This is a genomic window from Paraburkholderia sp. RL17-347-BIC-D (genome assembly GCF_046027915.1).
GTDB lineage: Bacteria > Pseudomonadota > Gammaproteobacteria > Burkholderiales > Burkholderiaceae > Paraburkholderia.
Genome location: NZ_JARESS010000010.1, coordinates 1 through 110,762, shown reverse-complemented (window position 1 = coordinate 110,762; position 110,762 = coordinate 1). Strand labels below are relative to the sequence as shown.

At 62.6% G+C, this 110,762-nt stretch carries 110 protein-coding genes and 6 pseudogenes; 56 read left to right on the top strand and 60 right to left on the bottom strand.

What is annotated here, in order from left to right; genetic code table 11:
- Positions 1 to 320: 320 nt before the first annotated feature.
- The 4 genes from P0D96_RS16040 to P0D96_RS16025 form a co-directional block, all read right to left on the bottom strand.
- Complete coding sequence (locus tag P0D96_RS16040; protein ID WP_408314265.1) at positions 321 to 1,139, bottom strand: alpha/beta fold hydrolase; 819 nt, start codon at positions 1,137 to 1,139, stop codon at positions 321 to 323.
- Between the two features lie 317 nt (positions 1,140 to 1,456).
- The gene (locus tag P0D96_RS16035; RefSeq protein ID WP_408314263.1) at positions 1,457 to 2,779 is read right to left on the bottom strand and encodes a DUF3443 domain-containing protein; all 1,323 of its coding nucleotides are present in this window, start codon (positions 2,777 to 2,779) and stop codon (positions 1,457 to 1,459) included.
- A gap of 30 nt (positions 2,780 to 2,809) precedes the next feature.
- Positions 2,810 to 3,316, bottom strand: a complete 507-nt coding sequence (locus P0D96_RS16030; RefSeq protein WP_408314261.1) for a DUF2844 domain-containing protein — start codon at positions 3,314 to 3,316, stop codon at positions 2,810 to 2,812.
- A 158-nt stretch (positions 3,317 to 3,474) separates the two neighbouring features.
- Entirely contained in the window at positions 3,475 to 4,368 is an 894-nt protein-coding gene (locus P0D96_RS16025) for a LysR family transcriptional regulator (protein ID WP_132378756.1), read from the bottom strand.
- Between the two features lie 99 nt (positions 4,369 to 4,467).
- Here P0D96_RS16025 and P0D96_RS16020 point away from each other — a divergent pair, with 99 nt between their 5' ends.
- Genes P0D96_RS16020 through P0D96_RS16010 form a run of 3 tightly spaced genes read left to right on the top strand, consistent with a single transcriptional unit; the run spans position 4,468 to position 7,472 of the window.
- On the top strand, positions 4,468 to 5,772 hold the full coding sequence (locus tag P0D96_RS16020) for a CitMHS family transporter (protein WP_408180211.1): 1,305 nt from the start codon (positions 4,468 to 4,470) through the stop codon (positions 5,770 to 5,772).
- Positions 5,773 to 5,797: 25 nt separating this feature from the next.
- Entirely contained in the window at positions 5,798 to 7,156 is a 1,359-nt protein-coding gene (locus P0D96_RS16015; RefSeq protein ID WP_408314259.1) for an acyclic terpene utilization AtuA family protein, read from the top strand.
- Position 7,157: 1 nt separating this feature from the next.
- Positions 7,158 to 7,472 (top strand): AtuA-related protein, encoded by a 315-nt coding sequence (locus P0D96_RS16010; protein ID WP_408180213.1) that lies wholly within the window; start codon positions 7,158 to 7,160, stop codon positions 7,470 to 7,472.
- Positions 7,473 to 7,491: 19 nt separating this feature from the next.
- On the opposite strand, the gene P0D96_RS16005 is transcribed toward P0D96_RS16010, so the two are convergent.
- Positions 7,492 to 7,929, bottom strand: a complete 438-nt coding sequence (locus P0D96_RS16005) for a substrate binding domain-containing protein (protein ID WP_408314257.1) — start codon at positions 7,927 to 7,929, stop codon at positions 7,492 to 7,494.
- 58 nt (positions 7,930 to 7,987) lie between these two features.
- A pseudogene (locus P0D96_RS16000) lies at positions 7,988 to 8,524 on the bottom strand (LysR family transcriptional regulator); the annotation flags it as partial.
- 74 nt (positions 8,525 to 8,598) lie between these two features.
- Here P0D96_RS16000 and P0D96_RS15995 point away from each other — a divergent pair.
- The gene (locus P0D96_RS15995; RefSeq protein WP_408314255.1) at positions 8,599 to 9,858 is read left to right on the top strand and encodes an MFS transporter; all 1,260 of its coding nucleotides are present in this window, start codon (positions 8,599 to 8,601) and stop codon (positions 9,856 to 9,858) included.
- A gap of 235 nt (positions 9,859 to 10,093) precedes the next feature.
- Positions 10,094 to 11,203: an alkene reductase gene (locus P0D96_RS15990; protein WP_408314253.1), complete on the top strand. Its 1,110-nt coding sequence runs from the start codon at positions 10,094 to 10,096 to the stop codon at positions 11,201 to 11,203.
- Positions 11,204 to 11,322: 119 nt separating this feature from the next.
- Here the strand turns inward: P0D96_RS15990 and P0D96_RS15985 are convergent, their stop codons facing one another.
- The 5 genes from P0D96_RS15985 to P0D96_RS15965 form a co-directional block, all read right to left on the bottom strand.
- Positions 11,323 to 12,339 (bottom strand): LysR family transcriptional regulator, encoded by a 1,017-nt coding sequence (locus P0D96_RS15985; protein ID WP_408314251.1) that lies wholly within the window; start codon positions 12,337 to 12,339, stop codon positions 11,323 to 11,325.
- 13 nt (positions 12,340 to 12,352) lie between these two features.
- Entirely contained in the window at positions 12,353 to 12,937 is a 585-nt protein-coding gene (locus P0D96_RS15980) for a TetR family transcriptional regulator C-terminal domain-containing protein (protein WP_408314249.1), read from the bottom strand.
- 77 nt (positions 12,938 to 13,014) lie between these two features.
- Positions 13,015 to 14,136 (bottom strand): Gfo/Idh/MocA family protein, encoded by a 1,122-nt coding sequence (locus P0D96_RS15975; RefSeq protein ID WP_408314247.1) that lies wholly within the window; start codon positions 14,134 to 14,136, stop codon positions 13,015 to 13,017.
- An 81-nt stretch (positions 14,137 to 14,217) separates the two neighbouring features.
- Positions 14,218 to 14,964, bottom strand: a complete 747-nt coding sequence (locus P0D96_RS15970; RefSeq protein WP_408180220.1) for an SDR family oxidoreductase — start codon at positions 14,962 to 14,964, stop codon at positions 14,218 to 14,220.
- Between the two features lie 258 nt (positions 14,965 to 15,222).
- Positions 15,223 to 15,933, bottom strand: coding sequence for a FadR/GntR family transcriptional regulator (locus P0D96_RS15965; RefSeq protein ID WP_132378736.1), 711 nt, complete (start codon positions 15,931 to 15,933; stop codon positions 15,223 to 15,225).
- A 424-nt stretch (positions 15,934 to 16,357) separates the two neighbouring features.
- Here P0D96_RS15965 and P0D96_RS15960 point away from each other — a divergent pair, with 424 nt between their 5' ends.
- The 3 genes from P0D96_RS15960 (at position 16,358) to kdgD (ending at position 20,163) form a co-directional block, all read left to right on the top strand.
- A complete protein-coding gene (locus tag P0D96_RS15960; protein WP_408314244.1) occupies positions 16,358 to 17,689 on the top strand; it encodes an MFS transporter in 1,332 nt (443 codons plus the stop codon).
- Positions 17,690 to 17,821: 132 nt separating this feature from the next.
- Positions 17,822 to 19,171, top strand: a complete 1,350-nt coding sequence (gudD, locus tag P0D96_RS15955) for a glucarate dehydratase (protein ID WP_408314242.1) — start codon at positions 17,822 to 17,824, stop codon at positions 19,169 to 19,171.
- Between the two features lie 74 nt (positions 19,172 to 19,245).
- The gene (kdgD, locus tag P0D96_RS15950; protein WP_408283813.1) at positions 19,246 to 20,163 is read left to right on the top strand and encodes a 5-dehydro-4-deoxyglucarate dehydratase; all 918 of its coding nucleotides are present in this window, start codon (positions 19,246 to 19,248) and stop codon (positions 20,161 to 20,163) included.
- Positions 20,164 to 20,206: 43 nt separating this feature from the next.
- Here the strand turns inward: kdgD and P0D96_RS15945 are convergent, their stop codons facing one another.
- The 3 genes from P0D96_RS15945 to P0D96_RS15935 all read right to left on the bottom strand — a co-directional run bounded on the left by P0D96_RS15945 (position 20,207) and on the right by P0D96_RS15935 (position 23,910).
- Positions 20,207 to 21,715 (bottom strand): MFS transporter, encoded by a 1,509-nt coding sequence (locus tag P0D96_RS15945; RefSeq protein WP_132379474.1) that lies wholly within the window; start codon positions 21,713 to 21,715, stop codon positions 20,207 to 20,209.
- A gap of 303 nt (positions 21,716 to 22,018) precedes the next feature.
- Complete coding sequence (locus tag P0D96_RS15940) at positions 22,019 to 22,474, bottom strand: type II 3-dehydroquinate dehydratase (RefSeq protein WP_132378728.1); 456 nt, start codon at positions 22,472 to 22,474, stop codon at positions 22,019 to 22,021.
- 59 nt (positions 22,475 to 22,533) lie between these two features.
- Complete coding sequence (locus tag P0D96_RS15935; RefSeq protein ID WP_132378726.1) at positions 22,534 to 23,910, bottom strand: MFS transporter; 1,377 nt, start codon at positions 23,908 to 23,910, stop codon at positions 22,534 to 22,536.
- Positions 23,911 to 24,146: 236 nt separating this feature from the next.
- Here P0D96_RS15935 and P0D96_RS15930 point away from each other — a divergent pair, with 236 nt between their 5' ends.
- Positions 24,147 to 24,929 carry an IclR family transcriptional regulator gene (locus P0D96_RS15930; RefSeq protein ID WP_132378724.1) on the top strand — a complete coding sequence of 261 codons (783 nt, stop codon included), beginning with the start codon at positions 24,147 to 24,149 and terminating at the stop codon, positions 24,927 to 24,929.
- Here P0D96_RS15930 and P0D96_RS15925 read toward each other — a convergent pair.
- From P0D96_RS15925 to P0D96_RS15915, 3 genes are all read right to left on the bottom strand, one after another.
- On the bottom strand, positions 24,903 to 26,009 hold the full coding sequence (locus P0D96_RS15925; protein WP_408314239.1) for an SDR family oxidoreductase: 1,107 nt from the start codon (positions 26,007 to 26,009) through the stop codon (positions 24,903 to 24,905). The genes P0D96_RS15930 and P0D96_RS15925 overlap by 27 nt on opposite strands.
- 105 nt (positions 26,010 to 26,114) lie before the next feature.
- The gene (locus tag P0D96_RS15920; RefSeq protein ID WP_408180226.1) at positions 26,115 to 26,978 is read right to left on the bottom strand and encodes an intradiol ring-cleavage dioxygenase; all 864 of its coding nucleotides are present in this window, start codon (positions 26,976 to 26,978) and stop codon (positions 26,115 to 26,117) included.
- 107 nt (positions 26,979 to 27,085) lie between these two features.
- Entirely contained in the window at positions 27,086 to 27,763 is a 678-nt protein-coding gene (locus tag P0D96_RS15915) for a hypothetical protein (protein WP_408314237.1), read from the bottom strand.
- A gap of 122 nt (positions 27,764 to 27,885) precedes the next feature.
- On the opposite strand from P0D96_RS15915, the gene P0D96_RS15910 reads away from it, so the two are divergent.
- On the top strand, positions 27,886 to 28,191 hold the full coding sequence (locus P0D96_RS15910) for a hypothetical protein (protein ID WP_408314236.1): 306 nt from the start codon (positions 27,886 to 27,888) through the stop codon (positions 28,189 to 28,191).
- Positions 28,192 to 28,348: 157 nt separating this feature from the next.
- Here P0D96_RS15910 and P0D96_RS15905 read toward each other — a convergent pair whose 3' ends face one another.
- Positions 28,349 to 29,227, bottom strand: coding sequence for an SDR family oxidoreductase (locus P0D96_RS15905; protein ID WP_408314234.1), 879 nt, complete (start codon positions 29,225 to 29,227; stop codon positions 28,349 to 28,351).
- A 118-nt stretch (positions 29,228 to 29,345) separates the two neighbouring features.
- Here P0D96_RS15905 and P0D96_RS15900 point away from each other — a divergent pair, with 118 nt between their 5' ends.
- Entirely contained in the window at positions 29,346 to 30,230 is an 885-nt protein-coding gene (locus tag P0D96_RS15900; protein WP_408180231.1) for a LysR family transcriptional regulator, read from the top strand.
- 56 nt (positions 30,231 to 30,286) lie between these two features.
- On the opposite strand, the gene P0D96_RS15895 is transcribed toward P0D96_RS15900, so the two are convergent.
- Entirely contained in the window at positions 30,287 to 30,919 is a 633-nt protein-coding gene (locus tag P0D96_RS15895) for a Vgb family protein (RefSeq protein ID WP_132378712.1), read from the bottom strand.
- A 32-nt stretch (positions 30,920 to 30,951) separates the two neighbouring features.
- Positions 30,952 to 32,172: a helix-turn-helix domain-containing protein gene (locus tag P0D96_RS15890; RefSeq protein ID WP_408314231.1), complete on the bottom strand. Its 1,221-nt coding sequence runs from the start codon at positions 32,170 to 32,172 to the stop codon at positions 30,952 to 30,954.
- Positions 32,173 to 32,279: 107 nt separating this feature from the next.
- Here P0D96_RS15890 and P0D96_RS15885 point away from each other — a divergent pair, with 107 nt between their 5' ends.
- The 3 genes from P0D96_RS15885 to P0D96_RS15875 all read left to right on the top strand — a co-directional run bounded on the left by P0D96_RS15885 (position 32,280) and on the right by P0D96_RS15875 (position 36,206).
- On the top strand, positions 32,280 to 33,047 hold the full coding sequence (locus tag P0D96_RS15885; RefSeq protein WP_408314230.1) for a DUF899 domain-containing protein: 768 nt from the start codon (positions 32,280 to 32,282) through the stop codon (positions 33,045 to 33,047).
- Positions 33,048 to 33,251: 204 nt separating this feature from the next.
- Complete coding sequence (locus tag P0D96_RS15880; RefSeq protein WP_408314228.1) at positions 33,252 to 34,889, top strand: methyl-accepting chemotaxis protein; 1,638 nt, start codon at positions 33,252 to 33,254, stop codon at positions 34,887 to 34,889.
- Between the two features lie 306 nt (positions 34,890 to 35,195).
- Positions 35,196 to 36,206, top strand: coding sequence for a porin (locus P0D96_RS15875; protein WP_408314376.1), 1,011 nt, complete (start codon positions 35,196 to 35,198; stop codon positions 36,204 to 36,206).
- A gap of 66 nt (positions 36,207 to 36,272) precedes the next feature.
- Here P0D96_RS15875 and P0D96_RS15870 read toward each other — a convergent pair whose 3' ends face one another.
- Entirely contained in the window at positions 36,273 to 37,619 is a 1,347-nt protein-coding gene (locus P0D96_RS15870; RefSeq protein WP_408314226.1) for a PQQ-dependent sugar dehydrogenase, read from the bottom strand.
- 175 nt (positions 37,620 to 37,794) lie between these two features.
- Here P0D96_RS15870 and P0D96_RS15865 point away from each other — a divergent pair, with 175 nt between their 5' ends.
- Together P0D96_RS15865 and P0D96_RS15860 are read left to right on the top strand one after the other, a co-directional pair.
- Positions 37,795 to 38,688 (top strand): SDR family oxidoreductase, encoded by an 894-nt coding sequence (locus P0D96_RS15865; RefSeq protein WP_408180237.1) that lies wholly within the window; start codon positions 37,795 to 37,797, stop codon positions 38,686 to 38,688.
- 226 nt (positions 38,689 to 38,914) lie between these two features.
- Positions 38,915 to 39,622, top strand: a complete 708-nt coding sequence (locus P0D96_RS15860; RefSeq protein ID WP_132378700.1) for a dienelactone hydrolase family protein — start codon at positions 38,915 to 38,917, stop codon at positions 39,620 to 39,622.
- Positions 39,623 to 39,776: 154 nt separating this feature from the next.
- Here the strand turns inward: P0D96_RS15860 and P0D96_RS15855 are convergent.
- Positions 39,777 to 39,983, bottom strand: a pseudogene (locus tag P0D96_RS15855) (SDR family oxidoreductase); the annotation flags it as partial.
- 107 nt (positions 39,984 to 40,090) lie between these two features.
- Here P0D96_RS15855 and P0D96_RS15850 point away from each other — a divergent pair.
- Positions 40,091 to 41,677, top strand: a complete 1,587-nt coding sequence (locus P0D96_RS15850; RefSeq protein WP_408314224.1) for an alpha/beta hydrolase family protein — start codon at positions 40,091 to 40,093, stop codon at positions 41,675 to 41,677.
- Between the two features lie 86 nt (positions 41,678 to 41,763).
- Positions 41,764 to 42,756 (top strand): helix-turn-helix domain-containing protein, encoded by a 993-nt coding sequence (locus tag P0D96_RS15845; RefSeq protein WP_408180239.1) that lies wholly within the window; start codon positions 41,764 to 41,766, stop codon positions 42,754 to 42,756.
- 56 nt (positions 42,757 to 42,812) lie between these two features.
- Here the strand turns inward: P0D96_RS15845 and P0D96_RS15840 are convergent, their stop codons facing one another.
- Complete coding sequence (locus P0D96_RS15840; protein ID WP_408283768.1) at positions 42,813 to 43,415, bottom strand: phosphatase PAP2 family protein; 603 nt, start codon at positions 43,413 to 43,415, stop codon at positions 42,813 to 42,815.
- A gap of 146 nt (positions 43,416 to 43,561) precedes the next feature.
- Here P0D96_RS15840 and P0D96_RS15835 point away from each other — a divergent pair, with 146 nt between their 5' ends.
- Positions 43,562 to 44,803 (top strand): Zn-dependent hydrolase, encoded by a 1,242-nt coding sequence (locus tag P0D96_RS15835; RefSeq protein ID WP_408283765.1) that lies wholly within the window; start codon positions 43,562 to 43,564, stop codon positions 44,801 to 44,803.
- Positions 44,785 to 45,666, top strand: a complete 882-nt coding sequence (locus P0D96_RS15830) for a GNAT family N-acetyltransferase (protein WP_408314222.1) — start codon at positions 44,785 to 44,787, stop codon at positions 45,664 to 45,666. Before P0D96_RS15835 ends, P0D96_RS15830 begins: the two co-directional genes overlap by 19 nt.
- A gap of 73 nt (positions 45,667 to 45,739) precedes the next feature.
- Here the strand turns inward: P0D96_RS15830 and P0D96_RS15825 are convergent, their stop codons facing one another.
- The gene (locus tag P0D96_RS15825; protein WP_408314374.1) at positions 45,740 to 46,045 is read right to left on the bottom strand and encodes a panthothenate synthetase; all 306 of its coding nucleotides are present in this window, start codon (positions 46,043 to 46,045) and stop codon (positions 45,740 to 45,742) included.
- Positions 46,046 to 46,173: 128 nt separating this feature from the next.
- Entirely contained in the window at positions 46,174 to 46,806 is a 633-nt protein-coding gene (locus tag P0D96_RS15820; protein ID WP_408314220.1) for a methylated-DNA--[protein]-cysteine S-methyltransferase, read from the bottom strand.
- A 281-nt stretch (positions 46,807 to 47,087) separates the two neighbouring features.
- Between P0D96_RS15820 and P0D96_RS15815 the strand changes: the two genes are divergently transcribed.
- Both P0D96_RS15815 and P0D96_RS15810 read left to right on the top strand, forming a co-directional pair.
- Positions 47,088 to 48,422, top strand: coding sequence for a leucine-rich repeat-containing protein kinase family protein (locus P0D96_RS15815; RefSeq protein WP_408314218.1), 1,335 nt, complete (start codon positions 47,088 to 47,090; stop codon positions 48,420 to 48,422).
- A 90-nt stretch (positions 48,423 to 48,512) separates the two neighbouring features.
- Positions 48,513 to 49,502, top strand: a complete 990-nt coding sequence (locus P0D96_RS15810) for a substrate-binding domain-containing protein (protein WP_408314216.1) — start codon at positions 48,513 to 48,515, stop codon at positions 49,500 to 49,502.
- Positions 49,503 to 49,571: 69 nt separating this feature from the next.
- Here the strand turns inward: P0D96_RS15810 and P0D96_RS15805 are convergent, their stop codons facing one another.
- Positions 49,572 to 50,003 carry a PRC-barrel domain-containing protein gene (locus tag P0D96_RS15805; RefSeq protein ID WP_408314215.1) on the bottom strand — a complete coding sequence of 144 codons (432 nt, stop codon included), beginning with the start codon at positions 50,001 to 50,003 and terminating at the stop codon, positions 49,572 to 49,574.
- A gap of 192 nt (positions 50,004 to 50,195) precedes the next feature.
- Here P0D96_RS15805 and P0D96_RS15800 point away from each other — a divergent pair, with 192 nt between their 5' ends.
- The 3 genes from P0D96_RS15800 (at position 50,196) to P0D96_RS15790 (ending at position 53,267) form a co-directional block, all read left to right on the top strand.
- Entirely contained in the window at positions 50,196 to 51,359 is a 1,164-nt protein-coding gene (locus tag P0D96_RS15800) for an MFS transporter (RefSeq protein ID WP_408314214.1), read from the top strand.
- Between the two features lie 267 nt (positions 51,360 to 51,626).
- Positions 51,627 to 52,799, top strand: a complete 1,173-nt coding sequence (locus tag P0D96_RS15795; RefSeq protein ID WP_408314212.1) for a glycosyltransferase family 9 protein — start codon at positions 51,627 to 51,629, stop codon at positions 52,797 to 52,799.
- Between the two features lie 63 nt (positions 52,800 to 52,862).
- Positions 52,863 to 53,267 (top strand): ester cyclase, encoded by a 405-nt coding sequence (locus P0D96_RS15790; RefSeq protein WP_408180249.1) that lies wholly within the window; start codon positions 52,863 to 52,865, stop codon positions 53,265 to 53,267.
- 16 nt (positions 53,268 to 53,283) lie between these two features.
- On the opposite strand, the gene P0D96_RS15785 is transcribed toward P0D96_RS15790, so the two are convergent.
- Entirely contained in the window at positions 53,284 to 54,372 is a 1,089-nt protein-coding gene (locus P0D96_RS15785; protein ID WP_408314210.1) for an alpha/beta hydrolase family protein, read from the bottom strand.
- 56 nt (positions 54,373 to 54,428) lie between these two features.
- On the bottom strand, positions 54,429 to 55,673 hold the full coding sequence (locus P0D96_RS15780; protein ID WP_408314209.1) for an NAD(P)/FAD-dependent oxidoreductase: 1,245 nt from the start codon (positions 55,671 to 55,673) through the stop codon (positions 54,429 to 54,431).
- Positions 55,674 to 55,899: 226 nt separating this feature from the next.
- Between P0D96_RS15780 and P0D96_RS15775 the strand changes: the two genes are divergently transcribed.
- Positions 55,900 to 56,361 (top strand): MarR family winged helix-turn-helix transcriptional regulator, encoded by a 462-nt coding sequence (locus tag P0D96_RS15775; protein ID WP_408314207.1) that lies wholly within the window; start codon positions 55,900 to 55,902, stop codon positions 56,359 to 56,361.
- 128 nt (positions 56,362 to 56,489) lie between these two features.
- Here P0D96_RS15775 and msrA read toward each other — a convergent pair whose 3' ends face one another.
- From msrA to P0D96_RS15760, 3 genes are all read right to left on the bottom strand, one after another.
- On the bottom strand, positions 56,490 to 56,996 hold the full coding sequence (gene msrA / locus P0D96_RS15770) for a peptide-methionine (S)-S-oxide reductase MsrA (RefSeq protein ID WP_408180252.1): 507 nt from the start codon (positions 56,994 to 56,996) through the stop codon (positions 56,490 to 56,492).
- Positions 56,997 to 57,164: 168 nt separating this feature from the next.
- The gene (locus P0D96_RS15765; protein ID WP_408314205.1) at positions 57,165 to 57,437 is read right to left on the bottom strand and encodes a hypothetical protein; all 273 of its coding nucleotides are present in this window, start codon (positions 57,435 to 57,437) and stop codon (positions 57,165 to 57,167) included.
- Between the two features lie 88 nt (positions 57,438 to 57,525).
- The gene (locus tag P0D96_RS15760) at positions 57,526 to 57,951 is read right to left on the bottom strand and encodes an Ohr family peroxiredoxin (protein WP_408180254.1); all 426 of its coding nucleotides are present in this window, start codon (positions 57,949 to 57,951) and stop codon (positions 57,526 to 57,528) included.
- A 426-nt stretch (positions 57,952 to 58,377) separates the two neighbouring features.
- On the opposite strand from P0D96_RS15760, the gene P0D96_RS15755 reads away from it, so the two are divergent.
- Positions 58,378 to 59,382 (top strand): FUSC family protein, encoded by a 1,005-nt coding sequence (locus tag P0D96_RS15755; protein WP_408283995.1) that lies wholly within the window; start codon positions 58,378 to 58,380, stop codon positions 59,380 to 59,382.
- Positions 59,383 to 59,421: 39 nt separating this feature from the next.
- Here the strand turns inward: P0D96_RS15755 and P0D96_RS15750 are convergent, their stop codons facing one another.
- Positions 59,422 to 60,333, bottom strand: a complete 912-nt coding sequence (locus tag P0D96_RS15750) for a LysR family transcriptional regulator (protein WP_408180255.1) — start codon at positions 60,331 to 60,333, stop codon at positions 59,422 to 59,424.
- Positions 60,334 to 60,497: 164 nt separating this feature from the next.
- Between P0D96_RS15750 and P0D96_RS15745 the strand changes: the two genes are divergently transcribed.
- Positions 60,498 to 61,598, top strand: coding sequence for an NAD(P)H-dependent flavin oxidoreductase (locus tag P0D96_RS15745; protein ID WP_408314203.1), 1,101 nt, complete (start codon positions 60,498 to 60,500; stop codon positions 61,596 to 61,598).
- Between the two features lie 41 nt (positions 61,599 to 61,639).
- Here P0D96_RS15745 and P0D96_RS15740 read toward each other — a convergent pair whose 3' ends face one another.
- The 9 genes and pseudogenes from P0D96_RS15740 to P0D96_RS15700 all read right to left on the bottom strand — a co-directional run bounded on the left by P0D96_RS15740 (position 61,640) and on the right by P0D96_RS15700 (position 68,894).
- Positions 61,640 to 61,876 (bottom strand): tautomerase family protein, encoded by a 237-nt coding sequence (locus P0D96_RS15740; RefSeq protein WP_408314201.1) that lies wholly within the window; start codon positions 61,874 to 61,876, stop codon positions 61,640 to 61,642.
- Positions 61,877 to 61,935: 59 nt separating this feature from the next.
- Positions 61,936 to 62,646, bottom strand: coding sequence for an SDR family NAD(P)-dependent oxidoreductase (locus P0D96_RS15735; protein ID WP_408180257.1), 711 nt, complete (start codon positions 62,644 to 62,646; stop codon positions 61,936 to 61,938).
- Between the two features lie 215 nt (positions 62,647 to 62,861).
- Complete coding sequence (locus tag P0D96_RS15730; protein ID WP_408283733.1) at positions 62,862 to 64,025, bottom strand: patatin-like phospholipase family protein; 1,164 nt, start codon at positions 64,023 to 64,025, stop codon at positions 62,862 to 62,864.
- A 152-nt stretch (positions 64,026 to 64,177) separates the two neighbouring features.
- Positions 64,178 to 64,561: a hypothetical protein gene (locus P0D96_RS15725; protein WP_408314199.1), complete on the bottom strand. Its 384-nt coding sequence runs from the start codon at positions 64,559 to 64,561 to the stop codon at positions 64,178 to 64,180.
- 74 nt (positions 64,562 to 64,635) lie between these two features.
- Entirely contained in the window at positions 64,636 to 65,079 is a 444-nt protein-coding gene (locus P0D96_RS15720; RefSeq protein WP_408314197.1) for a hypothetical protein, read from the bottom strand.
- 201 nt (positions 65,080 to 65,280) lie between these two features.
- Positions 65,281 to 66,150 (bottom strand): alkene reductase, encoded by an 870-nt coding sequence (locus P0D96_RS15715; protein ID WP_408314195.1) that lies wholly within the window; start codon positions 66,148 to 66,150, stop codon positions 65,281 to 65,283.
- A gap of 110 nt (positions 66,151 to 66,260) precedes the next feature.
- Positions 66,261 to 67,013, bottom strand: a pseudogene (locus P0D96_RS15710) (LysR substrate-binding domain-containing protein); the annotation flags it as partial.
- Positions 67,014 to 67,152: 139 nt separating this feature from the next.
- Positions 67,153 to 67,872 (bottom strand): hypothetical protein, encoded by a 720-nt coding sequence (locus tag P0D96_RS15705; RefSeq protein ID WP_408283728.1) that lies wholly within the window; start codon positions 67,870 to 67,872, stop codon positions 67,153 to 67,155.
- Positions 67,873 to 68,069: 197 nt separating this feature from the next.
- Positions 68,070 to 68,894 (bottom strand): isocitrate lyase/PEP mutase family protein, encoded by an 825-nt coding sequence (locus P0D96_RS15700; protein ID WP_408180262.1) that lies wholly within the window; start codon positions 68,892 to 68,894, stop codon positions 68,070 to 68,072.
- Between the two features lie 388 nt (positions 68,895 to 69,282).
- Between P0D96_RS15700 and P0D96_RS15695 the strand changes: the two genes are divergently transcribed.
- The gene (locus P0D96_RS15695) at positions 69,283 to 70,290 is read left to right on the top strand and encodes a LacI family DNA-binding transcriptional regulator (protein ID WP_408283723.1); all 1,008 of its coding nucleotides are present in this window, start codon (positions 69,283 to 69,285) and stop codon (positions 70,288 to 70,290) included.
- A gap of 72 nt (positions 70,291 to 70,362) precedes the next feature.
- On the opposite strand, the gene P0D96_RS15690 is transcribed toward P0D96_RS15695, so the two are convergent.
- The 3 genes from P0D96_RS15690 to P0D96_RS15680 form a co-directional block, all read right to left on the bottom strand.
- The gene (locus P0D96_RS15690; RefSeq protein ID WP_408314193.1) at positions 70,363 to 70,707 is read right to left on the bottom strand and encodes a non-heme iron oxygenase ferredoxin subunit; all 345 of its coding nucleotides are present in this window, start codon (positions 70,705 to 70,707) and stop codon (positions 70,363 to 70,365) included.
- A gap of 72 nt (positions 70,708 to 70,779) precedes the next feature.
- Positions 70,780 to 71,820, bottom strand: a complete 1,041-nt coding sequence (locus P0D96_RS15685; RefSeq protein ID WP_408314191.1) for a fatty acid desaturase — start codon at positions 71,818 to 71,820, stop codon at positions 70,780 to 70,782.
- A 245-nt stretch (positions 71,821 to 72,065) separates the two neighbouring features.
- Positions 72,066 to 72,965: a LysR family transcriptional regulator gene (locus P0D96_RS15680; protein ID WP_408180266.1), complete on the bottom strand. Its 900-nt coding sequence runs from the start codon at positions 72,963 to 72,965 to the stop codon at positions 72,066 to 72,068.
- Between the two features lie 131 nt (positions 72,966 to 73,096).
- On the opposite strand from P0D96_RS15680, the gene P0D96_RS15675 reads away from it, so the two are divergent.
- Positions 73,097 to 74,014, top strand: a complete 918-nt coding sequence (locus P0D96_RS15675; protein WP_408314189.1) for a nitrilase-related carbon-nitrogen hydrolase — start codon at positions 73,097 to 73,099, stop codon at positions 74,012 to 74,014.
- A 20-nt stretch (positions 74,015 to 74,034) separates the two neighbouring features.
- On the opposite strand, the gene P0D96_RS15670 is transcribed toward P0D96_RS15675, so the two are convergent.
- Positions 74,035 to 74,907: a LysR family transcriptional regulator gene (locus tag P0D96_RS15670; protein WP_106278522.1), complete on the bottom strand. Its 873-nt coding sequence runs from the start codon at positions 74,905 to 74,907 to the stop codon at positions 74,035 to 74,037.
- Positions 74,908 to 75,101: 194 nt separating this feature from the next.
- On the opposite strand from P0D96_RS15670, the gene P0D96_RS15665 reads away from it, so the two are divergent.
- From P0D96_RS15665 to P0D96_RS15640, 6 genes and pseudogenes are all read left to right on the top strand, one after another.
- Positions 75,102 to 76,067 carry a sugar ABC transporter substrate-binding protein gene (locus P0D96_RS15665; RefSeq protein ID WP_132378634.1) on the top strand — a complete coding sequence of 322 codons (966 nt, stop codon included), beginning with the start codon at positions 75,102 to 75,104 and terminating at the stop codon, positions 76,065 to 76,067.
- Positions 76,068 to 76,139: 72 nt separating this feature from the next.
- Complete coding sequence (locus tag P0D96_RS15660; protein ID WP_408314187.1) at positions 76,140 to 77,753, top strand: sugar ABC transporter ATP-binding protein; 1,614 nt, start codon at positions 76,140 to 76,142, stop codon at positions 77,751 to 77,753.
- A 2-nt stretch (positions 77,754 to 77,755) separates the two neighbouring features.
- Entirely contained in the window at positions 77,756 to 78,757 is a 1,002-nt protein-coding gene (locus P0D96_RS15655; protein WP_408283709.1) for an ABC transporter permease, read from the top strand.
- 89 nt (positions 78,758 to 78,846) lie between these two features.
- Positions 78,847 to 79,779, top strand: a complete 933-nt coding sequence (gene rbsK, locus P0D96_RS15650; RefSeq protein ID WP_408283706.1) for a ribokinase — start codon at positions 78,847 to 78,849, stop codon at positions 79,777 to 79,779.
- Positions 79,780 to 79,901: 122 nt separating this feature from the next.
- Positions 79,902 to 81,005, top strand: coding sequence for a nucleoside hydrolase (locus P0D96_RS15645; RefSeq protein ID WP_408283703.1), 1,104 nt, complete (start codon positions 79,902 to 79,904; stop codon positions 81,003 to 81,005).
- 189 nt (positions 81,006 to 81,194) lie between these two features.
- Positions 81,195 to 81,479 (top strand): annotated as a pseudogene (locus P0D96_RS15640) (polyamine ABC transporter substrate-binding protein); the annotation flags it as partial.
- Between the two features lie 25 nt (positions 81,480 to 81,504).
- Here P0D96_RS15640 and P0D96_RS15635 read toward each other — a convergent pair.
- The 3 genes from P0D96_RS15635 to pdxR all read right to left on the bottom strand — a co-directional run bounded on the left by P0D96_RS15635 (position 81,505) and on the right by pdxR (position 84,007).
- Complete coding sequence (locus P0D96_RS15635) at positions 81,505 to 81,825, bottom strand: DMT family transporter (RefSeq protein WP_408314185.1); 321 nt, start codon at positions 81,823 to 81,825, stop codon at positions 81,505 to 81,507.
- A gap of 178 nt (positions 81,826 to 82,003) precedes the next feature.
- Complete coding sequence (locus tag P0D96_RS15630; protein ID WP_132378624.1) at positions 82,004 to 82,459, bottom strand: carboxymuconolactone decarboxylase family protein; 456 nt, start codon at positions 82,457 to 82,459, stop codon at positions 82,004 to 82,006.
- Between the two features lie 126 nt (positions 82,460 to 82,585).
- Positions 82,586 to 84,007, bottom strand: coding sequence for a MocR-like pyridoxine biosynthesis transcription factor PdxR (gene pdxR, locus P0D96_RS15625; protein ID WP_408180280.1), 1,422 nt, complete (start codon positions 84,005 to 84,007; stop codon positions 82,586 to 82,588).
- A 239-nt stretch (positions 84,008 to 84,246) separates the two neighbouring features.
- On the opposite strand from pdxR, the pseudogene P0D96_RS15620 reads away from it, so the two are divergent.
- A pseudogene (locus P0D96_RS15620) lies at positions 84,247 to 84,654 on the top strand (FMN-dependent NADH-azoreductase); the annotation flags it as partial.
- Between the two features lie 17 nt (positions 84,655 to 84,671).
- Complete coding sequence (locus tag P0D96_RS15615; protein ID WP_408180281.1) at positions 84,672 to 85,253, top strand: LOG family protein; 582 nt, start codon at positions 84,672 to 84,674, stop codon at positions 85,251 to 85,253.
- 171 nt (positions 85,254 to 85,424) lie between these two features.
- On the opposite strand, the gene P0D96_RS15610 is transcribed toward P0D96_RS15615, so the two are convergent.
- The gene (locus tag P0D96_RS15610; RefSeq protein ID WP_408314183.1) at positions 85,425 to 86,009 is read right to left on the bottom strand and encodes a hypothetical protein; all 585 of its coding nucleotides are present in this window, start codon (positions 86,007 to 86,009) and stop codon (positions 85,425 to 85,427) included.
- A 123-nt stretch (positions 86,010 to 86,132) separates the two neighbouring features.
- Between P0D96_RS15610 and P0D96_RS15605 the strand changes: the two genes are divergently transcribed.
- Positions 86,133 to 86,675 (top strand): MarR family winged helix-turn-helix transcriptional regulator, encoded by a 543-nt coding sequence (locus tag P0D96_RS15605; RefSeq protein WP_408180283.1) that lies wholly within the window; start codon positions 86,133 to 86,135, stop codon positions 86,673 to 86,675.
- Between the two features lie 65 nt (positions 86,676 to 86,740).
- Here the strand turns inward: P0D96_RS15605 and P0D96_RS15600 are convergent, their stop codons facing one another.
- Positions 86,741 to 87,964, bottom strand: coding sequence for an IscS subfamily cysteine desulfurase (locus P0D96_RS15600; RefSeq protein ID WP_408180284.1), 1,224 nt, complete (start codon positions 87,962 to 87,964; stop codon positions 86,741 to 86,743).
- 276 nt (positions 87,965 to 88,240) lie between these two features.
- On the opposite strand from P0D96_RS15600, the gene P0D96_RS15595 reads away from it, so the two are divergent.
- From P0D96_RS15595 to P0D96_RS15545, 11 genes are all read left to right on the top strand, one after another.
- The gene (locus P0D96_RS15595; protein ID WP_408180309.1) at positions 88,241 to 88,771 is read left to right on the top strand and encodes a flavin reductase family protein; all 531 of its coding nucleotides are present in this window, start codon (positions 88,241 to 88,243) and stop codon (positions 88,769 to 88,771) included.
- A 32-nt stretch (positions 88,772 to 88,803) separates the two neighbouring features.
- Complete coding sequence (locus P0D96_RS15590) at positions 88,804 to 90,282, top strand: 4-hydroxyphenylacetate 3-hydroxylase family protein (protein WP_408180285.1); 1,479 nt, start codon at positions 88,804 to 88,806, stop codon at positions 90,280 to 90,282.
- Positions 90,283 to 90,322: 40 nt separating this feature from the next.
- The gene (locus P0D96_RS15585) at positions 90,323 to 90,709 is read left to right on the top strand and encodes a cupin domain-containing protein (RefSeq protein ID WP_408314180.1); all 387 of its coding nucleotides are present in this window, start codon (positions 90,323 to 90,325) and stop codon (positions 90,707 to 90,709) included.
- A gap of 2 nt (positions 90,710 to 90,711) precedes the next feature.
- Positions 90,712 to 92,055, top strand: a complete 1,344-nt coding sequence (locus P0D96_RS15580) for an amidase (protein WP_408314178.1) — start codon at positions 90,712 to 90,714, stop codon at positions 92,053 to 92,055.
- A 59-nt stretch (positions 92,056 to 92,114) separates the two neighbouring features.
- On the top strand, positions 92,115 to 93,350 hold the full coding sequence (locus tag P0D96_RS15575) for an ABC transporter substrate-binding protein (RefSeq protein ID WP_408314176.1): 1,236 nt from the start codon (positions 92,115 to 92,117) through the stop codon (positions 93,348 to 93,350).
- Between the two features lie 56 nt (positions 93,351 to 93,406).
- Positions 93,407 to 94,096 (top strand): DUF2848 domain-containing protein, encoded by a 690-nt coding sequence (locus P0D96_RS15570; RefSeq protein ID WP_408283681.1) that lies wholly within the window; start codon positions 93,407 to 93,409, stop codon positions 94,094 to 94,096.
- Between the two features lie 47 nt (positions 94,097 to 94,143).
- Entirely contained in the window at positions 94,144 to 94,914 is a 771-nt protein-coding gene (locus P0D96_RS15565) for an ABC transporter ATP-binding protein (RefSeq protein WP_408314174.1), read from the top strand.
- On the top strand, positions 94,895 to 95,665 hold the full coding sequence (locus P0D96_RS15560; protein ID WP_408314172.1) for an ABC transporter ATP-binding protein: 771 nt from the start codon (positions 94,895 to 94,897) through the stop codon (positions 95,663 to 95,665). Before P0D96_RS15565 ends, P0D96_RS15560 begins: the two co-directional genes overlap by 20 nt.
- A gap of 14 nt (positions 95,666 to 95,679) precedes the next feature.
- Complete coding sequence (locus P0D96_RS15555) at positions 95,680 to 96,564, top strand: branched-chain amino acid ABC transporter permease (RefSeq protein ID WP_408314170.1); 885 nt, start codon at positions 95,680 to 95,682, stop codon at positions 96,562 to 96,564.
- Positions 96,565 to 96,572: 8 nt separating this feature from the next.
- Positions 96,573 to 97,619, top strand: a complete 1,047-nt coding sequence (locus tag P0D96_RS15550; protein WP_408314168.1) for a branched-chain amino acid ABC transporter permease — start codon at positions 96,573 to 96,575, stop codon at positions 97,617 to 97,619.
- Between the two features lie 217 nt (positions 97,620 to 97,836).
- Positions 97,837 to 98,097, top strand: a complete 261-nt coding sequence (locus tag P0D96_RS15545) for a hypothetical protein (protein WP_408314167.1) — start codon at positions 97,837 to 97,839, stop codon at positions 98,095 to 98,097.
- Between the two features lie 245 nt (positions 98,098 to 98,342).
- Here the strand turns inward: P0D96_RS15545 and P0D96_RS15540 are convergent, their stop codons facing one another.
- From P0D96_RS15540 to P0D96_RS15520, 5 genes are all read right to left on the bottom strand, one after another.
- Positions 98,343 to 98,528, bottom strand: a complete 186-nt coding sequence (locus P0D96_RS15540) for a DUF3563 family protein (RefSeq protein ID WP_408283666.1) — start codon at positions 98,526 to 98,528, stop codon at positions 98,343 to 98,345.
- Between the two features lie 210 nt (positions 98,529 to 98,738).
- Positions 98,739 to 100,076 (bottom strand): sensor histidine kinase, encoded by a 1,338-nt coding sequence (locus P0D96_RS15535; protein WP_408314165.1) that lies wholly within the window; start codon positions 100,074 to 100,076, stop codon positions 98,739 to 98,741.
- 108 nt (positions 100,077 to 100,184) lie between these two features.
- Positions 100,185 to 100,907 carry a TetR/AcrR family transcriptional regulator gene (locus P0D96_RS15530; RefSeq protein ID WP_132378612.1) on the bottom strand — a complete coding sequence of 241 codons (723 nt, stop codon included), beginning with the start codon at positions 100,905 to 100,907 and terminating at the stop codon, positions 100,185 to 100,187.
- A gap of 106 nt (positions 100,908 to 101,013) precedes the next feature.
- A complete protein-coding gene (locus P0D96_RS15525) occupies positions 101,014 to 101,235 on the bottom strand; it encodes a hypothetical protein (RefSeq protein ID WP_408314163.1) in 222 nt (73 codons plus the stop codon).
- Positions 101,236 to 101,465: 230 nt separating this feature from the next.
- Positions 101,466 to 101,690 (bottom strand): hypothetical protein, encoded by a 225-nt coding sequence (locus tag P0D96_RS15520; protein ID WP_408314161.1) that lies wholly within the window; start codon positions 101,688 to 101,690, stop codon positions 101,466 to 101,468.
- A gap of 234 nt (positions 101,691 to 101,924) precedes the next feature.
- On the opposite strand from P0D96_RS15520, the gene P0D96_RS15515 reads away from it, so the two are divergent.
- On the top strand, positions 101,925 to 102,131 hold the full coding sequence (locus tag P0D96_RS15515; RefSeq protein ID WP_408314159.1) for a hypothetical protein: 207 nt from the start codon (positions 101,925 to 101,927) through the stop codon (positions 102,129 to 102,131).
- 187 nt (positions 102,132 to 102,318) lie between these two features.
- Here P0D96_RS15515 and P0D96_RS15510 read toward each other — a convergent pair whose 3' ends face one another.
- On the bottom strand, positions 102,319 to 102,456 hold the full coding sequence (locus P0D96_RS15510; protein ID WP_165923937.1) for a hypothetical protein: 138 nt from the start codon (positions 102,454 to 102,456) through the stop codon (positions 102,319 to 102,321).
- Here P0D96_RS15510 and P0D96_RS15505 point away from each other — a divergent pair.
- The 4 genes from P0D96_RS15505 to P0D96_RS15490 all read left to right on the top strand — a co-directional run bounded on the left by P0D96_RS15505 (position 102,455) and on the right by P0D96_RS15490 (position 107,443).
- Positions 102,455 to 103,966 (top strand): sugar ABC transporter ATP-binding protein, encoded by a 1,512-nt coding sequence (locus P0D96_RS15505; RefSeq protein ID WP_408180299.1) that lies wholly within the window; start codon positions 102,455 to 102,457, stop codon positions 103,964 to 103,966. The genes P0D96_RS15510 and P0D96_RS15505 overlap by 2 nt on opposite strands.
- A 17-nt stretch (positions 103,967 to 103,983) precedes the next feature.
- Positions 103,984 to 105,009, top strand: a complete 1,026-nt coding sequence (locus P0D96_RS15500; RefSeq protein ID WP_132378608.1) for an ABC transporter permease — start codon at positions 103,984 to 103,986, stop codon at positions 105,007 to 105,009.
- An 85-nt stretch (positions 105,010 to 105,094) separates the two neighbouring features.
- Positions 105,095 to 106,033 carry an ABC transporter substrate-binding protein gene (locus P0D96_RS15495; RefSeq protein WP_408180300.1) on the top strand — a complete coding sequence of 313 codons (939 nt, stop codon included), beginning with the start codon at positions 105,095 to 105,097 and terminating at the stop codon, positions 106,031 to 106,033.
- Between the two features lie 111 nt (positions 106,034 to 106,144).
- The gene (locus P0D96_RS15490) at positions 106,145 to 107,443 is read left to right on the top strand and encodes an L-fuconate dehydratase (protein ID WP_408314157.1); all 1,299 of its coding nucleotides are present in this window, start codon (positions 106,145 to 106,147) and stop codon (positions 107,441 to 107,443) included.
- A 73-nt stretch (positions 107,444 to 107,516) separates the two neighbouring features.
- Here the strand turns inward: P0D96_RS15490 and P0D96_RS15485 are convergent, their stop codons facing one another.
- The gene (locus P0D96_RS15485; RefSeq protein ID WP_408180302.1) at positions 107,517 to 108,098 is read right to left on the bottom strand and encodes a LysR family substrate-binding domain-containing protein; all 582 of its coding nucleotides are present in this window, start codon (positions 108,096 to 108,098) and stop codon (positions 107,517 to 107,519) included.
- A gap of 32 nt (positions 108,099 to 108,130) precedes the next feature.
- Between P0D96_RS15485 and P0D96_RS15480 the strand changes: the two are divergent.
- Positions 108,131 to 108,517 (top strand): annotated as a pseudogene (locus tag P0D96_RS15480) (porin); the annotation flags it as partial.
- A 68-nt stretch (positions 108,518 to 108,585) separates the two neighbouring features.
- Here the strand turns inward: P0D96_RS15480 and P0D96_RS15475 are convergent.
- From P0D96_RS15475 to P0D96_RS15465, 3 genes are read right to left on the bottom strand one after another with little or no spacing between them, the layout of a single operon-like run.
- The gene (locus P0D96_RS15475; protein WP_408180303.1) at positions 108,586 to 109,554 is read right to left on the bottom strand and encodes a Gfo/Idh/MocA family protein; all 969 of its coding nucleotides are present in this window, start codon (positions 109,552 to 109,554) and stop codon (positions 108,586 to 108,588) included.
- Between the two features lie 40 nt (positions 109,555 to 109,594).
- Entirely contained in the window at positions 109,595 to 110,446 is an 852-nt protein-coding gene (locus P0D96_RS15470; protein WP_408180304.1) for a sugar phosphate isomerase/epimerase family protein, read from the bottom strand.
- A complete protein-coding gene (locus P0D96_RS15465) occupies positions 110,361 to 110,669 on the bottom strand; it encodes a Dabb family protein (protein ID WP_408314154.1) in 309 nt (102 codons plus the stop codon). Before P0D96_RS15465 ends, P0D96_RS15470 begins: the two co-directional genes overlap by 86 nt.
- Positions 110,670 to 110,762: the final 93 nt, after the last annotated feature.

The window sequence follows — 110,762 nt, the reverse complement described above, 5'->3', positions numbered from 1 at the left end:
TATGTTTCCGCCTATCCCACTCCGCTCGACTAATGAAGCACCGGCTCTTGTAAAAGAGTCTACGTCAGCAGGTAGTGTCGCAAGTGGTTGTTAGACGCCTCGTTTGATCAAAAAATATCCCGCAAAAAGAAAGACTTATCGTCTGTGTTTCGCGATGTGCAACGTGGGGCGGCATTGCGAAATGCCGGTTTTGTGCCACGCACCACGATTTTTTACGAAGCGCGCGATCGTTCCGCATCGTGAAATTTTAGGGGTTCAGGTGCGGCCCTCGTGCGAGCGGGCCGGATGGCAAAGCAGCGTGGCGAGCGCCGCCGTCCCAATCAACCCGCGATCCGGCGGAGGAAATCGAGCATTACGCGATTGAATTGCGCCGGCCGTTGCAGCGGGGCGAAATGGCTCACGCCGGGCAGCAGGATCAACTCCGCGCCGGGAATGCTGCGGGCGAGATAGTCGGCGTGTTCCGGCTTGATGAATTCGTCGTGCTCGCTTTGCACAATCGCGACCGGCACATCGATCTGAGCCAGATCGTCGGCGGAATAGTTGGGCTCGGTTTTCATCATCGTGCTGACCGCGCCGACAAACGCCTCGAAGTCGTCCGGTGTCGCCGATAGCTGCGCGTAGTCTTTCGCATGACGGCTGAAGCAGCGCTCGATCACCGGCGTCGGCACGAACGGCTTCGTGCCGCTCGGGTCCATGTTGCAGCCGAAGAAGAACACGCCCGCCACGCGCTGCGGCGCGGCGCTGCCCAACACCATCGCGACGCAGGCGCCGTCGCTCCAGCCCACCAGCGCAGCGCGTTCGAGTTGCAGCGTATCCATGACGGCCAGCACGTCGGACGCCATCAGCTCGTAGCGGTAGGGTCGCGCGTCGCGAGTGCTGCGGCCGTGGCCGCGGCTGTCGACGACCACCACGCGATGCCCCGCGCCGAGCAGCGCGGGCACCTGGTAGCCCCAATTGCCGCTGTGCCCGAGACCGCCGTGCAGCAGAATCACCGGCGCGCCGGCGCCATACGACGCGTACCAGATTCGCGCGCCTTCGTGCTCGGCATAGCCTTCGTCGCTCGGGACCGGCAGCGGCGCCGCGCCGTGAGCTTCGAAGTGTTCGAGGTCGTCGTCGTGCGGGTTGGTGGAGGATTCCATCGCTGTTGTCTCCGCTGTATGGGATTCGCTAGGTTGCCAGCGTTGCCACCAGAAGATCAACCGACCTACGAGTTTTTGCGTGCCGACAAGTCCGCTGTCACTGCATACCGGACGACTCGTAACTCACATCCGATACCACCCCATTCGGGTCGATGGTCACGATCAGATCACGCTTGGAGAACCCCCCGGGACAACGGAAAAAAGGCGTGCGGTCTGCACTGTTTTGATTGCTGCTCCGTCAAGCGCGCTTTTGCATGTCCCGCGAACAGTGGATATCGACGGGATTGACGATAACCACCGCGCGGGATTATCGACACTTAGCTAGAAACGTACGCCACATATGGCCCCGTGCCACCGCCCGAAGAAGCGCGGCCCGAAATCCCGTAATACACATGACGGCCATAAAAGAACGGCAAACCGAAGTCGAACTGCCGGGTCATATAGATGCCGAGATTATTGAATGCGTTATTCCCCGATGAAGTCAGCGTCGCGCCGTTTGCGATATTGAAGCCGAGTGTCACGCTCGCCGGATTGTTCCCCGCCAGCGTCGAGGTACGGCCCACGGTCGCAGCCGGGATGTAGTATCCCGACGACACGTCGCGCGCGATGGTCGTGTCCGGGAAGAACAGCACCGTCGAGCCCGAATCGAAGAACGTCTGCGTAAACGTGGTGCCGCCATAGGACGACGTGAAGTCGCCGTTCAGGTCCGTTCGGATAATCGGCGCGCCCGTGCCGTTCAGCACGTTATTGGCCTGCGTGTCGATACCGAACACAAGCGTGCCTTGAGCCGTCGCGCTGCCGCTATCGGACACCTGCGCCATTTCCAGAATCACACCGTTGTTATCCTGCGGGAATCGCGCGACCGGGTTGCTGATCTGTTTTGCGACGGGCACCGAGGTGGCATTGCCGGCATTGGTGTAATAGAACTGCGAGAGCGTCGTCAGGGCACACTGCGAGCCGCAGTCCGTCGGGCTCACGCCGATGCCGAGAATGCCGTTCGCGCCGAGATCGGCCGCGGTGGCCAGTGGCCGGCCGACCTGGCATTCGCTCGGCGCGGCAAGGGTCAGCGCTGAATCGCCGATCACATGAATCGGCACCGACGGTGCAATCTCGCTCGACAGCGCGATGTCCGCGAGATGCACCGAACCCCATGCATAGCCGCTGCCGAACAACGCGCATTCAGCGAGCGGCAGGCCGCTCGACTGATCCGTTTCGGCGGTGAGCGCACTGAAGGTGGCATTCGGAATCGCTGAGCGAACCAGACGCAGCCCGAACGATGCCGTATCGACGATCACGTTCGGAATCGTCGTGCAACTCGCGGTCGCGTTGGAGCCGGGCGCGCAGATTTTGACGCTGACCATCGGCTGGTTGTGAATGCCCGTTCCGCTCACTGTCACCGACATCGTGTTGCCGGGGCCGGCCGGCGTCGGCACGGCAGACGCGTCGACGGCGAGCACGTTGGGTGTCGAGTCGTTGGTAAGGGGATTGGACGTCGTGCCGCCCGGTCCCGTCGGCGCACTGGCGGCAGCCGGTGCATTTGCCGTGGAGTTGCTGCTGGAGCCACCGCCGCCGCAGCCGGCGAGATTGAGTGCCAATCCGAGCCCGAGCGCCGCGGCAATAATCCTTGCGATTTTGCGCACTGTTGTTCTCTCTCTAATGATTTTAATGAGTTACTTGATATCGTCAGCGCTCACACCTTGCGGCAGCGCTTGCGGTAAATAGGCGCGGCCCACGAAGGCGCCCATATGGCCGCCGGTCTCCACGACCAGCGCCGACTGATGCACGACGGCGGGTCCGTAGCCGCCGCCTTGCGTGGCGTGGGCATCGGTGAGCGCCTGGACATAAGTCGGGAAGTAAGTGGCGAGCAGCGTTTTGAGCGGCGGCATGGTCGGGCCTTCCCAGCTCAACGCGAAGACCGTATTGCCCGCGCTGATGTATTCGCTCACCACGGTGCCCGATGGCAGCGTCGTCTGGCTCACGGTGTAACTCGCCGAGGCCGCACTGCCACTAGCGGCGAAGCGCGCCACCGCCGCGCTATTCTGGTTAGCCGCCCCTGCACTCGTGCTACTGGCCGTAACCGGATAGGTCGGCGCGCCACCCAATGCCGCATACGCCGGAGCGGCCAGAGCAAACGACGCCGCGGTCACCGCGAGTATTCGAAATTGACTCATTATCATTTTTTCGTTTTCGAAGTTTTGGAGAATACGCGCGAGCGGTTATTTATCCTCGAACTCGCGCGAAGCCGATATTAGCGTGAGCGTCTTTGATTAAATCAGACGATTAATGGTGGAAATCGGGCTCTGTTTGAAAATGAAAGGGAACGCGCATCCGCCGTTCAATCTTCGGCGAGTTTCTCGATCAGCATCGCAACGAAGGTTTCCGTCACGGGCGGCAGTGTCCGGCCGCGTTTTTTGATGAGAGCGATGGGGCGAGTGAACGCGGGGTCGTCGACCGCGCGCACGATCAGTTCGGGCTCCGCCCTGACTTCGCGGGCCGACGCCGGCAGGATCGTCACGCCGAGTCCCGCGCGCACCATCGCGACCGCGCTCATCATGTAGGTCGGCTCGCACGCGATTTCCGGCGTGCAGTGAGCGTTCGCGAAAGCGCTGTCGACCACCGTCCGCACGCTCGTGCCTTGGGCGGTCAGCACGAGCGGCGTGGCGGCGAGATCGGCGAGCGTGATGTGCCGCCGCCGGGCAAGCGCATGCCGCTTCGGGAACACGGCAACCAGCCGGTCGATGCCCGCATGCAGCACCTCGAAAGCGGCGTCGTCGAGCGGGCCGCCGGTCAGCCCGATATCGACCTCTTCATTGCGCACCAACGTATTGACCATGCTGGCGACCACGTCGCGTACATGGAAGCTCACGCGCGGCACAGCCTTCTTGATGCCCTGCACGAGTTCGGGCAACACGCTGGCCGCGAACGTGGGCAGGCAGGCGATCCGCACGGTGCCGCTCGCGCCTTCGCCGAGCGCGCGCGCGTCGATCAGCACGTGCTCCATGTCATGCAGCGACTTCTGCAAGAGCGGCAGCAGTTCACGGCCGGTCGGCGTGAGCGCGACATTGCGGCTGTTGCGGTCGAACAGGCGCATGCCGACCGTTTCTTCGAGGCGGCGAATCTGCACCGTCAACGCCGGTTGCGACAGATGCAGCCGCGTCGCCGCGCGCGTGAAGCTGCCCGTTTGCGCGACGGCGATAAACGCGCGGATGTCCCGAAGATTCAGATCCATGATGGTTTGTAATTGCTGCGATCAAATCATTTCAATTGATTTATAGCCGCTTCGAACTTACGCTGGATCGCAGTAAAAAACAATCTCGGAGACAAGCACATGCTGCCATTACTGGGGCTCGCTACCATCGTCGTACTGCTCGGCGCGATTCTGTCGAAACGCATGTCGCCGCTGGTGGCGCTCATCATCGTGCCGATTGCGGCGTCGCTCATCGGCGGCTTCGGCTTTCAGACGAGCAAGTTCGTGATCGACGGGCTCAAGAGTCTTGCACCGGTCGTCGGCATGTTCGTGTTCGCAATTCTTTACTTCGGCACCATCACCGACGCGGGCACGCTCGATCCGATCATCGACCGCATTCTGCGCGCGGTCGGCACGCGGCCCACGCGAATCGTGATGGGCACCACGCTGCTCGCGCTGCTGATCCATCTGGACGGCTCCGGCGCCGTGTGCTTTCTGGTCACGATTCCCGCCATGCTGCCGCTCTACGATCGGCTGAAGATGGACCGGCGCGTGCTGGCCGCAGCGGTTTCGATGGCGGCCGGCATCAACTTTCTGCCGTGGACGGGGCCGATGATTCGCGCCTCCGCCTCGCTTCATCTGCCGATCTCGGCTCTGTTCAATCCGTTGATTCCGGTGCAGGCGATCGGCCTCGTATTCGTGTTCGGCATGGCGTTCTGGCTCGGGCGGCGCGAGGAAAAACGCCTCGGTCTCACGGCCGCGAGCGGTTCGGTGCCCATGCCTAAACGCGAACTGACGCCCGAAGAACAGGCGCTGCGCCGGCCAAAGAACTTCTGGTTCAACATCGTGCTGACGCTGGTTGTGCTCGGCACGATGGTCGTGATGGGCGAGAAGATTCCGCCGGCGATCATGTTCATGGTCGGCCTGTGCATCGCGCTGATGGTGAACTATCCGAACGTCGACATGCAGCGCAAACGGATCGACGCGCATGCCCGCGCGGCCTTGATGATGGCCGGCATTCTGCTCGCGGCCGGCGTGTTCACCGGCGTGATGCAAGGCAGCGGCATGCTGAAGGCGATGGCGCAGTCGGCGGTCGGTTTCGTGCCGCCCGCGATGGCCAGTCATATTCCCGTCGCGCTCGGCTTGCTGTCGATGCCGCTCAGCATGTTGTTCGACCCCGACTCGTTCTATTTCGGCGTGCTGCCGGTGATCGCCGAAGTGGCCGGCCAACTCGGCGTGCCCGCGGTGCACGTCGGCCAGGCCGCGTTGCTCGGCCAGATGACCACCGGCTTTCCGGTCAGCCCGCTGACACCCGCCACTTTCCTCGTGGTCGGCCTGTGCGGGATCGATCTCGCCGACCATCAGAAATTCACGTTCCCCTTGCTGTTCGGCGCGTCGATCGTGATGACGATCGCCTGCGTCGCGCTGGGGATATTCTCACTGTGAGCTTCACCGAATGGATGTGACCAGCATGACAGCCACTCAAACTCAACGGACCGTGCGCATCGGCGCGGGCGCGGGTTATTCCGGCGACCGTATCGAACCCGCTGTCGAACTGGCGGAGCACGGCGCGCTCGATTACCTCGTCTTCGAGTGCCTCGCGGAGCGCACGATTGCGATCGCGCAGCAGGCGCGCAGCAAGGACCCGCAGCTCGGCTACGACCCGTTGCTCGAAACGCGCATGAAGGCGGTGTTGCCCGCCGCGTTGCGCAACGGCGTGCGGATCATTTCGAACATGGGTGCGGCGAATCCGCTCGCGGCGGCGCGCAAGACCGCGGAGATCGCGCGCTCGCTAGGGCTTGGCGAGGTGAAGATCGCAGCGGTCACCGGCGACGACGTACTCGACGTCGTTCGTCAGGGCGATTTCTGCTTCGTGGAATCCGGAGAGCGTGTGTCGGACTACAAGGATCGGCTCGTGTCCGCGAATGCGTATCTCGGCGCGAGCGCGATCGTCGATGCACTTGCGGCCGGCGCGCAGATTGTGTTGACCGGGCGCGTGGCCGATCCGTCGCTGTTCGTCGCGCCGCTGATTCACGAATTCGGCTGGCGCATGGACGACTGGCAGACGCTCGGGCAGGCGACGGTGATCGGCCATCTGCTCGAATGCGCGGGGCAAATCACCGGCGGCTATTTCGCGGATCCGGGCTTCAAGGATGTTCCTGAACTGGCGAGGCTCGGTTTTCCGATTGCCGAAGTCGGACCGGACGGCGCGGTGATCGTCACCAAGCTCGCTCAAGCCGGCGGACGAGTCACCGAGGCGACCTGCAAGGAGCAACTGCTGTATGAGATTCATGACCCGCAGCGCTATCTGCAACCGGATGTGGTCGCGGATTTCTCACAGGTGCGTGTCGCGCAGGAAGCGCCGGATCGCGTTCGCGTGAGCGGCGGACGAGGCACGCCGCGCACGGATACGCTGAAGGTGTCGGTTGCTTATTTCGATGGTTATATCGGCGAAGGGCAAATTTCGTACGGCGGTCCCGGCGCGTTGGCGCGCGCGCGGCTCGCGCTCGATATCGTGCGGGAACGGCTCACGCTGACCGGCGTGCAGACGCGTGAATTGCGTTTCGATCTGATCGGCGTGAACGCATTGCACGGCGAAACGGCGGCTGCCGGTTATGCCGAGCCGTATGAGGTGCGTGCGCGAGTGGCGGGGCGCACGGCTTCGCTCGCGGAAGCGGTGCGGATCGGCAACGAGGTGGAGACGCTTTACACCAATGGTCCGGCAGGCGGAGGCGGCGTCACGAAGTTGGCGCGCGAAGTCGTCGCGGTGCAATCGGTTTTACTGCCGCGCGAGCATGTGACGCCGGCATTCTCGATGGTGGAGGCGTGAGATGAAATTACGTGAGCTGGCTCATTCGCGTACCGGCGACAAAGGCAATACGTTGAACATCTCGGTGATCTGCTATGACGCGAAGAACTATGAACATCTACGCACGGTGCTGACGCCGGAGCGGGTCAAAGCGCATCTGCGTGATGTAGTGCAGGGCGAGGTGGCGCGCTACGACCTGCCCGCGATTGCCGCGTTCAACTTCGTGCTGGGCAATGCGCTCGGCGGCGGCGTGACGCGTTCGCTCGCACTCGACGCACACGGCAAGTCGCTGAGTTCGTCGTTGATGGATCTCGATGTCGAGGCGCCGACCGCGTAGTACGCGAATGCGGCCGCCTTCAGGCGTCCGCTTCTTCCCAAGGCGGCACCGGCTGCCACGCTTCGATCAACTCATCGATGAAAAGCCGCACCTTCGGCGTCAGATGCCGGCGCGTCGGATAGATCGCGCGAATCGGCAGCGCCTGCGCTGCGAACGATTGCAGCAGCGGTTGCAAGCGACCTTGGCGGATTTCGCTCGCAACCAGATAGGTGGGCAGATTGATGATGCCCACGCCATTCACCGCCGCGCCGACTAGAGCCTCGGCGCTGTCCATCTTCAATCTGCCGCCGGTTTCCGCGACCTGTTGCCCGACGCCGGCAAAGAGCCACGGTTGCGGTCGTCCCAGGCTGACGAATTGCAGGCACTCGTGGTGCGCGAGATCGAGCGGCGAGACCGGCGCGCCGCGCTTCGCCAGATAAGCCAGCGACGCACACGTGATCAGCTTTTGCGTGGCCACCCACGGTGCGGGCGATGAGCCGCGAGTCCGGTTTCGGTTCGCCGACGCGGATGGCGAGGTCGACCCCCTCGTCTACGAGATCGACGAAGCGGTCCGTGAAGCTGACCTCGGCGCTGACCGCCGGCCAGCGTTCGAGAAACGACGCGATGATCGGCAACACCTGGCGGTGACCGAGCGCAATCGGCAGGCTGATGCGTAACGTGCCTGCCGGCGTCCCGCTGCGCACCGCCATGGCCGTCTCGGTCTCTTCGAGGTCTTCGAGTATCTGCGTGCAGCGCGCGTAAAACACGGAGCCGTCGTCGGTGAGTCCCAGACTATGCGGCGTTCGATGCAGCAGCCGCACCTGCAAGCGCGCCTCGAGGCGGGCAATGATCTTGCCGACCGCCGAGCGCGTGATCCCGAGCTGCTGCCCCGCCGACGTAAAACTGCCGGCCTTGACCACGGTGACGAAGGTCGCGATGTCGTTGATGTTGCCGAGCGCCAAGTCGAGATCCTCCCCAACGGGTGTGTGCAACGTGGATGAGCGGCTTCGCGCGATCCGTCGCGCTCCGATGATAGCGCGTCGCCCGTCTGTCGCGGTGAAGGGGAGCCACATTCCCCATCGATCCTCCTACTCTCCGTTCAGGACGCAATGCCCTCAATTTCAATGTCTGAATCGGAGAAACATCCATGGATGCCAATCAACTTGCCAGCTCGTCCGCGAGACCGGCACTCGCGAGCGACGGTACGCCGCTCATGCCGACCGTGGCGGCGGCCACGCGCGGACCGTCATGGGCCGCGGTTTTATCCGTCGCGGTCGGCTCATTCGCTTTCGTCGCCACGGAGTACATGCCCGTCGGCTTGTTGCCGCAGATCGCGCACGATCTCGGCGTCACGCCCGGCACAGCAGGACTGATGGTGACGACGCCGGGCATCATCGCCGCGATCTCGGCGCCGGCGTTGCTGCTGGCAGCGGGCCGCATCAACCGCCGTTTGATCCTGTTGCTGCTGGCCGTGCTGCTGCTCGCGTCGAACGTGATCTCCGCAATCGCACCGAGCTTCGCCGTGATGCTGGTGGGCCGCGCGTTGCTGGGCGCAAGCCTCGGCGGGTTCTGGACCGTCGCGCTCGGCGCGTCGGGACAACTCGTGCGCGAGGACCAGGCGGCCCGCGCCGGCGCGACGATTTTCATGGGCATCACGCTGGCGACGGTGATCGGCGTGCCGCTCGGCACCTTGATCGCCAATTTGAGCTCGTGGCGCATGTCGTTTCTCGCAACCTCGGTGCTCGCGGCCGTCGCGTTGGCCGCGCAGGCCGTGTTTCTGCCGTCGCTGCCGCCCAAGGCCGCAATCCGCATGAACGACTTCCGCGCCATGCTGCAACGCTCGAACGTGCGCCGCAGTCTGTGGCTGGTCGGGTTGCTGTTTGGCGCGCACTTCGCCGCCTATACGTACATCGCGCCGTTCCTCGAGCGCAATGCGGCGTTCGGTCCGTCGTGGGTCACGGCGGTGTTGCTCGGTTTCGGCGTGGTCGGCTTCGCTGCGAATTTCGCGGTTTCCGCTGTAGTGACGCGCCATCTGAAGGTCTCGCTGCTGATGTTGGGCGCGCTGATGGCGCTCACCTTGTTCGCGTTGCCGATGCTGCAAATCTCGCGTGTGGGTATGATCGCCGCGGTGATGGCGTGGGGCATCGCGTACGGCGCGATCCCGCTGAGCCTGAGCATCTGGATGCAATGGACTTCGCCGGACCGCCCTGAAGCCGGTTCGTCGATGTTCGTCAGCACCGTGCAGACTTCGATCGCGCTCGGCTCGCTGGCCGGCGGCGCGGTGGTCGATCACCTCAGCATCGCCTCGACGATGCGCTTCGGCGGCTTGCTCGCCGTGCTGAGCATGCTTGTAATCATGACATTCAGCACGCGTCACGCGAGCCTGAAGGACGTGCTCGACAAGTAGCCGGCACGCTGTTGAAACACAGTTGCCGCGCAATCCAAACAATCGGTGATGGGAGTGCAGTCCAGCAGGCGCAAGGGTTTCGGCGCATTGCGGACTGCACGCTCCGAAGTCTTCGGAGCGGCGGCCCGTTTTTCTGCGCGGGCCGCGCCTATAGATTGTCAATCAACGCCGGACAGCGCCGTGAAGCGCTCGGCGGCAATCATTCACCGGATCAACTTCAAGAGAAAAGAACATCATGAGCAAGCTGTTTACCCCCGTCAAAATAGGACCTTATGAATTCGCACACCGCGTCGTGCTCGCACCGCTGACCCGCATGCGTGCCGAAGATGGCGCGCGCCCCGGTCCTCTGATGGCCGAGTATTACGCGCAGCGCACTTCCGCAGGCGCATTGCTGATCGGCGAGGCGACGATTGCCGCTGTTGAAGGCAACGGTTACCTCGGCGCGCCCGGCCTTTTTGAAGACCGTCAGATCGCCGGCTGGCGCGAAGTCACCGACGCGGTGCACGCGAAAGGCGGCAAGATCTTCCTGCAGCTCTATCACGCAGGACGTCAGTCGAATGCCGAATTGCAGCCCGAAGGACGCCGGCCGGTGGGCCCGTCGGAAGTGCTGCATGGCGGCGTCGCTTATACCAAGGCCGGCTGGATTCCGAACACGCCGAACCGCGCGCTGGAGATCGACGAGATTGCGGCGATCGTCGAGAGTTTTCGCACGGCGGCAGAACGTGGCGTGAAGGCGGGCTTCGACGGCGTCGAACTGCACGCTGCGAACGGCTATCTGTTCGACCAGTTCTTGCAAGATGGCAGCAACAAGCGCACGGACGCCTATGGTGGCTCGTTCGAGAATCGCGCGCGCTTTTTGATGGAGGCCACCCGTGCGGTGATTTCCGTGTGGGGCAGCAACAAGGTCGCCGTGCGTCTCGGACCGAGCGGGTCGTGGGGCGATATGTCGGACAACGATCCGGTCGGTCTTTTCACCTACGTTGCGGCCGAGTTGGCCAAGCTCGATCTCGCGTATCTGCACCTGATCGAGCCGCGCATCGCCGGCAATGTCGAGGATGAAAGCCGCGATCCGAACCCGGTCGCCGCGCAGACGGTCCGCCAGCACTATGCGGGGACGATCATCGCTGCGGGTGGTTTTAAGGGCGATTCGGCGGAAGCGATTCTTGTTGATGGTGATGCTGATCTCGTCGCGTTCGGCCGCGATTTCATCGCCAATCCGGATTTGCCGGAGCGGTTGCGCCGCAAGTTGCCGCTCAATACGTACGATCGGCCGACGTTTTTCGGCGGCACGGAAGTGGGCTACACGGACTATCCGTTTTATGAAGAAGAGGCGGTGAGCGCATAAGCTCGTTGCTTGTCGAAGCGGATGTTGTGAAAGCCGGCGTGTTCAGTGAGTTGATGAATACGCCGGCTTTTTCGTGCGAGGCAGTACGCGGTGAAGAGTCCCGAGCACGGATCGTCCGCTCAAGCGCGGCCAGCGCCACGTGCCGCCGCAGCGGAGACAGGAAACAGATGCTCGCTCAGAAAATCGACGAAGACTCGCGCCTTAGGCGAGATCTGACGCCCGGACGGCCACAGCGCGCGAAACACGGTAGGCGTATCCGTGTACGGTTGCAGCACGGCAATCAGCGAGCCTCGCGCGAGCTGCGCGCGTATCGTGAAATCGGGCACGCAAGCAAGGCCCAGGTCCTGTTCGGCAAGCATGGTCAACGGCTCGACGGCGGTGGCGATGGCCACCGTTGGAAGGTCGATGTCCAGCGTTTCACCATCGCGGCTCAGCGGCCAGCGGCGCAGTTTGTTGGTGGTCGGAAAACGATGTTGCAGGCAGGCGTGGTCGCGCAGTTGCTCGGGTTCGCCAGGCACACCGCGCTGCTCGAAGTAAGCGGGCGAGCCGACGATCACATGCCGGTACGTGCCCATCGCGCGCGTAACCAGCGTGGAGTCGCTCACATCGCCAGTACGCGCCACGACGTCAAACCCTTCCTCGATCACATCGACCATACGATCAGAGAAATCGATATCGAGCGTGATATCTGGATACTCCTTCATAAACGCGCCGATCACCGGCATCATCAGCGTGCTCACCATGGGCATACTGACGCGCAGCAGTCCGCGTGGCGCGGAATTGGCGAGCGCCAGTTCGGTCTCGGCCGCTTCGATTTCTCCGATGATGCGCTGGCAGCGTGTCAGAAAGGTCGCGCCCTCGGGCGTCAACGCGATGCTGCGCGTGCTGCGGTGAAAGAGGCGCACGCCGAGCCGTCCTTCGAGCCGCGAGATCGCCTTGCCGACCGCCGACGACGAAATGCCCAACTGGCGGCCCGCTTCAGTGAAGCTGCGGGTTTCGGCGGCGCGCACGAACACGTTGAGCGAACCGAACCGGTCCATCGCACCCTGCGAAGCGCCGCTCTCACCGGTAGCAGCCGGCGTCGTTGAACGCGCCGTGACTGCGGCAGGACGGCCTGCGTGATTGGGCGGCGTCATCGGGAGCTCCTTGTCAGGCCCGCTGCAAAACGCTGGAAAACAGCACTTCCTTCAGATTGACGACCGGCGCCGGATCGCGCTGCGCTTTGGCGAGCAGAAACGCGCCTTGCATCGACGATACGATGAAGGTGGCGAGTTGCTCGCAGTTCGTATCGGCTCGCACCTCGCGCGCCGTGACAGCGGCTCGCAGGCAATACAGAACGGACTTTTCGATTTCGGCGAAGATCGCATTGAGCCGCGAGCGGATCGCTTCGCTGTCGCTCGAGTCGGCGGCGAAATTGCCCAGCAGGCAGCCATTGCGCGAATCGTTCTGGCTGATGAGCCGGATATGCACGTCGATGTATTTGCTGAGACGAAATAGCGGTTTCAGTTCATCGTTGAGCAGCGTCTTGCGCATCTCGGCCTGTGCCCGGTCGAAATACAGTTCGATCACTTCGAGGCCGAATGCTTCCTTCGACGTGAAGTGGTTCGTGAACGAGCCATGCGGCACGCCCGCCGCCTTGACGATGTCCCGCACGCTCGCGCCATTGAAGCCGAATTCGTGGATGACGCGCATGCCTTCGGCGATCAGCGTGTCTTTGTGTGAAGGTTTCGGCATGGTCGGAAGTTCTCTGGCGAGACGGGCGCCCCGCATTGTGTCATGCACAAGTGCGGGGGGCTGATGAATGGACCGCGTCAATCGAGTTCGATATGGCGGCCGCTGTCCGATGATTCTACGGCGGCGTCGAGCAGCTTGTGCAGACGCACCGCATGTTCGAAGGTCGGCGCGGTGTGGCTGCCGGTGCGGACGTCGTCGGCGAAGGCTGCGTACAACTGGGCGAGTTCCAGTACCGCCGATGGCAGATCGGACGGCGGCAACTGGTCATACGACGCGGGCACGGGCAGCGACGCGAGCGGCAGGTTGTCGCCGTGCGCGCCTTCGATCACGTAGTCGTCGCCGACATTGCCGAACGCCGAACGATTCGTGATGCGCAGATCGCCTTCCGTACCCGTGATGTCGATCTGCACGCCCGAGCCATTGCGCTTGCCGCCTTCGATATGCACCGACAGTACCGCGCCGTCTGCAAGGCGGCCGGCGAGCACGAGTTGATCGGGCGTGGTGGTCGGCATGACTTCGCCGGTCTGCGCGATCGTCACCTGCTCGAACTGATTGATGCTGAGCGCGGCAATGCTGTGCGGCCACCCGGTCGCTTCGAACAGCATGTCGAGGAAGTGGCCCGCGTAGATCGCGATCACGCTCGAGAAGTTTTCCGGCGGCACGGTCCAGCGCAGCGACTGCGAGCGCAGCGCCTGGAAGTAATTCATGCTCACGTGAATGCGTACTGAGCGCAGCTTGCCGACATAGCCTTGCGCGAGCAGATCGCGCACGTAACGGTTGTGCGGCGCGAGCCGCCTTTGCAGCCCGACCACGTGACGCACGTTGGCCTTGCGCGCCAGATCGATCAGTTCCTGCGAGGTGGCAACGCGTGGCGTCAGCGGCCACTCGCAGTAGACGTCCTTGCCGGCTGCGATCGCGGCGCGCACGCCTTCTGCGTGCTGCGGCGCCGTCGTCAGAACGATGACCAGATCGACTTCGGGATGCTTGACCAACTCATCAAGTGAATCGACCACATATTTGAAGCCGTAGCGTTCAGCGACGGCCTCGGCCGCCTCGCGACGCTGGCTGAACACGGCGGTGAGTTCGTATTGGGGCAGCAGGCTCAGCACGCGTACGTGCCCGTGTTGCGCCCAGTTGCCCACGCCGACGATACCGACGCGGATCGGTGCGGCGCTGGATACAGCGGAATTTTGAGTCATGGAAACACCTGCGCGAGAGCGCGCGACGGGTCCGGCCGGCAACGCACTAGCCTGTTTCCGGCCGGACCAAACAACGATGCATTAGACGCCGGCGAACTGGTCGTTGAACTGCGTGACGAACGCGGCTTCGTTCGGACCGGGGTTGTTGCGCATGGGGCGGGCGATCTCGACGACGGCTTCGTCGGCGTCCGTGCCGAGTTCATGCATGGTCTGTTCGATGAACGGCGCAAGCGGCATGGCGCGCGGTTCGTTCTTGCTGTCGAGCAAGTCCGTCTGCACCCACGGCGGCGCAATTTCGACGACGCGCACGGAGGTGTCCTTCAGTTTGAAGCGCAGCGATTGCGTGTACGAGTGGATCGCGGCCTTGGTCGACGAATAGACGCCGGAGATGGCCATCGGCACGAAGCCGAGTACCGACGACACGTTGATGATGGTCGCGTCGCCTTGCTGCTTGAGATGCTCGACGAGCGCGCCCGTCAGGCGGATCGGGCCCATCAGGTTGGTGGTGAGCGTGGAGACGATCAGCGCGTCGTCGACCGGTTTGCTGAGGTCGTCGATCTGCATGATGCCGGCGTTGTTGATCAGCACGTTTAGCGACGGGTACTGCGCGATCAGTTGTTGCGAGACCGAGGCAATGCTCTGCGGGTCCGTGATATCCAGTTCGACCGACTGCATGCCGGGGTTGGCGGCAATCGTTTCTTCGAGATTCGCCTTGCGGCGGCCGGCGATGATGACCTGATTGCCGAGTTTGTGGAACGCTTCAGCGAGTCCGCGGCCGATGCCCGAACCGCCGCCGGTGATGAAAATAGTGTTGCCCGTGAGTTTCATGATGGATATCTCAAAGTGGATTCAAGGTCCGCGTTGTTGTCGGAGTTGGACAGCAAGCGCGCGATGGGGGAAATATGGACGAACGTATTAAACCCATCAAGCGGCTCGATATGAATGCACTATTCCGCTGAGACTAACAATGCTGCACGAGTAGCGAGGCATGTGGTCGCGTCGTTCCACCCGGCCTGTACCTGAACCAGTACGGTTGTATTTTCCAGAAGAAAGGAGGGCGGCGGACGGGCGCCCGCTGACGGCGAATCAGCCGCCCGCTTTACTCAACTCGTGAGCGCGGCGCAGCCGTTCACGGCTGTTGCTCAGGTGCATGCGCATGGCGGCGCGCGCGTCGTCCGGGTCTTGCCGTTCGATCGCGCGATAGATCATCTGATGCTCGCTGAGCACGTTGCGCAGATGCTCGATATGGTCGAGTTCCGCGATCTCCGCGGAGCCGAGCCGCGTGCGAGGACTCACCGCGCGGCCAAGCTGGCTGAGCACGTCGAAGAAATAGCGATTCCCGCTCGCGCGCGCGATCTGCAGATGAAACTCGATGTCGTGCGCGAGCGTATCGGTGCTGCCGCGCTCGAGTTCGGACTCGAAACGCTCCAGCGCGCCGCGGATCTGCTTGAGGTTCTGGTCGGTGCGCCGCGCCGCGGCGAGCGCGGCGGAGGCGGCTTCGACGTCGATACGGAATTCGATGATCGCCATCACGTCCAGCATGCTGGAGAGATCGGCGGCGGGCAACTGCATGGATTTTTCCGTGGCCGGTGCCAGCACGAAGGTGCCGATGCCGTGACGCGTTTCGACCACCTTGGCCGCCTGCAGCCGCGAAATCGCCTCGCGCACCACGGAGCGGCTCACCGAGAGCTGCTTCATCATCGCGACTTCGGTGGGAATGCGGTCGCCCGGCCTCAACGTGCCGCGGCGGATTTCATCGGAAAGGGTGGCCACCACCTTCTCAGTTAGGCTGCTCATTTCTGTGGCTGGTTGATTGTTCGGCTGGAAATACACACGTTGCGTGCGAGTGGCGTCGTGCGACGCGTCGACATAGCCATCATAGCGCCTGTCCGGATCAGCACGATTTGATCCTCGCGTTCGCTATGGTTGGCGGAGATGAGGTTTGGCCCCGGCATGACAGATGAAAAGCGGGAGTGATTTCTATGTCATCAGCCATCCTAGTTCAAATTCTAAATATTCGTCTTCATTCGGACTGAGTGCGTTGCCAGTACGGTGGTATAGGCACATTTGCAGGGTAAACACTGCATTGGAATTGCAAATAAAAGCACGGTAGACTGTCGTCAGACAACGTATCACGCGTTTCGGGACGGAAGACCGGCCTTTTGAATGCGCCGCGTTGCGCTCGATCAGGTCGCCTGAGCGGCCGAAACTGGAGACCATCTTGACCTCTGCTCTCACCACCGCCGCCGATCCGCTCGAATCCGCGGTCTCCAAGGTCAAGCGGCACGTGCTGCCGCTGTTTCTGATCATGTTCATCGCGAACTACATCGACCGCGTAAACATCGGCTTCGTCAATTCCCACATGCAGACGGACCTGGGCATTGGCGCCGCGGCTTACGGCCTCGGGAGCGGTCTGTTCTTTATCGGCTACGCGCTGTTCGAGGTGCCCTCGAACGTGTTGATGCAGAAGTACGGCGCGCGCGCGTGGCTCACCCGCATCATGGGCACGTGGGGGCTGGTCGCGGCGGCGATGGCGTTCGTCTGGAACGACACCTCGTTCTATGTGCTGCGGTTCCTGCTCGGCGTCGCCGAGGCCGGCTTCTTTCCCGGCGTGGTTTTTTACTTCACGCAGTGGCTGCCGCAGAAGGAGCGCGGCAAGGCGGTGGCGGTTTTTCTCGGCGGCTCAGCGCTCGCATCGGTTCTGTCCGGTCCGGTCACCGGCAGTCTGCTGTCCATTCGCGGCTTCGGTTTGCACGGCTGGCAATGGATGTTTCTCATCGAAGGCGGTTTTTCGATCGTGCTGTGCGCGGTGAGCTGGATGCTGCTGAAGTCGCGTATTCGCGATGCCTCGTGGCTTACGGCTGAAGAGCAGAACGTGCTGCAGACGTCGATCGCGGCCGAGCAGGCCGAACGCGAGGCGCACGGCGGCGCGCATCTGCCGGCCATGAAGCTGCTGAAGGATCCGCAGATTCTGCTGTTCTGCTTTCTGTACTTCGCCATTCAACTGACCATCTACGCGGCCACCTTCTGGCTGCCCACGATCATCCGCAAAATGGGTGGCCTGTCCGACTTCGAGGTCGGCATGCTCAACGCGATTCCCTGGCTCATCGCCATGGTCGCGATGTACTGCTTCGCGTTGTTGTCGGCGAAATGGCGCTTCCAGCAGGCGTGGCTGGCCGTGGCGCTCGTCATTGCGGCGTGCGGGCTGTTCGCTTCGACTTCGGGCAATCCGGTGCTGTCGTTCGTGGCCATCTGTTTCTCGGCGATCGGCTTCAAGGCGGCGGCTTCACTCTTCTGGCCGATCCCGCAAGGTTACCTGGACGCACGCGTCGCCGCAGCGGTGATCGCGTTGATCAACTCGGTAGGCAACCTCGGCGGATTCTTCGCGCCGGCCACGTTCGGCTATTTGCAGCAGCACACCGGGTCGATTACCGGCGGCCTGTATGGCCTTGCCGTGGCTTCGTTGATCGCGGCGGCGGCCGGTTTCCTGACCCGCAACCGGCGCGTGAACCACGACGCGCTGCCGGAATCGCTCCAGCATGAAGTCCACTGACTACACTGACAGACAGAACCGCCAATCATGCGTCACGCACTTTCCAGTTTCCGTCCGGTGCCCGTGTCGAGCGCGACTGCACAGCGCCTTGATTTCCGCCGCCCGGCTCACTAACTCATCCGGTCCAACATCATGTCCACGAAACCTTCCGAATCGAACGCCACTCCGGTCGTTACTGAACTGCGTGTTGTGCCTGTCGCCGGCCGCGACAGCATGTTGCTCAATCTGAGCGGCGCGCATGGCCCGTTCTTCACGCGCAATATCGTCATTCTGCGCGACAGCGCGGGGCACACCGGCGTCGGTGAAGTGCCGGGCGGTGAGAGCATTCGCAAGACCATCGACGATGCGCGTCCGCTCGTCGTCGGGCAGTCGATCGGCAATCTGCAAGCGGTCCTGAACAAGGCGCGCACGCAATTCGCCGACCGCGATGCGGGCGGCCGCGGTTTGCAGACCTTCGATCTGCGCACCACCATTCACGCGGTGACCGCGCTCGAAGCCGCGCTGCTCGATCTGCTCGGCCAGCATCTCGGCGTGCCCGTCGCCGCGCTGCTCGGCGAAGGCCAGCAACGCGACGAAGTGGAAATGCTCGGCTATCTGTTCTACATCGGCGATCGCAAGAAGACCGATCTGGAATACGCGAGCGGCGCCGATGGCCGCGACGACTGGGAGCGCGTGCGCACCGAAGAAGCCATGACGCCCGAGGCCGTCGTGCGTCTCGCCGAAGCCGCGCAGGCGCGCTACGGCTTTAACGACTTCAAGCTCAAAGGCGGCGTGCTGTCCGGCGACGCCGAGATCGAAGCCGTCACCGCGCTCGCCGAACGTTTCCCGAAGGCCCGCGTGACGCTGGATCCGAACGGCGCCTGGTCGCTGGCGGAAGCGGTGCGCCTGTGCCGCGACCAGCACGACGTGCTCGCCTATGCGGAAGATCCGTGCGGCGCGGAAAACGGCTATTCGGGCCGCGAGGTGATGGCCGAGTTCCGCCGCGCGACCGGCTTGCCGACGGCGACCAACATGATCGCCACCGACTGGCGCCAGATGGGCCACGCGATCCAGTTGCAGTCCGTGGATATTCCGCTTGCCGATCCGCACTTCTGGACCATGCAAGGCTCGGTGCGCGTCGCGCAGATGTGCAATGACTGGGGCCTCACGTGGGGTTCGCACTCGAACAATCACTTCGACATTTCCCTCGCCATGTTCACGCACGTGGCGGCCGCCGCGCCCGGCAAGATCACCGCAATCGACACGCACTGGATCTGGCAGGACGGTCAGCGTCTGACGCGTGAGCCGCTGCGGATCGTCGGCGGCAAGGTCAAGGTGCCGCAGGCCGCGGGGCTCGGTATCGAACTCGACATGGATGAGATCGAGAAGGCGCACGCGCTTTATCAGCAGCACGGCCTGGGCGCGCGCGACGACGGCGTGGCGATGCAATATCTGATTCCGAACTGGAAGTTCGATAACAAGCGCCCGTGCCTGGTGCGCTAAACCGACGATGATCCGGATGGGGCGCGCATGACCGCGCGCTCACCACACTTGAAGCCTTAAACGCTATTCACGCCATGACTTCACCTCAAGAACTCAAAGCCATCGTTTCCGAAGGGCTGCTGTCCTTTCCCGTGACCGACTTCGACGCGCACGGCGATTTCCGTGCCGACACCTATGCTGCGCGTCTCGAATGGCTGGCGCCCTACGGCGCGACCGCGCTGTTCGCCGCGGGCGGCACGGGTGAATTCTTTTCGCTGACGAAAAGCGACTACACGAACGTGATCCGCACGGCGACCGATACCTGCAGAGGCAAGGTGCCGATTCTCGCGGGCGCGGGCGGCCCGACCCGCGTGGCGATCGACTACGCGCAGGAAGCCGAACGTCTCGGCGCAAGCGGCGTCTTGCTGATGCCGCATTATCTGACCGAGGCGTCGCAGGAAGGCATCGCGGCGCACGTGGAGCAGGTGTGCAAGTCCGTGCCGAACATCGGCGTGATCGTGTACAACCGCGCGAATTCGAAGCTGAACGCCGACATGCTCGAGCGTCTCGCGGACCGCTGCCCGAACCTGATCGGCTTCAAGGATGGCGTGGGTGAAATCGAAGCGATGGTGACGATTCGCCGCCGTCTCGGCGACCGCTTCTCGTATCTCGGCGGGCTGCCGACCGCGGAAGTCTATGCCGCGGCTTATAAGGCGCTGGGTGTGCCGGTGTATTCGTCGGCGGTATTCAACTTCATTCCGAAGACGGCGATGGAGTTTTACCGCGCGGTCGCTGCGGACGATCATGCAACGCAAGGCAGGCTGCTCGACGAATTCTTCCTGCCGTATCTGGCGATCCGGAATCGTCGCGCGGGTTACGCGGTGAGCATCGTGAAGGCGGGTGCGAAGCTGGTGGGTCACGACGCCGGTCCGGTCCGCGCGCCGCTGACCGATCTGACCGACGAAGAGATCGCGCAACTCGATGCGCTGATCAGGAAGCTCGGCGCGCAGTAAGCAACGTGCCAGCTACAGCGGCGGTCGGGGCGGACCGCCGTTTTCAACTCTTGCGAAACACCACGTGCGAGATCCGCTGCACCAGCAGCGCGGCCGCCAGCGCCGCCACTGCCGTCAGCCACACGCCGATATGAATCGACTGCACCAGCGCATCGCGCGCCGTGTCGATCAACGCGAACGTATCGAGCCCTGACGGCTTCATATCCGCGATCAGCTTCAGACGCGACGCTTCGTCGATAAGAATGCGCAGGTCGACGAAGCGAGGCCGCCATTGCGACGCGGCCGGCTCGCCGAGCACGCTCATCGTGCGCGTGACCACGTCGCGATAGTGATGCTGCACCACAGTCGCGACAATGCTCGTGCCCAGCATGCCGCCCACCATGCGCGTGGATTGCAGCAGTGCCGTGGTGATGCCGAAGCGTTCGCGTCCGGCAATCTCCTGGCCGAACACATTCAGATTGTTGAGGATGAAACCGAGACCGATACCGACCGCGGCCATCGGCAATTCGATCCGCACGTGCGGTGTGTCCGGATTCGCAAACGCCAGCGCGATCGACGCGAACAGCAGCAGCGCGAAGCCGATCGAGAGGATCTGCGTCGGCTTCTTCATGTGAATCACGATGCGCGTATTCAGCAGACTGCCGAGTGCGATGCAGGCGGCGATCGGCGTCGCGAGCAGGCCGGCCTGCTGCGGCGACAGTCCGAAGCCGCCTTGCAGCAGCAGCGGCGCGAAGAAGATCAGCGAAAACATCACGAAGCCCGACAGCATGCCGAGCGTGAACAGCGTGACGAGTTGCGGGTCCTTGAACAGATCGAGCGGAATGATCGGATGCGTGGCGCGCTTCTCGCAGATCAGCAGTGCGACCGTGCCCACGATCACGCAAACGGCCAAGGTGAGATTGCCGGCGGTCAGGCCGCTTTTCGGCACTGCTTCGATGAAAGCCTGCAGACCGCCGAGCACAGCGGCAACCAGCGCCGCGCCGAGCCAGTCGATCTTGACTTCGCCTTCATGCGGACGCCGGAAGCTCGGCAGATGCGCCCAGATGAAATAGAGCGCCGCCGCGCCGACCGGCAAATTGATCAGAAAGGTCGAGCGCCAGCCCCAGTGTTCGCTCATCCAGCCGCCGAGCGACGGTCCCGCCGCGGTGCCGATGCCGTACGCGGCGGCCATCACCACTTGCCAGCGCACTCGCGCGCGCGGATCGGGAAACAGATCGGGAATCGACGCGAACGCCGTGCCGACCATCATCCCGCCGCCGACACCTTGCAAGCCGCGCGCGATCACGAGAAACAGCATGTCGTTCGCGACACCGCAGAGCACCGACGCCACCGTGAACGTGATGACCGCGGCGAGCACAAAACGCTTGCGGCCGAAGTAGTCGCCGAGCCGCCCGAACACCGGGACCGTCACCACCGAAGCCAGCAGATACGCGCTGGCGATCCACGCGTAGTACTCGAAGCCGTGCAGCTCGGCGACGATGGAAGGCAGCGCGGTGCTGACGACCGTCTGATCGAGTGCGACCAGCATATTGACGAGGCCGATGCCAAGCATGGCGAACAGCGCGTTTCGGAAAGGCAGGGCAGTGGCAGTCGGATTCACGGATCTGAGGGGAAAGCTTTTCAAGGTGGACGCTGCGCGGCCGGCGCAGGTCAGGGTCTTGACGACTGATGTCCTCTAGTTGTCTGACCTCTTGGAAGGGATTATACGGGTTTTCCCTTATTCGAAACTATTCTCTGGAATTTCGGGGCAAAAAAATGCCGTGCGCAGCCGGCACGGCATGATGGGTGGAGCGAGCGGGCAAGGGGCGCTGGCGTTGTGCGCGGGGCGACGTACTGGCCGGCCGCGCGCGCAGGCTCAGCCGAAACTCGGACTTTTGCCGAGCGCCATCGCCATCGCCTGCAACGCGATGAGATAGCCGTTCGCGCCGAGTCCGCAAATCACGCCGGTCGCCGCGCGCGAGATGAGCGAATGGCGATAGGTTTCGTCGCGTTTATGAATGTTGGTGATGTGCAGTTCGATCAACGGCCGCTCGATCAGCTTGACCGCGTCGAAGACCGGCACCGACGCGAACGAAAAGCCCGCCGGATTGATGATCACCGCGGCGTCGCGTTCGAACGCTTCCTGCAGCCAGTCGACCATGGTGGCCTCGCTGTTGGTCTGGCGGAACTCGCATTCGAGTTCCAGCCGGACCGCGAGCGCCTCCACCTGTTGCTGGATTTGCGCCAGCGTGGTCGTCCCATACAGATGCGGCTCACGCTTGCCGAGCATGTTGAGGTTCGAGCCATTCAGTACATATACGAGTTCAGTCATTGTTCGGTCGCCTGTCTGCAAATATTCGATGATTCAGTGTCACGCTGTAGAGCCGTTTATTACGTACGATGGCTGTTGCTCACGCCCGCCGTCGCAAAGTCCGCTTCGCCCGTGACGGCCGCCGTCGAGTCGGTGCGGTTCATGTCGATGCCGAGGGTTTCGCGCGCAGTCAGGATCATCACCAGCGAAATCACGTTGAAGACCACGCACACGGCGACCACGCCCCACGGCGAACCGTTGCACACGGCAAAGAGCCACACGGCCAGCACCGGCATCGGACCGCCCGCCACCAGGTTCGCACCGGTGTAGGCGAGCGCGGAGCCGGAGTAACGCACATTGGTCGGGAACGCTTCGGCGAACGCGACCGGTTGGATACCGCTTTGAAACTGCGTGAAGCCGAGGAAGAAGCCCATCGCCGCAAGCATCGGCACAAAGCTCTTGGTGTCGAGAATCTGGAAGTACACGAAGAGCATCAGCAAGGTCGCGGTCGAACCGATCGCGAGCGCTTTCTTGCGGCCGATCCGGTCGCTCAGCATGCCCCCGGCAAGCGCGCCGACGATCGCGCAGACATTGGCGCCCATCAGCAGAAGAAAGCCGGTTTGCTTCGGGATGGCGAGCGTCTTCGTGATGTAGCTGAGCGAGAACACCACGATCAGGTAGAAGATCGCCGCCGGCCCGCAGAAGAACAGCATCCAGCGCAGAACGGTTCTCCAGTGCAGACGCAATGCATCGCGCAGCGGGCTGCCCACGTGTACGACTTCCGTTTTGCGCAGCGCCACGAAGGCAGGCGTCTCGCTGACTCGCAAGCGGATATACACGCCGACGATCACGAGAATGAAGCTCAGCACGAACGGGATGCGCCAGCCGTACGAATCGAACGCCTGCGCCGACATCGTGGACGACAGCAGAAGCAGCACGCCATTGGCCATGATCTGACTGAGCGGCGAGCACAGGCCCAGCAGCCCGGAGTACTTGCCGCGCCGGTCGGCGCTGGCGTGTTCGATCGCCATCAATTGCGCGCCGGTCGATTCGCCGCCGAGCGCGAAGCCTTGCAGAATGCGCAGCAGCACCAGCAGGACCGGCGCCCATACGCCGATGCTCGCGTAGGTCGGCAACAGGCCCATCAGCATCGACGCGAGACCCATCACCGTGACGGTGCCGAGCATGAGGTTGCGTCGCCCGAGCTTGTCGCCCAAATGGCCGCAGATGATCGCACCGAGCGGCCGCGCGGCAAGCCCTACGCCGAAAGTCGCGAGCGAGGCGAGCAGGGCGGACGTCGAGTCCATCGAAGGGAAAAACAGTTTGGGCAAAACCGTGGCGGCCAATGCGCCGTAAAGCGTGAAATCGAACCACTCGAGCGCGGTGCCGACGGCCGCCGCCGTGACCGCTCGCGTGCGCATCGCGGCATGCGTGCCTTGTTGCGTTTCCTGAATCATGTTGTCTCCTTAACCGTCGCCGCGCGGGATGCAGGTCGCAAGCGATGAGCGCCGCCAACCGTTTCCCGCTCTCTTGTCTGATCGATGAACTCGGGGTGCTTTCGACTCGCTATGCGAGTCGCGCCGCCTTGGAACCAAGGTTAGCATCCTTGGGTGGGATGCCGTTCCAGGGTGGAATTTGATCCCATAATGTGCAAAACTACCTGCGCGAACCCCTGCAAAAGACGGAGACCGATATGCCCGGCGTTACGGAGCGCACCCTCGCGGTGCTCGAATTTCTCGCCACGCAAATGGAGGGAACGCCGCTAGCAATGATCGCGGACGAGCTGGATATTCCGCGTAGCGCATGCCATCGGCTGCTCGTCGATCTGAAGCAATGCGGTTATGTGCGGCAGTTGCGCGAGCACGGCGATTACGTGCTCACCACCAAGCTCGTCGGACTGGGGCTCGGTTTTCTCGCGACCTCCGGCATCGTGGACATTGCGCAGACGATGCTCGATCGGCTCGCCGAGACATCCGGCGAACTGGTGCGGCTCGCGATCGTGGACGGCGACCGGCTGACGTGGGTCGCCAAGGCGCAGGGTGCGCTGAAGGGCTTGCGCTACGACCCGGACATGGGCATGGACACGATCCTCTCGTGCAGCGCCACGGGCCACGCATGGATGATGACCATGACCGACGAACGCGCGCTCGAACTCGTATCACGCCAGGGCTTCGGGCAGCCGAAACAATACGGTCCCAACGCGCCGACCACGATCAGCGGACTGCTGAAGTTCGTGCACGCCGCGCGCGAACGAGGCTATGCGACCATCAATGAAGTCTTTGCCCCCGGCATGACGGCCATGGCCGCGCCCGTGCAGCGGCGCGGTTATCCCGCCATGGGCGTGATCAGTATTGCCGGGCCGCTCGTGCGGCTCGACGAAAAACGCATGGCCAGCCTCGGCTCGACACTGCTCGCGGCCGCTTCGGAACTCGCCGCCGCGAGCCACGCGTCACCTCTGTTCAATCGAGGCCGCTAGCCGCGTGCGCGTATCGCTGGGCAGGATGCGCTCCGCCTTCAACCGGTCGAACAGCGCGAAGAAGGCGTCGGGCGTGCTCTGATAATCGAGGAAGCCTGCTTGCCGGCTCTTGCTCATATCCGTGAGCACTTCCATCGGGCGGCCAAGGTCCGCGTCGGTGTGCCACCACGAAGCGAGCTTGCCGATGTCGGCCTCCTTCAGATCGAAGCGCGCGGCGATATCGGCCCATGCCTTGCCCGCGTCCTGCATACGGCCTTCCAGCGGACGTGTTTCGCCATCGAACGGTACAGCTTCAATCCCGAAGTAGCCGGCGATTTGCGACCACATCCATTTCCAGCGGAACACGTCGCCGTTGACCACGTTGAAGTCTTCGTTGCGCGCCTTCTCGGACGTGGCGGCCCACTCGAGGTGGCGCGCGAGCAGCCGCGCGTCGGTCATGTCGGTGAGGCTGTTCCATTGCGCCGCCGATCCGGGGAAGACGAACGGCTGGCCGGTCTGCTTGCACAGCGTCGCGTAGACGGCGAGCGTCACGCCCATGTTCATCGCATTGCCGAGCGCGAAGCCGATGATCGTATGCGGACGATGCACGCTCCAACTGAAATCGTAGCGCTGCGCGGCTTCAAACAAACGGTCTTCCTGCTCATAGTAAAAGTTGTCGACCGGCTGGCGGCCCTGTTCCTCGCGAAACGGTGTGATCGGCACCGCGCCGGTCGCATACGCTTCGAACGGGCCGAGGTAATGCTTGAGGCCTGTCACGAGCGCGGCATGTTCGAGCATGCCTGACGGGCCCACGGCGTCCATGACGTGACGCACCATCGCGCCGTTCACGCGAATGTTGTCTTTCTCCGTCGCCTGGCGCGACCACGCGGTCAGGAACACGTGGCTGAATGCCTGGCCCGCGAGCGCCTCGCTGACTGAGTCGGCGGACTGCAGATCGGCCGTAATCGATTCGATTGCCGGCGACACCGGCGTGCGGCCGCGCGAGAGTCCGGCGACCTGCCAGCCATTCGAAAGCAACTGGTCTGCCAGATTGCCGCCGACAATGCCGCTCGCGCCGATGATGAGTGCTCGTTTTTCCATGTGAATAAAAGTGAGTAGGTGAATGCCTGTCGACGCGGAGCGGTTCTACGACCGGCTTTGATCCGCGGGCTCAATGCGTCTTCTGCGATAGAAAAGTGACTCGTGTTATGTGGATCGGTTCAGCACGAAGTCGAATTCGAGCGTGCTGAACGGCGTAGTCATGGACGTACCGTCCGGCGCCGTGCCTGCCTCATGGTGCTTCCACTGTGCGACGAGCGATGAGCGAACGCCGAACACAGCGTCCGAATCGAGGTACTGGTCGCCTTCGCGGAACACGTGGGTGACGAGGCGCTCGTAGCCCGGCGCAGTGATCATGAAATGCAGATGGGCCGGACGCCACGGATGCCTGCCGAGCGCTGCGAGCATGCGCCCGACCGGACCGTCGTGCGGAATCGGATAAGGCTCGGCGACGATGGAACGGAAGTGATAACGCCCGTCGGCGAGACTATGGAGCACGCCTCTGGCGCGATGCGTGTCGTTGCCGGCGTGTTGCACGTCGTAGAAGCCGTCCGCGTCGGCTTGCCAGACTTCGATGCGTGCGTTGGCCACCGCTTCGCCGTCCGCGCCCTTGACGGTTCCCGACACGAAGCAGGGTTCGCCGCGTGCGCCGTTGGATACGTCGTCGCCGTTTCGATAGGCGGGCGCGCCTTCGACGAAGAACGGCCCGAAGACCGTCGCTTCCGTGCAGCCCGGCGGCTTGCGGTTGGCCATTGCCGTGACGAGCATCGACAAGCCGAGCGTGTCCGAGAGCAGGATGAATTCCTGGCGTTTGTCGTCGGTGATATGGCCGACGTCGGTGAGGAAACGAATGCCCTGTTCCCATTCGTTCTCGCTCAGGTTCACCTCGCGCGCGAACGCATGCAGATGCCGCACGAGGCTCGTGACGACGGTTTTCAGCCGCTCGTCGCCTGCGTGCGCGTGGCGCGCCAGAACCGCTTCCGTGATCGTGTTTTCGTCGAGATTGCGCATGACCGTGACGTCTCCATCCTGTCGGTCATGCGATTATCGGCTTGTTTGGAATCGGGCGCAGGCAAGCGGATTGCGCTGCGCGCGCCGTTCAAATTTACAGCTTGAATTTAGTGGTTATTCCACCATTGGGTGGCTTTCTGTTTATCCCAGGCGGGCAGCACTTCACGATCGATGGATGCGTTGGTCAGCGCCGGAAAGTCCTTTTTGAATGCCGTCACGTCGTCGTCGAACTGGTCGGTCACGCTGATGTCCCACGTCCCGCCGCTGAAACCGGCGACCGCCTGATCGACCAGCGGAATGACCGGTCCCGCGCGCAATTCACCGTCTTTACGTTCGACGATCGTGGCGTCGATATGGCCGAGATACACGATCGAATTTGGTTTGATTTCGACGACCTCGTGAAGCGGCGTAAAGAACATGCCGTGGAACGGGAATACGCCGCTTTGACCGGTAATGCCGCGCATCACATATTTGCCCGGCGCGAGCGGGAGGCGAATGAAATAGTGATTGCCCGTGTCGCTCGTCGTGGTGGCTTGATCGTCGAATTTGAAATTCAAACGATCATCCCGCGAGTCTGCCGCACCGCGCTCCATATGCACGACGATAGGGCTCGGCTGGTAACTGGTGTGATAAGCGTTCTTGAGCGTCACCGTCATTAGCGCGTACGAGTTTTTCGTGGTGTCGACCGAACTCGTCGATGTGGTCGGCGACATGGTGGAAACAGTCGCGCAGCCTGACGTCAATAGCGCGCCGGCAATGGCAAAGAGTGCGATGTACTTTTTCATTACGAATTGAAAGGAGTGTGGTTGGTATTTTGGCCAATAATTAGCGTTGTTTTATGCAGCGTGAATGATGTGGTACACGGCGCATGCCGTGTAAACGGCCGGGTGAATCCAGAACTTGAGGGATGTTTTTATTGGTGGCTTTAGAAAATTCGGGTAATCCGGAAAACCTCGAAGGTGGGACGATCTATGTGGAAGGCACCGCCGGATATCTATTCGGCGGCACAGGCTCATTCATGCTTCTTGGTGTAAACCGTGAGATTCTTCTCATGGGAGTCGTAAAGCCGGACCTGATCTGCATGGCGATTCGCAGCGCGCCGGCCGCACTGGTAATCGCAGGGGTAAATGAAGGTCTTCAGGATACGGTTGGATTTGCTTTAATGTTCGGACAAGTCAAGTACAAAGGGCTGTACGCCGAAGATGCAGATTAAGTTGTCAAAACGTCCCGCTTCGGCAGGGCCTTTTATCCCACGAAACGACGCCCCGCTTTCAGGCACGCTACGCCTTCGGCAATCTCGCGTATCAAGTCCAGCGCCTTGCGCGCGCGGTTGAAGACGTGCAGCGCGCCGGCGCATATATGTTCGGGCATCAACCCTTCGCCCAGGCCGCCGCCATATCCACCGCGAAGTCCCAATAAGATCGCGGCTGCCGGCCGAGCAGCGTCGCGAGATGATCGATTTGCGCTTGCGATGCGACCGCGCCGTTCTGCTGATAGCGGCTCATCATCAGGCGCATGTCGTAAGCGAGCCAGCCCGGAGCGGCCGCTTTCAAACGCTGTTCCAGCACGTCGAGATCGTCGCCACCGTAGCGCACGGTGCGGCCCAGCGCTTCAGCCCAGATCGACACCACTGTTTCCGACGTGATCGCGTCAGGCCCGACCAGCTCATAAGTCTCGCGCGGCAAGCGGCTTGCGGCCCGCTCGCGGCGCAGCAGTTCGCGCGCGGCGGCCTCGCCGATATCGCGCACGTCGACCATCGAAATACCTTTGGCGCCGATCGGCATGCCGTACACGCCGTGCGTCAGCAGCGGCTCTTTCTGGCGCACGTCGTTCTGGATGAAATACGCGGGGCGCAACACGGTGGCGGGCAGATCGCAGTGCTCGATCATGCGCTCAACCGTGTGCTTGCCGGTGAAGTGCGGCACGTCGACATACTCGGCGCCCTTGAACACCGACAGGTACACGACGCCTTTCACGTCGGCTTCGCGCGCCACGCTCAGGGTCTGCAGCGCTTGCGTCAGCTCGTCCGGGGCGTTGGGTGCGAGCAGGAACAGCGTGCTGACGCCGTTCATCGCGCGGCGCAATCCGTCCACGTCGGACAGGTCGCCCTGGACTGCGGTGACGCCGTCCGGGAATTGCGCTTTTTCCGGCGTGCGAGTCAGCGCGCGAACTTGCGCGCCGCTGCCGCTCAGATGTTCGAGGACCTGCTTACCAACTACGCCCGTACTGCCGGTTACGAGGATTGCCATGACTTTCTCCTTGAGGGTTGGATGGACTGGAAGTCAGCCCGTAGACACACAATAGATGTTCCATTTGAGCCGCGAAAGTGCAAAAATCCAGACACCTCGTCTCATATTTGGAACGATCATGGATTTGACGTCACTGGCCGATTTCAATGCGGTGGCGCTGCACGGCGGCTTCGGCCCGGCCAGCCGGGCGCTCGACCGCCCCAAGGCCACGCTGTCGCGGCGCGTGGCGGAACTGGAGGAAACGCTTGGCGTGCGGCTGATCGAGCGAGGCTCGCGCACGCTGCGGCTGACCGAAGAAGGGCTCGTGCTGCACGAGCGCACGCGGGGTTTGATGGCGGAAATTCAGGAGGCGGGTGAGGCGGTGGCGTCGCGCGCGCCGGTGCCACGCGGACGATTGCGGATCAGCGCGCCGGTCGTGTTCGCGCATGTGGTGCTGGTGCGGATCGCGACGCGTTTTGCGTTGGCCTATCCGCAGGTCGAGCTCGAAGTGATTGCGGAAGACCGCGTCGTCGATCCAGTGGAGGACGGCTACGACCTGGTTATCCGCATCAATCCATCGCCTGACCAGCAACTCGTGGGGCGGCGCATTCTCGGCGACGAACGGCTCATGGTCGCGGCGCCCACGATGTCGGTACCTTCTCAGCCCACCGGCGACGCTGCCGCGTTGGCGGTGCCCGCGGTCGTGCTGGTGGCGGCATCGGCGGGTGCGAGTTGGAGCGTGCGCACGGAAGGTGGAGTGAGGACGTTTGCGCCGATACCGGTGCTGCGGCTCTCATCGCTGCTGATGGTGCGCGAAGCGGTGCTCGATGGGCTGGGCGCGGCACTGTTGCCCAGGTTGCTGGTCGAGCAGGATGTAGCGGCGGGGCGGCTTGTTTGTTGGGGTGTGGCGGATGGGCCGCCGGTCGAGATCTGGGCGCTGTACAACTCGCGGCGTCTACTGAGCGCCAAGGTGCGGGCGTTCATGGATCTGTTACAGGATTTGCCGGGACGCGAGCGCAAATAGGCGGACGTAGGCGCCGATTGCGGCTTGCTTTTGCAATCGGCTCCCACCCCGCAACCTCACTTTGGCCGCCGCACCGCCCGCACTTTGCCGCTGCTTCCGCCGCCACAAAAGAACCGATCGCCGCCGTCCGATTCAAGCCCCGACACGCTGACGCCGGACGGCATCTCGAGCCGCTCCTGAACTTCGCCGGTGCGCGGATCGATTCGCCGCAATTCGCTTTCGTCGCCTTCCCACGTGCCGTGCCAAAGTTCACCGTCTACCCACGTGACGCCCGTCACGAACCGATTGGATTCGATGGTGCGCAAAATCGCGCCCGTCTGCGGATCGACTTGATGGATTTTGCGCTCCCGATACTGTCCGACCCACAGCGTCCCTTCGGCCCACGCGAGTCCCGAGTCGGCACCGCCGCCGGGCGCGGGGATCGTGGCGAGCACGCTGCCAGTGGCGGGATCGATCTTCTGGATACGGTCCTCGGCGATCTGGTACAGATGCTGGCCGTCGAAGGCCGTACCCGCGTGCGCGGCGACGTCGATCGAGCGGACCGTCTTGCCGCTCTGCGGGTCGAGCGCGTTCAACGCGTCGCCCGTCGCGAACCAGACGTGCTGGCCGTCGTATGTCACGCCATGCACGCGTTCTATGCCCGCAAAGGGGCCGTACTCGTTGATGATTTCCGCGGCTGATCGTTTCATGGTTTGTCCCTCGTGGTTATCGTGTTGCCATCCTAATCAACCGGCAACGGAGCGGGGAGTAACAAGGTCGTCGTGAATCCGGGCATGGGCGGCGTCATCCAGCGACGCGCCCGCCCTTGGCCCAGCGACTGCACCTTGCCTTGCGCCGCGAGCGTGTCGAGGGTTCGCTGCACGGTGCGCTGGCTCGCGCCAAGCGCGAGCGCGAGGGCCGAACTCGCCCACGACTCACCGTCGGCGAGCAAGGCAAGCACGGGCGCATGTTTGTCCTCGACTGGCCGCGCCAGCACGACCACCTCCTGCGCATGCCGCGGCACCAGCGCGAACCCACGCCGCGTCGCGCTCACGCTGGCCACTGCGCGAAGCACCGAACGCAGCCGCCCGAGTTCGACCCGCAGGCGCGCGCGATGCGATTCATCGGCGGCCTTGGCCCTGAAGGCTCGCGCGACGAGCACGTCGCGCGATACGTCCTCCGGCCATGCTTCGGCCAGCGCGCGCGCGAGCACGAACAACACCGGACGGCTGGCGAGCGAGATCACCGCGCCCGCGTCGCGCACGACGTGACGGCACGCGTCCACGATCAATGCCTTCGATGCCAGCAGCGCTTCCACTTCGTCGAGCAGCAACGGGCGTTCCTCGCCACGCGCGAGCAGCCGCGCCGCGGGTGCGTTCAGAACGAGCGCGGCATTGTCGACCTCCGCCGTCAGGGCAGGAATACGCGCGAGACCCGCTGCGCGCCGGGCTCGTTCGAGCGCGGAGCGCGCCGCTTTGGTCTGAAGACGGCGCAGCGCGACGCCCGCCACGACCAGTTCGTGCGCGGTCCTCAAAGACGGTGGGAACGGTGTGGGATCGAGCCCGGCGAGCGCGCGTTCGGCTTCGTCGAGACGTCCGATCAGCAGCAGGCGCCGCACCGCGAGATAGCGCGCATGAGCGGCGTTGAGCCGGTCGCCGTGCGCTTCGAGCGTGGCGCGAGCGGCTTCCAGAGCCTTCGTGGGCCAGTTCAGATCGCGTGAGACGAGCGCGATCTCGGCCTCGGCGACGATACATCGCGCGCGGGCCACCGGCTCCCGCGCACCGAAGGCACGCGCGGCGCTTCGCACGAGCGCCTTCGCCCGCACCAGATCGCCGAGCTGCGCCATGGCGATGCCGCGCAACGCGAGCGCGGGCGCGTCGTCGCGCAAGGCGACGCGATTCAGCGCGCCGAGCGGATCGCCCGCGGCGAGCGCGCGCGCCGCCGCCGTGATTAGCGAGTCCATGGTCCAGGTGAATCACGCCACACTTGTCACTCCCGTCGTTCGAAGCCCGGGGCTAATCTAGCACGACCAACTCACAGCACTTCGCATAGCGAAGCAAGGAGGCAAGCATGACGACGAAACACAGCATCGGCACACGGGAAGAATGGCTGGCCGCGCGGCTCGACCTGCTCGAAGCGGAAAAGGCGCTCACGCGGCAGAGCGACGAACTGGTCCGGCAGCGGCAGGCGCTGCCCTGGGTCCGAATCGACAAGGCCTACCGGTTCGAGACCGATGAAGGCAGCGCCTCGCTGGCCGATCTCTTTCGAGGACGCTCGCAGTTGCTCGTCTATCACTTCATGTTCGGCCCCGACTACACCGCGGGCTGCCCGTCGTGTTCGGCGGTCGCGGACGGGTTCAACGGTTCCGTCGTCCATCTGGCGAATCACGATGTCGCGATGACGGCGGTATCGCGCGCGCCGCTCGCGAAGCTGCAGGCGTACAAGCGGCGCATGGGATGGACGTTTCCGTGGGCGTCGTCGGCGGGCAGCGACTTCAACTTCGATATCAACGTCTCGTTCACCGAGCAGCAGCAACGCGAAGGAAGCGTCGAATACAACTTCCAGCGTGGCGGCCATGCGATGGATGCGACACCGGCGCCGGCGCCCGTGGTCGAGTTCGCGACCGCCTGCGGGACCGACGCGCCGACGTATTCGCTCGACCGGCCCGGCATGAGCGCGTTCGTGCTCGAAGACGGCGTGGTGTACCACACGTATTCCACTTATGGACGCGGCGTGGACGCGCTGTGGGGCATGTATCAGTGGCTCGACCGCGCGCCCAAAGGGCGTAACGAAACGGGGGTGTGGTGGCGTCGGCATGACGAGTATGAGAAGCACTGAGGCAACTGTGGGCCGAACGCATTGCTGTAGCTCAGGCTCGCTCATTCCCCGTAAAGGGTTTGTCTCTACACAAAACATGCACGCGATTGCCGATAAATGAATCGGGTGGTCGCATCCAAGCAACGACGTGTCGATTCCGATATCGGCACGTGTTGCCATGATGAGACCCGGCTCGATCATTCGATACAGATGCGGGGCGCGTGCATGGTCCGATTCAGTTTCACACAGAAGCTCTGGCTGCCGCTGGTCGTCAGCCTCGTGGCACTTCTCGCCGTGTCGGTGTCGGCGGCGTGGCTGTCGCGGCAGACCCGCATCGAGGAGCGCAAGAACGATCTGGTGAACGTGGCCCATGTCGGGCTCAGTATCGTGACGGAATATGCGGCGCTGGCGCAAAGCGGCGCGCTCAGCGAAGCGGACGCCCGCCGGCAGGCGCTCGAACGGCTGCGCGGTATACGTTACGGCGAGGACGGCTACTTCCTCGTGATCGATTCGACACCGCGCATGGTCATGCATGCGATGAAGCCCGCGTTGAACGGCAAGGATCTCGCCGGCACCGCCGATGCCGACGGCCGTCACCACTACCTCACATTCGCCAAGGTCGCGCAGGCGCCGAACGGCGGCTTCGTCGATTACGTGTTTCCACATCCGCAAAACCCGCCCGCCGCCGCGGTCGGCAAGATCGGCTACGTCGTGCGTTACGCGCCGTGGGACTGGATCATCGCAACGGGCGCTTACGTGGACGACATCGACGCCGCGTTCAAGGAGTCGCTGTATTTCGTCGGCGGAACCTTTGCCGTCGTCGCGCTGCTGCTGTCGGCGCTGGTCTCGCTGACCAATCGCAGCATCCAGCGCACGATCGGCGGCGATCCGGCCTACGTTGCGCAAGTGGCCGGCGAAATCACGCAGGGCAACCTGGCCATTCCCATCGACCTCCGTCACGGCGACGACTCGAGCCTGCTTTACACCATGCAGCGCATGCGCGACGCGCTGGCCCACACGATCGAACAGATCAAGGGCGCGGCCGACAAGGTGGCGACAGGCGCGCGCGAGATTGCCGGCGGCAACTCGGATCTGTCGGCGCGCACGGAGAATCAGGCGGCGTCGCTCGAGGAGACCGCGGCGAGCATGGAGCAGATGACGGCAATGGTGCGACAGACGGCGGAGAACGCTCAGACAGCGAGCCAACTGACCTCCGGCGCGGAGCAGATCGTCAATCGCGGCGGCGAAATGGCGGCGCAAGCGGTATCGACGATGCAGGAGATATCGACGGAATCGCACAAGATGGTGGAGATCATCTCGGTCATCGAAGGCATCGCCTTTCAGACCAATATTCTCGCGCTGAACGCGGCGGTGGAAGCGGCCCGGGCCGGCGATGCGGGGCGTGGTTTCGCGGTGGTCGCCGGCGAGGTGCGCACGCTCGCGCAGCGCAGCGCGGCGGCCGCGAAGGAAATCCGCACGTTGATCAGCCGCGCGGTGGACAAGGTGGGGACCGGCGCCGAATTCGTCGGGCAAACCGGCGCGACGATTCACTCCGCGCGCGAGGCCATTGCAAAAGTGTCGGGCGTCATGCGCGATATCGCGGCGGCGGCCGCCGAGCAAAGCGCCGGTATCAATCAGGTCGGCGACGCCGTCGCGCAGATGGATAGCGTGACGCAGCAAAACGCGGCGCTGGTCGAGCAGGCCGCGGCGGTGGCGCAGACGCTGACCGAACAGGCGCGGCTGCTGCAAGTGTCGATCAGCCAGTTCAACTTGCAGCCGCAGGGTTCCGGCGACGAAGGCGGGTCGTTGCGGGTCCATAGGCCGTCGGCGAAAGAAGCACGCGAATTCGCAGCCGTCGTTTGAGCGTTGCTCACCCATGGACGCACCTGAACGCTCCAAATTAAGAGCGCTGAAAATTGCAAAGCGGCTCAGGTCTGTTATGTTCGCTGCTGGACCGTTCAATGCCTGTTCACATCTCACTCGTGATTCGGCGGCGAGCGTCCGGTCTCAACATGGCAGAGGTTCGTTCCCGGAACACACGTTCGACGTGCCTATGGAGGACTGCATCTGGTCGGCGCCGCGAAAACTTCACTCGACAAGCCGCGACGAAAGTGGGATCCGGTCGCGCAGATCGCCGCCTGGAGCCGTCGCGTGGGCTGGCGCGCGGGCATGGGCGGCGCGGGGCTGCTATTTTGCTTGCAGAGCGCGGCGGCCTCGGATGGCGGCGGGGGCACCGTTACGCTGTATGGCGTGCTGGACACGAGTCTCGAAGTAACCGACCCAGGGTCCGGCTGGACCCCACGTCTGGACTCGGGGGCCTATCGCGGTTCGCGGGTCGGCTTGCGGGGCAGCGAGCCGCTCGGCAACGGCACCGACCTGCTCTTCACGCTGGAAAACGGCTTTAGCTCGGTCGACGGCACGCTTCAGACTCCCGGTGTTCTATTCAACCGACAGGCGTGGATCGGCGCGCGGAACGCCTGGGGCGAGGTGCGCTTCGGCCGGCAATATTCGCCCATCTATATCCCGTTCAAGGGCGACCTCGATGCGTTCGGCGCCGGCACGATCGCGTCCGGGCTGAACAACCTGTCGAAGATCACACCCTACGCGAGCAACGCGATCGAGTATCTGTCGCCGGTCGTCGGCGGATTCAGCGCGACGGTCATGATGGCCACGCGCGATCCGTCGGAGAACGACGGCAACGGTATCGACGGATACTACGTCACCGCCACCTATCAGCTCGACAACCTCAGGCTGTTGTACGCGCGTCAGCAGACGCACGGCGCGGGTGCGCTGCGGGCGAATCTCGGCGGCGCGACCTACGCGATCGATAAAGTGCGGGTGTGGCTCGCGTTCTTCAACGGCGATGGCGGCACGCCGCTTTATCACGGCGCGGGCGGATCGCTCTCAGCGCAATACAGCTTTTCTGCGAATGCGCGCGCGTCACTGGGCTATGCGCACGTGCGCGACTATACCGGCGCGGGCGCGAGCGCCGACCAGTTCAGCATGGCGTTCGAATACAACGTTTCGCGTACTTTGCTGTTCTATTTCAGCGCGGCCTATCTGGCGAATCACGACGATGCGAGCTTCACGCTGCGTGGCGTCAACGTGACCGGGCTGCCGGTCGCGTATCCCGGCGCGCCGGTCAAGGGTGTGCAGCTTGGCGTGTTGGAGCGCTTCTGATCTGCGTGAGCAGACTAAATTGGATTGTCCGTTGTTATGCCACGCAAGTGGCAGGCGGATCCGCTGTCATTGAGCGGGCGACGTGCCAACTGCCGCGCCGGTATCAGTGCGCGGGGCCACGCGCCAGACCGTATTGCCGACGTCGTCCGCCACCAGCAGCGCCCCGCGCTTATCCAGCGCGACACCGACTGGCCGGCCCACGGCGTGACCGTCGGCGGTCAGAAAGCCGCTCAGGAAATCTTCCGGCGCACCCGCGGGTTGGCCTTTGACGAATGGGATGAACACCACTTTGTAGCCGCTGTACGGCTTGCGATTCCATGACCCATGCTGACCGACAAAAGCGCCGCCTCGGTAGTGCGCCGGGAACAGCGTCCGGTCGTAAAAAACCAGCCCGAGCGATGCCGTATGGTTGCCGAGCGCATAGTCCGGTGCGACTGCCGTGGCGACCAGGTCGGGGCGCTGAGGCTTGACGCGCGTGTCGACATGCTGGCCGTAATAGCTGTAAGGAAACCCGTAAAACGCACCGTCTTTCACGGCAGTCATGTAATCCGGCACGAGGTTGTTGCCCAGGTCGTCCCGTTCGTTGACGGCGGTCCACAGCGCGCCGCTCTCCGGCTGCCAGGACAGTCCGTTGGGGTTGCGCAAGCCGGTCGCGAAGGGCCGCATCTGGCCGGACGCCACGTCGAATTCGAGAATCCGTGCGCGGTCCGCTTCGGCCTCGGCGCCGTTTTCTCCCGCGTTGCTGTTCGATCCCACCGTCACATAGAGATGCTTGCCCGAACGGTCGGCCAGGATGTTTTTGGTCCAGTGATGATTGATTGGGCCAGCCGGCAAATCAGCCACCTTCACGCCGGGCGTGTCGATCTGGGTCGCGCCGGGCGTGTAGTCGAAGCGCAGAATGGCGTCCGTATCGGCGACATAGAGGTGGTTGCCGATCAGCGCCATGCCGAACGGCGAGTGCAGGCCACGTAGGAACACCGTCTGTTGATCGACGACGCCGCTGCCGTTGGTATCGCGTAATAGCACGATACGGTCGGGGCTCGGTGTGCCCGCTCCCGCGCGCTTCATGACCTGCTTTCTAATCCAGCCGAATACGCCGCTGCCTTCGTCGTGCCGCTGCGGCGCGTTGCTTTCCGCCACGAGCACGTCGCCGTTCGGCAACGGGTAGAGCCAGCGCGGGTGAGTCAGCCCGCGGGCGAATTCCGTCACGACAAAGCCGTTGGGAGCGGTCGGGAGAAAGTCGGCGGTTCTCGGCCGGACGGGCGCGATATTGACCGTGGTGACCAGCGACGATTCCGGCGCGGGCAATACGGGTGACGGCCCAAAGCCGGTATCGGTGGGGCTCGACGGCCCCGCCGCGCACGCGGCGAGCGGCAGCAGCATGAATAAGACAAAGCGGTTTAACTGACGCATCCCGCGCTCCCGACAGTGAAGATGCACGACCCACCTTCGGTAAGCTTAGCAAGATGCTTGCCTGGCGCCTGAACGGCGCAGCCTGTTAGTCCGTATACCCCTAAAACGTCACTACTTCACCTCGGAAGGAAACCCGCCGATAGTCGACCTTCGTTTTCAACTGGAGGGTCTTACGATGCGCGTCTTTGTTACCGGAGCGACGGGATTCGTCGGCTCCGCCGTCGTTGCCGAACTCATTGCCGCCGGACATTCCGTGCTCGGCCTGGTACGCTCGGACGCCGCGGCCGAGTCTCTGGCCAGGACCGGAGCGGAGGTCCTGCGCGGTTCGCTCGAGGATCTCGACAGCCTCAAAGCCGGAGCGGCCGCTGCGGACGGTGTCATTCATACCGCCTTCAACCACGACTTCTCCCGATTCGCGGAGAACTGCGAGTTGGACCGGCGCGCCATCGAAGCGCTCGGCTCCGTGCTCGTCGGCTCGGAGCGGCCGCTCCTCGTCACGTCCGGGGTCGCGCTGCTGGCGTCGGGCCGCATCGCGACCGAGGACGACGCGCCGGTTGCACGCTCCGACGCCTATCCTCGCGTGTCGGAGGCGACGGCTGCGTCGCTGGTGGAGCGCGGCGTGCGTGCGTCGGTAGTTCGTCTGCCGCCGTCGGTGCATGGCGATGGCGACCATGCTTTCGTTCCGCATCTCATCGCTCTCGCGCGCGAAAAGGGCGTCTCGGCGACCGTCGGCGAGGGCCTCAACCGCTGGCCCGCCGTGCACCGGCTCGACGCCGCACGTGTCTACCGGCTCGCGCTCGAACGCGGCGCCGCCGGCAGCCGGTATCACGCCATTGCCGAAGAAGGCGTGCCGTTCAACGAGATCGCCGGTGTGATCGGCCGACGCCTGAACGTGCCGGTCATCGCGCAATCGGTTGATGAGGCGGCGGACCATTTCGGCTGGTTCGCGCTGTTTGCCGGAATGGATGCCGCGACTTCGAGCGAGCAGACGCGCAAGCTGCTTGACTGGGAACCGAAGCAGCCGGGCTTGATCGCCGACCTCGACCGGCCGCGGTATTTCCAGACCTGAGGCGCAACTTGCCGCTCGGCCTTTTTGATGGCCGGGGATTCCATTGACGACGCGGAGCGGCCTTTCACGACGTTGCAACTCGACCAGGTCAAGCTGGCGCCAAGCGGCACATTCCTTCGCTGCACGGCGCGCTGTTCGCATCGACCGGCCGGACGCGGCAGCGGGCGAGCAGAACCTGCCTCGCTAGGACTATGCTAGCGCTTTCGTCTACTTCGAGGAGCAACTGATGAAACAGGCAGCAGGTTCGATGATCACCTTTAACCGGCCCGACGGCCAGCAGATCCAGGGCTATCTGGCCAAGCCGCAGAAGCTGGAGGGCGCGCCCGCCATCGTCGTGATTCAGGAGTGGTGGGGCGTCAACGACCAGATTCGCGGCGTGGCGGACCGGCTCGCGCAGGCCGGCTATCTGGCGCTGGTGCCCGATCTCTTTCGAGGCAAAACGACGGTGGAAGAGGAAGAAGCCCACCATCTGCTCGACGGGCTCAATTTCGGCGACGCCGCTACTCAGGATGTGCGCGGCGCTGTCCAATATCTGAAGCAGCACGCGACGAATGTCGGCGTGACAGGCTTTTGCATGGGCGGCGCGCTGACCTTGCTCGCGCTGTGCAATATCCCGGAAGTGTCGGCCGGCGTGGTCTGGTACGGCTTCCCGCCGCTGGAATATATCGACGCTTCGAAAATCAAGGCGCCGCTAATCGGTCACTGGGCGACGCAAGACGAGTTCTTCGTGTCTGAAACGGTCGACGCGCTGGAGAGGAAATTGAAAGACGCGAATGTCGACGTCGAGTTTCACCGCTATCTCGCACACCACGCGTTCGCGAACGAAACGGCGGTCGGTCCGGGCCGTATCGCCAGGACGCAGTTCGATCCGGTGTGGTCGCAATTGGCTTGGGATCGCACGCTGACGTTTTTCGGCCGCACCTTGTGGAAGTAAGCGGCTCGCTCGCCGCTTGAGACGCGCTACGTCCGGCTAACGGGGCGGAGCGCGTCGGGTCGCGCCGGTGAAGTCCGCGGGCGTGCCGCCATGCATGGGCGGCATTCCAGAAAGGCTTCCCGGCGAGATCGCAAACAGAATCGCTTTTACGGATTCAGAGTTTCGACCCGCCGTCGACATGCAACGTTTCGCCGATAATCCGGCGAGCAGCATCCGAGGCGAGAAAGGCCACCGCGCCGCCAATGTCATCCGGTTGCGCCACGCGTTTCAACGCCTGCATCTCAAGCGTCACCGCGCGTCCCGCGTCGGTCTTCGTGAAGTTCGACATATCGGTTTCAACCACATCCGGCGCCACCGCATTTCCAGAGCGGTCAGGCTGGCGGCGCGCCGACCCGACCCGTTTACCTATACTCCTGTCACTCTGCAAGGCCGTCCACTCGTCGTCATACCAACAAGACGGAGCCTCACATGTCTGTAGCAATGCGAAGCGCGGCCCTCGGGCTGCTGACATGTTTCACGTTGGGCGCCAGTGCCGCTGCGCAAGCCGACTCCGGATGCGACGAAGGGTGCCATGCGCGCGGCCAGCTTCTCGATCACCGCGTCACGCTCACGCTGAGCGCCGCGGCGTTTTCAAAATTGCTGGCGTCGAGCGCGGGCGGCCGGCGGCTCGTGCAGATTGCCGGCGCGCCCGCGTGCGGCATCGAGATCGTGAGCTTTCGCTACGGGACCATCGGCGGCGCGGGCGAGCCCACCAACGCGAGCGGTGCGTTGATGATCCCTTCGGGGCGTTCGGCGGCATGCAGCCGAGCGCTTCCGCTGATGCTCTATGCACATGGCACCACCGCGTATCGCAACTACAACCTCGCCGATATCACGCAAACGGATCCGGGCAACGGCGACGGCGCCGGGGAAGGCATCAGCGTGGCGGCCATGTATGCGGCGCAAGGCTACATTGTGGTGGCGACCAACTACGCGGGCTACGCCGGCTCCGATCTCCCGTACCACCCGTATCTCAATGCCGACCAGCAATCCGCCGATATGATCGACTCGTTGCGGGCTGCGCGCGTGGCGTTAGCCGGAATAGCGCCGGACAGCAGGCCGCGCGAAAACGGCAAGCTGTTCGTCACCGGCTATTCGCAAGGCGGCTTCGTTGCAATGGCAACGCATCGCGCGCTGCAGGCGGCTGGCGTCAAGGTGACAGCGTCCGCACCGGGTTCGGGGCCATACGCACTCGCCGCTACCGCCGACGCACTCATCGAAGGCGAGGTCAACCTGGGCTCGACGCTCTTCTCGACGCTGATCGTGACGGGTTATCAGCATGCCTACGAGAATATCTACCGCCGCCCCGGCGACTTCTACGACGCGGCCTACGCGCCGGGTATCGAAACGCTGCTGCCGAGTCTGCAGCCGCTCAATACGCTATTCACCACGGGCAAACTGCCGTCCGCGCATCTCTTCAGCAAGTTGCCGCCCGCGCCGCAGTTCGCCTCGATGACGCCGCCTGCTTCGCCGCCTTTGACGCCGCCCGCCTTGACACCGCTGTTTGCCGCGGGATTCGGCAATCCCAACCTCGTGCGCAACGCCTATCGCCTGACGCTGCTGGAGGACGCCGCCGCCAATCCCGACGGTGCGTTTCCCAACCCGACGCTTGCGATGAAACCGGCCGCGAATCCGCTGCATCCCTTGCGCCAGGCGTTCAAGCGCAACGACTTGCGCAACTGGCTGCCGGTTACGCCCGTTTTGATGTGTGGCGGCGAGTCGGATCCCACGGTGTTCTTTTTCAACGCGCGCATCGAGCAGGCGTATTGGCAGAACGCCAAAGTGCCCGCGGGGCTCACGTCCGTGCTGGATGTAGACTCTCCCGTTGCCGGGCCCGGCGATCCGTATGCGTCCATCAAGCGGGAGTTCGCGAGTGCGAAGGCGGAGGTCGCGAGTCAGGCCGTGGCCGGCGGTGCGACTGATGGCGGGGCGTCAGCGGTGCTGCGGGCCTATCATGGCCAACTGGTCGCGTCGTTCTGCCTGGTGGTGGCGCGGGCGTTCTTCGACACCTTCTGAGCGCGTGCAAAGCTGAAATTCCGCCCCGAGCGATGTTCGCGAAGTGCGGCTATCATGCGCAGACAACGAATCTGGCGGGGGAAAACTTGACGACCGAGTCCGTGACGAGAGATGCGGCTCCCGCGAACTGCATCCATAGCCACTTTAGTACGCACCACGAAGCGCCGCGCGCGCAGTTGCCCGCGTGGCGCGACCGTCTGGGCCATTTTCTCGATGTGCCCATTTCGCGCCGGCAACTGGCGGATGGCTTCAGTGGTCTGATCGACAGCTACCGTGTGGCCGATCTGGCATTCATGGACTGCCGTACCGATCCGGTCTCGCAGACGCGATCCGTCGCGCGCATTTCCACGGACTCGGTGCGCCAGTTCGTATTCCACGTGGCCGTGGAAGGCACGATCGAAACCGGCACCGGACCGCATCCGAAGCGCAAGGCCACCCAGTCCACGCCGGGCATTCTCGCGCTCGATATGAACCAGCCCATGCACATGGACCGCAGCGCCTGCCGCGTGCAGGCGTTTTTCCTGCCGCGTGAGCTGGTGGAATCCGTTTTGCCGGAAGCGGAGTCGATTCATGGCAGTGTGATCGACTATCATTCGCCGCTTGCGCGCATGATTCCCGCACAGCTCGCCGACCTGAGCCGGAGCTTGCCCACGATGAGCGGGCAGGCGGCATACGACGCCATCCAGAGCTGCGCATTGCTGATCGCGGCGGCCTTCGGGAAGCAGGTCGGTTTAAGCGGCAATGCGCGCGCCGCTGCTCGCACCGCCATGTTTGCCGCGGCGCGCCGTTATATCGATGCCAATCTCGACCAGATGGATCTGACGCCCGACAGCGTGCTCGCCGCGTCGCGACTGTCCCGGTCTACGCTTTATCGCCTGTTCGAGCCCGAAGGCGGGCTGGCCGCCTACATCCGCAGCCGCAGGCTGCGCGAAGCCGCCGATGATCTGCATCGATACCGGAACAAAGCGATCGTCGAGATCGCTTATGGCCTCGGCTTCAATAGCGCGTCGGATTTCACTCGCGCGTTTCGTCGAGCTTACGACATGTCGCCGAGCGATTTCCGGGCGTTGACCCGATAGGGGATGGCGGCTCGCCGCGGTGGGCGTGAACTCGCGCTTGCGTGTCGACACATCGGCTAAAGCGATAGCCAGCCACGTTCGATCGGCCACGCCAGCAACTTGCGATACAGCGCGACCAGTCCGCGCGTCACGCTCGCGCCGGCGAGCCGCCACAGCGGCGCCACCAACAGGAAGGCCACGCCCGCCACGACGACGGCGCCTGCCATGTCGAGCGGAAAGTGAACGCCGACAAAGATGCGCGCCCAGGCGACCGCGAGCCCCGACAGTACAATGAGCAGGCCGTACCGCCGCACGCCGCCGAGCAGCAAGCTCAGTGCGATGCTCGCGAAGATGGTCCCGTGATCGCTGGGGAACGACGGGTCCGGCGCGTGTTCGAGAAACGTATGGCCGATGCCCATCACGAACGGCCGCGGATGCGGCCACGCCAGACCGATGAGCTGATTGATGCCGAGCGCGAGGAACGTCACGCAGCATGCGCGCAGGGCGGTTTCGCGCTGACCTTCGTCGCCGAAGAGCCACATGGCGATCAGGCAGAGCGGCACGAGATAGATGACGTAATCGGCGATTGAACGCGCGAGGTCGATGTGCCACGCGGGTGTCGATGGCGTGGCGTTGATCATCAGAAAGAGCGCCTGGTTGAACGCTTCAAGTGTCTGCATACAGTGTGTTTCTCGATGGACGTCTGCGCCGCTCCGGCGCACTGATGTCGAGCGATGATAACGAGCCAACCTTAGGAAAGGCTTAGGCCGTGTAATCTGTCGATGTGACAAGGCATCATGAACCGATAATCGAAGGAGATGAGAACGTGGTGAAGATCGATCCGGACCGGTTGCTGACCGATCTCAAGCGGCTGCGCAGTTTCGGCGCCACGGGCCCAGGTGTTGTCCGGCTGGCGTTGTCGCCGGTGGATCTGGCGTCGCGCGAATGGCTGGCCGGGCGCATGACGGAGGCGGGACTCGAGGCCGTGATCGACGGCGTGGGGACCGTATTCGGACGCTCGCGCAAAAGCGGCCCCGCGCTCGTGATCGGCTCTCATACCGACACGCAGCCGACCGGCGGCTGGCTCGATGGCGCGATGGGCGTGATCTACGGGCTGGAGATTGCGCGCGCGTTGGCCGAGAACGACGCGACGAGTCACCTCGCCGTGGACGTGGCATCGTGGATCGATGAAGAAGGCACGTTCTCCGGCCTGCTCGGCAGCCGCAGCTTCGTGGGCGATAGCGTCGACGAGTCGATTCGCGACGCCACGAACCGGCAAGGCCAGCGTCTTAACGACGTGCTCGCAACCGCGGGTCTCGCCGGGCGGCCGCGTGCGCGCTTCGAGCCGGGCCGGCAGGTCGCCTATCTCGAGCCGCATATCGAGCAGGGCGGCCGGCTGGAAGCGGCCGGCAAGTCCATCGGGGTCGTCACCACGATCGTCGGGCTGCGCGAATTGCGGCTGCGCTTCACGGGGCAGCGCAACCATGCCGGCACGACGCCCATGGCGATCCGGCGCGACGCGGGCGCGGCGCTGGTCGCCTTTGTCCCGCAGATGAACGAAGCGTTCGCGCAACTCGCGGATGCCGATACCGTCTGGACAGTGGGCCGCATCGACCTCGACCCTGGCTCGCTGAGCGTCGTGCCGGGCGCGGCCGACATGGACCTGCAATTCCGCGATGCGAACGCCGCGCGTTTGCAAGCGATGGAAGTTCGGCTCGCCGAGCTGGTGCGTGACTTCAATGCGCGCGGTTCGGTGAACGTGGAGCTGACGACCATCGACGAACCGATGCAACCGGTGACCATGGACGCGGCGCTCGCGGACCATCTCGCCCGCGCCGCCAACGCGGTGGCGCCCGGCCAATGGATCCGCATGCCGAGCGGTGCCGCGCACGACGCGCAGGTCATCGCCCGCTGCATGCCGGCTTGCATGATGTTCGTGCCGAGCATCGGCGGCGTGAGCCACGATTTCATCGAGGATACGGCCGAGGCGCATATCGTTCTCGGCTGTCAGGTCGCGGCCACGGCTGCCGCGGCGATTCTGGAGGAACAATGGGCGAAACGATCGTGACGAACGTGAGCGAGCCGGGCGATTTTGTCGTGCGCACGATGTCGGCCGAGGACGTCGCATTGGCGGTCGAATGGGCCGCGCAGGAAGGATGGAACCCCGGTCTGCACGATGCCGCCTGTTTTCGTGTGGCTGACCCTGACGGGTTTTTCATCGGCGAATGGCGCGGCGAGCCGGTGGCGTGTCTATCCGCTGTCGCGTACGGCGAGGACTTTGGCTTTATCGGGCTCTATATCGTGAAACAGGCGTTTCGCGGTCGAGGCTTCGGCATGCGTGTCTGGCAGCACGGCATGGACTATTTGCGCAACCGCAATATCGGTCTGGACGGCGTGGTCGCTCAGCAGGCGAACTATAAGAAGTCCGGATTTCAGCTTGCCTATCGCAACATTCGCTTTCAGGGCGTCGCGCAAGAGACCACTCAGGGCGAGCACTATGCAGACATGTTGAATGCTTCGGCGCTGCCCTTCGAATCGTTGAGCGACTACGATCGGCAGTGCTTTCCCGCGGCGCGCGAGCGCTTTCTCGCTGCATGGCTCGCGCAGCCTGGCGCGATGGCGCGAGTCGCGGTGCGCGACGGCCGCGTGGCGGGCTACGGCGTGTTGCGGCGTTGCCTGACGGGTTACAAGATCGGCCCGCTCTTCGCCGATAACGACGAGATTGCCGGTCGTCTGTTCTCTGCGTTGACGTCGAGCATTGCGGGCGAGGTGTTTTTCTTCGATGTGCCGGAGATCAACGTGGATGCCGTTGCGTTGGCCGAACGGCACGGCATGACGAGCGTGTTCGAAACCGCGCGGATGTACACGGAGGAACCGCCCGCTATTTCCATGGAACGCGTGTTCGGCGTGACGTCGTTCGAGCTGGGTTGACCAGAGCGCAGCGTGAAGAGGCTTGTTTGCGCAGCCATTGGCGGTGCCAGTTGCGGACCGCCGATGGCAAACACTATTTCCATTTCGCGCCGAGATTGTCCAGTCCGGCTTTCATCAGGTCTTCCGGCAACATCGCAATGCGCATTTCGCAGTCGGCGTTGAACTTTAGAAACCACGGCTCCGCGAGCGCGGGAATCGACGATGCGCTTTCGACATCCACCACGACCACTGCTCCGCGCGCTCCACTCTGCTCGGTGAAGTAGACGGCCTCCGGTTTTATCTCTTCCAGTATTTTCCCGATCACTTGTCCGGCGGTGCCATCACGCACCATGGTGTTGAACGGTTCGTGCGGGATTCGTATGTTGAGAAGCATGCGCATGTCATCCTCCTGTTGATGCCCAAAAGGGCTTCTTAAGGATAGTTGCTTTATGCGGCCGGCAAAATGATCTATCACGAAGCGTTCAACGCGACGCGGTGAGTCCACTGCCATCGCGGACATGCATCCGGTCAGTTTCCAAACAGCGAGGCTTGCGTGCCGCGGCTCGGCGCATGGCGCGGGGGTTTCGTCTGAGCTTCGGATTTGACCTGAGCCTTGGCCTCGGTCTTTTCTTCGGCCGCGAACATATCCGCTTGCCCGTCCGCTTCCGTTTCGATCGAAGTCTGTCCGGCTTCGAGTGACAGCAGCAGCATCTTGTTCGCCAAACCGCCCGCAAACCCGGTCAAATCACCGGACGCGCCAATCACCCGGTGGCACGGCGCCACGATGGAAATCGGATTTCTGCCGTTCGCCGCGCCGACCGCCCGCACGGCATTGACGTTGCCGATCTGCGTCGCGATTTCCGAGTAGCTGCGCGTCTGGCCGAACGGTATGGTCAACAGCGCGGCCCACACCTGCTTCTGAAAATCCGTTCCCTGGAAGGTGAGCGGAAGGTCGAATTCATGCCGCGTGCCGGCGAAATACTCGTTCAACTGCCGCTCGGTCTCGATCAGCACAGGCCGGTCGTTCGCTTCGACCAACTCCCCGAGGCGCACCCGGTTCGGCTTGTCGTGCTCCCACAGAATGGCGGCGAGGCGGTCGCCGTTTGCAACGAGTTTCAACTGGCCGACTGGCGAGTTCATCAACTTGTAGGCGTATGTCACTTTGCTTGCTCCTGACTGGTTGGAGGCACAGACGCTGCAAGGCGAGTCTGCGAATACACGCGCCAAGCGCGCCGATATCTGACAGTGTGAGCCTCGTACTCTCTGATTGCGCTCCGAAACTTGCTGTCCAATTCCTCGCGGCCGATGACGGCCGGGCGGCTCGTTGTTCTGGACGGGACGATGCATCACTGTACAACCCTTTTCGCGCCAGGCCCGCGACTCAGTAGAATTGATACCTTCGATACGAAGCGCATCGGCAACCGGACCTCTCTTCCACGACTGTGACGACGACACTTGAACAATTGCGGGCCGGCCAACTCGCGGGCACGCGCCGGCTCAAACTGGCCTGCGGCCTGACTGAATTTCCGCGCGAGATTTTCGACCTCGCCGAGACACTGGAAGTTCTCGACCTGTCGGGCAACGCGCTCACGTCGCTGCCCGACGATCTGCCACGGCTCACCAAGCTGCGTATTCTCTTCGGCTCCGACAACCCGTTCACCGAATTGCCGGAAGTGCTGGGACAGTGCTCGCAATTGAGCATGGTCGGCTTCAAGGCCAACCGCATCCGGCGAGTGTGCGGCAATGCGCTGCCGCCGCAATTGCGCTGGTTGATTCTCACTGACAACGAGATCGAAGCGTTGCCTGCCGAAATCGGCGGCTGCACGCAATTGCAAAAGTTGATGCTGGCGGGCAATCGTCTGCGGACGCTTCCCGAGGAATTGGCCGCCTGCTCGCAGCTCGAATTGCTGCGTCTCGCGGCGAATCAGCTCAGTGAACTGCCTGCCTGGCTATTGCGGCTGCCGCGGCTGTCCTGGCTGGCGTATGCGGGCAATCCGTTCAGCGAAGCGCTCGAAGCGGAGGCGTTGATCGACACGCCGACCGCCGCGATTGCGTGGCCTGACTTGAAACTCGAGGCGGTGTTGGGCGAGGGCGCCTCCGGTGTCATCTATCGCGCGGAGCTGGCGGATCAGCACGGCGCATTGCGCCAAGTCGCGGTGAAACTGTTCAAGGGCGCAGTGACGAGTGATGGTTTGCCCGACTGCGAAATGGCAGCCTGCATTCGCGCGGGCGATCATGCGAATCTGATTCCGGTGGCGGGGAAAGTGAAGGATCATCCCTCAGGCACGCACGGTCTCGTGATGGAACTGATCGATCCGCAATTCACCAACCTTGCCGGTCCGCCGAGCCTCGACTCCTGCACGCGCGATATCTACGGCGCCGACACACGCTTCGATTTGGCTGCGGCGTTGGGCATTGCGTACGGGATGGCATCGGCGGCGTGTCATCTGCATGAGCAGGGCATCATGCATGGCGATCTGTACGCTCACAATATCCTGTACGGTGGACAGGGGCGCGCGCTGTTGGGAGATTTCGGCGCCGCGTCTTTCTATGCTTTGGACGATCGCGACATCGGTCTCGCGCTTCAGCGCCTCGAAGTTCGAGCCTATGGTTGTCTGCTCGAAGAGTTGCTCGAACGATGCGTCTGGCCGCACGCGCAGACGAACATCCAGGCGCGCTTGGTGGAGTTGAAGGACAATTGCCTGAGCGAGGCTATCGACAGCCGGCCGTTGTTCGACGAAATCGCAGCGCGTTTACTGGCGCTGAAGGGCGATTGATGAGCGGCAGGCAGAGCCACGGCAGTTTTTCATCCGAGTGCAGCGCAGCGATTCGTCAGCCCGGTCCAGAAGTCCAGAAGGAGAGATTCGATGATGCAGAAGACGCCCCGAAGGACGTCCTCCTGGGGGATGCGCCGCCGCGTGGTGTTTGCCGGCGCGCTGGCCGCGGCCGGCATCAGCGGCGCGGCGGATGCAGCGGTGACGCCGGGCAGCAAGCTCAAGATCGCGCTCGTGCTGAAGTCCCTGAGCGATCCGTTCACGGTGGCGATGGCGAACGCCGCGCAGAACTATCAGCAGCATTACGCATCGCAATTCGATTTGACGGTGCGCGGCACGGCCACCGAAAGTGACACGGCCGGGCAGATCCGCATGGTCGAGGACATGATCAAGGCGAAGATGAACGCGATCGTGATCGCGCCGACCGATTCGAAGGCGCTAACGGCGGTCGTCGCGCGTGCGATCAAGGCGGGCACCATCATGGTCGCGATCGACAATCCGCTCGACGAGGCGTTTCAGGACGCGGCCGGCATTTCCGTGCCGTTCGTCGGTCCGAACAATCGCAAGGGCGCGCAGCAGGTGGGCAATTATCTGGCGCAGCGGCTCAAGGCGGGCGATCAGGTGGGCATCATCGAGGGCAGTTCAGCCGATCGCAATGCACAGCAACGTACGGACGGCTGCAGGGATGCGATGAACGCGGCGGGCATCAATATCGTCGCCGTTCAGGCCGGCGATTGGGAGTATGGGAAGGGCCGCGACGCCGCTTCGAAGATGCTCAGCGAACATCCGCAGATCCGCGGACTGCTGTGCGGCAACGACAATATGGCGATGGGCGCGGTCGACGCGGTCCGCGATGCGGGCAGAACCGGCGGCGTCTACGTCACCGGCTACAACGATATCGATGCGATCAAGCCGTTGATCGCCGATGGCCGCGTGCTCGCCACGATCAATCAGTTTGCCGCGCGGCAAGCTGTGTTCGGCGTCGATGTCGCGTTGAAGGCGGTCACCGAACAGAAGAAGCAGAGTGAATTGTCGAGCGTGATCGAAACACCGCTGCAACTCGTCACGGCCGCGAATCACTGAACGCGAGCCGTCGCATGGCCGGTGCGAGCGTGAGCCGTCTCACTCTCGCATCACGGCTTGCCACTCCGGTTATTCCACTTTGACCTTATGCGGCTTGGTCGCTTTTTCGAGCTTGTTGTACTCGAACTCAGGCACCGACTTCAGCGCATCCTTCGTCGCGCCGGCGAGGAACAGGTTGCCGTCGCGGATCTCGAAGTGATCGACCGGGATCGCCACATAGTGCTTGCCCATGCCGAGGAAGCCGCCCACCGACACAATCGCATACGTCGCCTTACGGTCCGGCGAAATGATCACGTCATAGATGCTGCCGATCTTGTCGTTCAGATCGTTGTAGACCGGCTGGTCGACAAGGGCGCGCCGCACGCTCCAGCCCTTCAGCAGCGCATTGGTTTGCTCGACCGTGCCACCGAGCGGTTGCAGTCCGGCAATCTGCGCGTAGGCGCCTTGTGAGGCGCAGATCGCGGCGAGTGCGGTCGCGCAGATCAGAGTTTTTGCTTTCATTTTCGGCTCCTTGATGACTGTTCAACAGTCAGCTTCGTACGTTGGTATGAGGAAGCACGTGACGTGCCCGGACTCCGGCATGAATCGTCATTCGTGCCTCGCGATCAAGATTCAATTGCTGCGGCAGGGCTGTTTGTCGGCCGCCCGTTAGCCGACAATTCTCCGCTTGTGATATCTGGACGGAGAAAAGGCATGAAATCAACCTGGGCATTGCTGGCCCTGGCTGTCGGCGCATTCGGCATCGGCACCACGGAATTCGCGCCAATGGGTTTGTTGCCGGTGATCGCGAACGGCGTGGGCGTTTCCATTCCGGCCGCGGGCCTGCTGATCAGCGCCTATGCGCTCGGTGTCATGCTGGGCGCGCCATTGATGACGCTCGCCTTCGGCAGGCTGCGCGCGAAGAAAGCGCTGATCGCGCTCATGTCGATCTTCGTCATCGGCAATCTGCTCTCGGCGATGGCGCCGGGCTACTGGACGCTGCTCGCCGCGCGCCTCGTGACGAGCCTGAACCACGGCGCGTTCTTCGGCATCGGCTCGGTGGTCGCGGCGAATCTCGTGCCGCGTGAGAAGCGCGCGAGCGCGGTCGCCACCATGTTCATGGGCCTGACGATCGCCAACATCGGCGGCGTGCCGGCGGCGACCTGGATCGGTCAGCAGATCGGCTGGCGCATGGCGTTCGCCGGCACCGCCGGGCTCGGTGTGCTGGCGATTGCCGCATTGGCCGTCGCGTTGCCTCGAGGCGACGCAGGCAAGATGCCGGACATTCGCCGCGAGTTGCGCGTGCTGGTCCGTCCTGACGTGCTGATGGCGATGGCCACCACGGTCATGGGCGCCGGCGCGATGTTCACGCTTTACACCTATGTGGCGCCGGTGCTCGAGAATATGACGGGCGCCTCCGCCGGTTTCGTCACGATTGCGCTGGTGCTGATCGGCATCGGCTTCACGATCGGCAACGGCCTGGGCGGACGGCTCGCCGACTGGTCGCTCGACGGCAGCACCAAGCTGTTTCTCGGCGCGCTGGCGGTCATCATGGTGGCGCTGCCGTTCGTTCTCACCAGCCACGTGGGGGCGTTGATCGGCATGCTCGTGTGGGGCGCGGCCACGTTCGCGATCGTGCCGCCGGTCCAGATTCGCGTGATGCACGCGGCGGCCGACGCGCCGGGGCTGGCGTCGTCGGTCAATGTGGGGGCGTTCAATCTCGGCAATGCGCTGGGCGCCGCTGCCGGCGGCGCGGTGATTTCGGCGGGATTGGGCTACACGGCCGTACCGATTGCCGGCGCGGTGCTGGCCGCGGCGGGCTTGATACTGGTGTTCGCGGGCCGTGCAGCAAACCGCCGCGCGGTCGAGACCTGCTGAGAGCGAGGCCCAGAACCGGGCGGCGTCCCCGGCGGTATTCGCTGGCGACGCGGCAAGATTCGACCGGCGGGAATTTTACGCAGCGCACGCATGCGCAGCGCACGGCTCTGTACGCCCGGCCACAGAGCGCGCTGCGGCAACCATGCACAATCGAAAGCGATATCCGGGCGGCGCCTGCGGCACACTTGCGCCCTGCGCGCCCGGGCCGCCTGCCGCGCGAACCGATGCACGGTGACGGCGATCACCACCTGCCGCATTGGAGAAGCAATGGGTTGGAAAAGTCTGCTGATCGAAACGCCGGTCTGGTTGATGGCCCGTTTCTACCCGCCACGGTTCGATCCGAATCGTGACACGCCGCGCGAGATTCTGGTGCTGCGTCCGAACGATTTCGGCGAACTGCTTACCACCACGCCGCTCTTCGAGGCGCTGCGCAAACGCTTTCCGACGACGCGCCTGATCGCCGGTGTGGGCAGTTGGGGGCGTCCGATACTCGAGAACAATCCCTTCGTCGACGAGATCGTGGAGATCGACGCGCCCTGGAACAACAAGCTGGTCGAGGACCGCTCGCACGGCAACGTGTTGCGTTTTCTGTGGAAGTCTCCGCAGGTCGCCGCACTGCGCGCGCGGGGCGGCTTTGATGTCGGTATCGACGTGCTCGGCAGCTATATGGGCGCGCTGCTGATGATGCGCACGGGCGTGCGCTATCGCATCGGCGTGCGCGGTTATCGCGGCGGCTGGAGCGGGTGTCAGGCGTTTATCGAATTCGCTGTCCGCCAATGCGGACGCGCGGCGCTCGCGCAGGGCGAACTGCTCGGCGCGACGGCGCTGCCGGAAGCGCGCCCGCAACTGTTCCTGACCGACGTCGAGCGTGCAACAGCCGCGCAAATCTGGAATGCGGGCGGCGTGCCGGGGCGCCGAACCGTGCGGTTGATCGTCGGCGTCGGGGCCGGTGTTCCCACCAAGGCGTGGGACGCACGCCAGGTCGGCGCCGCGCTCGCGCAGATCGCACAGACACTGGAAAAAGCCGGCGACGCGTGCGATATCGTGGTCGTCGGCAGCAAGGCGGATCAGTTGCGCGCAGCCGAGGCGATCGCAGCGGCGGGGCCGGACGTGCCGGTCCGCTCGCTGGCGGGCGAAGTGCCGATGCGCATCATGTTCGCCCTCACCGAAGGGGCCGGCGTCGTGCTGACGAACTCGTCGATGCTGATGCACGTCGCGGCAGCGTTTCGTCGTCCTACCGTCGCGGTGATCGGCGGGAGCGTGACCAAACCCGACCGGCACGACGCCATCTGGGGTTATCCGCCGCCGTATCGCAGCGTGTCGCCCGAGCAGTATGTCGCGGGTGAACACGCACGGAACTGGCCGAGCGTCGAGCGGGTCGCGCAGGCGGTGCTGGAGGCGGTTGGTACGCAACGGGCGCAAGTTGGTGCGGCGGCCTGACGTCGTGCCGCTGGATGCGTTAGGCTCGCAGCACGGACCTCGTACAAGGACGGAGCAATTGCCGTGGACACGACCGATCTCTCCAACCTCTACCGGAATTACATTGCCTGCCTGAACAAACAGGACTGGCCGAATCTCGGCCAGTTCGTCGACGACGACGCGCACTACAACGGTCAGCGCATCGGCTTATCCGGTTATCGCGAGATGCTGGAGAGAGACTTCCGTGAAATTCCGGACCTTCATTTCGACATTCAGTTGTTGATTTCCGATCCGCCTTATATAGCCAGCCGGCTCGGCTTCGTCTGTACGCCAAAGGGCGCGTTCCTCGGCCTCGCCGTCAACGGAAAGCGCGTTTCCTTCACGGAGAACGTGTTCTATCAATTCCGCAATGGAAAGATCGAGCAGGTGTGGTCAGTGATCGATAAGGCGGCCATCGAAGCGCAGCTTGAATCCGACGGCACGGCTTGAACGTTGAGCCATCAGATTAGTTTTGCGGGCTGCGCGTCACATTCAGATTGGTGTCGAAGAACTTCAGCGCCGCATTTCCAATGTACTCGTGCAGTTCGGTGCGATCCACGCCGGGCGCATCGATACACATTTCCGGCCACGTGTCCCGGCCGTACTGATCACATTCGTTGGCGAAGATTTCATGATCGACGAGGCCCGGCATCACATCCAGTTGCGTGTGCGGCGCGTATTTCGCGGCGAACTCGGCATTCTCTTTGGGCGGGGCCTGCGTGTCCCTCGCACCCACGATGATATAAGCGGGCACCTTCAACTGCGCCACGCTTTGCTCGTCCATGCCGAAACCCTGTAAGTCGCCGGGTGCCATCGCGACGACCGCCTTGACGCGGCGGTCGTACACCTTGCGCGCCGGCCCGGCATCGAGCGGCAACTCCTTGCGCAGCGATGCCGGCACCAGCTCGTTGTTCTTCCAGGCCCGCTGATAGGCGAGGTACTTGTCCGGATTGACCATCGCGCCGCCAATCCAGAGCGACGTGAAGCCGCCCTGCGAATGGCCGGCAACGCCGATCCGATCCGGATCGATATGCGGTCCCCAGCGTTTGTCGTTCAGAAGGAAAGTGATGTCCTTGCTGATGTCGACTGGGCGCTGCCAGAGTTTGCTCCGCGTGTACATGATCGTGGCGTCGTAGGTGTTGGCGCGGTAGTGATACAGCGTGGCCACGATATAGCCGCGCGACGCCAGATACTGCGCAAACCAGGCATAGTAAAGTCCATTGCTGCCATGCCCGTGGGAGAACATGACGAGCGGACGCTTTATCCTGTCGGAGACGATATCGGCGTTCTTGTAGAGATGCAGGTTGGTGAAGAAAACCATGCGCGTCGGCATGGCGGAACTGGCAGGCACGGCGGGATAGAACAGCGTGAGCGCGAGGTGTCGGTTGCCTTGCGCCGTGTCGACGTATTCGAGTTGTTTCATCCCGACCGGATAGGGTGCGCCAGGCTGGATGGAGTGCGCAAACGTGATGGCAGACCACATGGCCATGCAGCCGCATAGGATCGCCGATAGCGGACGGACCGATCCACATTTCGTCAGCAGAGCTGTTTTCATTTTTTCCTCTTTCTGACAACCGGATCGATTTGCGTGGTTTCGTGAACTCCGCGTGTTTATCGGGCCGCGGCTGTCGGCGGCGGGGTCTGCACGACGGGCGCGGCAGCTTGCAGGATGTCGTCCCGAACGCGAGTGCGCGGCGGGTAGATGCGTACGCAGTTGATGGTTTGCTTCGTCGTCTTGGCGGCGTCGCCTTCGGACACGAGATGCCGGTCCCAACCCTCCGTGTATACGGCGCCCCAGGGACCGAGATCGAGAATGGTCGTGTACCAGTCGATATGAAGCGGCAGCATCTCGCCGCCGAACAGATCGCAGACGACGTTGTGACCGGCATAGCGTCCCATCGGCCGGCTGTGCTGGCATGACATGACGGATGGACGCGCGCCGTCGATCAACACGCGCGCGCAATCGCCGGCAGCGAATACATGCGCTACGTTTTCCACGCGCATGAACGCATCCACTGGAAGGCGTCCGAGCGGATCGAGTGTCACGGGGATTTGCGCGGTCAGCGCGTTCGCGCGCATGCCGCCGCACCAGATCACCGTGGCCGCTTCAATGCGCCGGCCATTCGTGAGCTCGACGCCGTCGGCGTCCACTGACTGCAAGGACACGCCGGCGAGCATCTCGACGCCGAGGGCATCCATTGCGTGCTCGATGACAGGCTGCGCGCCGCCCATGGCCTGGCCGATCTTCGCCGAGCGATCGGCCAGCACGACATGCACGGCGTCGCGATGCGCGTCGCCCGCGATGCCGCGCAGCCGCACCGGCAGTTCGGCCGCCAGTTCGATTCCGGTCAAACCGGCGCCGACCACCACGGCCGTAAACGCACTCGCCGCACTCGCCGCACTCGCCGCGCTCGCGAGCGACGGCAAGCCGCGCAGATGCGCGGCGAGTTTCGTTGCGCCAGAGAACGTATCGACGTCGAACGCGTGCTCGGTCAAACCGGGAATATCGGGGTGGACGAGTTGGCTGCCCGCCGCGATGACGAGCCGGTCGTAAGCCAGTGTTTGCGTCTGTCCTTGGGTCTGAAGCGTGATGCCGCCGTTCGCCGCATCGATGCCGGATACCGTGCCTTCGACGAGCCGCACGCCGATCGGCTCGAGCACATCGGCTAGCGGCACGCGCGTCTCGTCCAGATTCTGTTCGTAATTCCGCACCCGAATACTGTGGTACGGCGTGCCGTTGATGACGACCACCTCCACCTGATCGGCGGGAACGCGCAGTTCGTCGAGTTTGCGCGCCGCGCCCACCGCGCTCCAGAGTCCGGCGAAGCCTGCGCCGATCACCACGATCCGCTTCAAGACGCTCTCCCAGGGAAATTCGTGCGGACCTTCAAATCCTCGGCGCAGCGGCCGATTCGAGGTCGTGATTGTCTGCGCTGGTAGCTTACTCGTGCCGAAGAGGCCGGTGAAGCCGATCGTCAGTGCTCGTCCGCCAACCCGGCAGATTTGACACGATTACGATAAAATCGCATGCGATGTATAATGCCGTTAGCGAGGCGTTAGCCTCTACCCAACGAGGACGCAGATGAAATCGACCGACCAACCAGCTTCCGCGGATGTGAAGCTCTCCGACTTCCTGTGCTTTGCGGTCTATTCCGCGAACCTGGCGTTCGGCAAGGCATACAAGCGGATTCTCGAAGAGCTTGGGCTCACCTATACGCAATACATCACGATCATTGCGCTGTGGGAGGAGGACAACCAGACCGTCAGCAGTCTGGGCGAGAAACTGTTCCTGGAGTCCAACACGCTCACGCCGATCCTGAAGAAGCTGGAGGCGGCGGGATATGTGGAACGGCAGCGGGACCCCGAAGACGAGCGTCAGGTGCGGGTCGGCTTGACGAAAAGCGGTCGGCGGTTGCGCGAAAAAGGCCTGAACATGGACCTCGTCGAAGCAACCGGCCTCGCGCCGGACGAGTTCTCGAAAGTGCAGAAGGCGATCGTGACGCTGCGCAACAATCTCGTCAAAGCGGTTCAGAACGGGGAATGAGCGGCGGATCACGCGATCCGTGCGCGCATCAAGCGCCTTTCAAAACGAAGAAGCCCGCGAACGATGTCCGCGGGCTTCTTCTTCTTTGCGCCACGGCGTTGCTTCATCGTCGGCGCTTGATTTAACCTTCAGCCGCGCTCGGGCAGCTTCCAGTTCGGGCGGACGAAGTGGCACGTGTATCCGTCGGGAATGCGCTCCAGATAGTCCTGATGTTCCGGCTCGGCTTCCCAGAACGGGCCGGCGGGAACGATCTCGGTGACGACCTTGCCAGGCCAGAGATCCGATGCCTCGACGTCGGCGATGGTGTGCTCGGCCACTCGCTTCTGCTCATCGTCGAGATAGAAGATGGCCGAGCGGTAGCTCATGCCGATGTCGTTGCCCTGGCGGTTCTTCGTCGTCGGATCGTGGATCTGGAAGAAAAACTCCAGGATCTTGCGATAGCTGATCTGGCGCGGGTCGAACACGATTTCGAGCGCCTCTGCGTGCGTGCCGTGGTTGCGGTAAGTGGCGTTGGGCACGTCGCCGCCCGTGTAGCCCACGCGCGTGGACAGCACGCCGGGATAGCGCCGCAGCAGGTCTTGCATGCCCCAGAAGCAGCCGCCGGCCAGGATGGCGGTTTCGGTTTGCGTCGTCATTTCAATCCAATCCTTTTCGTCAGTGGTTGGCTCGCCGTTTTTCGGATGCGGTCCCGCAAGCATGCCAGAGATCGGCACGGCCAGTCGGCCGGCAGGCAAAGCCCTTCGTGCCGACCTGGCATTGGCAAGCTAACCGGCCGCGCTGCGTGCGGCGGCCGGCGGCGCGCTTTAGTGACGTGCGTAAAGATTGTCGTGAAGCGCGACGGCGGCGCGGCTCGCGGACTCGGAGTGGCCGGAGACGACACCGCCATACGCCGCCTGCGAGTTGGCTGCGTCGTCGGCACTCGCCGCGACGGTTTGCGCGCTCTGCCCGCGTTGCGACGCCGGGGCGCCGACCGAAGGGCGATAGAAGGGGGCCGGACCATAGCCGCTGGCGAATGCGGGCGCGGCGGCGGAAGCAGAAAGTGCGACGAGCAATGCAGCAACGAGTTTGGTTTTCATGATGGAACTCCGCTTAAAAGATGTTTGGTAAGAGGTGCGAGCCTTGCCGGATCGCGCCCCGAAAAGCCGATTCAGTGATGGAAAAGGATCAGACCACGTTGACCACGACGTCGATGTTTCCGCGCGTTGCTTTCGAATACGGGCAGATTTCGTGCGCTTCGTGCGCGAGGGCCTCGGCGACTTCGCGTGCCACGCCCGGCACGCTGACGTCGAAGCGGGCCTGGAGGAAGTAGGCGTCGCCGGTCATGCCCAGATCCACCTCGATATCCACCGACAGATCGGCCGGAAGCGTCACCTTTTTCGCCTGAGCCACGAGGCCGATCGCGGAGATGTAACAGGCCGACCAGGCGCCCGCGAACAACTGCTCCGCGGTCGGATGCGCCTGGACGGCCGGGAACGAGATGTCGTCGCCGGCGCCTTTGGCCGTCGACAGATTGAGGTCGACGCGGCCGCCGCGGCCGCTGAACTTCGTGTGGGTTTTGCCGGTGAGCAGGACGGTTTCGATCTTGGTCATGATGAATTCCTTGAAAGAGAGAGGGTGTCTAATCGCTTTAAATCGCATGCGATGCGATCGCATGCGTCGCATAATGAGGGAGAAGTTTGGCCTTGTCAAGCGCATGAGATTAAATCGCATACGATTTTTGATAGCAAAAGCCGCGATTAGTCGATGGCCGTCAGGAAGCGGTTGTCTTAACCGGGTTGGCGAAACAAGCCGCTGACCACGATTTCCGACCGGTCCGCGCCGTTCCGATCAACTAGACTACGGGTAGCCCAATCCGACGCGCCCAACGCCGTGAAGCGAACGACGATCCCGGAGAACGACAAGAAAGAGATCAGCGCCGACGCGCAAAACCGCGCGGCGAGCGATGGCATTCAAGGCGAACCCACGGGCGAGGACGGGCGTGGCGTCCTAAGAAGAGCGACGATTTGGCTTGAGCAGATGGATCCCGGCACGCATCGCCGGATCAAGGGACTGCGGCTTATCACCGCCTACGGCATCGCCGCTGCGCTCGGGACGTTGCAGGACATCACGCATGGTTTGCCCGGCGCGACGCTCGTCGCCTCGCTGGCCGGCAACTTCGCGCTGTGGGCCAGCGTCTCGGAAGCGCGCGTCTCGCGGCCCGAATCCAGCCGCGACCTGGCACTCCTGTGTGCCGCCGCCGTGCTCGGCGCGGCCATGTTCATCGCATTCGCCCCGCTCCTGCAGTCGATCGGCAAATCGGGCCCGGAACTGACGCTCGTCACAGGCGCCTTTCTGGTCGGCTATCTCAAGCGCTTCGGCATTCTGGGTGCGGGAATGGGCTCCCAGATATACATCGGCCAATTGCTGGCTTACAACGTCCATCTGACGACGGTCGATCTGCCGGCGGTCGGAGTGGCGGGACTGATCGCGATTATCGCGTGCATCGTTCCACGGCTGCTCAGCGGCCCGGCGGAGCGTCCCGCCATGACGGTGCTTTCGCCTGTCAACGTGCCGGATCGCTGGATACTTTCCGCTGAACTCATCATGGGCCTGCAGGCGGCAAGCGGCGCGCTGGTCGTCGTTGTCTTGAACGAGACGATCGGACTCAAGGAGTCCGCCTGGGCGATCACGGCAAGCACCTACGTGGTTGCGGGCTCCGCGAGCGGCACGGCGGAACGGGTGCGCCGACGGATCATCGGTACGTTGATCGGCGTTCCGGTGGGTTTAGCCTGCCTGCCGCTCGTCGAGCACGCGCCGCTGCTCGCCTGGGCCGCCGTCGCGGCCGCCATGATCGTCTACGCGATGACGTTGCCCGATCGCTACGACATCGCTTGCGGAGCGTTCGCCTTCACGCTGATCGTGACGCTGGCGATCGGCGGCGTGCACTCCATTTCGATTCTTGGCGCGCGCGCCTGGGAGACGCTCCTCGGCGGCGTGCTTGGACTGCTGGCGGCGAAGTTCATCTTCCCGCTGCGCTTGTGACGGGCCGTTGTGGAGAGCGTCGCGCGACCGTCCGCAAGCCTACGACCCCAGCTTTTCCATCAGGAAGTCGACGAAACTGCGCACGCGCGAGGACAGATGCCGCGCATGCGGATAAAGCAGCACGAACGGCCGCGAGCAACCGCCATAGGGAATGAGCAATTCCTTGAGCGTTCCCTCAGCAAGGTCTTTCTCGACAATGAACCGGTAGGTTTGAAAAATACCCGCACCGTGACGCGCGAGCGTCGCCCCGGCAAGCACGTCGCCCGATGACGTGCAAGCGCCGCTCGTCATCGTCTCGACAACTTCGCCTTCGTATTTGAACAGCCACGGAAGATTGCGGCCGGTGCTCGGCAACGCGTACTGGACACAGTCGTGATGGATCAGGTCGTCCGGCGTTTTCAGCTTGGCGGCGCCACGCAGATAGGCCGGCGAAGCGATGACCACCAGTTCCGCGTCCTCGATCGTGCGCGCGATCAGCCCGGAGTCTCCGGGCGCCGCGCCGCGAATGGCCAGGTCGAAGCCTTCTTCGCCAAAATCGATGTTGCGATTGCTGAGATGCGTTTCCACCGTCACGCCCGGATAGCGCTTGCGAAACTCGGCCAGCAGGGGAAGCACGCGGTAGTGTCCATACGGCGTCGGCATGCTGATGCGCAGCACGCCGGTCGGCGCGGTTTGCTGTCCGGTCGCTTCGCGCTCGGCTTCGGCGAGCTGGGCCAGCGCCAGACGACATTGTTCGAAGTAGCGTCGTCCCGCATCGGTTAGCCGGATCTGTCGGGTGGTCCGCACGAACAATCGCACGCCGAGGCGCTCTTCCAGACGCGCGACCGTACGACTGACGGCGGCCGGCGTGACGCTCGCGGCGTTGGCGGCCTCGGTGAAACTCTCCAGTTCGGCCGCGAGACAGAACAGTTCGATACTGCCCAGAAGGACATCTTCAAATTGACGCTGCATGGTCTCTCGGCGAAGTGCCTGATCGCGCTGTCTTGTCCGGGCAGTATGCCGCCCGGAACGGCCGCAACGCGAACGCAACGGCGGCGCGGCCGCGTTGGATGCGGAACAAGGGTACATACGGAATATCAGGACTATATTGTAGTGAGACTCGATGAGGAAGGGACATGAGCAATCAGACAGACAACCGCGCCTTGCTGCACGTGCTGGGCATCGACAAACCGATCATTCAGGCGCCCATGGCCGGTGTCACGACGCCCGCCCTGGCTGCGGCAGTTTCCAATGCGGGCGGGCTCGGCTCGCTGGGCGTCGGAGCGATGAACGCTGACGGCGCGCGCAAGGTGATCAGGGAGACGCGCGCACTGACGGGCAAGCCGTTCAACATCAACGTGTTCTGCCATCAGCCTGCGCAAGCGGACGCCACGCTCGAGCAGCAATGGTTGAGCTGGCTTGCGCCGCACTTCGAAAAATATGGGGCAACGCCGCCGGCCAAGCTGTCGGAGATCTACACGAGCTTTCTTGCGGATCCCGCCATGCTGGCGGTTTTTCTGGAGGAGAAGCCGGCGATCGTCAGTTTCCACTTCGGCTTGCCTTCCGGCGATGTCATCGCCGAACTGAGGAAGGCGGGCATCAAGCTGCTTGCCAGTGCGACCAATCTGGAGGAAGCGGCGCAGGTCGAAGCGGCCGGCGTCGATGCGATCGTGGCGCAAGGGATCGAGGCCGGCGGGCATCGCGGTGTCTTCGACCCGGATGCATTCGACGACAGGTTGGGCACGTTCGCCCTGACGCGTTTGCTGGTCAGGGAATGCCGGCTGCCGGTGATCGCCGCTGGCGGCATCATGGACGGCGCCGGCATTGCGGCGGCGCTCGCGCTCGGCGCTCAGGCCGCGCAGCTTGGCACGGCCTTTGTGACGTGCCCGGAAACGTCGATCGACGAGGGTTATCGTCGCGCGATGCTCGGCGAGGCGGCTCGCCGCACGACGTTCACGGCGGCGATCTCCGGGCGGCTGGCGAGAAGCATGGCGAACAGCTTCACGGCGCTCGGCGCCGACCCGCATTCACCCAGGCCGGCCGCCTATCCCATTGCCTACGACGCCGGTAAGGCGCTGAATGCGGCAGCGAAGGCGAAAGGCGAGTTCGGCTACGGCGCGCATTGGGCAGGCCAGGCCGCCGCGCTGGCAAGGTCGATGCCCGCGGCGGAACTGATGGCCCAGCTGGAGCGCGAACTGAAGCAGAGCATCGAGCAGCTGCGGCAGTTCGCGAACTAAAAACTGGAAGGCCAACGGGTAGAGCGATCCCCGCCCGACGCTCAACCCGACTTCTGGGCAAGCTGCTTGCGATAGGCCTCGACCGGCAATCCGCCCCAGCCCCAGTTCTCGGTGTCCACTTCTTCGATGACAACGAAGGTCGCTGCGAGCGGCTTGTTCAGCACGTCCAGCAGCACCTGACTGACGCCTGCGATGAGTTGGGCTTTTTCGTCGGCTGTGACAGCATCGTTGCCGGGTTTGGAACCTTCGCGGGTCACCTGAATTGTGACGATAGGCATGGCGTTCTCCGTAATCCTCGGTTGACGTGAAGGCGCCGATCAGCGGCGCCCTGGCGTGATCAGTGGCCCGCGCTCTGGCCGCCGTCGACGTGCAGGATTTCGCCCGTCACGAACGGCGCTGAATCCAGATACAGGACAGCGCCCACGATATCGCTCATTTCGCCCATGTGCCCGACAGGATGCAGCCCGCCGAGCGCCGCATGGGTTTCTTGCGCATGCATGGGCGACTTGATGATGCCCGGCGAGACGGCGTTCGCGCGGATGCCTCTCTTCGCGTATTCGATGGCCAGCGACTTCGTGGCCGCGTTCAGGCCGCCTTTGGTCAGTGAGGCCAGCACCGAGGGTACGCCGTCGATAGCGTGGTCGACGAGACTCGTCGAAATGCTGACCACGTGGCCGCTGCCATTCTTTTCCATCTCGGCAATGGCGAGTTGCGTGATGAAAAAGAAGCCGTTGAGGTTCACGGCGGTGACGTTTGCGTAGTCTTCGGCCGTATAGCTGGTGAAGGGCTTGGCGACGAAAATGCCGGCGTTGTTGACGAGCGTGTCGATGCGGCCAAAGCGGGCGATGGCTTCGGCAATTACGCGCTGCGCGGTGGCCGGGTCGCCGATATCGCCTGCCACGGTCAGGACGTTGGGATCTTCCGAGGGCTTGACCGAACGTGCGGTGGCGACGACGCGGTAGTCGAGCTTGCGAAACGCGTTGACCAGTTCGGCGCCGATGCCTTGCGATGCGCCCGTAACGACGACGACTTTTTGTGACGTGTTCATGGCTAAATCTCCGGATAAGTAACTTGGGATCAAATGCTGATCGGGCCAGCGGCTCCGATGGGTATGAAATCTAGGCCCATCGGCGCCGATCTCGAACACCCGCCATGGACAAACAGTCTTGCGTGCGAGGTACAAATGGGATTTGCGGTGGTTGGGCGCGCGAGGCTTACGCCGCGCCCGGCGTCGCTAGTCGCTGCTGGCGGCGCCAACGCGACTTATTTTTGGCTTTCCGCCGAGGCCATGCGAAAGACCGAGAGGCCTTCCATCGGGTCCAGTGATTCCCGCCAGGGCGCGCGCTTCAGCAAGCGGACCGTGTCTTCGTAACCCGCAAGCCAGCGCCGCTTGATGCCCGCCGACGAAAAATCGATATCCCTGTTCAGGTCATCGTTATCGAATGCCGGTGCGTCGAGTTCCAGCACTCGCATCGTGGTGCCGCAACCCCAGCCGAGGAGATCGCGCACCTGCGGATCGTCGCGTACCTCTTCGGGCAGATGCTGTCCGAGTTCACGAATCACGTGGCGCAAGCGGTGAATCTGCTTCTGTCGATCGAGATGACTTTCCGCGCGGCTCGAATACTGAATGTCGCGCTGCCGGCTCATGACCTGCAAGATCGATTCGGGTTCCGGACCGCTCGAAGGCCATAACTGCACCGAAAAAATCACCGAGTCGCGCCGCGGGCGGTCGTCGAGCACGGCTTCGAGCGGCGTATTCGAATAGATGCCGCCGTCCCAGTACGATTCGCCTTCCAGTTGCACCGCTGGGAAGCCGGGCGGAAAAGCGGCGGAGGCCATCACGTGTTCGACGTCGAGCAGCGCGTCGCGATTGGTGAAGTAGCGCATGCGTCCGCTGCGGACATTGACTGTGCCGACTGTCAGCCGCGTCGCCTTCTGATTCAGGTAGTCGAAATCGACTAGCGAGGACAAGGTTTCGCGCAGCGGTCCGGTTGAATAGAAAGCTGCCTGACCGGAACGGACGCGTGCCTGAATGCCCGCCCAGGATTGCAACTGTGGAGTAAAAAACGACGGCACGCCTTGGGTGACCGTGGCGAGGTCGCGCAGCCAGTTTGCGAGTCCCGGCAGCCAGTTTGCCGCCTCGATGCCATGACGCGCCACGCCGTTCCAGAACTGGGTCAAGCGCGCCATGCGGTTCTCGGGCAGATTACCGGCGATGATCGCGCCATTTATCGCGCCGATCGACGTGCCAATGACCCAGTGCGGTTCGACTTTGCCGTCATGAAGTGCCTGATACACGCCCGCCTGGTACGCGCCGAGGGCGCCGCCGCCCTGAAAGACCAGGACAATCTGGCCGGGAATGTCCGGTGGGGTGTCCGGCCCGCCGGCTGCGCCGGTCTCGTGTTCGACGTGCGTTTCGTTGCCCATGACAAGCCTCCTGGACACCTGCTGCGGTGCCGCTGATTTTGCCACGGTATGGATCCGCACCATCACCGGCAGTGGTGAATTTAGTCAAACCGTGGAGCCGGGTGGCAGGCGCAAACGCGCGGGTGAGCGGAGCGTTTGAGCGGCGCGACGCTTTACGCCTTCGGCAGCCTGGATTTTCTGCTGCGCTCTCGCGGCTTCGGCTCGACGCCCACGCGCGGATCGCGGGCGAGCACCAGCGCCGTCAGCCGTTCGGTGACAGTTTCAAACGCCGGATCGTCTTGCGGTATGTAGAGCCATTTGCCGAGCACGGGATGCGGCCGCAAGGCCGGTATTTCTTCGATCAGCGCGGCGTGTCGGTCGTGTGACGTGCACACCAGCAGGCCATTCCACGGCTTGTCGCGATCCGCGGCGATCAGGCACAAGAGTCCGTCGATATAAGCGGCGTCGCTGCCGAACATCCGCTTGCTGATGTAAGTCGGATCGCGCTCGAACGCGTCGAAGATCCAGATGAGCGAGTTGCGCACGGTTGAGGGCATCGGGCGTGAAGTCCTTGGCGACGTGGGCGATGAGGAGCGAAAAGCATAGCACCGCGACGCCCGGCCGCCCTTCGTCAATCGGTGCAGATCACCGCGGTCAGCAGCAACGGAATGACCGAGTGCACCTTGGCGATGCTTCCGGCCGCGCGCACGCGCGTTTCGACCGACTCGCTCGGCGCGGACAGCACGACGCCGTATAACGGGCCCGCGAGAGCCTGGCCGCGGCCTTTCTTGAACATCCCGTCGTCCGGCTCGTAGCCGAGCACGGCGTAGACGCGAAAGCCGAAGACGGTCATGTCGCTGCCGTGCACGGGACGAAACGCGTTGACGGAGTTCTTGTCGACCCGCATGGGATTGGACTCGATGTACTTGTCGTCGATGAGTTTCGTGATGAACGCGTGGGGACGCGCCTGGCAGTCGAACTGGTCGTCGAGCGCGTAGGCATGCGAGGCCGCCGGGCAGAAGCCGACGCTTGAGACGAGGAGTGCGGCAAGCACTCTGAAAGGACGAGGTTCCATGACTGACGGCCCAAACTGCGGGCGTCGACAGGCTTGAACGCACGCTAGTCATCAGTCTCTCATGGCTGCGTGAACAGCGTACGTGCGTCAGCGAACTTTGGCGGCGTCGTGCATCTGGGGCGGAAGCGCGTCTCGCGCCGCACGCGCGAGCGCGTTCGAGCGGCGCGGGACGTGTGCCCATGCCCGTGCTCATACCCGTGATCAGGCGGCCAATTCCAGCGCCGCTTCACGGCTCGCTTCAGGCGTCCGGTGGAACGGGTAGTCGGTGTAGCCGACAGCCGTGCCGCCGTAGAACGTGTCGCGATCGTAGTCATTCAGCGGCAGTTTGTGGCGAAAACGTTCGGGCAAGTCAGGGTTGGAGATGAAGTAACGACCGAACGCCACCAGGTCGGCGCTGCCTTCGGCAAGAATCGCTTGCGCCGAGTCGGCGTCGAATCCACCGGCCGCGATGATCGTGCCGCGATACGACTGGCGGAACCGGCGCGCGGCGATCGGATTCTGATCCCGGCTTTCGTCGGCTGCGTTGCCCGCTATGCGCGGTTCGATCAGATGGAGGTAGGCGAGATCGAGCTTGTCGAGTTCTTTCACGACATGCGTGAAGAGCGCGACAGGATCGCTATCCGACATGTCGCCGAACGAGCCGCTGGGCCCGATGCGCACGGCCACGCGATCGCTGCCCCAAACGGAGATCGCAGCCTGCGTGACTTCGAGCAGGAAGCGCGCGCGGTTCTCGATCGAACCGCCGTACGCGTCGTTACGCTGGTTGCTGCCGTCATGCAGAAACTGGTCGATGATGTAGCCGTTCGCACCGTGAATTTCGACGCCGTCGAATCCCGCTTCCAAACCGCGCTGTGCTGCCGAGCGAAAGTCTTCGACCAGCGCTACGACTTCGGCTTCGGTGAGCGCGCGATTCGGCGTGCTCGGCACCCAGCCGCTGGCAGTGTAGGCGAGTCCTTCCGATTCGATTTCAGACGGGCCGACAGGCAGTACGCGATCCGGTTGCATATCGCGATGCGACTGGCGGCCCGCATGGAACAACTGCAGGAAAATGCGGCCGCCTTTTGCATGCACGGTCTCAGTGATTGTCTTCCAGCCGGGAATCTGCGCATCCGAGTAGATTCCGGGTGCGCCGAGGCCACATACACGGGAATGGGGTCGGCCCACCAATCGGCAAATGCCGGTTCCAGTGCGCCGCTTTCGAAATGCATCCGGCCGAGAAACGTCAGCGCATGCACGACGCCCAGACCGGACAGGCCCATCGCGAGACAGGCCGTCGAATCGTTCGCGGTCAGCGTGCGCTCGGGCGTCACGTCGACTTTCTCGCCGTTTCTGGTGACCGCGATCGGGAACGCCCGTCCGGTTCGCGCCGCGACCATCTGGATCACCACGTGCCCATGTTCCAGCTCCGAGGGATGCTTGGGGCGGTCATGCCGTTTCCAGTAGTCCGGGGTCGCGCACAGCACCTGGCGCACTTCGCCGAGCCGTCGCGCGACCAGCGACTGGTCGGTGACCTTGCCGGTGCGCACGACGCAATCGATGTTTTCCGCCACGAGATCGAGCGGCCGGTCGCTGACACCGAAGTCGAGCTTGATATCCGGGTAGCGCGCGACGAAATCGGGCAGCGCCGGGATGATGAGGCCGAGCCCGACCGGCACCGGAAAATCGACGCGCAGACGGCCGCGAGGATTGCTCTTCGAGCGCGCCATCACGCCTTCGAGTTCCTGGAGTTCGTTGAGCAGCCGCACGGCACGCTCGTAGTAAGCGGTGCCGTCGGCGGTGGGGCTGACCTTGCGGGTGGTGCGGTTGAGCAGCTTGGTGTCCAACTCCGCTTCGAGCGTTTGAATGAGCCTGGTGACGGTTGGCTTGGGGATGTTCAGGGTCTCGGAGGCTCTCGTGAACGTTCCCGTTTCCACCACGCGCACAAAAGCCTGCATCGCCTGAAATTTGTCCAAGGGCCACCCCTGTTGAATTGGCTCGCTCGAGCCGCACCGGCGGGCGGTGCGATCCGATCATACATCGAGTTCGCCGATCCTTTTATGGCGCTGCGGGCGCTTGCGTCCTGCCGCAAGCGGCTTACTGGAATTCGATATGGCCGAAGTCGAGCGCAACGAGCAAGGGTTCCGGCACCTTCTGCATCGCGCTGTCATAGGCGTAGATACGACGCCGCGTCGGCATCTGGATACCTTGGAACTCGCGATATTCGCTGACATAGTTCGCGCCGGTCGCGCCGCCGAGAATATCGACGGTGTAGTCATGGCGGCGCATCAGTCCATCGGTGCCGAAATGGGTAATCTGCGTACGCGTGTGACTCGCGATGTGTTCGGGAAACGTCACCTTCAGACGGCGCCAGGTTTCGCCGTTCTCATGCCACGGCTCGATCTCCTCGCTTTCGAAACCCGGATAGGTGTAGAGGAAAGGCGAAGTCAGGTAGGTCCAGAGCGCTTCGCTGGCGAAGTACGCCACGTGAAATTTGTCCCACGGCGTCTCGAGCGTCTGACCGGCAAAAGCGGCCTCCGGATGCTCGCGCGTTTCGGTGACCGCGCCGTCGAGCGTTTCCAGCGTCAGGCGCTCAGGCACAAACACGCTGCGCAGATTGGGCGCCGTGAACGGGGTAATGGTCAGCTTCTCAGTATGCGTCGTGAGGTCGATACGCTTGTCGACCAGCAGTCCAGGCTGTTGCTTGACATGCCAGATGGCGCCGTCGACGGACAGTTCGGCGGAGAGTCGCGTGAAGCTATCCCAGCGTTCCATCCCACCATGTGCGTCGACAGCGAATGCCAGGAGATCGTTCATGGGTTCCACCTCGTGAGTTGACGCGGGTAACGGCAGGGTGCTGGCTCGGATATTCTGGAAGCCAAAGTATCCTATCTGACATACGGAATTCGCCGTACGTCAAATGTTCCATCTTTCCGGTCAATCACGCGCGTGCGCGGCTATGCCGGCTATCCGACGCTATGAGGCGCGTTAGCCGCAAGCCGCGTCATCACGCTTCAAGCATGGTTCTGGAACAGCTCATTGAGTTGCGAGCCCGGCGCCGCGCCGGCAAAGCCGTCGAAGCGGCCCTGCGCAAGCGACTGTGCCGCCTGCATGAAGCCACCCCACGCGGCGCGAGCCAACGCCCCTCCGACACTGATGCGCCGCACGCCGAGCGCGGCCACGTCCTGCAGCGTGAACGCCGACGTCGAACCGATCAGCAGATTGACGGGCTTCGGCGCCACGGCGGCGACCACGGCCTCGATCTGCTCGCGCGTCTGGATGCCCGGCGCGTACAGGCAATCGGCGCCGGCCGCGGCATAGGCCTTGAGGCGCGCGATCACGTCGTCGAGATCGGGCGAGCCGGCGAAGAAGTTCTCCGCCCGGCCGACCAGCAGCGTATCGCCGCCGCTTTCGTCGATGGCGCGGCGCGCAGCGCTGATCCGTTCGACGGCGACCTCGATAGGAAAGAGCGGCGCGACGGCGTCGCCCGTGGAGTCTTCGATCGACAGGCCGGCCACGCCGGTTTCGACGGCGAGCCTGACGCTTTCCGCGACCTCGTTCGGCGTGCTGCCGAAGCCGTTCTCGAAGTCCGCGTTGACGGGCAGGTCGGTCGCTTCGACGATCTTACGCAGATGCGCGAGGATCGCCTCGCGCGGCAATGTGTTGTCGGCGTGTCCGGTGGACCAGGCAAAGCCGGAGCTGGTCGTGGCGAGCGCCTGGAAGCCGAGCGTATGCAGATAGCGCGCGCTGCCGGCATCCCACGGATTGGGCAGGACGAAGCAACCGGACGTGTGCAGCGCTTTGAACGCGGCGCGCTTCTCGGCGACGGTGCGGGACATGGCGTATCTCCTGAAAGCGGGCGAGCCTGAACTGCCCGTACTGGTTATGCGACCTCGAGGTCCACGACCGGGAAGTCGGTTTCGGTGTCCGCGGTGAGCGGTTCGTCGACGTGGCGGAGCCGCTTGCGGCGGGTCTCATCATCCGTGAAATTTACTCTTTTGTGTGCGACATACGTATGTTCGGAGAGGTGTCGCTGCTCGCCAGCCTCGCGAGCGCGCCTTTCGACGCGCAATGACAAGGCAGCTCGTTGACGTCCCCGATCGATGTTTACGCAACCGGCGGCCTGGCTTGATGCGCCACAGCCGGGATGCGATGATCCGGTCATCGTCGCTTCCTCTTTCTGTCAGCCCGACGCGAATGCCTAGCTCCACACGCCGCAAAACGAGCATGACCGACATCGCGAAGGCCGCCGGTGTCAGCGAGGCGACCGTCGACCGAGTGCTGAACGGGCGAGGCGGCGTGTCGCGCGCGAAGGAAATGAGCGTGCTCGAATGGGCGCGCAAGCTGAAGATCGACCGCGCGCTCGACTCGGTGTCGGTACGCTGGCTGCGTATCGCGATCCTGTTGCAGCAACCGGTGTCGCCTTACTACGTGTCGTTGAAGCAGGGCTTCGAAGTGGCGCAAAAGACGTTCGAGGGGCAGCGCGTGATCTGCGCGGTCACTTACTTCGACAGCCTCGATCCGGCGCGCGTGGTCGACACCATTCACCGCGCCACGCAGAAGGCCGACGCGCTCGTCATCGTCGCGTATGAGCATCCGGACATTACCGCGGCGCTGCGGCAGATCAGCCGCGCCATTCCGGTCGTGACGCTCGCCAGCGATCTGCCGGGCACGGGGCGGCTCGCCTACGTCGGCGTGGACAACCGCTGCGCGGGACGTGTCGCGGGCGAACTGGTCGGGCGCTTCATCGGCGAGGCGGGCGGTAAGGTGCTCGTGCTGACCGGCATGCATGATTTTCTCGGCCATGAAGAGCGCGAAAGCGGCTTTCGTTCCGTGCTGCGGCGGCGCTTTCCGAACTGCGACATCGTAGAGACCGTGGAGAGCCGCGAGCAGTCGGTGATCACCGAACGGCTCACTCGCGACGCCTTCCGGCGGTATCCCGATTTGCGCGGCATCTACAACATTTCCGTCGGCAACGAAGGCGTGGGCGCGGCGCTCGTGGCGCTCGAGCGCACGCGCTCGACGGTGTTCGTCGGTCACGAACTCAACGAAAGTTCGCGACGGCTGCTGATAGAAGGCACGCTCGACGCCGTGCTCGATCAGAATCCGGCCGGCGAAGCCATGCGTTCCATCGAAATCGTTCTGCGGCACTATCATCGCGATCCGGGCGTTGCCTTGCCGCATCAGATTCCCGTCACCGTGCTATTGCGCGAGAATCTGCCGCTCAGCGACTAGCCTCGCATCGTGCATGCGTGGCTCGCGTGCCGTACTGGCCGGCGCCGACGATGACCATCGCGGGATGGCTTGTCATGACTCGTCCTTGGCGGGAACGCCCAGCAGCACTTCGCCGTTCTCCACACGCACCGGATAAGTTTGCAGATGCACGCACACAGGCGGGCTTTTCGGCTCGCCGGTGGGAATGTGGAAACGCCCCTGATGCAGCGGACATTCGATCTCGCGATTCACGACGAAGCCGTCGGCGAGATGTGCGTGTTCGTGCGTGCACCAGCCGTCGGATGCGAAGAAGCCCTGATCGATCCGGTACACCGCGTAGCTCGCGCCGGCGTGATCGAAGCGAATCACGTCTTCTTCATCGATATCGCCGGTGGCGCAGGCCACCACCCACTTGATGTTGCTGGTTTCGACGGTCACGAAAGTCTCCATGGTTCGATGGGATTCAGGGGCGTTCAAGCGTTCGACTGTGCGGGGAATGCGCCGCACCGGTCATGCGGGCGCGTCCTCGACCGGGATCTTCCGTTCGATCACGTGCGCAGGATCGGAGCGCTGTTTCCACAGCGCGGGCAGCATCTCGCGATACGCCGCAAAAAGACTCGGATAGGCCGCCGGCAACTGGTCCTTGATCGCTTCGTGCAGACGCGGCAACGCGTGGAACGGCACCATCGGCAGCAGATGATGTTCGAGGTGGTAATTCATGTTGAGGTAGAGAAAGCGGAACACCGGATTGATATGCACCGTGCGCGTGTTCAGGCGATGATCCTTCACGTTGACGGCGAGTCCCGCATGTTGCGTGAGGCCGAGCAACTGATGCAGCCAGCCGCCGTAGAAGCGCGGCGTCCAGACGAACATGAGCGGCAGAAAACTGCGCATGGCGATCGCGAGCGCGACCGTGCCCAGCACCACCGCGAGGTAGATGCGGCAGGACCAGATCATCTTGGGTTTCTCGGTGACAGGGAGAAACGCGTCGGTCGCGGCGTCGACACGGCCGAATGCATGCCGTACGACCTTGCCGATTTCCACCGTGCAGCCCATCAGGCCGAGAAAGTCGATGACGATCGGCCAGACTTTGGTTGGCCGTGCGACCTGGATCTCGGGGTCACGCGCCTGGAAGTAGGTGTGCGTGTGGTGCCGCGCGTGGCTCCAGCGCCACCAGTAGGCTTCGCGAATCGTCATGAACGACGACAGGTGATAGAAGAAGTCGTTGGCGCGGCGGCTCTTGAACGGCGTGCCGTGCGCGAGTTCGTGCCAGCGCGCGTCGCTCGACGAATAGATCGTGCCGTAGACGAAGAACGCCGGCACCGCCCACCAGCTTCCCCATGTCATTGCCGCGACGACACCCGACGCGATCAGCAAGGCCAGCCACAGTCCGAAGTTGCGCCAGCCTTCGGCGTCGCTGCGCTTCATCAATTCCTTGAGCGCTGCGCGCGCAATGACGGGCTGATACCACTGCTGGCCGATGCCGTCTTCGAAGGCTGTGTCGGTGACGCGAGGTGCGGCTGTGCTACCGACGCCGGGAGTCGTGGACATGGGGGGTATCTCCAGATGACGGTTCTCTATTTGCGGGCTTCCCGTCAATGCGAAGGGCCAGGCGCGCTTTTCGTTGGGTCAACGATAGAGGAAGGTACGCGCGGATTCACGCTGAAAAATGATGGTTTTCCATCAATGGCCGTGCGCGCCATGGCGGATAAGGCAGTGGTGTAGTTCGAAACGGCCGCGGTGCGATGGACGGCGAAGGCTTTGCCAAGCGGGCAAGCTCGCCGACGCGTTACCTGTCAGGCCGACGCAGTGGCGCCTGCGCGCAGGGACTTCTTCGCCGCTTTAACGAACGCGACGAAATTCGCCACCACGGGATCGTCGCGCGAGGTCTGCCACGCCAGTCCGACTCGCCAGCGGGCGGCGGCATCGCGCAACGGCAGCACCCTTGCGTCGCGTAACAGGTATTGCGCGCGCGAGGGCAGGAACGCCGCGCCGACGCCTGCCGCCACGCCGGCGAGTACCGATTGAATGTCGTCGGCTTGCTGGATCACCTTGGGCACGAAGCCATGTTCACCACACCAGTGGTCGATCTGCGCCGCGAGGCCAGGACCGCGTCCGCGTGACAGCGCGATAAACCCGGGCTCGTTCAATTCCTGCAGATTCGATGGAACGCGTTTCCAGCGCGCGTGCTGCGGTATCGCCAATGCCAGCGCCTCGTCGAGTATCGGCAACGTGGACAAGCCGGCGTCGGCCGGCAAGCGCAGGAAACCGACGTCGAGCTTGCCGGCGAGAAGCCGCCGGGTTTGCTCCGCGGAAGAAAGATCGTTCAGCGTGACGCTGACATTCGGATGGAGCTTGCGAAATTGGGCGATCAGTTGCGGCGCCTCGGTCAAGGTCGAGAGTCCGAGGCCGACGCGTAGATAACCGCGCGTACCGCTGCTCGCTTCGCGCGCACGCGCGAGGATATTGTCCGCGTCGCGCACCAGCGCTTCTGCGTCGGCAAGAAATGCTTCGCCGAAGACCGTCAGTTCCGCGCCGTGCCGGCCGCGCTCGAACAGCCGCGCGCCAAGGCTCGCTTCCAACGCTACGATCTGCTTGCTCAGAGCGGGCTGGCTGACATAGAGCGCTTCGGCGGCGTGCCCGAAGTGGCGGAGTTCGGCGACTGTCAGAAACGCCCGCAGTAGTTTAAGTTCCATTCCACTAAGTGATTGAACGCATAGAATTTTTCATTTTACTTATCGAAGGGGGAGCGGTCCAATGGAGTCGTTCTGTTCCTCCGGTCGTGAAGATGTTCTCCTCCACTGTTCCATCGCTTCGCGTTGCCGCTATGCCGCTCGTTTCACGTCCCGGCGACGCCCCGCATAACGTCGCGCGCATTGCGGATTGCCTGGCGCTTGCCGCTGAGAAAGACATCGGGCTGGTGGTGTTTCCGGAGAGTTGTATCGGCGGCTACGGAGGCATGGCGAAGCTTCATCGCGCCGAACTCGATGCGCTTGCAGAACCGCTCGACGGGCCGTCGATCCGCGCGGTTGCCGATGCGGTCGAACGTTCCGGCGTGGCCGCTGGTGTCGGGATCATCGAGCGTGCCAGCGATGGGCGGTTGTTCAACAGCTACGTGGTGTGCCTGCCGGACGGCGTGCGTCATTGCCATCGCAAACTGCATGCGTTCGGACATCGGCGGATCAGCAGCGGCGACCGGTTCACCGTCTTCGATACGGCGTGGGGCCTTCGCGTCGGCATCCTCATCGGCGGCGACAATTATCTGGTTGAGAACATGCGCATGACGGCGCTCATGGGCGCGACGTTGCTTATTGCGCCGCATCGGAGTGACGGGGGCGTGAACTGTACCGACGATCGCCGAACGCGGTCGGCTTCGATGGGGCAATCGTTGCGCCGCTTGCTGCCGGCGCGAGCCGGAGACAACGGCATGTTCGTCGTCTTCAGCGAAGGCGTGGAGGTCGACGGCCCAGAACAGTCAAGCGGGGCAGGGATGATCATCGATCCATGTGGCCGCGTGCTCGCCGAGAGCAGCGCGCGAGACGAACTCATTTCCGCCGATCTGGACAGAGGCCTGATCGACGCAAGTGCAGGGCAGCAATGGCTGACCACCCGCCGCCCGGAACTCTACGGCTTGCTGACCCGATCCGGCCATCAAGCGGCGGATTTCGAGCCGCGCAGCGTTTCTGCGCGAGGCGCGATCGCGCTCAGCTTCGCGCAGGTTAGCCGCAACCGGCCGATACGCTAGCGTTCGTTCGTCAGGCGACGTTAGCGGAAAATCTCGGCAATCAGGTTCGCCACGGTCCGGATCCGCTCGCTGTCGCGCAGAGCTGGATGCAGCACCATCCACACATCCTGATCGAGCGCCTTGATGTGCTTCTCCACGCAGACCAGATCGCTCGTCGTGTCACCGGCTAGCTGGGCGAGTATGCCGAGCCCCGAGCCGCCCAGCACGCCGTCGAACACGCCCATGCCGTAGCTGCTGCGAAGCGACGGCGCCGGGGCGCCGGGTAGCGCCTTCAGCCATTGCGTCGCCGGATGGTCCGGTTGACGGTCGTCATAGCCGACGAACGACAGCTTGTCCCACTCCTTCTTCACGATCGCCGCCTTGTGGCGCAGATAGTAATCGCGCGAGCCGAACAGCCCAAAGCGGATCCTGCCGATCCGCCGAACGTACAGGTCACCCTCTTCCGGGCACTCGGACCACAGTGCGATGTCCGCCTCGCGCCGCGCAAGGCTATAGGGGCGCCGCGACGTCAGCACTTCGATCGCGAGCCCCGGCAGCCTGTCCTGAAACGAGCCGAGCAGCTTCAGCAGAATGTACGACGGCCATTCGACGGCGTTGATCCGCACCGTGCCATGCGCGGGTGCGCCGCCGTTGACGTCCGCGGCGCGTTCGATCTGGTGCGCCAGGTCTTCCATCTGCTCCGCCCAGGCCAGCACCTTGGCGCCGAACGCCGTCACGGTACAACCCGACGGCACGCGGTCGATGAGCGGTTCGCCCAGCCGTCTTTCAAGTTCGGTAAGGCGGCGCGACAGGGTCGGCGCGCTCAGATCGCACGCCGCGGCGGCCGATCGCATGGTTCCCTCGCGGGCGATCGCCACCAGAATCCGAAGGTCGTCCCAGTCCACGTGTTCCATTTTTGAAACGATAGGTTTTGAAATTTGGCATAGCATAACGCAGTTCGCGAGGATAGGATTGGAGCTGGCCATACTTGCCCGGCATCACGCGACCAGACCTGAGGGATTGAGCAAGTGGTGGCAAGTGCGGCGTTCCTACCCATCACACGACTCAACGGCTCTCAGTAGACCGAACGAGCGATACGGAGACATCAATGATTCGCCATTTCCTACCGGCGCGGCGTCGCGCCATTGCAGCCAGCGCAGCCTTCCTCGCCGTGTCGATTTTGCCGATGCCGGCGGCGTTTGCTCAGGCCGCCCATAAACCGAAAGTCGCGCTTGTCATGAAGTCGCTGGCGAACGAGTTCTTCCTGACCATGGAAACGGGCGCCAAGGATTATCAGAAGCAGAATCCGGCGAAATTCGACCTGGTCACCAACGGCATCAAGGACGAGACGGACACGGCGAACCAGATCCGTATCGTCGAGCAGATGATCGTCTCGAAGGTCGACGCGCTGGTGATCGCGCCGGCTGACTCCAAGGCGCTGGTGCCGGTCCTGAAGAAGGCGGTCGATGCCGGCATCATCGTGGTCAATATCGACAACAAGCTGGACAACGACGTCCTCAAGTCGAAAGACCTGAACATCCCGTTCGTCGGGCCGGATAACGCCAAGGGCGCGCAGAAGGTCGGCGACTACCTGGCTAAGCACCTGAAGTCGGGCGACAACGTCGGCATTATCGAAGGTGTGACGACCACGACCAACGCGCAGCAACGCACTGCCGGCTTCAAGCAGGCCATGGCGTCGGGCGGCATGAAGGTCGTCGCGCTGCAATCGGGCGAGTGGGAAATCGACAAGGGCAACGCCGTGGCGAGCCAGATCCTCAACGCGAACCCGGACGTGAAGGCCTTGCTGTGCGGCAACGACAACATGGCGATCGGCGCCGTGTCGGCCGTGCGCGCGGCCGGTAAGGCCGGCAAGGTGCAGGTGGTCGGCTATGACGACATCAACGCGATCAAGCCGATGCTCAAGGACGGCCGCGTGCTCGCCACCGCCAATCAATACGCCGCCAAACAGGCGGTGTTCGGCATCGACACGGCTCTGAAGGCAATCTCCGAACACAAGAAACAGTCTGAATTGTCCGGCGTCGTCGAAACGCCGGTCGATCTGGTCACCAAGTAAGTTTGGTGCAACGCGTGGCCCGCTCCGTCCAGGGGCCACGCCGACTGTTTTCTGTCCAGCCTGATCATTCTGATGTCCACTCCCATTTCATCTCTTGCTGAAGCCGCGCCCGTGCTGCGCGTGCACGGTATCGGCAAGACCTATGCCGAGCCCGTGCTCGCCGATGTCTCGCTGGAATTGCGCGCGGGCGAAGTGCTGGCGTTGACCGGCGAAAACGGCGCGGGCAAGAGCACCTTGTCCAAAATCATCGGCGGCCTCGTCACGCCGACTACCGGCTCGATGACCCTCGGCGGCGCGGCCTACGCGCCGGCCAGCCGCAAGGACGCCGAGGCGCTCGGCGTGCGCATGGTCATGCAGGAGCTGAATCTGCTGCCCACGCTCTCTGTGGCGGAGAACCTGTTTCTGAACCGCTTGCCGCAGCGCGGCATGTTCGGCTGGATCGACCGGGCCAAGCTGCGTGAGGACGCGCGGCACGCCATGGCGCAAGTCGGCCTCGACGCGATCGATCCCGACACGCTGGTGGGCACGCTGGGTATCGGGCATCAACAGATGGTCGAGATCGCGCGCAATCTGATCGGCGACTGCCGCGTGCTGATTCTCGACGAACCCACTGCGATGCTGACCGCGCGCGAAGTCGACCTGCTGTTCGAGCAGGTCGAGCGGTTGAAAGCGCGCGGCGTGGCGCTGGTGTACATCTCGCACCGGCTGGAAGAATTGAAGCTTATCGCGAAGCACGCTGCCGTGTTGCGCGACGGCCGGCTCGTGCATGTCGACGAGATGGCCAATCTCACTACCGACCGTCTCGTGACTCTGATGGTGGGGCGCGATATCGGCGACAGGATCGATCTCGGCGAGCGGCGCATCGGCGAGGTGGCCTTCAAGGTCAGCGGCATGACGCGCGAGCCGGTGGTGCGCGACGTGTCCTTCGAGGTCAAGGCCGGCGAGATTTTTGGCATCAGCGGGCTGATCGGCGCCGGCCGCACGGAGCTGATGCGGCTGATTTACGGCGCGGACCGCGCGGACGTCGGCACGGTGTCGGTTGGGCGTGAAGGCGGCGCACCCGTGCCCGTGACGATCACGTCGCCGGCGGACGCAGTCGAGCACGGCATCGCGCTGATCACCGAAGATCGCAAGGGCGAGGGACTGCTGCTGACCCAGCCGATTGCCGCCAACATCTCGCTGGGCCACTTGCGTTCGGTGTCGAGCAAGGGCGTGGTGGATGGCCGTCGCGAGGCGGCGCTGGCGCATCGGCAGATCGATGCCATGCGCATCCGCAGCGCCGGGCCGTCGCAGCCGGTGTCGGAATTGTCGGGCGGCAACCAGCAGAAGGTAGTGATCGGCCGGTGGCTCGCGCGCGATTGCACGGTGCTGCTGTTCGACGAACCGACGCGCGGCATCGACGTCGGCGCGAAGTTCGACATCTATGCATTGATGGGCGCACTGGCTCGCGAAGGCCGGGCGCTGGTGGTGGTATCGAGCGATCTGCGCGAATTGATGGCGATTTGCGACCGGATCGCGGTGATGTCGGCGGGCCGCATGACGGGCCTGTTCGAGCGCGGCGAGTGGACTCAGGACGCGCTGCTGGCAGCGGCATTCGCGGGCTACGCGAAACGCGATGACATGCTGCACGAGCCGATCGAACCCGACGCGAAGGCGCCCGACGAAAGAAAATTAGTGGAGTATTGAGCATGACCGTAGAAACCAGCTTGCCTACGCTGAAGAACGAACCACCCAAAAACGCGAAGCCGCTCGGCACACGACTCGGATTCTCGAACTATCTTGGATTGCTCGGCGCACTCCTCGGGATGATCGTGCTGTTCTCGCTGCTGAGCTCGCACTTCCTGACCTACGACACGTTCAGCACGATCGCGAACCAGATCCCCGACCTCGTCGTGATGTCGATCGGCATGACCTTTGTGCTGATCATCGCCGGCATCGATCTGTCGGTCGGCTCGGTGCTGGCGCTCGGCGCCGCGCTCACGAGCGTCGCGGCCTTGCAGTGGCATTGGCCGGCGCTGCCCGCGGCCTTGCTCGGCATGGCGGGCGCGACCCTGACCGGTTGCGTGACCGGCGCGATTACCGTGGCGTGGCGCATTCCGTCGTTCATCGTGTCGCTCGGCGTGCTGGAAGCGGCGCGTGGCCTCGCGTATCAGCTGACCAACTCGCGCACGGCTTATATCGGCGACGCCTTCGATTTTCTCTCCAACCCGGTCGCGTTCGGCATCTCGCCGGCGTTCATCATCGCCATTGTGGTGATGGTCGCCGCGCAGTTCGTGTTGACGCGCACGGTTTTCGGCCGCTATCTGATCGGCATCGGCACGAATGAGGAGGCGGTGCGGCTCGCGGGCGTCAATCCGCGGCCCTACAAAATCGCCGTGTTCGCGATGATGGGCCTGCTGGCCGGCCTGGCTTCCCTGTTTCAGATCTCGCGGCTCGAGGCCGCGGACCCGAATGCCGGGCAGGGCATCGAATTGCAGGTGATCGCGGCGGTGGTGATCGGCGGAACGAGTTTGATGGGCGGGCGCGGTTCGGTGACGAGCACCTTCTTCGGCGTGTTGATCATTTCGGTGCTGGCCGCTGGGCTCGCGCAGATCGGCGCGACCGAGCCGACCAAGCGCATCATTACGGGAGCCGTGATTGTCGTGGCTGTCGTGCTGGATACTTATCGAAGCCGGCGTCGCGCCGCATAATTGGACCATTCGGTGAATGGTTGGAGCTTTGCATGGGACCCGAGTAAGCGCTAACGCGCTAACTCCGGTCGACACAGGAGCGAAAGAAGGTGTCAAAAGAAACGAAGCAGGGCCGGGTGCTGGTTGTGGGCAGCATCAATACAGATCTTGTCGCTCGCGCGCCGCATTTGCCGCGCCCCGGCGAGACGATTGGCGGACATGAGTTCTCGCAGGTTGCCGGCGGCAAGGGCGGGAACCAGGCTGTCGCGGCCGCGCGCATCGGCGCGCGGGTGGCCATGGTCGGATGTGTCGGGAAAGACGCGAACGGCGCTCAACGGGTCAAGGATCTGGAAGCGGAAGGGATCGACTGCAGCGGAGTTGAAGTGCATCCGAGCCAGCCGACCGGCGTTGCCATGGTGACGGTGTCCGACGACGGGCAGAACACGATCGTCGTGGTCGCCGGCAGCAACGGCGAGCTCACGCCTGAGAGCGTAGCTCGCCATGAAGCGGCGATCAAGGCTTGCGACGTCGTGGTGTGCCAACTGGAAACGCCGTGGGATTCCGTTCACGCGACGCTCGCGCTCGCTCGTCGGTTGGGCAAGATCACTGTGTTGAACCCGGCGCCGGCCACGGGGCCGTTGCCGGCGGAATGGCTGCCGCTGGTCGACTACCTCGTGCCGAACGAGGTCGAGGCCGCCATCCTAGCCGGCTTGCCGGTCGAATCGCAAAGCGGCGCGCGGCGCGCCGCCACGGAGTTGCAACAGGGCGGCGCGCGCAATGTGATCGTCACGCTCGGTGCGCAGGGCGCTTATCTATTGGTGGAAGGCGGCGAGGGCATGCATTTCCCCGCACCGCAAGTGCAAGCGGTCGACACGACTGCGGCCGGCGACACTTTTATCGGTGTCTTTGCCGCGCAACTCGCCTCACGGCAGCCACTGGAAGGCGCGATCAGCCTCGCGCAACGCGCGGCGGCGATTTCCGTGACGCGTGCGGGCGCGCAGCCGTCGATACCGACTCGCGCGGAAGTCGAAAGCGCAGCCTGACACGGATGCTGGTTGTGACATGAGGCGGTCCGCATTGCCACTTTCGGTGGCTCGACGTTGATTTATCGGCACCATCTCACGATGGTGTTCCCTTGTTAATCACGCTCTCGAATGGACGAAACATGAAATCACAATGCATAGGCATACTGATGATGTCGTTGGGACTGGCTGCGTGCGGTGGCGGCATATCGACCACTGATCCCCTCGCCAATGCGCCGAAGGTCATCATCGATTCAGACTTCAACACGATGGGCGACGACGGCCAGCTTTTTGCCATGACCACGCAGTTGATGGGGCAGGGCAAGGTCAATCTGCTCGGCCTCACCGTGGTTACCGGCAACGACTGGCTGCTTCAGGAAGAATCGGATGCGCTCAAGGCAGTGGAGCGCATGGGTCTGCAGAACGTCGTGGGTGTGTACGGCGGCGCCGACTATCCATTGCAATACGATGTGGCGAGTATTCGCGCGCAGCAGGGCGCCAATCCGCAAGGCTATTTTGGCGCGTGGAGCCGGCCCGAACCGACGTCGCAGGCTCAGCTCGTTGCGCCGCCGGATGGGTTCGCCGTGTCGACGAAACTGCAGTCGCAGAGCGCTGCGGATTTCATGATCCAGACCATCAAACGTTATCCGAACCAGGTCACCATTCTCGAGGTCGGGCCGCCCACCAACCTTGCCACGGCGATCATGAAGGCGCCGGAGATCGTGCCGCTGATCAAGCGGATCGTCTATATGGGCGGCGCGATGGCCGTGCCGGGCAATGCGAACGCCGTGGGCGAACTCAACTGGTGGTTTGATCCGCTTGCTGTGCGCACCGTGTTGCAGACGTCGATTCCGCAGGCCGTGATTCCGCTCGACGTGACGAATACGGTGCCGCTGACTCAAAGCGTGTATGACCAGATCGTCAATAATCCGAGCAAGCAGACTGCGGTGACGAGGGCGTATGGGATTGCCAATGCGGGGGCGTTCGCGAGTAATACTGATTTGTTTGATACTTTGACGATTGCGTATTTCCTTGATCCTACTTACGCTACGCAGACGAAAAGTGCGTATCTGGATATCGACACTGCGAGCGGTGAAGATCAGGGGCATGTGAAGGTGTATCCGGATCAGCCGGCGGCGGGTGCTTCGCCGCAGAAGATCACGTACGTTACTCTGTTTGATAACAATCGGTTTTTTGGTCTTTATGTTGATTTGCTGACAAGGCCGGTGCCGATTACGTTGCCGTGACGTGGGACGGTGAGTGTTGGGTGGCTGCCTTGGAGAAGTAACGATATTGAGGCGGCATGTCCTCGGTTGGGCTCGACTGAACGAGTTCCACCGAGGTGTTTCTCGGCGCTCGGCTAGTCTCTCGACTTCCGGTGCTGCGGCAAAGCTGTGTTCAATGTGGCGGCTGCAGGTCCATCGGTATGGCGCGCGTTCGACATGATGGCGATTCCGAAGGACGCACCGCACCCTGAGGCGGCACTCGAGTGGATCAACTACATCGAAGACCCGAAGGTGAACGCGGCAATCACCAATGAAGTGTATTACCCGACGGCCAATGTGCCCGCGCGCAAGTTCGTCACGCCTGCCATTGCGCAGGACCTGTCGGTCTATCCGCCGGACGACGTGTTCAAGAAGATGACGTTGATGAAGCCGAAGCCGATTGAAATTCTACGGCTTGAAAACCGGCTGTGGTCACAACTTAAAAATATTCATTGAGTGTGAGGGGCCGGTGGATGCTCGTTCAATTACCCGAGACCAACTTGAGTCCGACAACGCCTGCGAGAATAAGAACAATGCAGAGCACCCTCATCGGCGCAGCGGAGTCGCCCAGCACGACCATGCCCAGTATCGCGGTGCCCGCCGCTCCGATGCCGGTCCAGACCGCGTAGCCTGTCCCCACTGGCAGCGTACGGAGCGAGATTGAAAGAAGAAAGACACTCGACAGGCCGGTGGCGACCGTGAACAGTGCGGGTGTCAATCGCGTGAAACCTTCAGACCACTTCATGCTAAAGGCGAATGCGATCTCAAGAATACCGGCGATACTAAGTAATGCCCATGACATGGGTGACAGATCCGTTCGTTGAATCGCCAGGTGTGGCTGCCGCCGAAGCGGGAGCCACATCCGGCTCGATCCACTGATGTAAATGTGGGCCGGAAAGCTTTAACCCCGGCCACTCCTTGAAGAAGCGAACGCCACCGAATAGACACTGCCATGCGTGAGGCGTCCGCTAATGGGGAACTCAAGCTTTGGAAGCAGCAGCCGGGGGCGTACGGAACGTGATCCCGAATCGATTGAAGGCGTTCATCAATCCGATCGCGTAGGTCAGATCCGCGAGTTCCTTGTCGCTGAATTCTGCGGCCGCGGCTTCATACTCGGCGTCGGGAACGTGGGTTTCGGCCACACGCGTCACCGTTTCCGCCCAGGCGAGCGCGACCCGTTCGCGGGTACTGAAGACTTCACCCGAATCGCGCCACACGGGCACGAGTACGAGCTTGTCGACCGTCACGCCGAGCTTGAGCAGATCGCGGGTGTGCATATCGATGCAAAATGCGCAGCCATTGATTTGCGAAACACGTAGATACACGAGATCGACGAGTTCTTGTGAAAGGCCGGACTTCTGAAGCGTGACGTACACGCCTCCGAAGGCCTTGTAACCTTCCGGCGAGGCTTTGGCGTAGTCGATACGATGGCTCATGACGAATCCCTTTGTTTGATGATTGAGAGACTCTATCGTGATGCATCTTGGCCTATGGTAGAAGAACCATAAACCGTCTTATCAACTAGACCATGATTGTGCCTGTCTTGACGGTTGCCGCCACCGTTAAATCAGCGTCAAAATACGTCTACCGAGATTTTCGGCGCTGCGCTGTGTGTCGATATTCGTGAAGCTGAGAAGTAAGGCCGAAGCTCCGTCAGTGCCGATGGTCCAATCCGTCAACGCTTCCGCGTACAGGCGGTCTTCCCGCATGCGTGCAACGAGCCGGCGATCCGAGCGTCGACCTTGCAATCGCAAGATCAAGTGCATTCCCCCTGGTTGCGAATCGATCCGCATGTGTTTCCCCAGCACGCTTTCCAGGCCCGCAGCCGTTGCCTCCCGACGCTCGGCATAGAGTTTCCGCATCCTCTGGATGTGGCGTGCGAAGTGCCCTTCCTTGATAAAGGCAGTGACGATAGCCTGCGTAAGTTCCGGACTACCGCCCGCAAAAGCCTGAATGATCTGCTCGAACCGCTCGACCTGCGTTTCCGGCACGACAAGATAGGCGAGCCGGATACTCGGAAGAAGTACCTTGCTGAACGTGCCCGCATAGAGAACTCGTCCATCGCGGTCCAGGCTTTTTAAAGCGGGTAGAGGACGGCTGACATACCGGTACTCGCCGTCGTAGTCATCCTCGATGATCCATGCGTTATTCCGAGTGGCCCAGTCCAACAATGCCTGACGGCGGGGCAACGATAAAGACACGGATAGCGGACTCTGATGTGCAGGCGTGACCACCGCCGCGCGCGCCCGTGGCGCCAGCTTGAGTCCGTCGGCGACGACCATGCCGTCCCGGTCTACAGGCACCGGGACCGCTGTGATATTCATATTTCCCAACAGTTCGCGAGTAGGCGGATAGCCAGGATTTTCAAGCCAAACGCGGTCTCCTGCCTTCAGCAGCGCATGAGCAATCAACTCGATCGTATGACGATATCCCGACGTCACGAATATCTGTGAAGGAGAGCAGTTGATGCCGCGCGAAACCTGAAGATAGGCCGCGATCTCGGTACGCAGTTCCGGCAGGCCGTATACAGACGGGTGAACCATGTCCGATGGTTGCATGGCACGTACGCATCGCGCGCCCAGGCGTGCCCAGATTTTTCGCGGAAACGCGTCCAGAGCGGGCAAGCCCATCTGGAACGGCCAGATCGAATCCGGACGAAAACTGGGCGCGGCCATGCTGCTATCGGGCCGTGGCATCGCACTGGCAACGGGCGTTCGCGGTTTGAGGTCGGGCGTCACGATGGTTCCAGCCTGACCACGCGGCTGGATATATCCCTCTGCCGCTAGTAGAGAATAAGCAGCCTCAATAGTGCCTCTTGCCAAACCCAGTTCCTTGGTCAGCGCACGTGCCGAAGGTATTCGATCGCCCGGCTTCAACACCCCGCTGGCGATCGCGGCGCGAAACCGATCGTAGATCTGTCTATAAAACGGGGCGGCCGCTGTCGGATCCAACGGCGAGATGCTGCTGCTCTTGGCGACGGGCATATGGACTGGTCAGCTTTACGGAAGCAGGGAAAAGGGATTACGCCATGATGAACCGGAGTGACCACTCGAAGCAATCTAAAACGGCGGTGAGCGAGCCTGCGGAATTATGGCTCAGTTGATATGTCGATTCATGGACCTTTTTGATCGGCCATGCGGTTTGTAGAATGGTCGCCTGTATCGTGCTTCAGAGTTGCACCGCCTGGTGGGCGGCCTAGAGGCGTCCAGAGTTCGAAGCGACGGAGCTGGAGAGTTCAGACGTTGCGGTCATTGCAACGCCCATGCACAACCTGAGCGTTCCTTCCGAGTTGAAATCGTGGATAGATCACGTGGTCCGAGCCCGTCGAACTTTCAACATGACCACGGATGGAAAAATAGGCACACTACGCGACCGTCTGGTTTTTGTTGCTGTGTCCTCGGGCAGAAAGTTTTCTGGGGAACATGCGCGGCAGCCGGATTTTCTGACTCCCTATCTAAAGCTCATTCTGGGCACCACCGCGCTGCATGATCTGACTTTTTTCTCCGTCGAAGGAACAGGCGCGGGACCGAAAGTTGTCGCCGAGGCGACGCGCAAGACCGATCAAGCGCTGCAAGCGCACGTTGCTTCGCTTTGCCTCCGATCTGAATGCAATCTTTTGCTGTCACCATAAGGGAGTTCACACGCGATATGTCGACACGTTCAATCAAAAGCATCGCCGTGTTTTGTGGATCAAACTACGGCGCTAGCGAAGAATTCGCTGACGGTGCGCGAGCACTCGGTCGGGCTTTGGGAAAAGCGGGAATAACCGTCGTCTATGGCGGAACGACAAAAGGTCTGATGGGCGTTGTCGCCGATGCTGCTCTGGCTGCAGGCGGCAACGTACATGGTGTGATTACCCAAAGCCTGCATCAGCGCGGGCACTCGCATTCGGGTCTGACTCACCACGAAATCGTGCAGACCTTGCGTAGCCGGAAAGAACGAATGGTCGAGCTTGCTGATGCATTCGTCGCCCTGCCAGGAGGCATCGGCACCATTGAAGAACTGATGGAGGTGTGGACGATGAATCAACTCTCGGAGATCGACGAACCGGTGGGTCTATTGAACACTGCCGGGTTCTTCGCAGCATTTCTGGGATTTATCGACCATATGGTCGACACGAAATTCCTGCCGGCGGCGCATCGGCATTCGATTTCCGTGGATGCAGACGCGAGCGCCTTGATAGAAAAACTTCACAACTACGCACGTGTCGACGTGCCCAAGTGGCTGTAACGTCCATTAGGGCCGACCAGGAGCACTATGCGGTCGGCCATCGCCTGGCCGGCACACATCTTCAATCTTCAGCCAGCGCCCACGCGAACCGCCCATGGTTCGTGCGCATACGCGTTTCACGTACGAACTCCAACGTACATGTTCAACCCGCCGATGAATAGATAAGGCGACTCAGTCGACCGCGGCGGGTTGTTGGAATGGAAGGGCGAACTCAGTGTCCGAAGAGGTAGCGATGAAGCTTGCCAACCCATCCCGTAGTGCTGCCGGCGGAAGCCACGGATAAAGCAAGGACGCTTGCAGCGCGTTCAACTTTCCCGCCTGCGGGTCGGAGACGGCGTCCATGCGTTCGATATGAATGTGTAGCTGGACGATCCGATCCGCGTGGCCGGTTTCGTTTCCGAAGCGCCACCGATACACACCTTTCCCGATCCGCAGCGACTCGTTTTCCCTCTGCCGCATGACGACGAGCCACGGCATAGAGCAGACTCGACCTTCGTCCACCTGCGGTTCTGCGCACACATAGTAGGTCCGGCATCGGTCGAAGCGTTCGCCGAAGTCGGCCACCAGCGTTTTGGCGATCGCCGGGGCGCCGAGCACGCGACGGGGAAAATCGATATCGTCGGTTGCAATCGAAAAGGTCAGTTCAGCGTCGGACGAGAAGCATTCGGAGATCAACTCCGGCTGATTCAGATCCTTGGCACGAAGGTAGCATTCAAGCAGTGACCGAACAGACGAAGACGAGAGGGAAGTATTCATAGATCAGCCTCAGATCGAAGTGAGAGGAGCCGGGAGGAACGCTCCGGGCAGGGTGTGCTCACCTTTGAAGTATAATTACCTTCCAAAGGTAAAAGCGCACGCGGCACTCGGAGTGGAGAGGTTATGGCTAAGAGTCAAGAGGAGGTTGTTCTGACGGTAACAAACCCAGCTTGTCTGGTCGACGGCTCGGACGCGGAGTTTCGGCATCTGGTGAATGGGTTGCTGCCTTTCGCGGCGCGCTTACTGTCGGTTCGGGATGGGTTCGGCACGCTGATCGGCCTCACGGGAATTCAGTATTCGTTGCTTATCGCGATCGCCCAGCTTTCGCACGACGAAGTCGTCACGGTCAACCAGTTGGCGGACCACCTGCATTTGAGCGGAGCGTTCATTACCATCGAAACCGGCAAGCTCAAAAAACTGGGCTTGATCGACAAACGCTCCCATCCCGAAGACAAACGCAAGATGCGGCTGACCGTCACCACAGCGGGTTCCAGGCTGCTGAAAGAGCTTGCCACGAAGCAGCAGCACATCAACGACGTGCTGTTCGAAGGCGTGACCAAAACCGAGTTCAAGGTGCTTTGTTCGGTGGTGGATCGGCTGGTCGCCAACGGCGATCGCGCCACGCTCGATCTTTCGCACCTGATCGCGCGGCAGGAAAAGCGGTAGCGATTCGCCCACCGCTGTCCCGCGTAAAGGAGCGAATCGGCACTGAGACCCTTCGCGCCACCCGCTCAATGCGCGGCCCATTGAATCGTGCTCAGATCGATCCCGTCGAGGTGCATGTCCCAAAGCGGACTCAGCGCGCGCAACTTCGCCACGGTGGTCTGCACCTGCAGGATCACCTGATCGACTTCTTCCCCCGTGGTGAACCGTCCCAGCGTGAAGCGGATCGAGCTATGTGCCAATTCATCGCTGCGGCCGAGCGCTCGCAAGACATATGACGGCTCGAGCGAAGCCGACGTGCAGGCCGATCCCGATGAGACCGCGACCCCCTTGATGCCCATGATCAAGGACTCGCCTTCCACGAAATTGAAGCTGACATTCAAGTTGTGCGGAATGCGGTGCATCATGTCGCCGTTGACGTAGACCTCTTTCATCTCCTTCAAGCCTGCCAGCAGCCGATTACGCAAGGCCTCGACGCGGCGGCTCTCGGACACCATCTCTTCCTTTGCGATTCGAAACGCTTCACCCATGCCGACGATCTGATGGGTGGGCAGCGTTCCCGAGCGCATTCCCCGCTCATGGCCGCCGCCGTGCATCTGCGCTTCGATCCGGATGCGCGGCTTGCGGCGCACATACAGGGCACCCACGCCTTTCGGGCCATACACCTTATGAGCCGTCACGGTGAGAAGGTCCACATTCAGCGCGTTCACATCAATGGCAATCTTGCCCGCAGCCTGCACGGCATCGCAATGAAACACGATGCCTTTGGCACGGCACATGGCGCCGATCTCGGCAATGGGCTGCACGACGCCCGTTTCGTTGTTGACCATCATGATCGAGACGAGAACCGTGTCGGGCCGCATCGCATTCTCTAGCGCGCCTAAATCCAGCAGACCGTCCTGCCGGACGTCCAGGTAGGTCACTTCGAAACCCTGTCGTTCCAACTCACGACACGTGTCCAGTACCGCTTTGTGTTCGGTCTTCACCGTCACGATGTGGCGGCCCTTTCCCTTATAGAAATTGGCCGCGCCCTTGATCGCGAGATTGTTGCCTTCGGTCGCACCGGAGGTCCAGACGATTTCACGCGCGTCCGCTCCCAGAAGCTCGGCAACCTGTGTGCGAGCCGTTTCCACGGCGTCGTCCGCTTCCCAGCCGTAACTGTGGCTGCGGGAGGCGGGGTTGCCGAAGCTCTCGTTCAGAAACGGAAGCATGGCTGCAACGACTCTCGGATCAACCGGTGTCGTTGCGCTGTAGTCCATATAAATCGGACGAGATGACTGCTTGGTTTGCATTGTTTCTATTCCAGAAGGCCCGGTCGATTCGTATCGGGTGAATGCCGGCAGTTGCAGCGAACGGAGTGTAGCGCGGAGTCGAGCGACTCCTGGTCAACATCCATCCAGCGAGTAGGGTCGTCGTTTCCATGCCAACTTCACATCGGGGTTTACGATAGCTTGATTAGCTTTATTGAACAGCATGTAATAAAAGCTAAGTAACAAAGCTAATAAACAACGCTTTGTGTGATGAATTCTAACATCGCCCGGTCGGCGGTGCGCCGGAAGGAGGCCGAGATGAGTGAAAGCACTGTGACGTCCAAGGACAACGCGGACCCGCAACGCCAGTTCCGCACGGCGTTGTCGATGTTCGCGACAGGGGTGGCCGTGATCACGGCGCCTAGAAACAATGCGCCGCCTATCGGTATCACCGTGGCGTCGTTCAACTCCGTTTCGCTCGATCCGCCTTTGATTCTGTTTTCTGTCGACCGGCGAAATCTGAGCTTGCCCGACCTGAGCGCGGTCGGCACCTATGCGGTGAACGTGCTCGAGGAAGCCCAGCAGGATTTGTCGAACCGCTTCGCCAAGGCGAACAGCGACAAATGGGGAGGCATGGCCGGCGTTTCGGAAAAGCGCGCTGATGCGGTTCTTCTGCCTAACTCGCTAGCTACTTTCGAATGCGAACCCTATGCGCAGTACGACGGGGGAGATCACGTCATCTTCGTCGGTCGCGTCAAGAAATATCAAACCCGGTCGGAAGGTCGACCGCTCGTCTTCTTCGGCGGCCGGTACCACACGCTCAACGGTGCTCACCAGCCTTCCGCTTGAGCGCATAGCTGCCCCAATTTTTGGAGAACATCATGATCAAGAACGGCACTCAACATATCGCCTCCCTGCGCGATGGACGGCAGGTCTATATCAACGGTCAGGCCGTCGGCGATGTGACGGCGCATCCCGCGTTCCGCAATTCCATTCGTAGCTACGCCAATCTGTACGACTTCCAGGCTCGCCCGGAGAACGTCGAAAAGATGACCTTCGCGTCGCCTGACACCGGGCGTCGCATCAGCAAGATCTGGCAACTGCCGACCTCATATGACGAACTGGTCGAGCGGCGGGCCGCGCTCGAAGCATGGACGGAACTCCATTACGGCTTCATGGGCCGTTCACCGGATCACGTCGCTTCGTGCATCTCGGGCATGTACATGGGCATCGAGGTGTTCGAGCAGTACGACCCGGCGCGCGCCGGCGCCTTGCGCGATTACTACAAGTACGCACGCGACAATGACCTCTTTCTCACCTATGTGATCGTCAATCCACAAGCCAATCAGGCGAAAGCGGCGCACGAGCAGGAAGACAAATATCTGGCCGTCGGTATCGTCGATCAGGACGCGGAAGGCATCACCGTGCGCGGCGCGAAGATGCTCGCCACCAGCGCCATCATGGCGAACGAGGTCTTCTGCAGTTGCATCCAGCCGCTGCGCCCGGGCGACGAGATGTATGCGTTGTCATTCGCCATACCCATGAACGCCAAGGGTATGAAGGTGATGTCGCGCAAATCGTACGAAGAGAACTCGCCTTCGGTTTTCGACAATCCTTTGTCGAGCCGGTACGACGAAAACGACGCGGTGCTGTACTTCGACGATGTCAAAGTGCCGTGGGAGCGCATCTTCGTGGCCGGCGACGTGGCGATGTGCGCGAAGCAATTCCACGCGACGCCCGCCCACAGCTATCAGAACTACCAGTGCCAGGTACGCCTGATGGTCAAGCTGCGCTTCCTCGTCGGTCTCGCGCTGAAGATCACGGAAATCAACGGGACCAACAGCTTCCCGCAGGTCCGCGAAACGTTGGGGCAACTCGCCTCTGAAGCGTCGATGGTGGAAGCGTGGGTCTACGGCATGGAGGCGAAAGGCCACGTGGAAAACGGCTACTTCGTACCGGACCGCAACATGCTTTACGGCTCGCAGGTCGTCACCCAGCAACTGTATTCGAAGGTGCTCAACACGCTGCGCGAACTCGCGGGCGGCGGAATGATCATGCTGCCGTCGAGCATTCGCGACTTCGAGAATCCGGACCTCCTGCGCATCATAGAAAAGACCCAGAAGTCACCTGTCTGCAGCCCCGAGGAACGCGTCAAGTTCTTCAAGCTCGCGTGGGACGCCGTCGGCTCCGAGTTCGCGTCGCGCCACAACCAATACGAACTGTTCTATGCGGGCGCGTCGTTCGTCACGAAGGGCCACGCATTTCGCACGTACGACTGGCCGCGCGCGACGGGCCTCGTCGACGAGATGTTGTCGAGCTACTCGCTCGGCGCCGAACTCGCGACCTTGCAGGCCGCCTGATTTCTCATTGCACCGATTCCAACTCACACAGGAGAGCAGCATGGCAATCAACAAACTTCATGACGAGTTTCACACGCTGGAAATGCAGCAGGGCTGGCAATTGCCGGAAGGCTACGATCCCGCTTCCGGCGCGCAGGAACTGATTCTTTCCGGCTCGCTGGATACGGACAAGAGGAAAGGCAGCCGCACGCGTTTGCTGCGCTTGCCTGCCGGGCTCTTTACGAAAAAGGCCTTTGTGCACGACTACTGGGAAGAAGTGTTTCTGGTGGAAGGTGACCTGACGGTCGGCAACGACGAGGTCGGCCAGGGCGGCACGCCGTTCAAGGGCTACACCTATGCGGTGCGGCCGCCTGGCGCCTACCACGGTCCGTTCAAGTCGGAAAAGGGCTGTGTGCTGCTCGAGATTCACTACTTCGATCCGGCCTGATCATGTTGCCCGCCATCGACGCCCTGCGTATTCAGCTCGCCGATCGCCATCTCGACGCACAGGCGCTGCTCGCCTCATGTGTCGAGAGCATCGAGGCCGATGCGGGTGAGGGCGCGAGAGTCTTCCCGCATGGCATCAGCCCCGCGGCGGCGACGCAGGCGATGACGAGCGATGCGTTGCGGCGATACGGCGTCGCGGGCCCGCTCGCCGGCATCCCGATTTCGGTCAAGGATCTCTTCGATGTACAAGGCGAGATCACCCGGGCGGGGGCACGCGTTCTGCCTGAGCACGCAGCCACGCGCGATGCCGTGGCGATTGGCCGGTTGCGTGCGGCCGGCGCCGTATTCGTGGGCCGCACCAACATGACGGAGTTTGCGTACTCGGGGCTCGGCATCAATCCGCACTACGGGACGCCGGCCAATCCATTCGGTCGCGAGACAGCGCGCATTCCCGGCGGGTCGTCGTCCGGTGCGGCGGTGTCGGTGGCGGACGGCATGGCGGCAGCCGCGATCGGCTCGGACACGGGCGGCTCGTGCCGGATTCCCGCGGCCTTGTGCGGCGTGACCGGTTTCAAGCCCACCGCGTCGCGTATTCCACTGGACGGCGCGGTGCCCTTGTCGTGCAGTTACGACTCGGTCGGATCGATGGCGCCGAGCGTCGCGTGCTGTGCCTCGATCGATTCGGTCATGGCAGGCGAAACGGACGCGCCAACGCCGCCATCTTCGGTACGTGGCTTGCGCCTCGCCGTGCCGGCGAAACCGGTGCTCGACGACATGGACGCGCACGTGGCCAGCGCATTCGAGCGCACGCTCTCCCGACTCGCGGCAGCCGGCGCGATTCTGCGAGAAGTGGAATTCGACAGCTGGAACGCACTCGCCGAGTTGACGCTGCACGGCGGACTGGTAGCGGCCGAAGCGTGGGCGTGGCACGTGAATATGATTTGCAACCAGGCGAATCAGTATGACCCGCGGGTTCTGTCCCGCATCCGTTTCGGCAGCCAGCAAAGCACAGCCGAATATCTCCGCACCAAAGCTCGCCGCTCGCTGCTGTGCAGGCAAGCCGATGTCGAATTGCAGCCATTCGATGCCGTGGTGTGTCCGACCGTGCCCATTATCGCGCCACGCATCGCGGAGCTTGCCGACGAGCGTGTCTATACATCGACAAATCGGCTGCTACTGCGCAATCCGTCGATTGCCAACATGCTCGATCTATGCGCCTTGTCCATTCCATGTCACGAGGCGGGCCGCGCGCCCGTCGGCGTGATGTTGATGGGACGGCACATGAGCGACCGGCGTCTGCTCGCAATCGGCGCGGGTGTCGAAGCGATTCTGCGTCGAACCGGCTGACGTCGCGTGCTGGTCAGCCGTCGGGCACCACGCTCGCTATTCAAATCAAGGAGGAGTCCATGTTCAAACGTCTCGTACTTACCGCGGTGCCAGCCGCGGCGATGCTGTGCGCCGGTCTATCCCATGCCGCCGATCCGGTCATGACCAATGGCGGCGTGGTGAAAATCGGTGTGCTCACCGATATGTCTTCCATCTTCTCCGACATCGGTGGAAAAGGCTCCGTTGTCGCTGCGCAGATGGCGGCGGAGGATTTCGGTGGAAAGGTCAATGGCGTCCCCATCAAAGTGATCAGCGCCGATCATCAGAACAAGACCGATGTGGCCGCCACGGTCGCGCGGGATTGGTTCGATAACCAGCACGTGGACATGGTGGAGGATTTGTTGCCGTCGTCCGTCGCGCTGGCGGTGTCGAACGTGGCGAAGGAAAAGCATCGGATCGCCATTGCAAGCGGCGCCGGAACCACGCGGCTCAGCAATGAAGATTGCTCGCCGTACACGATTCAGTACTCGTACGACACGTATGCGTTCACCACGAGCCTCGTGAAGTCGATGGCGCGCAGCGGCGACAACACCTGGTTCTTTCTGACCGTCGACTATGCGCTCGGCGCGTCGCTGGAAAAGGACGCGACCGCCGCGCTGACGGCATCCGGAGGCAAGGTTGTGGGCAAGGCAAAGCATCCGATCAACTCTTCGGATCTGTCGTCCTATCTGTTGCAGGCGCAGGCATCGAAAGCAAAGGTGATCGGCCTTGCCAACGCCGGCAGCGATACCGTGAATGCGATCAAGACGGCACGCGAGTTCGGTGTGATCGGGCAAGGCAAACAGAAAATCGCGGGCTTGCAGCTATTCATCAGCGACATCAACAGCCTTGGCCTGCAGGCTGCGCAGGGAATGATGCTGACCACGCCCTTCTATTGGGACCGTGACGACGCGAGCCGCGCCTGGTCGCAACGCTTCTTCGCGAGAACCGGGCGCATGCCGACGCTGGTCCAGGCAGGCGTCTATTCATCGACACTGCACTACCTGAAAGCCGTCAAGGCAAGCGGAACCGACGCGGCCGACACGGTCATGGCGCAAATGAGGAAGACCCCGGTCGACGATTTCTTCGCCAGGAACGGCACGATTCGCGCCGACGGCCTGATGGTCCACGACATGTATCTGGCCGAGGTCAAGAGTCCGCAGCAGTCAAAAAAGCCGTGGGACTACTACACGATCAAGCAGGTCATTCCGGCGCAGGAAGCGTTCGCGCCGCTCAGCGCGAGCCGTTGTCCGCTCGTCACCGCGAAATCCAACTGAATCGAATCGCGTGTGGCCGGAGCGCCGAACGGGCACACGCCTACAAGGAGACTGTGATGAAAGAAATCTCGTTTGAGGTCGAGGACTGTCAGGGTTCGTTCGTACGAACGATCTCGATCGATACGCTGGTCATCGCCGGCTGGACTGGCCGCGATACCGTCGCTATGGAAAAACACATTCGCGAGCTGGAAGAGTTGGGCGTCAAGCGGCCCGCCTATACACCCGTCTTTTACCGTGTCGCGGCCGAACGGCTCGAACCGACTCCGAAGATCCAGGCGACAGGCACGCAGAGCAGCGGCGAAGTGGAATTCGTTTTGTTGAAGGATGCTGGCGAAACGTTCGTCGGTATCGCATCCGACCACACCGATCGCGAAGTGGAAACCTACGGCATCACCGTATCGAAGCAGATGTGCGGCAAGCCGTGTTCACGCAAGCTCTGGCGCCTGAGCGAGGTTGCTGGCCATTGGGATGAACTGGTGTTGCGTTCCTACGCGACGATCGACGGCGAGCGCGTGCTGTATCAGCAGGGCAAGGTGACAGCCATGCGCTCGCCGCAGGATCTGCTCGACGAGTTTGCGCGTCGTGACGGCCGGTTCGTGGATGGCACGGCCATGTTGTGCGGCACGCTCGCCGCGTTCGGTGGCATCAGGCCGGCCGAGCGCTTCGACATCGAACTCGAAGATCCGATCCTGCGGCGCTCGTTGACCCATAGCTATGCAATCGAGACGCTCCCCGTGGTCGGCTGAAGCCGTCTTTTTACAACGCACGCGTCCAAGGGACGAGGAGAGCGGGTATGGCGCACACCGACCTGATTCTTGAAACCAGCAGCCTCACCAAGTCGTTCAACGGCTTCACGGCTGTCAACGCCGTCGATTTGCGCGTCCGGCGCGGCACGATTCACGCGCTGATCGGGCCGAACGGCGCGGGCAAGACGACCTGCTTCAACCTGCTGACCAAGTTTCTGACGCCGACATCAGGACAGATTTTCTTCGACGGCAAGGAGATCACGCGCGCGGCGCCTGCGTCGATTGCCCGACGCGGGGTGATTCGATCGTTCCAGATCTCCGCGGTATTTCCGCATCTGAGCCCGGTGGAGAACGTGTGTATCGGACTGCAACGCGCGCTCGGCGTGTCGTTCCGTTTCTGGATGAGTAGCGCGGTTCTCGGCCGGCTTAGGAAACACGCGCTGGAATTGCTCGATGAAGTGGGCCTCGCCGCATTTGCCGACGTCAAAACCGCTGAGCTGTCGTACGGCCACAAGCGAGCGCTCGAAATTGCCACGACGCTCGCGATGGACCCGGTTCTGATGTTGCTCGACGAACCGACGCAAGGCATGGGGCATGAGGATGTCGATCGAGTCACGGCGCTGATCAAGAAGGTATCGACCGGTCGAACGATTTTGATGGTCGAGCACAACATGAAAATCATTTCCAGCATCTCGGACACGATCACTGTGCTGCAGCGCGGGGAGATCCTGGCGGAAGGCGCATACGAAGCCGTCGCCGCCGACCCTCGGGTACGGGAAGCCTACATGGGGACCGAAAATGGATCGCTTGAACACTGAACGCCTGAAGAGTCCGGCACCGTCCGGCAACCAGAAAGCGCCTGCCGATGTTCTGAATATCAAGGGACTGCATGCGTGGTACGGGGAATCGCACATTCTGCATGGCGTCGAGGTTCGCGCCGCACGTGGCGAGGTGGTCACGTTGTTGGGACGCAATGGCTCCGGGCGCAGCACGACGCTCAAATCCATCATGGGTCTCACCGACGCACGGCGAGGTTCGATTTGCGTGAACGGCCGGGAAACGATCGGGATGCCGCCGCAAGGTGTCGCGCGATTAGGAGTGGGTTATTGCCCGGAGGAACGCGGCATCTTCGCGGGCTTGTCGTGCGAAGAAAACCTGCTGCTGCCGCCGCGACTGCCGGTGTCGAATGCGACCGGCATGTCGCTCGAAGAGATCTACGAGATTTTTCCAAACCTCGCGGAGCGCAGAGCGAGTCAGGGCACGCGCCTGTCGGGCGGCGAGCAGCAGATGCTCGCGATTGCGCGGATTCTGCGCACAGGAGCCAACCTGCTGCTACTCGACGAAATCTCGGAGGGGCTCGCGCCCGTGATCGTCCAGACGCTCGCGCGGGTCATCACGCTTCTCAAGTCGCGCGGCTTTACGGTGTTGCTAGTCGAACAGAACTTCCGGTTTGCCGCGCCGCTCGCCGATCGCTTTTACGTGATGGAGCACGGGCAGATCGTCGAAACATTCGACGCAAGCCTTCTAGCCGCAAAGACGGGCGTGCTTCAGGATCTGCTCAACGTTTGAAAAGGAAGATCATCGTGGAAATCTTTGGTATTCCGCTTACGGCGTTCTCCAGCCAACTGGTCCTCGGTCTCATGAACGGCTGCTTCTATGCCGTCTTGAGCCTGGGCTTGTCCGTCATTTTCGGGCTTCTGAACGTCATCAATTTCACGCACGGCGCGTTCTTCATGCTCGGTGCGCTATTGGCATGGATGGGCACGAACTATCTGGGACTCGGCTATTGGCCGATGCTCATCGCCGCACCATTCGCGGCCGGCGCGTTAGGGGCGCTCGTCGAGCGGACCATGCTGCGCCGGATCTACAAGCTCGATCATCTGTACGGTCTGCTGCTCACGTTGGGCCTGACGCTGATCATAGAAGGGCTGTGCCGGTCTTTCTATGGCGCATCGGGCATGTCTTATTCCGCGCCCGAAGCGTTGATGCAAGGCATGCAGCTCGGTTTCATGGTGCTGCCCGCGTATCGGGGATGGGTGGTGGTGGCGTCGTTGCTCGTGTGTGCCGGAGTCTGGTGGACGATCGAGCGGACCAACCTCGGCGCGCTGCTGCGCGCGGCGACAGAGAACCCGAAGCTAGTGGCGGCATTCGGCGTCAATGTGCCGGCCATGGTTACGTTGACTTATAGCAGCGGGGTGGCACTTGCCGCGCTGGCCGGCGTGCTCGCCGCACCCGTCATGCAGGTGTCGCCGCTGATGGGCCAGAGCGTGATCATCACCGTGTTCGCGATCGTCGTGATTGGCGGGATGGGATCGATCGCGGGGTCGGTCATTACCAGTCTGTGCCTTGGCCTGATCGAAGGGCTGACCAAGATGTTTTATCCGGAAGGGTCGGCGACAGTCGTATTCGTGATCATGGCGCTCGTGCTGCTCGTGCGCCCAAGCGGTCTTTTTGGCAATTCGAAGTGAGGCACATCATGCGAAACTGGATTGTAGGGGCTCTCGTATTGGGCTGTTTGGCCGTCGCTCCGTGGCTGGGTGCGTACCCGGTGTTCTTGATGAAGCTGATGTGTTTCGCCCTGTTCGCGTGCTCGCTGGATTTGCTGCTCGGTTACGTCGGCTTGCTGTCGTTCGGGCACGCGGCGTTCTTCGGCGGGGCCGCCTTCATCGCGGGCAGCGCCATGCGGGATCACGGCTACTCGCCGGAAGTGGCACTGCTTTTCGGTACCGGCGTGGGCGCGGCGCTCGGACTGATATTCGGGCTCTTCGCCATTCGGCGCAAGGGAATCTATTTTGCAATGGTGACGCTGGCGTTTGCCCAGATGCTGTTCTTTTTCTGCGTCCAGGCGCCGTTTACGGGCGGTGAAGATGGCTTGCAAGGTGTGCCGCGCGGGCGTCTGTTCGGCGTGCTTCCGCTCGAGAATGATCTAACGCTGTATTTCGTGATCCTGTCGATTACGACGGTCGTCTTCCTCTTTCTTGGCCGCGTCATTCATTCTCCGTTTGGCAGAATCCTCACGGCGTTGAGAGAGAACGAAGCACGGACGATTTCCCTTGGTTACGATGTGGACCGCTTCAAGCTTCTCGCGTTCGTACTATCAGCGGCAATGGCGGGGCTTGCCGGTGCGATGAAGACGCTGGTGCTGGGTTTTGCGACTCTCTCGGATGTGCATTGGACGCTATCCGGCACGGTCATTCTAATGACGCTGATCGGCGGGCTTGGAACGCGGCTGGGTCCGGTGGTGGGGGCGGTGATCGTCGTCGTGCTGGAATCCAGGTTGGCGGCGTTCGGCGGCTGGCTGGCCGATGTGACGCAGATCGCGTGGTTTCAGGGGTTGGGCGAGTCGGTCAGTTTGCTGACCGGCGTGATGTTCGTAGCCTGCGTCTTGCTGTTCAGACGCGGCATCGTCGGGGAATGCGCGCAATGGATGGAGCGGCGCGGGCGCATGCGAGCCCGCGGTCTCGAACGTCCGGCTCAGCACGAAGCGGTGCGGGCCGGGCTGGCCGAAGGGCAGGGCGGGTAAGCCGGGCTCCCTCATTCAGCGCTAATTCTGGGCGCGCAATATGTTCTCGTGGTTGGCAATCGTCGTGGAAAAGATCGATGCCGCGGTGACTTCGCCGCATCGAACTGCCGCCGTTAATTTGCGGACGGCGCCGGGATCGACCTGGCAAGCGACGTTGCAAGAGCCCGAGCCGTATCCCATACCCAGAATGAAGCTGCAACTTTGAAGGAGCATTACCATGAACAAGTTTTTCCGCACCACACTGCTCGCCGCCATGATCGCTTTGCCGACTGCGGCGTTCGCACAACCTGTCACCCAGGTCGATGAAATGCAGGTCGAGATGGTGGCCTACGAAGTCGTCGGTGTCGATTCACCGCCGATGTCGACGCATACCACTCCGGCTATCGGTAACCACGGCGCGCATGCCGGCGCAATTCCAGCCGAACTGCTGCGTCCAAACTCGAACGTGGGCTTGAATTCGATTTACCTCCGTCACTAAACAATGACCCAGACAGAAAAACGCAACCGGCGATTACGCTCGACACATGTCGGGTAGTAATCGCCGGTTCAACGCTTGCGAGTCGTCAACTGGACTCGGTGTCTAACCGGGCCTATGGCGATATCGAATGCCGACCGTACTGGGCTTCCCTGTTTCCGGCAATGTGCGCGGGCACGGACCGACCTTCGCAGTCCTCCCGCGTTTCACGCTCAGCTATTGCATTTCGGTGCCGCCGTCGAGGCGGGTCAATCGGCCCGTACTCGGGACGCGTCGCGCGAATAAAACGCGAACGGTTGATGGTTCATCTCGATCATTCGCATGCGGTTTTCGAGGTCGGCGAAATCGACCGCTTCGGCCAGAAACGCGTCGCGTTGGCGGTCTCGTGAGTCGAAGAAGAGTGAACCCAGGCCCTTGGCAAATTTTTCAAACATGACGTGCTCCGTTCGTTAGTACGACGAGCGTGATGAATGAATGGCCTTGAAATGAAGCGCTGCCCGTCGATGAACATCATCGTAGGCGCGAAGAATGAGTCGCAAATGAGCGGTGAACGATGGCGATGAACGCCGGGTGATGTTATGCGCCGAGCAGGTAGAGCCGCAAGATCGCTCCACGCTGTTTCCGGCAACCGGGTACGCCGCCCATCAAGCAGCATCGGCCGGTTCAATTGGAAAACTGACCGTGGCAACGATGCCGGACTGTCCATCGTTGCGGTTGCGGAGCGTCACCGTCCCGCCATACCGTGTGACAATCGCCTTCACAATCGAGAGCCCGAGCCCACTGCCTTCAATGTCCGTATTGGCGCGAAAGAAACGATCGAACACGCGGGGCAGCAGGGTTTCGTCGATGCCGGGACCGGTGTCCGTCACTTCGACATCCACCATTCCGTTCTGCACGCGGGTCGACAAATCGATCGTGCCGCCGTCGGGCGTATAGCGAACCGCATTGCTGACGAGGTTCTTGATCACGGTGCCGACGTCGAGTTCGATTGCGCGCACGTTGGCGCTGACCATTTCGTCCGCGCCGATATCGATGCCGCGCTGCATGGCGATCGGCAACACGTCGGCAATGGCGTTGACGACGGCGGCCGCGACATCGACGCTGACCATCGCCCGTGTCAGAGATTGGCCGACGGGTGGCGCGTCCGCGCGCGCGAGCCGCAACAACTGCGAAATCAGATTGCTGCTTCGCGTGATCCCGCCTTGAAGCGCGCGAAACCGTTCCTGATTGCTGGGCATGATGTCGCGTTGCAGATTATCAGCCTGCAATTGCAGAGCGGTGAGCGGTGTTCGCAACTCGTGCGCCGCATCGGAAATGAATTTGCGCTCACTCTCGACGGAGCGGGCAAGCCGCTCGATCATCAGATTGATCGAGCGGATGAACGGCAGCAGTTCGGTGGGCACACCCGTGAGCGGCAACGCTTGCAGATGGTTCACGTCGATAACGCGGACCTCGTTGCCGAGCCGATTCAGCTCCCGCAACGAACGACTCACGACAAAGATCACCGCGGCCCAGACGAGCGGGATCAACACGACGATTGGCCATAGGGTCTTGGTCGCGGCGGCCTCCTCGATCTCATGACGTACTGACAGGCGCTGCGCGACCTGGACAGTCTGAGCGCCGTCACGCGCCGTATAGATCCGCCACCGTTCGCCATTGACCACCGGCGACGTGAAACCGGTGGCCGCATCGCGCGGCAGGAGCAGCGACGGCTCGGTGGATCGTACGGGCTGTGTTTCGCCTTCTTTCCAGATGACGATGAAAATATCGCGGGCGTCTTGCGACCCGCGCGCCGGAACCGTCGGGATGCCGTCGCCGAAGCCGACTCGCAAACGGGATGCGACCTGTTCCATGCGCAGATCGAGCACCGCGCTCATGCCTGCCACGCAGAACTGGTAGGAGCTCACGCCCTGCAAAATGGCGAACAGGCTCACCACGGCGCCGATTGCGATAACGAGTTGGTTGCGGAGCGATTTGAGCATGGATGTGAACGTCAGAAGGAACGAGTGGCGAGGCCGCGAGAGGAAGCACGCGTTCCCGTTATTGGCTTTAGCATGAGCGTTGCTTCATCGCGTCGTGAGCCTTCGAGTTCATTTTCGGCCTTTGCCCGCGGGCTCGGCGGGAACGATCTGGACGTGCTCGATCGCGGCTTCCACCAGATCCTCGGCGCTCCGTATGCCGTCGGCGGATGCGGCCAGCGCATTCAGGCGTCCATCGATTAGAAGCAAGGCAAGTCCGTGAACGTAGGCCCAGCCCGCAGTCATGGCGATGGCCTGAGCCGCAGTGGTTCGGCCGAATGAGGATCTATCCTCCTCCGTGCGTTCGGCGGGCGCGCTGAATACGCCGGCCAGGGCGCGCGCCGACACTTGCCGCGCCTGCGCAAGAGCAGGGCGCGCCGCGTCGAGCATTTCGTTGCGCGACATGAGGTGCAGCAAATCCGGATTGGCGACCGCGAAGCTGACATAGCCGCGGGCGATGGCTTTGCGCCGCGCCTGGCCCGCTTCGATACCGTCCGCCTGCTCCGCCATGGAAGCGGCGAGCCGCCGGTGTCCGCTGGCGGCAAGTTCGCTCAGCACCCCAGCCGTGTCGCCGAAATGATGCTGGGGCGCCGTATGCGATACGCCGGCCTCGCGCGCGATAGCGCGCAATGTCAGACCGCGAATGCCGTCGCGCCGCAGTACGACCTCCGCCGCTTCAAGCAACGCGTGGGGCAGCGCGCCGTGATGATAGGGCTTGTCGCGTGACGAGTGATCGGCTGGGGCAGTAGTTTTTGGAGACGCGGACGCTTTGCGGCGTGACGTTGCTTCTTTCATGGTTGTTGGTCGCGAGCAGTATTTTTACAGTGAAAAGATATATTGGCCGACTGAAAGGGGAAAGTCAAAATCTTCGCGCTGAAAATATCGACCCATACGTCGCGGACTACATACCGTTCAGCCTATGCAGCCGGTATCCGTTGATCAGGCCGACGTCGTAAGCGCTCTCCAGCGCGCGAGCAATATCTTCAGCGCGGACGACGACAAAGCGCGCGTCCTGCCTTTGTACTGGCGAAGCGAGGGGCTCGATGCCCAAACAATCGATCGCTATTTCACTTAAGGTGTCTAAACGTTCATCGCCAAGCGTATTCATACAGGTGGCTGTCATCAAATGGATTCCTTGTTTGCGCAGCAGGCTGCGCCACTAGGGTGATCCGGAATTTCAGTAGTGCCACTGATCGAATCACCGTGCTGGTCACGTCGGGCGTAAAATCTTTACAGCGGTAAGATTATCGTCCCCTGGCGCGACGCCGGTCAAGTCATCTTTGCACTGTAAAAATATATGGGAACGGATTGTCGTTAAAACTGGCTCGCTGATCCCGATGCGGATGTTTGCGTTCATTGACGTCGGTGTGCAGGCGTTCGAACTGCCGCGGTCGTTGCAATTGCACCGATTTTCACAAGGCGCTGTGCTTTTCCCATCCGGCCGGCATCGCGATGTTTGACGACGTGCCGGCGCGTCTCGCCGGCCACACCGACCAGCAGCAGGAAGATCGAACCGGTGGCCGCGGCACTCGCGCTCGCCACCGAGATATCTATGAGCCATTCAAGCACGTCGGCCATGGGTCATCCCCGTCGTTACCATGACGATGAGGGTATCGGGCTTGAATTAGCGATGAATTAGCAGGGCTTCAGGCTAACGTAAGCTTCGCGGCCGACGGTCGGTGCAACGCGACACCAAGCTGAGCGCCGCTAGACGGCCTGGACCATTGCCGGCCAACCTGGTAGCATCACGCGCAGAGACGCCGTGGATAGTCGGCGGCCCTGCAACTCGCTGGACATCTAGATAGACTGGTTATGGAAAAGAAACGATCGCGGATTCGCCGGGAAGCGCTGTGCCCGCCGATTGGCGCGCTGCTGCGCTACCAGGCGCGCATCGTGCGCGTTGTCACCGAAGCGCGCGGCCAGCGAGCGATGATCGAATCGCTCGACACCACGGGCCGCACCTTTGTCAGCACCGTGAAATGGAACAGCCTGCGCGAGCTCGGCGCTCAACTGTTCTGATATTGAAGGCCAACGCATCGGCCTGAAATCGGCGACAAATCAAATAGTGGGAAGCAGGCAAGCGACGCATTCAGGAGTCTCATCCTATTAGGGAATGCCTAACCTTGAGCCGGCGAGGTCCAGCGTCGTAAAATCGTGGCACATCGATTTGAGGGCCCAGCAATGCGTCTGGCTTCTCGTTGCGATTTCAACCGCGCTTTGCACCGTCCGTCTTTGCACTGCGATACCCGGCGGCGCCCGGCGCAGCGGGGTTCCACGTTTTTTCGATCCGCTCCTCGCAATGAGGCCAGCGGCGCTCGCGGATTTGTCGTTCGATCCGCATCATGACCCCGCTCATTTCCGTCAAACGGCTCAGCAAGCGCTTTCCCGGCGTGAGGGCGCTTCACGAAGTCCAGTTCGAGCTCATGACGGGCGAAGTCCACGCGCTAATGGGCGAGAACGGCGCCGGCAAGTCGACGCTGATGAAAATCCTCGCCGGCGTGTACACGCGGGATACCGGCGAAATCATCTATGACGGCCAGCCGGTCGATTTCCAGAGCCCGCGCGAGGCGCAGGCCGTGGGCGTCGGCATCATTCATCAGGAACTCCAGCTGATGAACCATCTGACCGTCGCGCAGAACATGTTCATCGGCCGCGAGCCACGCGGGCGACTCGGACTGTTCCTCGACGAAGACAAGCTCAACGCGCAGGCGCACGACATTCTAGCCCGCATGCACGTGAGTCTCGACCCGCGCGCGGTGGTCAGCACGCTGACCGTCGCAAAGCAGCAGATGGTCGAGATCGCCAAGGCTTTGTCCTACGACTCGCGCGTCCTGATCATGGACGAACCGACCTCGGCGCTCAACGACGCCGAAATCGCCGAGCTGTTCCGCATCATCCGCGAGCTGAAGAGCCGGGGCGTGGGGATCGTCTATATCTCGCACAAGATGGATGAGTTGAAGCAGATTGCCGACCGCGTCACCGTGTTGCGCGACGGTGAATATGTGGCAACGGTCGAGGCGAAAGACACCAGCGTGCAGGCGATCATCGGCATGATGGTCGGGCGCACCTTGACCGACACCGCGCCTTCCCAACACATCGCCAACCAGGGCGAGGTCGCACTCGAAGTCACCAATCTGAACGCCGGCCCGCTGGTCAGAGACGTGAGCTTTGCGCTGCGCAAGGGCGAGATACTGGGTTTTGCGGGCTTGATGGGCGCCGGTCGTACCGAAGTCGCCCGCGCCGTGTTCGGCGCCGATCCGATCGAATCGGGCGAGATCGTCGTGAAAGGCGTGAAAGCGACGATCAGGAATCCGAGCGATGCGGTGGCGCGCGGTATCGGCTATCTGTCTGAAGACCGCAAGCGCTTCGGCCTCGCGACCGGAATGAGCGTCGAATCGAACATCGTGATGTCCAACTTGCGCAAATTCCTGTCGCTGAACTTTTTCCTGCGCCGTACGCAGATACGCCGGACCGCCGCGCATTTCATCAATCTGCTCGCCATTCGCACGCCTTCCGCGACGCAGGAGGTGCGGCTGCTCTCGGGCGGCAATCAGCAGAAAATCGTCATTGCGAAATGGCTCGAGCGCGACTGCGACGTGCTCTTCTTCGACGAGCCGACGCGCGGCATCGACGTCGGCGCTAAAAGTGAAATCTACAAGCTTCTGCGCTCGCTCGCGGATCAGGGCAAGGCAATCGTAATGATCTCGTCGGAACTGCCGGAAATCCTGCGCATGAGCGACCGCATCGTCGTGATGTGCGAGGGCCGCATCACCGGCGAACTTCCTGCGACGGGAGCGACCCAGGAGCGCATCATGCAACTGGCCACGCAGCGCGAACCCCTAAACGCGGCGTGAGCCTCGAGAGGTCTCTTATGACACTGCAATCGGACACTTCGGCGCTGGGCAATAAAAAGAGGTCCTCGAGCCTTAGAGCCCGCGTCTTCACGCCGACCGCTTTGCAAAAGCTGCTCGCCTTCGGGAGCCTGATCCTGCTGTTGGTGTTTTTCAGCTTCGCGTCTCCCGCTTTCATGCAGATGGACAACATGCTCGGGATTCTGCAGGCGACGGCGGTCAACGGCGTGCTGGCGATCGCCTGCACGTTCGTCATCATTACCGGAGGCATCGATTTGTCGGTCGGCACGTTGATGACTTTTACCGCAGTGATTTGCGGCGTGTTTCTGACCTACTGGCATTTGCCGATGTGGACCGGCGTCCTTGCCGCGATTGGCACGGGCGCGATCTGCGGGACCGTTTCGGGCACCCTCACGGCGAAAATGAAAATACCGCCGTTCATTGCCACGCTCGGCATGATGATGCTGCTGAAAGGGCTTTCGCTGGTCGTCTCGGCCGACAAGCCGATCTATTTCACCGACACCGAAAACTTCTACATGATCTCGCAGGATTCGCTGATCGGTGACCTGTTGCCGAGCCTGCCGGTTCCGAACGCGGTCCTGATTCTGTTTTTCCTGGCGGTGGTGAGTTCGATCACGCTCAATCGCACGGCGCTTGGGCGCTACACGTTTGCGCTCGGCAGCAACGAAGAGGCGGTGCGCCTGTCCGGCGTGAATGTCGATCGGTGGAAGATCGCCATTTACGGTCTGAGCGGAGCGATTTGCGGGGTCGCCGGTCTGCTCATCGCCTCGCGCCTGAATTCGGCCCAGCCGGCGCTAGGTCAAGGCTACGAACTCGAAGCGATCGCGGCCGTGGTCATCGGCGGGACTTCTCTTAGCGGCGGCGCGGGCACGATTCTCGGCACGATCATCGGAGCGTTCATCATGAGCGTGCTGACCAACGGTCTGCGCATCATGTCCGTCGCGCAGGAATGGCAGATCGTGGTGACCGGTCTCATCATCATTCTCGCGGTCTACGGCGATATTTTGCGGCGCAAGAAAAGCTGATGCGACGCGGGGCAGGATAAGGAATGGAGCGCCATAAGCTCCCCAACGGCTGAAGTTGATAGCCCATCTTAGGAGGAGAAACACCATGTTGAAAAGAAAACTAATCGGTGTCGTGGTCGGCGTTGGCGCTCTCATTGGCGGGACGAGCGTGACATATGCGGACACCTACATCCCGCTCATTTCGAAGGGCTTCCAGCATCAGTTCTGGCAGGCCGTCAAAGCCGGGGCGGAACAGTCGGCCAAGGAGCACAACGTCAGGATCACCTTCGAGGGGCCGGAAACCGAGGCCATGGTCGACAAGCAGATCGACATGCTCTCGGCCGCGCTCGCCAAGAAGCCGCAGGCGCTCGGCATCGCCGCACTCGATAGCAAGGCGGCCATTCCGCTGTTAAAGCGCGCGCAGGCCGGCAAGATACCCGTGATCGCTTTCGACTCCGGCGTGGACAGCGATATTCCGCTGACGACGTGTGCAACGGATAACCTCGCCGCGGCTGCCCTCGCCGCCGACAAGATGGCCGAGGCGATCGGCAATGCCGGCGAAGTCGGCGTGATCGTGCACGATCAGACGAGCCGCACCGGCGTCGATCGCCGCGATGGCTTCCTGAACGAAATGAAATCGAAGCACCCGAACATCAAGATCGTTTCAGTCCAATATGGCGGCGGCGACCATTTGAAGTCGGCGGAAATTGCCAAGACGATGATCCAGGCCACCCCCAATCTCAAGGGCATATTCGGGGCGAATGAGGGCTCGGCCGCAGGTGCCGCGATCGGAGTCAAGGAATCCGGCAAAAAACTGGTGCTGATCGGCTTCGACTCCGGCAAGGAGCAGAAGGACGACATCAATTCGGGTTTGATGGCCGGCGCCATTACGCAGAACCCGGTCGGCATCGGCAAGTGCGTGGTCGACTCCGCGGTGAAGGCGCTCAAGGGCGAGAAGCTGCCCAAGAAAGTCGACACGGGCTTCTACTGGTACGACAAGACCAATATGACCGATCCGAAGATCGCAGCCGTGCTCTACGATTGATCGTCGCCGCCTGAACGCGGTGAGAGGGGATGGGTCGCGGCGTCGTTCGATGCCACGGCCCTGTTGGCTTTTGGACCGAAGTCGATGGCTGCCGCAGAGGAAAGTGTTCAGATGCCCACGATCACCAAGCTGTCCGTCCGTGACATTCGGTTTCCCACCTCGCGCTCATTGGACGGCTCCGATGCAATGAACGCCGCGCCGGATTATTCCGCCGCCTACGTCACGCTCGAAACTGATTCGCCCGACGCGCTCACTGGCCACGGCCTTACCTTCACGATCGGACGCGGCAACGAGATTTGCGTGACCGCGGTACAGGCGCTTGCTCCGCTGATCGTCGGCAAACGGCTCGAGGATATCGCCGCGAACATGGGCGCTTTCTGGCGCGCGCTGACGTCGGACAGCCAGTTGCGCTGGATCGGCCCGGACAAAGGCGCGATTCATCTGGCGACGGCGGCTGTCGTCAACGCGGCCTGGGATCTGTGGGCCAAAGCGGAAGGCAAGCCCGTGTGGAAGCTGCTCGTCGACATGAGCCCCGAAGAACTCGTGCGTTGCCTCGATTTCCGCTACGTGACGGATGCGATCACGCCGGAGGAGGCCATCGCCATGCTGCATCGTCACGCGAAGACGCGCGGCGAACGGGAAAAGGAAATGCTCGCGCAGGGCTATCCCGCCTACACGACATCGGCGGGGTGGCTCGGCTACGACGACGACAAGATCCGCCGGCTCGCGCGTGAAGGCGTCGCGCAGGGTTGGACGCACTTCAAGCAGAAGGTGGGCGGCAATCTCGAAGAGGATATGCGCCGTGCTCGCATCCTGCGCGAAGAAATCGGCGAGGATCTGAAGCTGATGATGGACGCGAACCAGGTGTGGGATGTCGACGAAGCGGTCGCCAACATGCGGCGCCTGGCGCAATTCGATCCGTGGTGGATCGAGGAGCCCACGAGTCCCGACGACATTCTCGGTCACGCGGCCATCCGCGAGCGGATTCGGCCGATCGGCGTCGCGACGGGCGAGCACTGTCATAACCGGGTGATGTTCAAGCAGTTGCTGCAGGCGCGGGCCATCGACTTCTGTCAGGTCGATAGCTGCCGCCTGGGTGGGCTGAACGAAGTGATCATCGTCCTGCTGATGGCGGCGAAATTCGGCGTGCCGGTGTGCCCGCATGCGGGCGGTGTCGGATTGTGCGAGTACGTCCAGCACATTTCGCTGTTCGACTATATCTGCGTGTCGGCGTCACTTGAAAACCGGGTGCTCGAATACGTGGATCATTTGCATGAGCATTTCGTCGATCCGGTTGTGATCCGCAATGGCCGTTATATGCCGCCGCAGCGTCCGGGTTACAGCATCGAGATGCATGCGGCGTCGCTTGATGAGTATGACTTTCCTGAGGGGGCGGCGTGGAAGGGGTGACACCTGTGCTCGACTTGAGTCTGCGAAAGCATTGCGCTGAATTCTTCGGCGCTGGTTCCGTTGATTCGACGTCTTACCGCAACCCCAGCGCAAGCTCCGCAAATTGCATCGCTCGCGCATTCGCATCGCCGTAACGGTGCGCGATATATAACGTGGTCGTGGTGTCGGTCTCATCGAGCGTTCTGAACACGACGCCGGGCACCGCGATGGTTTGCAACGTAGCCGGCACCAACGCAATGCCAAGCCCTGTCGCCGTCAGGCCGATCAACGTCGAAGCCTGCTGCGCTTCTTGCACCACCTGCGGTTCAAAGCCGCGTTTCGCGCACAGCGCAAGTATCTGCTGCGACACGGCCACACCCGCGGCGCGCGGATACGCAATAAACGGCTCGCCGCGCAAATCCTTGATCTTGATCGACGTGGCCTTCGCCAGGCGGTGCCCGGCATGCATGGCAACAAGCAACGGCTCTTCCATCAACGGCGTGAAAACGAGTTCGGTCCGCGGCGTGTTGTCCGGCAACCGCAGCAAACCGACATCCAGCTCACGCTGTTCGATCGCCTCGATCTGCAACGACGAGGACAGCTCGAGCAACGAGATATTCACCTTCGGCCGCTGCGTGCGGTAAGCGTGAATCAGACGCGGGAAAAGCGGCGACAACGAAGACGCGTTCGTATAGCGTCAGCAGCTTCGGCATTGGCGGCAGTTACCGCTTCGGCCGTAGCCTTACTCGTCTCCTGTTCACCGATGTGCATTTCCGCGTTCGCGACGACAGCGGCTCTATGACCACTTACGAGGCCAACGAAGTATTCCAGCTAACGCCCGCCACCACGCTGATGGGCGGCTACTGGTATAGCAAACTCGAAGGGCAGAAGTGGCAGAACGTGACGGTGCTGCTCGACTATGCGTTGTCCAAGCGTACCGACGTCTACACGAGTGCAACGTATCTGCGTGCATCAGGCGGCGCGGCGCCTGTGTTTCTCGGCGGTGGCGTGGCGCCGGTGTTTGCAAACGGCGAGTATGTGAGTACCGGCCAATCGTCGACGGCGGTGCGCGTCGGCATTCGCACCTTGTTCTAGGGTTTCGTTTAATGTGGCGGCGTGATTGGCGGTTCATCCGACGATCTGGCCGCCTGACGTTCTAATCGTCAGCGAAGTATCTGATCGATGACGCGCTGATTGGCAAGCGAACTCTCGAGAGAAAATGCGAGTCCGGTTTTGCGGCCGATGACCGTGTCCGAGAAGTCCTCTACCATCGCCTGATACTGGTCTACATCGCTGAATTTCTGCAAGTGTTCATTGCCTGTTTCATTTGAACGATGGCGGACTTGCGCAGGGCCATAGCTTCCCGGATTGAACGGCGCATCGACGCTCAGCCATCCTTTGGTGCCATGAAAGATCATGTGCTGGCGGCGCGCCATTTGTGTGCCGCAATAGAAGCTCAGCGTGAACCCCGGAAAATCCGCGACGCAGCGGGCGAACCGGTCGGTGCCGAAACGCGGGTCCAACACGACCTCGCTCTGGACGCGATCGGGTTCCAGGCCGGTGGCAAGACGCGTAGTGACGACCGGATATACGCCGATGTCTCGCACGCCGCCGCCGCCGAGTGCGAGGTTGTTCTTGAGCGCGTCGGGGTCGTCATTGAAGTAGGTAAATGAGCCTTCAACCAGCTTGAGCTCGCCGATCAAGCCTTGTGCAAGACTATCGCGCACAAAGGTCCACTGCGGATGATGCGCCACCATGAACGCTTCGGCGCATACAAGACCCGTTTGATCGCGCAACGCGATCAGTTCCTGCACCTCGGCCGCACTCATGGCAATCGGCTTCTCGCACAACACGTGCTTGCCGCCGAGCATTGCCTTCTTGCACCATTCGAAGTGGCTTGCCGTCGGCAGCGGAATATAGATCGCATCCACGTCCGGGCTCGCGATCACTTCCTCATAGCTGGACGATACATGCGCGATATCATGCTTCGTCGCGAAAGCCTGCGCGCGGGCGTGATCGCGGCTGGCTACCGTAGTCACCCGGCCATTGCGCGATCGTTGCAGGGCCGGCACCACGAAGTTGTTCGCGATCTTTGCGGCGCCTAATACGCCCCAACGGACTCTGTCTGTCATTGTCTTTCCTTTATTGTTGATGCGGTTCCGCGTTGCGCTGTCAGCAGACGCTCTGCAGACGTTCGGCACAGATTGCCAGAACTTCTTCCGGATCACGCCGCCACCAGTCTTGCGCGGAAAAAATTTCGACTTCGATCAGCCCATCGTAGCCGGCTCGTTCAATGGTTTGCCGAACGGCGGGCAGGTCGATCACGCCATCGCCCATCATGCCTCGATCGAGCAACACGTCGCGCGTTTCGCGCAGCCAGTCACACACGTGATACGCAAGAAGTCGCTCGGCGCGGCCCGCTGCCTCGATTGACGCCGTCAGCGCGGGGTCCCACCAGCAGTGATAGACATCCACGGCGACGCCGATCATTCCGCTGCGATCATTATCCACGCGCTCGCAAATTTCCAATGCCTGCGCGATGGTGTTGAGCACGGCACGGTCAGCTGCGTACACCGGATGCAGCGGTTCGAGCGCAAGCGGCACACCGCAGTCGCGAGCGGTTTCTAGCAGCATCGCAATGCCCTCTGTAACCTGGTTTCGCGCGCTCGTCAGATCCCGGCTGCCTTCGGGCAGTCCACCGACCACCATCACGAAGCAACGCGCGCCGAGGGTGGCCGCGTCACGCAACGCAGCGCGGTTGGCTTCGACGTTCGCCGCGAATTCCGCCGATGTCGTCGCCGGCAAGTAAGTCGAGCGGCAATAGCCCGTTACCGTGAGATCGAGCGCCTTGATCTGTCTCGCGATCTGCACGACGTCGGCTTCGTCGACTTCGCGACGCCACGGCGCAATCCCGCCGAAACCGGCTCTGGCGATGCGGTCAATCGTGCGACTGAGCGGCTCCCGATGCCCCAGCGTGGCGGTATTGATGGAGCACAGGTCGAGTCTTCCCTGAAGGTTTCTCATAAGTTTCCAGATCGATATCGAACACGAGCAGGCCTTGCGCGCCGCCATCGAGTGCTTCGAGCAGACGCGCGCCGATCGCCTGATGCGTCGGGTGTGCGAGATACGCAAAGCAGGCCGCGCGGCTCTCGAAGTCCATCATGAAGCCGTCGGCGAAGTTCATGCCGTAGCCTTCCGGCGACACATTGGGTCCGCACTGAAAGTTCGTGAAGGCAATGCCGGGCACTTCGGTGAGCCGCCGGATCTGCTCGAAGAACGCGAGCCGCGGGGGGGGCCGGGGCCGCGCGCGCGCCCCACCGACCTAACGATGACGCCCACC

Excerpts from the sequence above, each read along its gene's own strand:
- P0D96_RS16040 (WP_408314265.1), bottom strand. The coding sequence starts at position 1,139 with ATGGAATCCTCCACCAACCCGCACGACGACGACCTCGAACACTTCGAA.
- P0D96_RS16030 (WP_408314261.1), bottom strand. The coding sequence starts at position 3,316 with ATGATAATGAGTCAATTTCGAATACTCGCGGTGACCGCGGCGTCGTTT.
- P0D96_RS16025 (WP_132378756.1), bottom strand. The coding sequence starts at position 4,368 with ATGGATCTGAATCTTCGGGACATCCGCGCGTTTATCGCCGTCGCGCAA.
- P0D96_RS16020 (WP_408180211.1), top strand. The coding sequence starts at position 4,468 with ATGCTGCCATTACTGGGGCTCGCTACCATCGTCGTACTGCTCGGCGCG.
- P0D96_RS16015 (WP_408314259.1), top strand. The coding sequence starts at position 5,798 with ATGACAGCCACTCAAACTCAACGGACCGTGCGCATCGGCGCGGGCGCG.
- P0D96_RS16010 (WP_408180213.1), top strand. The coding sequence starts at position 7,158 with ATGAAATTACGTGAGCTGGCTCATTCGCGTACCGGCGACAAAGGCAAT.
- P0D96_RS15995 (WP_408314255.1), top strand. The coding sequence starts at position 8,599 with ATGGATGCCAATCAACTTGCCAGCTCGTCCGCGAGACCGGCACTCGCG.
- P0D96_RS15990 (WP_408314253.1), top strand. The coding sequence starts at position 10,094 with ATGAGCAAGCTGTTTACCCCCGTCAAAATAGGACCTTATGAATTCGCA.
- P0D96_RS15985 (WP_408314251.1), bottom strand. The coding sequence starts at position 12,339 with ATGACGCCGCCCAATCACGCAGGCCGTCCTGCCGCAGTCACGGCGCGT.
- P0D96_RS15980 (WP_408314249.1), bottom strand. The coding sequence starts at position 12,937 with ATGCCGAAACCTTCACACAAAGACACGCTGATCGCCGAAGGCATGCGC.
- P0D96_RS15975 (WP_408314247.1), bottom strand. The coding sequence starts at position 14,136 with ATGACTCAAAATTCCGCTGTATCCAGCGCCGCACCGATCCGCGTCGGT.
- P0D96_RS15970 (WP_408180220.1), bottom strand. The coding sequence starts at position 14,964 with ATGAAACTCACGGGCAACACTATTTTCATCACCGGCGGCGGTTCGGGC.
- P0D96_RS15965 (WP_132378736.1), bottom strand. The coding sequence starts at position 15,933 with ATGAGCAGCCTAACTGAGAAGGTGGTGGCCACCCTTTCCGATGAAATC.
- gudD (WP_408314242.1), top strand. The coding sequence starts at position 17,822 with ATGTCCACGAAACCTTCCGAATCGAACGCCACTCCGGTCGTTACTGAA.
- kdgD (WP_408283813.1), top strand. The coding sequence starts at position 19,246 with ATGACTTCACCTCAAGAACTCAAAGCCATCGTTTCCGAAGGGCTGCTG.
- P0D96_RS15945 (WP_132379474.1), bottom strand. The coding sequence starts at position 21,715 with ATGCTTGGCATCGGCCTCGTCAATATGCTGGTCGCACTCGATCAGACG.
- P0D96_RS15940 (WP_132378728.1), bottom strand. The coding sequence starts at position 22,474 with ATGACTGAACTCGTATATGTACTGAATGGCTCGAACCTCAACATGCTC.
- P0D96_RS15935 (WP_132378726.1), bottom strand. The coding sequence starts at position 23,910 with ATGATTCAGGAAACGCAACAAGGCACGCATGCCGCGATGCGCACGCGA.
- P0D96_RS15930 (WP_132378724.1), top strand. The coding sequence starts at position 24,147 with ATGCCCGGCGTTACGGAGCGCACCCTCGCGGTGCTCGAATTTCTCGCC.
- P0D96_RS15925 (WP_408314239.1), bottom strand. The coding sequence starts at position 26,009 with ATGGAAAAACGAGCACTCATCATCGGCGCGAGCGGCATTGTCGGCGGC.
- P0D96_RS15920 (WP_408180226.1), bottom strand. The coding sequence starts at position 26,978 with ATGCGCAATCTCGACGAAAACACGATCACGGAAGCGGTTCTGGCGCGC.
- P0D96_RS15915 (WP_408314237.1), bottom strand. The coding sequence starts at position 27,763 with ATGAAAAAGTACATCGCACTCTTTGCCATTGCCGGCGCGCTATTGACG.
- P0D96_RS15910 (WP_408314236.1), top strand. The coding sequence starts at position 27,886 with ATGTTTTTATTGGTGGCTTTAGAAAATTCGGGTAATCCGGAAAACCTC.
- P0D96_RS15905 (WP_408314234.1), bottom strand. The coding sequence starts at position 29,227 with ATGGCAATCCTCGTAACCGGCAGTACGGGCGTAGTTGGTAAGCAGGTC.
- P0D96_RS15900 (WP_408180231.1), top strand. The coding sequence starts at position 29,346 with ATGGATTTGACGTCACTGGCCGATTTCAATGCGGTGGCGCTGCACGGC.
- P0D96_RS15895 (WP_132378712.1), bottom strand. The coding sequence starts at position 30,919 with ATGAAACGATCAGCCGCGGAAATCATCAACGAGTACGGCCCCTTTGCG.
- P0D96_RS15890 (WP_408314231.1), bottom strand. The coding sequence starts at position 32,172 with ATGGACTCGCTAATCACGGCGGCGGCGCGCGCGCTCGCCGCGGGCGAT.
- P0D96_RS15885 (WP_408314230.1), top strand. The coding sequence starts at position 32,280 with ATGACGACGAAACACAGCATCGGCACACGGGAAGAATGGCTGGCCGCG.
- P0D96_RS15880 (WP_408314228.1), top strand. The coding sequence starts at position 33,252 with ATGGTCCGATTCAGTTTCACACAGAAGCTCTGGCTGCCGCTGGTCGTC.
- P0D96_RS15875 (WP_408314376.1), top strand. The coding sequence starts at position 35,196 with ATGGGCGGCGCGGGGCTGCTATTTTGCTTGCAGAGCGCGGCGGCCTCG.
- P0D96_RS15870 (WP_408314226.1), bottom strand. The coding sequence starts at position 37,619 with ATGCGTCAGTTAAACCGCTTTGTCTTATTCATGCTGCTGCCGCTCGCC.
- P0D96_RS15865 (WP_408180237.1), top strand. The coding sequence starts at position 37,795 with ATGCGCGTCTTTGTTACCGGAGCGACGGGATTCGTCGGCTCCGCCGTC.
- P0D96_RS15860 (WP_132378700.1), top strand. The coding sequence starts at position 38,915 with ATGAAACAGGCAGCAGGTTCGATGATCACCTTTAACCGGCCCGACGGC.
- P0D96_RS15850 (WP_408314224.1), top strand. The coding sequence starts at position 40,091 with ATGTCTGTAGCAATGCGAAGCGCGGCCCTCGGGCTGCTGACATGTTTC.
- P0D96_RS15840 (WP_408283768.1), bottom strand. The coding sequence starts at position 43,415 with ATGCAGACACTTGAAGCGTTCAACCAGGCGCTCTTTCTGATGATCAAC.
- P0D96_RS15830 (WP_408314222.1), top strand. The coding sequence starts at position 44,785 with ATGGGCGAAACGATCGTGACGAACGTGAGCGAGCCGGGCGATTTTGTC.
- P0D96_RS15825 (WP_408314374.1), bottom strand. The coding sequence starts at position 46,045 with ATGCGCATGCTTCTCAACATACGAATCCCGCACGAACCGTTCAACACC.
- P0D96_RS15810 (WP_408314216.1), top strand. The coding sequence starts at position 48,513 with ATGATGCAGAAGACGCCCCGAAGGACGTCCTCCTGGGGGATGCGCCGC.
- P0D96_RS15805 (WP_408314215.1), bottom strand. The coding sequence starts at position 50,003 with ATGAAAGCAAAAACTCTGATCTGCGCGACCGCACTCGCCGCGATCTGC.
- P0D96_RS15800 (WP_408314214.1), top strand. The coding sequence starts at position 50,196 with ATGAAATCAACCTGGGCATTGCTGGCCCTGGCTGTCGGCGCATTCGGC.
- P0D96_RS15795 (WP_408314212.1), top strand. The coding sequence starts at position 51,627 with ATGGGTTGGAAAAGTCTGCTGATCGAAACGCCGGTCTGGTTGATGGCC.
- P0D96_RS15785 (WP_408314210.1), bottom strand. The coding sequence starts at position 54,372 with ATGAAAACAGCTCTGCTGACGAAATGTGGATCGGTCCGTCCGCTATCG.
- P0D96_RS15775 (WP_408314207.1), top strand. The coding sequence starts at position 55,900 with ATGAAATCGACCGACCAACCAGCTTCCGCGGATGTGAAGCTCTCCGAC.
- msrA (WP_408180252.1), bottom strand. The coding sequence starts at position 56,996 with ATGACGACGCAAACCGAAACCGCCATCCTGGCCGGCGGCTGCTTCTGG.
- P0D96_RS15765 (WP_408314205.1), bottom strand. The coding sequence starts at position 57,437 with ATGAAAACCAAACTCGTTGCTGCATTGCTCGTCGCACTTTCTGCTTCC.
- P0D96_RS15760 (WP_408180254.1), bottom strand. The coding sequence starts at position 57,951 with ATGACCAAGATCGAAACCGTCCTGCTCACCGGCAAAACCCACACGAAG.
- P0D96_RS15755 (WP_408283995.1), top strand. The coding sequence starts at position 58,378 with ATGGATCCCGGCACGCATCGCCGGATCAAGGGACTGCGGCTTATCACC.
- P0D96_RS15750 (WP_408180255.1), bottom strand. The coding sequence starts at position 60,333 with ATGCAGCGTCAATTTGAAGATGTCCTTCTGGGCAGTATCGAACTGTTC.
- P0D96_RS15745 (WP_408314203.1), top strand. The coding sequence starts at position 60,498 with ATGAGCAATCAGACAGACAACCGCGCCTTGCTGCACGTGCTGGGCATC.
- P0D96_RS15740 (WP_408314201.1), bottom strand. The coding sequence starts at position 61,876 with ATGCCTATCGTCACAATTCAGGTGACCCGCGAAGGTTCCAAACCCGGC.
- P0D96_RS15735 (WP_408180257.1), bottom strand. The coding sequence starts at position 62,646 with ATGAACACGTCACAAAAAGTCGTCGTCGTTACGGGCGCATCGCAAGGC.
- P0D96_RS15730 (WP_408283733.1), bottom strand. The coding sequence starts at position 64,025 with ATGGGCAACGAAACGCACGTCGAACACGAGACCGGCGCAGCCGGCGGG.
- P0D96_RS15725 (WP_408314199.1), bottom strand. The coding sequence starts at position 64,561 with ATGCCCTCAACCGTGCGCAACTCGCTCATCTGGATCTTCGACGCGTTC.
- P0D96_RS15720 (WP_408314197.1), bottom strand. The coding sequence starts at position 65,079 with ATGGAACCTCGTCCTTTCAGAGTGCTTGCCGCACTCCTCGTCTCAAGC.
- P0D96_RS15705 (WP_408283728.1), bottom strand. The coding sequence starts at position 67,872 with ATGAACGATCTCCTGGCATTCGCTGTCGACGCACATGGTGGGATGGAA.
- P0D96_RS15700 (WP_408180262.1), bottom strand. The coding sequence starts at position 68,894 with ATGTCCCGCACCGTCGCCGAGAAGCGCGCCGCGTTCAAAGCGCTGCAC.
- P0D96_RS15695 (WP_408283723.1), top strand. The coding sequence starts at position 69,283 with ATGACCGACATCGCGAAGGCCGCCGGTGTCAGCGAGGCGACCGTCGAC.
- P0D96_RS15685 (WP_408314191.1), bottom strand. The coding sequence starts at position 71,820 with ATGTCCACGACTCCCGGCGTCGGTAGCACAGCCGCACCTCGCGTCACC.
- P0D96_RS15680 (WP_408180266.1), bottom strand. The coding sequence starts at position 72,965 with ATGGAACTTAAACTACTGCGGGCGTTTCTGACAGTCGCCGAACTCCGC.
- P0D96_RS15675 (WP_408314189.1), top strand. The coding sequence starts at position 73,097 with ATGCCGCTCGTTTCACGTCCCGGCGACGCCCCGCATAACGTCGCGCGC.
- P0D96_RS15670 (WP_106278522.1), bottom strand. The coding sequence starts at position 74,907 with ATGGAACACGTGGACTGGGACGACCTTCGGATTCTGGTGGCGATCGCC.
- P0D96_RS15665 (WP_132378634.1), top strand. The coding sequence starts at position 75,102 with ATGATTCGCCATTTCCTACCGGCGCGGCGTCGCGCCATTGCAGCCAGC.
- P0D96_RS15660 (WP_408314187.1), top strand. The coding sequence starts at position 76,140 with ATGTCCACTCCCATTTCATCTCTTGCTGAAGCCGCGCCCGTGCTGCGC.
- P0D96_RS15655 (WP_408283709.1), top strand. The coding sequence starts at position 77,756 with ATGACCGTAGAAACCAGCTTGCCTACGCTGAAGAACGAACCACCCAAA.
- P0D96_RS15645 (WP_408283703.1), top strand. The coding sequence starts at position 79,902 with ATGAAATCACAATGCATAGGCATACTGATGATGTCGTTGGGACTGGCT.
- P0D96_RS15635 (WP_408314185.1), bottom strand. The coding sequence starts at position 81,825 with ATGTCATGGGCATTACTTAGTATCGCCGGTATTCTTGAGATCGCATTC.
- P0D96_RS15630 (WP_132378624.1), bottom strand. The coding sequence starts at position 82,459 with ATGAGCCATCGTATCGACTACGCCAAAGCCTCGCCGGAAGGTTACAAG.
- pdxR (WP_408180280.1), bottom strand. The coding sequence starts at position 84,007 with ATGCCCGTCGCCAAGAGCAGCAGCATCTCGCCGTTGGATCCGACAGCG.
- P0D96_RS15615 (WP_408180281.1), top strand. The coding sequence starts at position 84,672 with ATGTCGACACGTTCAATCAAAAGCATCGCCGTGTTTTGTGGATCAAAC.
- P0D96_RS15610 (WP_408314183.1), bottom strand. The coding sequence starts at position 86,009 with ATGAATACTTCCCTCTCGTCTTCGTCTGTTCGGTCACTGCTTGAATGC.
- P0D96_RS15605 (WP_408180283.1), top strand. The coding sequence starts at position 86,133 with ATGGCTAAGAGTCAAGAGGAGGTTGTTCTGACGGTAACAAACCCAGCT.
- P0D96_RS15600 (WP_408180284.1), bottom strand. The coding sequence starts at position 87,964 with ATGCAAACCAAGCAGTCATCTCGTCCGATTTATATGGACTACAGCGCA.
- P0D96_RS15595 (WP_408180309.1), top strand. The coding sequence starts at position 88,241 with ATGAGTGAAAGCACTGTGACGTCCAAGGACAACGCGGACCCGCAACGC.
- P0D96_RS15590 (WP_408180285.1), top strand. The coding sequence starts at position 88,804 with ATGATCAAGAACGGCACTCAACATATCGCCTCCCTGCGCGATGGACGG.
- P0D96_RS15585 (WP_408314180.1), top strand. The coding sequence starts at position 90,323 with ATGGCAATCAACAAACTTCATGACGAGTTTCACACGCTGGAAATGCAG.
- P0D96_RS15580 (WP_408314178.1), top strand. The coding sequence starts at position 90,712 with ATGTTGCCCGCCATCGACGCCCTGCGTATTCAGCTCGCCGATCGCCAT.
- P0D96_RS15575 (WP_408314176.1), top strand. The coding sequence starts at position 92,115 with ATGTTCAAACGTCTCGTACTTACCGCGGTGCCAGCCGCGGCGATGCTG.
- P0D96_RS15570 (WP_408283681.1), top strand. The coding sequence starts at position 93,407 with ATGAAAGAAATCTCGTTTGAGGTCGAGGACTGTCAGGGTTCGTTCGTA.
- P0D96_RS15565 (WP_408314174.1), top strand. The coding sequence starts at position 94,144 with ATGGCGCACACCGACCTGATTCTTGAAACCAGCAGCCTCACCAAGTCG.
- P0D96_RS15560 (WP_408314172.1), top strand. The coding sequence starts at position 94,895 with ATGGATCGCTTGAACACTGAACGCCTGAAGAGTCCGGCACCGTCCGGC.
- P0D96_RS15550 (WP_408314168.1), top strand. The coding sequence starts at position 96,573 with ATGCGAAACTGGATTGTAGGGGCTCTCGTATTGGGCTGTTTGGCCGTC.
- P0D96_RS15545 (WP_408314167.1), top strand. The coding sequence starts at position 97,837 with ATGAACAAGTTTTTCCGCACCACACTGCTCGCCGCCATGATCGCTTTG.
- P0D96_RS15540 (WP_408283666.1), bottom strand. The coding sequence starts at position 98,528 with ATGTTTGAAAAATTTGCCAAGGGCCTGGGTTCACTCTTCTTCGACTCA.
- P0D96_RS15535 (WP_408314165.1), bottom strand. The coding sequence starts at position 100,076 with ATGCTCAAATCGCTCCGCAACCAACTCGTTATCGCAATCGGCGCCGTG.
- P0D96_RS15530 (WP_132378612.1), bottom strand. The coding sequence starts at position 100,907 with ATGAAAGAAGCAACGTCACGCCGCAAAGCGTCCGCGTCTCCAAAAACT.
- P0D96_RS15525 (WP_408314163.1), bottom strand. The coding sequence starts at position 101,235 with ATGACAGCCACCTGTATGAATACGCTTGGCGATGAACGTTTAGACACC.
- P0D96_RS15520 (WP_408314161.1), bottom strand. The coding sequence starts at position 101,690 with ATGGCCGACGTGCTTGAATGGCTCATAGATATCTCGGTGGCGAGCGCG.
- P0D96_RS15515 (WP_408314159.1), top strand. The coding sequence starts at position 101,925 with ATGGAAAAGAAACGATCGCGGATTCGCCGGGAAGCGCTGTGCCCGCCG.
- P0D96_RS15505 (WP_408180299.1), top strand. The coding sequence starts at position 102,455 with ATGACCCCGCTCATTTCCGTCAAACGGCTCAGCAAGCGCTTTCCCGGC.
- P0D96_RS15510 (WP_165923937.1), bottom strand. The coding sequence starts at position 102,456 with ATGATGCGGATCGAACGACAAATCCGCGAGCGCCGCTGGCCTCATTGC.
- P0D96_RS15500 (WP_132378608.1), top strand. The coding sequence starts at position 103,984 with ATGACACTGCAATCGGACACTTCGGCGCTGGGCAATAAAAAGAGGTCC.
- P0D96_RS15495 (WP_408180300.1), top strand. The coding sequence starts at position 105,095 with ATGTTGAAAAGAAAACTAATCGGTGTCGTGGTCGGCGTTGGCGCTCTC.
- P0D96_RS15490 (WP_408314157.1), top strand. The coding sequence starts at position 106,145 with ATGCCCACGATCACCAAGCTGTCCGTCCGTGACATTCGGTTTCCCACC.
- P0D96_RS15475 (WP_408180303.1), bottom strand. The coding sequence starts at position 109,554 with ATGACAGACAGAGTCCGTTGGGGCGTATTAGGCGCCGCAAAGATCGCG.
- P0D96_RS15470 (WP_408180304.1), bottom strand. The coding sequence starts at position 110,446 with ATGAGAAACCTTCAGGGAAGACTCGACCTGTGCTCCATCAATACCGCC.